This is a genomic window from Undibacterium sp. Tian12W, assembly GCF_049339405.1.
Lineage (GTDB): Bacteria > Pseudomonadota > Gammaproteobacteria > Burkholderiales > Burkholderiaceae_D > Undibacterium.
Genome location: NZ_JBMPPK010000012.1, coordinates 57,672 through 173,014, shown reverse-complemented (window position 1 = coordinate 173,014; position 115,343 = coordinate 57,672). Strand labels below are relative to the sequence as shown.

The window sequence follows — 115,343 nt, the reverse complement described above, 5'->3', positions numbered from 1 at the left end:
CCCATCATAGCGATACCGATACAAGCACCCAAAGCGCCCAAACCGATGATCAAACCACAAGCCAATGCAACGAAAGCGACGTTAGTCATGAGAAAACTCCTAGAAAGTTAAAATTAAAATACCAAAATCAAAAAACTAAAACCAAAACTAAAACCAAAAACCTAAAACTTCAAAACTTAATTAATGCGCTTCGTGAGCCTGACCCATATATACCAGAGTCAACATCATGAAAATAAACGCTTGCAGAGGTACGATCAGGATGTGGAAGATGCACCAGGCAGAACCCAGTACCAAATGACCAATACCGCCGAAGATGGAATCGGAAGCACCCAGCAAAGCTGCAATCAACAGGAACAACAATTCGCCGGCAAACATGTTGCCGAACAACCGCATACCGAGCGAGAAAGTTTTCGCTGCGTATTCAACCAGATTCAATGCCAGATTGAAAGGGAAGAGCATAGGACCAAACGGTGCGCTGAACAATTCCTTGATGAAACCGCCCACGCCTTTGATCTTGAAGCTGTAATACATCATCAGGCAGAAAATACCGATGGAGATACCGAGAGTACCGTTCAAGTCAGCAGTGGGAACCACGCGGTGAGGCATTTCATGATCCAGGCCAAACGCCGGGAACAGCCATTGAGAGAACAGATCAACTGGCAGGAAATCCAGGGAGTTCATCAATACCACCCAGACAAATACCGACAAGGCCATAGGAGCGATGAAGCTGGTGTTGCCGTGAACGATGCTTTTTGCATTGTTGTCGACCATCTCGATCAGCATTTCTACTGCGCACTGGAAACGGCCAGGTACGCCGGAAGTTGCCTTGCGTGCTGCCATGTACATAATGATAGTACCGAGCAAGCCGCAAACGACTGACCAGATAACCGTATCAATATTGACATACGACATGTCCCACAGGGACGTTTGTGCCTGATGGCCGTGGTTTGTCAAATGCCCAAGGTGATGGGCTATATATTCTGACGGAGTGACTTGTTCAGCTGAGCTCATGATCAGTGCCTAAAGAGTAAAATGAAATAACTTTTCAGTACGACGATGAAGGCGATCAAAAAGGCCGGCCAGTTGACATCGGGGTACCAGAAGACAACCGCTGCCATCAGCGCGACTGTCGATATAACTTTGAAAAATTCACCGATGAAAAAACTCATCGGATTTGCTCCTCCAGGCCTCCGGGCGCTCATAGTCAGGCGCAACGCGAACAAGGCATTTGGGATCGCACAGGATAATCCACCGAACAGGGCAGACAATCCGTAAGAAATATTGCCGAAAATTCCAGCAAGCAAGCCCGCAACCAGCGCTGCTACCAGTTGCAGCAGTATGATGCGTGCCATGCTTCCCTCATTTATCCAGGACTTGCGCAAAATAGCAGCAATGGATCAAACCCATCACCAGCCCCAATACCCAGTTTTGCACTGTGTTCATCAGGGGCTTTGCTGGACTATCTTGCGTAAGTCCTACAATTTTATAAATATGACAGTTGAATTTGACTGGCTTGCCACTATATAACCGGGCAGCGCAAATCCTCGCCAATCAAAACCACGGAATTATACGTGGTAGTGCGTAATAACGTCAAACGTTTGATGCATAAGGCTAAATGTTTGGTGCATTGTCTGAAAACCCTTCATTAATGCGCCATTTTGGTGCTTTTTTTATTATTGTACTGGCTGTCCCGTTTTTGCTGTTTTTGCAATCAACGCGCTCAACCATTCCTGGCCTTGCTTCCAGCTACCCAGACCAGATTCGCCATTGATATGGCCTTTTGCACCAATCAGGTGCGGCTCGGCTCCCCAATTTTTTGCCCAGGCTTGTGCAATTGACACATCGCACCATGGGTCATCACTGGATGCTACCACGGTAACCGGGAAGGGAAACCTGGCCAGCGGCATGGGATTGAAAGTGGGTGCGGGGAAATTTTCCCGCCCGACATTCGGCGGTGCCACCAGGAATGCTGCCTTGACTTTGCTTTTATCTGCCACGTCCGGCATGCCGGACACCAGCCACCAGGCAGTTAAAGCACAACCCATGCTGTGCGCCACCAGCACCACTTCGTCATCAACCGCATTAATGGCTGCTGACAAAGTGGCAACCCACACATCCTTGACCGGATGATCCCAGTCTTGTTGCTCTACTCTTTTTACATTTGGCAATTCGGCTTCCCAGCGTGTTTGCCAGTGGCCGGGGCCGGAGCTATACAGGCCGGGTAAAGTCAGTATCTGCATGGGCTGAATCTTTTTACTGTCCACGTATCTTTAAAATGATGCCATCCAGACTATCAAGGTCGGCAAAATCGATCAGCATCTGCCCCCTGCCCTTGCTGCCTAATTTAAGGGCAACCTGGGTCGCCAGCAAATCGGATAACTCTTCTTCAAGACGGGTAATGTCGCGGGATTTTTCTGCCTTGTCGCGCGGCTTGCCATTCGCACTCATCTCAGCCGTGGTCTTGGCAACCAGTTTTTCTGCTTCACGGACAGACATGCGTTTGGCGACGATCTGGTTGGCCAGCTGTATCTGGGTGGCGGCATCGGTGACCAGCAGCGAACGGGCATGGCCCATGTCGATGTCACCGGCCATCAGCATGGTTTGTACCGGCTTGGCCAGATTCAACAAGCGCAGCAGGTTGGATACCGCACTGCGTGAGCGCCCTACTGCATTGGCTGCCTGCTCATGGGTAAACGAGAAATCCGTGATCAGCCTGTGTATGCCCTGGGCTTCTTCGAGGGGATTCAGGTCTTCACGCTGCATGTTCTCGATGAGAGCCATGGCGGCGGCGGCCTGGTCATCGACATCCTTGACCAGTACCGGCACTTCTTCCATGCCCGCCATTTGCGAGGCGCGGAAACGGCGTTCACCGGCAATGATTTCGTAACGGGTTACGCCATTGTTTTGTCCTATCGGGCGAACCAGGATAGGTTGCATCAAACCCTGGGCCTTGATGGAGGCAGCCAACTCGGCCAGTGCGCCCTCGTCCATGCGGGTACGGGGTTGGTACTTACCAGCTTGCATTTGTGCAACGTTGAGGCTGGTAGGGGCACCAGTGACGGTAGGTACGGCTTCGGCAAAGTCAGCGGCACCGCCAAGCAAGGCGTCCAGGCCACGGCCCAGACCTTTTTGTTTTTTGATCGACATACTTATTTTTCCAGTTGTTTAATTCTTTCCACCATCTCTGCACCAAAGGCGATATAGGCTTGCGCCCCTTTGGATGCAGGATCAAACACCACGCCGGGGATACCGTAAGATGGTGCTTCTGCCAGACGCACATTACGCGGGATCAGGGTCTTGAAGACCTTGTCGCCAAAATGCTGCTCGAGCTGGTCAGAGACTTGTTGCGACAGCGTCATGCGCGGGTCAAACATCACGCGCAACAGGCCGACTATCTTCAAGTCAGGATTCAGGTTGGCGGAGACTTTCTTGATGGTATTGGCCAGATCAGATAAACCTTCCAGCGCATAGTATTCACACTGCATGGGGATGATCACGCCATGCGCAGCGCACAGGCCATTCAAAGTCAGCAGCGACAAGGCTGGCGGACAATCGATGAGGATGAAGTCATAGTCAGCATCGACCTTGGCCAGAGCTTCACGCAGGCGCTTGTCGCGGTTGTCCAGCGAGACCATTTCCACTTCGGCACCAGCCAGCTCACGATTGGCGGGCAAGACATCAAAGCGGCCAGATTCAGAACGCAGCTTGGCGGTGGTCACATCTGACATACCGAGCAAGACTTCATAAATGGAAGCGGTCAGCTTTGCCTTGTTGATACCTGCTCCCATGGTGGCATTACCCTGGGGGTCGAGATCAACCAGTAAGACGCGTTGATCGAGTTTCGCCAGGCCTGCGGCGAGATTGACGGTAGTTGTGGTTTTACCCACGCCACCTTTTTGGTTTGCTACACAAAAGATTTTTGCCATAGAGGTTTCCGTGAAATCAGGCCTGGGTTTTCTTGATAAAGACGAGGTGACGTTCTGCCTGCAAGCCAGGCACCGTCAAGGCTTGCAACTTATCCACATGCCAGCCAGCGGGCAGGCTGTGTATTTCCTGTGTCGGTTCTACGCCCTTCATGGCGATAAACTGGCCGCCGTCTGCCAGCAGATGTCCCGACCAGTTGACGAAATTGGCTAACTCAGAAAATGCGCGTGAAGTGATGACGTCAAAGGCGTCTTTGACCTGCAAGGCTTCTACCCTGCCGGTATGGACAGTAACATTCTTCAAACCCAGCTCAGTCTTGGCCTGGGTCAAAAAGGCAGTCTTTTTACTGACCGTATCTATCATGGACACCTTGGCCTGTGGATAAGTAATCGCCAGCATCATACCGGGCAAACCGCCACCAGCACCCACATCCAGTATATTTTTTGCATCCTTGAATGCCGGAGCCGCAGAAAGCGAATCCAGCAAATGTTGCCTGACCATTTCTTTGGGGTCGCGGATCGCCGTCAGGTTATACACAGAGTTCCATTTTGATAACAATATCAAATAAGCAATCATGTTATCAATTTGATCATTATTTAAATCCAGTGCCAATTCCTCAACACCGCTTGCCAGCATCGCTCTTAACTGTGTTTGTTCCACGTGAATCATACGGCCCTGCCCTCGATTAACTTCTTATTTTTCATTTCAGTTTTATTCTTCGTTTTAATTTCTTGTGCTTACATGCATACTCATACCAAAGCGCTTGCAAAAACACGCCTGCAATCTGATGTTCCACGTGAATCAATCTACTGGGCTTTCAGCACCCGCCTCAGCCACTGCATCAGCACTCGCCATAAACTCTTTAAAACCGCGCTTCTTCAGATGCACCAAAAGCAGGGAAATCGCTGCAGGCGTCACGCCAGAAATACGGCCACACTGGCCCAGGCTTTCAGGCTGATGCTTGTTCAGCTTTTGCCTGACTTCAATCGAAAGCCCGTTGACTTCCATATAGTCAAAAGCCACCGGCATTTTGAGGTTTTCAAAATGTGCATGGCGTTCAACCTCTTTGGCCTGCCTGTCGATGTAACCGGCATATTTAACCTGTATCTCCACCTGCTCGCGCACATGTGGATCAGCGACGCCTGGCCCGGCCAATTCCTGCCCTTCCACACCCTGCAAACTCATGAGGCTTTCATAAGTCACTTGCGGGCGACGCAGTAAATCAGCCAGGGAATATTCACGCTCCAGAGCCTTGCCTACGACACGTTCAGCTTCTACATCTGCGAGGATGCGGGGGTTGACCCAGGTCGAACGCAGCCTTTCCATTTCACGTGAAACACTTTCACGCTTTTCTTCAAACTGCTGCCATTGCGCATCGCTAACGCAACCGAGTTGACGACCTATCTCGGTCAGGCGCATATCGGCATTATCTTCACGCAAGCTCAGACGGAATTCCGCACGGCTGGTGAACATGCGGTAAGGTTCCTGTACGCCCTTGGTGATAAGGTCATCCACCAGTACACCCAGATAAGCTTCATCGCGACGCGGCACCCAGGCGTCTTTACCCTGAGTTTGCAAGGCAGCATTCAAGCCTGCCAACATACCCTGGGCAGCGGCTTCTTCGTAACCTGTCGTGCCATTGATCTGACCGGCAAAGAACAGGCCCTCAATCTGGCGGGTTTCCAGCGATGACTTCAAACCACGCGGGTCAAAATAATCATACTCAATCGCATAGCCAGGGCGCAGGATGTAAGCGTTTTCCATACCGCGCATGGAACGCACCAGGTCCAGCTGCACATCAAAAGGCAGGCTGGTAGAGATACCGTTAGGGTAAAACTCATTGGTCGTCAGTCCTTCAGGCTCCAGGAAAATCTGGTGTGATTCCTTGCTGGCGAAGCGGTGTATCTTGTCTTCTATCGACGGGCAATAGCGTGGCCCTACCCCTTCAATGACACCCGTGTACATGGGGCTGCGGTCCAGGCCAGCACGGATAATGTCGTGGGTTTTTTCATTGGTATGGGTAATCCAGCATGGCAACTGTCTTGGATGCATACTGGTGTTACCCATATAGGAGAACACTGGCACAGGATCAAGATCACCTGGCTGCTCTTGCATCAGTGAAAAATCGATGCTGCGACCGTCTATACGTGGTGGCGTACCTGTCTTCAAACGACCTTGTGGCAGCGCGAGTTCTTTCAAACGCGCAGACAAAGATATCGCTGGCGGGTCACCGGCACGGCCTGCCGAGTAGTTATTCAAACCCACATGTATCTTTCCATCAAGAAAAGTACCTGCTGTCAACACGACTGCGCGGGCGCGGAACCTGATGCCAACCTGGGTCACAGCACCAACAACACGGTTACCTTCGACCAGCAAATCATCGACTGCCTGCTGGAATAACCACAGATTAGGCTGATTTTCCAGACGACTGCGGATAGCCTGTTTGTACAAAATGCGGTCAGCCTGAGCACGGGTAGCACGTACAGCAGGGCCCTTGGATGAATTCAGGATACGAAATTGTATGCCCGCCTCATCAGTAGCAATCGCCATGGCACCGCCCATGGCATCGACCTCTTTAACCAGATGGCCCTTGCCTATCCCACCTATGGATGGATTGCAAGACATCTGACCCAGGGTCTCGATATTGTGGGTCAACAACAGTGTGGACTGCCCCATACGGGCAGCGGCAAGCGCAGCTTCGGTACCGGCGTGACCGCCGCCGACGACGATAACATCGAATTCTTTTGGATAAAACATGGTGGATTTCTGAGAAACTTGGGACGGGAGGCACGATTATAGTTTGTTTTGCGCGTAAACTTTTGTAGAACTAAAGATTCTCTTTTTATTTAGAACTATGTTTCACGTGAAACATGCGCATCTGGGCATAAAAAATGGGACCGAAGTCCCATTATTACAGCCTGATTGTTTCACGTGAAACACTGTTATTTGATGAAGGCATCATAGGTAGTCTTGAAGATAAGCGCGATAACTACCACCAGGAATATCTTGCGAACAAATGTAGCGCCATGTTTTATTGCTAAATGACTACCTAAAATAGAACCACCGACACCGCATACAGCCATGGCTAAACCGAGCATCCAAAGAACATGCCCGCTGTATCCAAACCAAATCAGAGCTGCCGCATTACATGCAACGTTGAGAACTTTAGCCACAGCAGTTGCTCTGTCGAATTTATAACCAAAGAAGCGGACGAATATAAACATCAAAAAGCTACCTGTGCCCGGCCCAAAAAAACCATCATAAAAGCCAATTCCGGCACCAACCAGCATAGCCATATAAACTTCCTTTGACCCTGAAAACACCGGATTACTATCCGCTCCAAATTCCTTTTTCTTAAACGTATAGACAGCTACGCCTAGTAAGATAAAGGGTAAGGCCTTGCGCAAATAGGTTGGCGGTATGTGGGTGACCAGGAAAGCCCCGGCAAATGAAAACAGGAAAGCCATCAAGGCAGCGGGCGCAACCATGGCCCAACGCAATCTGACATTCCTCATATAGCGCGTCGCAGCCACCGTCGTCCCCCAGATACCTGCCATCTTATTGGTGCCCAGCAAGGTGGCAGGAGCCGTCCCTGGCATAAAAGAAAACAAGGCGGGAACCTGTATCAAGCCACCGCCACCGACGATGGAATCAACAAAACCAGCAAAGAAGGCCGCCAGGGCTAAAAGAAAAATATCCATATTGAGCGCGTTTGATTGGTAATGGGAGGCCATCATGTTGCCTCAAGAAAATACCTCAAGCAGCAAACATGGCACAGATAACTTATACAGAAGCAAGCTGTGGGCAACAAGGTACAGGCCGTGCCATAACAGTTGCAGCACGGCTTTTCCGGTTTGACTGGCAGAGATAAATCAGACAAGATGCAAATCCGGTGTAATCAATCTGTCGCTATTTGTCTTTCACAAGGATCAACGCAATGAAGATTTCCCTTTCTCTGGTGTTTGCAGCAAGTATCTTGTTCAGTAACAGCAGCAAGGCGCAAGCTGAAATCGAGATCCCCTTATGGCAAAACGGCGCGCCCGGTCTGCAACATCAGCAGGCAGAGGCGGCAGAAGACCGGCATGAAACTGGCCGCCTCGACCGCTACCTCAGCTATGTCAGCAAACCTACGCTGACCATTTATCCGGCCCCAGCGGACAAGGCAACTGGCACAGCAGTGCTGGTCGTACCAGGCGGTGGCTTCCGTTATGTCTGCATAGACAAGGAAGGCATAGAAGCCGCGCACTGGCTGAATGCCCAGGGCATCACCGCCGCCGTACTCAAATACCGCACCCTCGCACTGGATACCGAGCGTAACTGGAAAGCCATACAGCCCCTGACAGCAGACACCAGCCGCGCCATGCGCGTACTACGACAACATGCAGCAGACTGGAAAATCGACAGCAAGAAGATAGGCGTACTCGGTTTCTCTGCTGGCGGTGTCATGGCCCTGCAACTGTTGATGGATCAGGATGAAGGCAACTCAGGCGCTGCCGATGCCGCAGAAAAATTGGGCAACCGCGCAGACTTTATCGCCCTGGTATATACCGGTGTGCCCGGTGGAAAAATCCCAAAGGCAAGCAAGAACACCCCGCCCGTATTCATAGTCCATGCCTCGGACGATCCCAAAGCCCCACCAGTAGTCGCCGCAAAAATCTATCAGCAATTACTGGAAGGCGGTGCCCAGGCAGAACTGCATGCCTTCCGTCGTGGCGACCATGGCTTTGGCATGACACCTGCCAGCGGCAGCGTGCGCAACTGGACCAGCCTGTATGCCGACTGGATGCGCGACCTGAAGCTGTTGGACAAATAACATTGCTCGCAAAGTCCTTAAGGCCAGCATGTGCTAAGGTAGATATCCCTACAACGAGCTAAGAACCTGTTTACGATCTGTAGCGAGCGAGCGTCAGCGGGGTCATGGTAACAAAACGCAGCGCAAAAAGCGGAATGTACTCTAGTACATGAGCATTTTGAGCAGCACATGAGCCCCCGCATTAATTCCTGTTGCGCTCGCGCAGTAAGATCGAAAACAGGTTCTAAATGAAAATGAGATAAAGATGAATGACTTTGAATTCAGAACCGTCCCCAGCCTGATCAGCCAAACCGGTGCAGCCACGCGCCTGGGCAAAATCATACGCCAGGAATTTCCAGCGATTAGCCATGTACTGCTGGTGACCGATGCTGGTTTCCTGCGTACCGGCCTGGTCCAGCCTGTCATTGACAGCCTGGAAACGGAACAACTCAAAGTCAGTATTTTCTCCGATGTGATTGCCGACCCACCAGAAGCCATCGTCTTGCAGGCAGTAGCCAATGCCCGTGACCTGCAAGTCGAACTGGTGGTTGGTCTCGGTGGCGGCAGCTCCATGGACGTTGCCAAACTCATCGCCATCCTGGCGGGCAGTGATCAAAGCCTGGCGACCATGTATGGCATAGGTAATGTCAAAGGCAAACGCCTGCCACTGATACAAATCCCGACCACGGCAGGTACAGGTTCTGAAGTCACCCCTATCTCCATCGTCACCACCGGAGCGACCACCAAGATGGGCGTGGTCGCGCCACAACTGTACGCCGACATCGCCATCCTCGATGCGCAACTGACTACCGGCTTGCCAGCCAAGGTCACTGCTGCCACTGGCATAGATGCCATGGTGCATGCGATAGAAGCGTATACGACCAAGCATAAAAAGAACCCGCTGTCCGACATGCTGGCGGTACAAGCCTTGAAGTTGCTATGGAACAATATCGACGAAGCCTGCACCAATGGCAATAACCTGGCGGCAAGGCAGGCCATGTTGCTGGGTGCCATGCTGGCCGGGCAGTCTTTTGCCAATGCCCCCTGCGCGGCAGTGCATGCACTGGCCTATCCGGTAGGCGGCATCTTCCATGTACCGCATGGTTTGTCGAATTCCTTGGTCTTGCCACACGTGCTGCGCTTCAATGCCAGCCACGCGGCTGAACTGTATGCAGAGTTGGCCGCCATCATCGCGCCAGAAGCCACAGGCACGGCAGAGCAGCGTTGCCACGCCATGATCAAGGCCATGGAAGACCTGGCAATGCGGGTAGGCATAGAAACCCGCCTGAGCCAGGTAGGCATCACCGAGAAAGACCTGGACCAGCTCGCCAGCGACGCCATGTTGCAAACACGTCTGCTGGGGAATAATCCACGTGAAGTGACGAAGGAAGATGCCAGGGCAATTTACGCAGCAGCTTTGTAAGTAACAAGGATAAGTTAAGGATGGCGCATGGAGCAGTTGCCATGCGCCGTCTTGCAAGCCTTGGCACCACATCTCCCCAGCATCACGCACCTCCTGAGTAGTCTGAAGGACGATTCCAGACATGGTGAACTTTGCGCATGAAGTCTCTGGCAATTCGATACTGCCCATCATCATGGCTTGTGCGGCAACCCGCAATGCCGATGACTTCAGCCGCATTGCCCAGGGGATTTTGCGCGAAGTCTTGCCGCATGAAATGATGGTCTGCGGTATCGGTGGCGTCAGCCCCCAGGGTAACTATGTACATAAGCTGCTGCAGTTCAATTGTCCAATAGAGACTTACCAATACTATCAATCCCTGCTAGACAGCAAAGGCCGGGCCAATAGCCCTCTGATGCAAAAATGGCGTGAAACCCAGGAACCGGTTTTCTTCCAGGCCGGGCGTGATGACCATGCCGTTCCTGCTGACTGGCTGGCTTCATTCAGGAAGCAGAAAATGCATAATACCGTCGCCCACGGCATGCTGGACCTGAGCGGGCATTTCTCCAGTTATTTCATCTTCACAAATTTACCTTTTGAAGTCAGCCATCAACACGCATATCTGCTGAGCCTGTTGACACCTCATCTGCACCTGGCACTTGCCCATGCCCTGACAAACGTAGAAGAATTTCCCGTCAAGCCCGGCATCAGTAACAAGACCCTTAGTGAGCGGCAAAGAGAAATTCTGCACTGGCTGCATGAAGGCAAAACCAATTGGGAAATCGCCACCATACTCGAACTTACCGAAGTCAACGTCAAATACCACATCGACCAGATCTTCGCCAAACTCGATGTACGCAGCCGCGTGCATGCTGTCGCCAAAGCCTATGAACTGGGCTTGCTGTTACCAAGCCATAAAAACTGAACACCCCTGCCACTATCTGAACAGATAGTGGTGCTCCTGCGGTCTTGCTCCTACCCTGTTTTTTCCCGCGTACCAAAGCGCTGGACTACATAAAAACATTACTGGAGACAACACCATGCAACATCGCACACTCGCCCGGGTGCTCATTGCCATGAGCCTCAGCTTTATCGCCTGCGCCAGCCAGGCTGCCTGCCTCGACAATGTGGTACTGGTACACGGCAATGCCGGTTCACCGTCGGACTGGAATGCCACGGTCAGCACCCTCAAAAGCCAGGGTTATACCGATGCCCAGTTGTACCGCCCCAACTGGGGTTCCAAAACCAATCCTGCCATCAATGATCATGGCGCGGCCAACACTAATCCGGTCAAAGCTTCCATGCAGGCCGCCAGGGCAGCATCCTGCACCGGCAGGATCGACGTCATCGGCCATTCCATGGGTGTGACGCTGGCGATGAAAGCCATCAATGAGCTGGCCTACTCTACGTCTGTGAATTCCTTCATCGGTATCGCCGGTGCGCAGCATGGGCTGGAGTCATGCGGCGTTTATCCCTTCAATGTATTTACCCCAACCTGCGGCAGCAATGGCCTGTCCATAGACAGCCCGCTGATACTCTCAGTCAAGAACAAGCGTTATGGCAGCAAGATGTATTCGATCAAAAGTTATATCGATGAAGTGGTCTGTTACGGCAGTTGCTATGTGTATGGTTCGCACACCAGCAATATCGATGACCAGAACGCGACATATGACTTTGCCCTCGGCCATTTTGGTTTGAAGGACTATACGACGAATACCCAGGCCAGCCTGGTATTCCAGTGATTAGCATCCTTGAATGAAACGCATGACTCTTGCTCATTGACTCACGGCCATACAACGCCGCCCGTCAATGAGCGGGCCTTACCCGGATTAAGATCGTGAAAAAATTTCTGCCCCTGCTTGCCCTGCCCCTGCTGGTTTTACTGGCCATCGTATTCATGTCACCCGGCCAGGACACTGCGGATGGATCAAACGTAGCACGTGTAGCCCATGCAAAACCTGTCAGCAATAGCCTGGCCCAGTTCATCAGCCTGTGGAGCAATGCAGGTAACCCTGGCACTGAGACAACAGATACTTTCGACCAGCTATGGGCACGCCTGATCTCGCCTGCGGACCAAAACAGCGCAGGTGACGACACCCAGGATCAGTTAAGAAAACTCATGCAAGAGCAGCCCTACTATCTGAAACGTATCATCAGCTTGTACCAGAAAGAAGCCTCACCCCAGATCAGAGAAATCATCAGGAACCTGCTGTCCGGCATACGCAGCCCCGAAGTATTTGCCCTGTCCAGGCAACTCGCCAGCAGCACTGAGAGTGAGCAAAGAATCGCAGGCCTGATCATGCTGCGCGACCTGGATATCTACCCACAAGAAGAGCGTCATTTGATACGCCTGTCACTCAATAATGAACAGCAGCCCGCCGTCATCCTGCAGGCATTGGCCGCCCTGAAGCCACCACCCCCACCTACGCTCACGCCACCAATGCCGGATACACCTGTAAATCGTATTGATGCCCAAACCACGAAAGACATCATCAGCCAGTTGCAAAGCCTGACGCACAACGCTGACGCAGCCGTCAGAAGCCAAAGCGTATTGCAACTGGCGCAATGGGATAAAAACGACAGCAGCCTCAATTACTTTTCTGCCGCATTGAACGATCCGGTAGCCAGTGTGCGCCAGACCGCCATCTTCGCTCTTGCTCAGTCAGGTACAAGTGCAGATGCTGTGAAACAGTTATTGGACAAACTTATCAGCAATGCTGGTGAAACTGCACAGCTTAAAGCCAGCGCACAACAAGTCATGGACGCGCTGAAAGCAGACAGAGAGAAAATCCCAGGTGCTTAAAACCACGCAGATTAAGCTTCATTGCGATTAAAAACTGTGCCTGATGCTCTACAGTTTCCGCATTGAAGCCAGCAGTATCAGGGATAGACATCATGTACAAAACTCAGGCCCAATCCGGCACAGCGCAGCATCCATTGTGGGCTCAGTTCCAGCGCATAATTACGCTTGCCAAAAGAACTGGCTTTCAAATGCAAACGTGCCCCCTGTTCTCTCAGCATCAGTAAAAATTGCGTATGCGGCGTCAGCTCATCGAATACCTCTGCCACAGCATCTTCCAGCATGTCATCTGTGGAAAAATATTCACCACGCTCAAATGGATCAGCAATCCAATAGCTTTCCCGATAAACGCCCTCCAATAATCGGCCTTTAGGTGTCTGACGCTGCGTACCAAACATGTTGGCATGCTCAGGTTTCATACCCAGGCGCTTAGTGATAAATGAGGGGTCAATGTTGGGATGCCAGATTTGTAGAGAAAGAAAATAGGAATAATTTTGCAATACAAGCTCTCTTTGAAAATGTCTAAAACTCTCATCATTATTACAAAAAAAACGACGAAAAATTCAGAAGTAACAGAACAGCGCAAAACTCAGGCCTGAACCTATACTCAACAGAAAAAAATAGCGTAGATGCGCGGTTCTTTATCGACAGATCAGCGATAAAAATTATGCCTCTTCATCACCGGTGTGAACACGAAAGTGCATATTCACCCAAAGACCCGTCAACAGCATCAAGAATGCAAGAGCGATAACCACGGCCCCTTTGCCAATTTCCTTGTGAGGTAATAAAGGGCCTACGGCTTGATAAAGGGCATAGCACGCAGCGCCAGAGACCAGGCCTATTGCCAGCAGGCTGCGTGTTCTATAGCTGATCAACAACAGACAGATTGCCAGCACACCAAACTTCCAGGAATACCAGGCTGGCAAATCCGGCATAGGCGCGCCATCACCGTTCCAGCCCGACAGACAAGTTGCGGCAAACATCAGCAGACTCGCTGCTACACCAAGATTGCCATCGCTACGATGCCATGCCTGCAATCCCATCGCCACAGATAGCAGTATCAGCGCATACGTCAATACTACAGGAGTGAAAAAACTGTTCATCAACATCAGGATGGCAAATTTCCAGATGTCGCTGGCTGATGTACGGGTCAACACGCACAGCAAAAAGTAAGCAGAGAATTGACCGAACACCGCTTGCACGCGTATCGAAGGTTCAGCCACAAAAAACAAGAAAGCCCAGACATGATAAAAGTAAAAACCGATGAATATCCTGAAGGCTGCCTTGATACAACTATCTGCCAGCCTGGCCTGATCCTCATTCATTGCCCACCCAGATCTGAGGGATGGACGACGCAGTTCTAACGCCAGCACGATCAAGGTTCCCAGCCAGGCCGCAACTTGCAAACCGACAGCATGATTGCTATCCACGCGGGAAAGAAAGGCAATCAATAAAGGAATGCAGGCCGCCGTCAGCAGTACGGATACATAATGATAAGCCCTGATATCCAGGCGCATGGCAACGGCTATCAGGCGCAATTTCAGGGCCAGCATCAGCAACCACAACACATCAATCGCCATACCAAACCACGACTGCATCGCCAGTCCTTCCAACCTGAAAGTGCAGTCGAACAGCAATACACATTCAAGCAGACATAGCATAGCCGCAGGACGAATGGCTCCCAGCCTGTGCGCCAGGAATATGGCAGCTGCCAGCAAGCTCAACTCATACAATTGCAGAACCAGCAGCAAAGCAACGGCAGTGAAAGACCCTGACAATATTGTCATGGTCGCCAGGTTACGGTCGATCAGAAATATTCCATACAACATGCAAAAAGCACTGATGAAATACAAGGGGTTGTACTCGACAAAAAAATACTTGAGCCAGGATCTGGCATCGTTTTTTTGTAACCCGCTCAAATCGGGTATCAGGCCAAAATGTCCGGCTGGCCTGACAGACCTGGTTTCGGTGTCCGTCGCGATTGTGGTATCCATATCAGCCTTCAAAGAAAGTCACGGCATTCCCGGTTTTAATGCGTTTCAGCGTACCTGCTTGAGCAATGATTCAATGGTGTTCAGGTAAGTCTGCAAATCCTGTCGCCCGGTGCTCGTGCAGGCATACGTCGTTCTTGGCTTGCGATCGATAAATTCCTTGTTGACACTGATCAGCGTGGCTTCTTCCAGCTTGCGCAAATGGGTAGATAAATTTCCTTTGGTGAGCTCCAGTGCAGCCAGCAGGCTAGTGAAGTCAACTGGCCCGCCAGCGATGGACAAGTGCACCATGATCATCAGACGCACGCGGTCAGATAGTAAGGGATGCACTCTTTGCAAATCCTTAGTGCTCATGATGCCGCCTGGTGCCCCGCCAGCATTTGACTGCGATAACGCAAAACCAGTCTGCCTGCAGACAAACCTGCCACGATGCTGAATGTCAGCAGTGGTACCAATAAGGCAGGCGAGCCAACAAAGAATTGATAAGTCCCCAGGCCAAGGCACAATACGCCCAAGCTGACTGCTGCTTTTGAAGGCAGCGTAAACAAGCGTGCCTGGAACAAATAATCTGCAGTAAAAGCCAGCAAGACTGGTGCTATCCACAGCGCCTTGCCAGCCAGTATCAACAAAGCCAGGCAGATGAATTTCATCAACAGGTCAGAGACCAGCGACAATTGGTACATATAGCGAAAATTGCGCCTGATGTAGCTCCCGAGTTCTTCGCCGTTATGTCTGGCAGCCCGCCAGATAACAAAGTACAAAACCAGCACCAGGCCAGCCACAATAAATCCCATTAATCCTATGCCCACGAGCATTAATTCAGGATTTTTACTGCCGCTGCTAATTGTCTCCGTCATTGAACCCGCAGTGAACAACTCCAGCAAACTAAGAGCAAGCACAATAAAAAATACCCCAAGCTGCACGAGCAGATTGGCATCCAGTGTAATGCCGGACAATTTCGCATCAGTTGTATCAGCATCTGCTTGCCGTATCACCTGCCGTATCAAGGCAATACTATTGATTGCCTGTTGAATATCATCATCTTTGCCCATATCAATCCTTTATTGAAAACTAGTTTGCAATACAAACCAAAGAATAGCCGAATAAAAAAATATGTCAAGAACATAAGTTCAAATGACAATTACCGGCAATCTATAAGGGAAAATTGCACCAGCCACCGACAAGCCTGATACACAAGCTTGAGCTGATCTTCAGAAGTAAGAACTTATTACCACTGCCCTCATGAGATAAAAATGAGAGTGGCCAAAATTATTTTTCTGCTGCACTGCTGGCATTGATTTTATGAGCAATCAGCTTTTCAATTTGTCAGACTCGAAAAATGCATTACCAGCCAGTCAATGAATACCCGTAATCGATTACTGAGATGCCGGTTAGGTGGATACACCACGAAGAAAGGATAAGGAGCTGGTTGCCATTCGTCGAGTATGCTGACCAGACTGCCATTGTTAATATGCTCCTGGGCAGCGTAAGCAAATGTCTGGATAATCCCAAGACCAGCCAAACCGGCAGCAAGATGAGCGTTGCTTTCATTCACACCCAACTGACGCTTGCCATTAACTTCTATTTTCTCGCCTGGTTGCGAAAAACTCATACTGAGCGCGCGATTGCTATGTGCAGATAAATAGCTGGCCACCAGATGATTTTTATTGATATCCAGAGGGTGCAAGGGTATTCCGTACTTGTCCAGATAAGCCGGTGAAGCACAGGTAACCCAGGATGCCTGACCTATTTTGCGTGCAATGAATGACTGGTCAGTAATAAGGCCGCCGCGAATAACACAATCAACATTGTCTCCCACCATATCGACATGCCTGTCACTGACACCCAGGTCTATGTGTATGTCCGGGTAGCGCACAAAAAATCCGAGCAGGGCTGGAATTATGACCATACTCGCCAGCGAGCCACCGATATCAATACGCAAATTACCGCGTGGCCGGGTTTGCGCGGCACTGAAACTCATATCGATATCTTCCAGCTCATTCAACAAGCGCAAGGTCTTTTCATAATAGGCCTGGCCATCAGCGGTGACTGACACCCTGCGCGTGGTCCTTTGCAGCAACTTCACCTGTACATGCGCCTCCAGTGCCTGTATCAATTTAGTCAGCGTCGCCTTGGGCATGTTTAAAGAATCTGCCGCCCTGGTAAATGTTCCGGCTTCTACCACACGGGCAAAAGCCCTGATCGCCAGTAATTGATGTTCCATATGTCCCCCTATACCTGACCAGTCATTATTCACATACAGAAATAATGTATTCTATTTTAGCTACTTTATTCAATAATATTCTGGCAGTAAAGTGAACACATCGTCGATTCCGGCGTGGGCAGCCAAAACGGGGCACCCGACATTCATTTACTTACAGGAGAAATATCATGAGCAAAAAACTTGAAGGAAAATTCGCCTTGATCACTGGCGGCACCAGCGGTATTGGACTGGCCACAGCGCAGGAATTTGCCGCCCAAGGCGCAACCGTCTTTATCACGGGCCGCCGCCAGCCAGAATTGCACCAGGCCGTCGATCTGATCGCTGCAAATGCCGGCACAGTAATAGGCATACAAGCTGACGTTGCCAGCCAGACTGACCTTGACCACATGTATGCCACAATCAAGGCCAGGACAGACCACCTGGACATCGTATTTGCAAACGCTGGTGGCGGTGACATGATGCCTTTGGCTGAGGTAACTGAAGAACATTTTGACCGTATTTTTAACAGCAACGTAAAAGGCTTGTTGTTCACGATACAAAAAGCCTTGCCTTTGTTAAAAGATGGCAGCTCCATCATCCTGACATCGTCCACAACCTCAGTGAAAGGCACTGAAAACTTCAGCGTGTATAGCGCCAGTAAAGCTGCTGTTCGCAATTTTGCTCGCAGTTGGTTACTGGACCTGAAGCCACGTAAAATCCGCGTCAATGCCATCAGCCCTGGCCCGGTGCATACACCTGGCCTGGCAGGACTGGTACCTGAGGAACATCAGCAAGGTTTGCTGAATCACCTCGCCAGTCTGGTACCGATAGAGCGACTGGGACAGCCATCCGAAATCGCCAAGGCTGTCACTTTTCTGGCTTCGGATGACAGCAGTTTCATCAATGGCATAGAGTTATTTGTCGATGGTGGCGTGGCGCAAATCTGAGCAAATACCAGCATCAACCAACATAAAAAAACCCCGCATCAAGCGGGGTTCAGTCATTCCAGGCAGTAGCAGAAATCAGCCCGCTCTGGCCTTGCCGTTACGCTCAACATACGCCATCAATTCACCGACAATACCGCGCCTGAAAGCCAGTACGCAGACGATGAAGATCAGCCCAGTCACGATAGTGACTGAGTCACCTATGGTACGGAACCATTCTATCGTGGTGATGTTCGCCAGCAGGTTGCCAAGGTCGCCAAGTTTGTTTTCCAGTGCGATGATGATGATGGCACCAACTATCGGGCCCACCAGCGTGCCCAGACCGCCCACCAGGGTCATCAGGACCACCAGACCAGACATGGACCAGTGTACGTCTGTCAGCGTCTCAAAACCCAGTACCAGGGTTTTGGTGGCACCTGCCAGGCCGGCCAGTGCAGCCGACAGGACGAAGGCCATGAGTTTGTAGCGATCTACGTCATAACCGAGTGAGATCGCGCGTGGTTCGTTTTCTTTCACGGCTTTCAAGACCTGGCCGAACGGTGAATGCACGGTGCGCATGACGATGGCAAATCCGGCAATTGCCACTACCAGCACAAAGTAATACAGCGTCAGGTCAGAACTCAGATCGACCATGCCAAGCAATTTGCCGCGTGGCACGCCTTGCAGGCCGTCTTCTCCACCGGTGAACTTGGCCTGCAGGAAAACGAAGTAGAGCATTTGCGCCAGCGCCAGCGTAATCATCGTGAAGTAAATACCCTGGCGGCGTATCGCCAGTGCGCCCATCACCAGGCCTATCAGAGCTGCTGCCCCTACTCCCAGCAAGATGCCCAGCTCAGTCGGCAAACCGGCATCGCGCAAGGCCCAGCCTGCGATATAACCGGCGGCGCCAAAGAAGGCTGCATGGCCAAAGGACAGCAAACCGGTGAAACCGATGAGCAAATTAAAGGCACAGGCAAACAGGGCGAAGCACAAGAGCTTCATCAGGAACACCGGATAGATAATAAACGGTGCCGCCAGTAACAGGGCAAAAGCAATGCCGTAACTGATTTTCTTATTCATGGTGGCTCCGTTTATTTTTCTTTACCGAACAAACCGGCAGGGCGGATCATCAGGACAATCGCCATGACGATGAACACGACAGTCGCCGACAGCTCAGGATAAAACACCCGTGTCAGGCCTTCGATAATACCCAGGCCCAGACCTGTCAAAATCGAACCCAGAATGGAACCCATACCCCCAATCACCACTACCGCAAACACCGTGATAATCAGGTTGGAACCCATCAGCGGCGACACCTGTATCACCGGTGCTGCCAGCACGCCGGCAAAAGCAGCGAGAGCCACACCAAAGCCATAAGTCAGCGTGACCATCAGCGGCACATTGACACCAAAGGCTTCGACCAGTTTGGGGTTTTCAGTACCGGCACGCAGGTAAGCACCGAGCTTGGTTTTTTCGATGACAAACCAGGTCGCAAAGCAAACTACCAGCGAAGCAACCACCACCCAGGCACGGTAATTCGGCAGTATCATGAAGCCCAGATTGGTCGCCCCCGTCAACGCTTCCGGCACCTGATAAGGCTGGCCGGATACACCGTAGATAGAACGGAACACACCTTCCAGCATCAGCGTAATACCAAAGGTCAGCAACAGGCCATACAGATGATCGAGCTTGTATAGCCAGCGCAGCATGGTCTTTTCTATGACGATGCCAAACAGCCCCACCAGCAAAGGCGCAAGCAGCAACATGGCCCAGTAATTAATGCCAAAATAATTCATGCCCATCCACGCAAGGAAGGCACCCATCATATACAGGGCGCCATGGGCAAAATTAATCACATTCAGCAAGCCAAAAATCACAGCCAGTCCGAGAGACAGCATCGCGTAAAACGAGCCGTTGACCAAGCCCAGCAAAAGCTGGCTCAGCATCGCTTGCAGCGGAATACCAAATATTTCCATGGCACGCTAAATAAAAATGGATGGAAAGGCGAAGACCTCTCAACACAGAGGCACGGAGACACAGAGAAAATCAGGAGAAAAGCCGCATTTTTCTGGCTGATCAGTAAACAATTTTTCTGTGAAAGACTCTGAGAGAAACGGTTTCGTTTTTAACATTGGAAGCATCGCGACGAAGTCCGCGACGCTTCCATTTCAAATTACAGGCACGGCATAAAATTCAATTCCCGGGATGCAGAGCAAGGCGCAAAACACAGCAATACTTTAGTATTGCGAGGCTTTGCAACGCAGCTATGCGCCCGGAAATTGGATTTTATTTCCAGAGGGAGCACTTGGATTCTGATTTAGTCGTAAATGCTTGCTCACCCGGAATAGTCTGCGCCACTTTGTAATAGTCCCAAGGCTCTTTGGACTCAGCACTGGTCTTCACCTGCATGAGGTACATGTCATGGATCATGCTGCCATCGCCGCGGATGTAACCGTTTTTAGCGTAGATGTCATTGATCTTGGTTGTCCTCAATTTTTCCATTACCTTGGTCATGTCATCCGTACCGGCGGCCTTGACGGCATTCAGGTAAGTCAGGGTCGCAGAGTAGTCAGCCGCTTGCAGGCTGGAAGGCATTTTTTTCATTTTTTCGAAGTAGCGGCGTGACCATTTGCGCGCTTCTTCATTCTGGTTCCAGTACCAGCTATCGGTCAGATACATACCTTGCGTGGCGTTCAGACCCAGAGAATGGATGTCATTGATAAACATCAGCAAGCCAGCCAGCTTCATGGTCTTCGTGACGCCAAATTCATTAGCGGCTTTTACGGCATTGATGGTGTCACCACCAGCATTTGCGAGGCCCAGGATTTGTGCCTTGGAAGCTTGCGCCTGCAACAGGAAAGAAGAGAAGTCAGATGCTGACAAAGGATGCTTGACCGCGCCCGCAACCGTACCGCCATTGGCTTTGACGACATTGGCTGTATCACTTTCCAGCGACGCACCAAAGGCATAATCAGCAGTCAGAAAATACCAGCTCTTGCCACCCTGTTTGACGACTGCAGAACCTGTACCCTTGGCCAGCGCAACGGTGTCGTACGCATAATGCACGGTGGTCAGTGCGCATTCTTCATTGGTCAGGCGGGCAGAGCCGGCACCGATGGAAATAAAAACGCGTTTCTTTTCTGCGGCCACTTTTGCCATCGACAAAGAAGTACCGGAGTTGGTACCGCCGATCAGCATATCGACGCCATCACGGTCAAACCATTCACGGGCGCGGCTGGCGGCGATATCGGCCTTGTTTTGATGGTCGGCTGTGACCAGTTCAATTTTCTTGCCCAATACCGTGCCGCCAAAATCGGCAATCGCCATCTTGATGGCTTCTGCACCACCCTGGCCATCTATATCAGAATACAGGCCAGAAATATCGGTGATGAAACCGATCTTGACCACATCACCAGATACTTGCGCATTTGCATTCAGCGCCAGGCCAGCCAGTGCAGCGGAAACAGCGAGACTTGCTACTTTTAATTTCGTGAATGTTGCTTTCATGCGTCTTCTCCAATCATATTTTTATTCAAACCTGCTTCACCAAGACAGCGAGGCAGTTACTTAACCATGCCAACCAAACACACTTACATTACACGCCCAATAATTCATTCAGAACAGGCATTTTTTCCTGCAATTGCGCAGACGCAAAACTCTCAACGATCTGCCCATGCTCCATGACATAAAACCTGTCCGCCAGCGGAGCAGCAAAGCGGAAATTCTGTTCGACCATGACGATGGTGTAACCCTTGGATTTGAGCATCGTGATCATGCGTGCCAAAGCCTGGACGATGACCGGTGCCAGGCCTTCGGAAATTTCATCGAGCAGCAAGAGACGGGCACCCGTGCGCAAGATGCGCGCCACTGCCAGCATCTGTTGTTCACCACCTGACAAACGTGTGCCCTGACTGTTTTTACGTTCTGCCAGATTGGGGAACATCTCGTAAATCTCGGCTACCGACATGCCCTTGTTATCTTTCGATACCGAAGGTGGCAACATCAGGTTTTCTTCTGTGGACAAGGACGAAAATATCCCACGCTCTTCAGGGCAATAACCCACGCCCAGATGCGCCACTTTATGGGTAGGCAGATGGATAGCCTCTTGGCCATTGATCTTGATCGAACCCTTGCGGGCACCAGTCAGGCCAACAATGGCACGCATGGTGGTCGTGCGGCCGGCACCATTGCGGCCGAGGATGGTCACGACTTCGCCCTGGTTCACTTTCAGATTCACGTCATGCAGGATATGTGATTCGCCATACCAGGCTTGCAGGCCGGTAATTTCCAGTGCCGGGCTGGTGTTGGTACTTGTATTTTTACTCGTGGCACTCATGCATGCGCCCCTTCCAGCTCGCCGCTGGTACTGCCCATATAGGCTTCCATGACTTTGGGATTGGTGGATACTTCCTTGTACGTGCCTTCAGCCAGCATGGCACCGCGCTGCAAGACCGATATCTTGTCGCAAATACCCGACACCACGTTCATATTATGTTCCACCATGAGGATGGTGCGGCCCGCCGACACCTTCTTGATCAGCTCGGTCACGCGATGCACATCTTCATGGCCCATGCCTTGCGTGGGTTCATCGAGCAACATCATTTCAGGTTCCATCGCCAGGGTGGTCGCAATTTCCAGCGCACGCTTGCGGCCATAGGGCAAATCGACGGTGACGGTGTCAGCAAAAGAAGTCAGATCAACCTCAGCCAGCAACTCCATGGCACGCGCATTGAGCTGGTTCAGCGATTGTTCGCTTTTCCAGAAATGAAAGGATGTGCCGAGTTTTCTTTGCAAGCCTATGCGCACATTTTCCATGACAGTCAGGTGCGGGAACACTGCTGAAATCTGGAATGAACGTATGATGCCCTGGCGCGCAATCTGGGCCGGTTTGGCCGAGGTGATGTCGCGTCCATTGAACAGGATTTGCCCCGAAGTCGGGACAAGAAATTTGGTCAGCAAATTAAAACAGGTGGTCTTGCCGGCACCGTTAGGGCCGATCAGGGCGTGGATATGCCCACGCTGCACCTGCAAATTCACATCGCTTACAGCTGTGAAGCCCTTGAACTCTTTGGTCAAGCGCTTTGTCTCCAGGATGACGTCGGTCATCTCTTCTCCTTATTGTCTGGCTTATGGTTATTACTCCAACGCGACAACACTTCCTTTATTTTTTGGAAGTTTTTATATTAGCTTTTTATAATACCCAGCAAACCGTTTTCTAAACAATACGGTATAACTACCATAAGTAGTACCACGCAAGATTTGGAAGTTTTTATTTTCCCAATATACTCCTTGCCGCCTTCTCTGCAATCATCACAGTAGGTGAGTTGGTATTACCTGAGGTTATAGTCGGCATAATAGAAGCATCAGCCACGCGCAGGCCGTTTATGCCTATGACGCGCAAGTTGCTATCGACTACCGTCAGAGCATCGTCTGCACGACCCATTTTGCAGGTACCTACCGGGTGGAAGATCGTTGTACCTATATCCCCTGCTGCTCTGGCCAGTTCTTCTTCCGTCTGGAACTGTACACCAGGCTTCATTTCCTCTGGCTGGTATTTTTGCAATGAGGGCGCGGCGATGATCTTGCGTGTCAGTTTCAGCGAGTCGGCAGCAATCTTGCGGTCTTCAGGCGTCGTCAGGTAGTTGGGCACGATTTTCGGTGCTGCTGAAGCATCATTGCTGGCAATGCGCACATGACCACGCGAAGTAGGGCGCAAATTACAGACACTGGCCGTGAACGCCGGGAAATCATGCAGCGGGTCACCAAATTTCTCCAGCGACAAGGGCTGCACATGGTATTGCAGATTAGGTGTCGCCTGGCTGGCATCCGAGCGGGTAAATGCACCCAGTTGCGACGGTGCCATCGACATCGGGCCACTCTGGAACATCGCATATTCCAGCCCTATGCGTGCCTTGCCTATGAGGCTATTGGCCATCTTGTTGAGTGTTTTGGCACCGGTAATCCTGAATGCAGAACGTATCTGCAAATGGTCTTGCAAGTTGCTGCCAACGCCAGGCAATTCATGCACAACATCAACGCCAGCCTGTTGCAAATGTGCCGCATCACCTATGCCCGACAATTGCAAAATCTGCGGTGAACCTATCGCTCCTGCGGCCAGCACGGTTTCTTTCATGGATTCGGCAAACCAGTTGCGGCCACCACCTGTGAATTCCACGCCTGTGCAACGCTTGCCTTGCTCATCACTCCTGATAACCAGCTTTTGCACTTGGCAACCAGTCATGATAGTCAGATTGCTACGCTCAGCCGCCGGTTTCAGAAAAGCCTTGGCAGCATTCCAACGTATACCGCGTTTCTGGTTCACATCAAAATAGCCGCAGCCTTCATTATTGCCACGGTTAAAGTCATCACTTTTGGGAATGCCAACTTCGGCTGCTGCATTGCGGAAAGCATCCAGGATTTCCCATGACAGCCTTTGTTTTTCCACCCGCCATTCACCGCCCTTGCCATGGAATTCTGCGTCACCGCCGTGGTGGTCTTCGCTCTTCTTGAACAGTGGCAAGACATGCTCCCAGCGCCAGCTATCGTCACCTGTCAGTTCTGCCCATTGCTGGTAATCCCTTTCCTGTCCTCGCATATAAATCATGCCATTGATGGATGAGCTGCCACCCAGCACCTTGCCACGCGGATAAATCAGGCTGCGGCCATTCAGGCCCGCTTCTGCCTCGGTACGGAACATCCAGTCTGTGCGCGGATTATTGATGCAGTACAAATAACCAACCGGGATATGTATCCACACGTAATCATCCTTGCCACCTGCTTCTATCAGCAAAACCCGGTTGTCAGGGTTCTTGCTGAGGCGGTTCGCCAATACACAACCTGCAGTACCGGCACCAACTACGATGTAATCAAACTGTCCTGCTGCTTCCATACCAATTCCTTGTTGTTTATTAAGCCTGCATTTCTGCAATTAATGCAGCCATCAGCTCTGCCACACTCAAATCTCTCACTGCAGCCATGCCCTGTCCGGCCCACATCGACATCAGTTCAGTATTCGCAGCCTTGCCTGCCGCTGCGCGTATGGACCCTGTCAGTGCGTTTTGTATAGGATAGGCGGGAACTTTGTCAGCCACGGCATCCATGGTTTGCATGAAATGATTGTCTAGGCCACGTGCAATACGGCCAGAAAAAGCACGGGTCTGGCGTGTCGTATCGCTACTACTGTCCAGCAAACGTTGCTTGTAAGCTGGGTGTATCGCTGATTCCTTTGTCGTCAGGAAGGCAGTACCCATCTGCACCATCTGCGCACCAGCCTGCAGCATTTGTTTGATCTGCCTGCCATCCATGATGCCGCCAGCGGCAATGATGGGCACCTGCATATGCGGCTTGCAGGCTTCCAGCAAGGCGAACAGGCCCAGAGTCGATTCTTTTTGTGCACCAATGAAAGTCCCACGGTGACCACCCGCCTCCACCCCTTGCAGGCAGACAGCATCCGCTCCCATGGCTTGCCAGACTATGGCTTCCTGCAAGTTGGTGGCAGTACCCACCACTTTTATTCCCGCGTCGTGCAGGCGTTGTAACTGGCTGCCATGCAGCACATCAAAGGTAAAACTGGCGACCGCAGGGCGGGCCGTGATCAGGGCATCAAGCTGGGCTTCAAAGTCTTCACACCAGCGGGTTGGGGTCGGCAAGTTGTCCCAGCCCAGTTCTGCACAAACTGGCTGCAGCAAAAGCTTGGCGGCTTCAAGGGCAGCAAAATCAACTTGTGGGCGGGTTTGTACGAACAGGTTGATGGCGAAAGGCTTGTCCGTCAGTCTTCTGATGTGTTCAGCCTGCTCTATAATGGCGAGCGGGGTCAGCAAGGGGGCTGCCAGCGAGCCCAGGCCGCCTGCGTTGGACACTGCGGCCACCAGTTCCGGGGTGGTGGCGCCACCGGCCATGGGGGCCTGGATGATGGGGTGGGGGCAGAGGGTTGGCAGGCTGGGCATTTACGACTCCGGGTCAAGTTAATGATATGAATTGCTGGTAATAAGGAAATCGAGCTTTCTTGATCATGTATAAATTAAGTTTTTGTACGCTAACCGATTTACATACTTCTGTCACTGTATTGCGATTGCAGGTCGGGGGTAGCCCGACAACTACTCACTTTTCTTGTCTCGCCAAGAAAAGTAAGCCAAAAGGCGACCGAGGCGTCGCTGCCCCCTGAAGGGGGTTCCCGTTTGTGCGGTACAAAAAATGGGAAGGTCCGAAACTCGCTGCGCTCAGACAGCGGCCCTTCTTTTTCCATTTTCTGTACCGCACAAACGGCATCGACACATCGGAACGGCAAAATTCAAAAACAACGGCAACCCCCAAAACCCCAGTTGATCAACGTCCTTAACACAATTTAAATTTAGGTCGCATTGACGTTGTTTTTGACTCTGCTTTTGATCTTAATCCGCTTGGGACGATGTAATTTGTGCTTCACGGAAAATGGATCAGAAAGCTTCGTTGTTTGAGCGCAGCGAGTTTCGAAGCTTTCCCATTTTTTGTGACGCACAAATTATGCTGGAGCGTAGCGCAAGCACCCGAAGGGCGAGTCTGCGGTCGCCTTTCTTTGAATACTTTCTTTGGCGAAGCAAAGAAAGTATTTCGGCTGCCGGGCCGAGACCCGGCTTGTGTCCACTAAGGGCAATCTCTTTAATAAAGATTCAAGCATGCAACGAACGTCATTGGACTTCAGCAAACAAAAACATACATACTTGAAAAGCCTAATGTTGGGCTGATAAAGCGTAGCCCAACCTACGAAACTATAAACGTATGCAACGAACGCTGCTGTACTCCTGCCTGAGCAGGAGCGACGACAATCTGATTGCCGTTTATCGACAGAACCCCATCCTCATCCCGACCTTCTCCTTGAAGGAGAAGGAGCAGCACGCAGTCGCTACTTCGCCACCGGCATCGTAAACTCCGCCCCTTTATCTATGCTGTCCGGCCACCTCTGCATGATGGATTTATAGCGCGTATAAAAGCGTATGCCCTCTTCGCCATAGGCATGCACATCGCCAAATAAAGAACGCTTCCAGCCGCCAAAAGAATGCCAGGCCATGGGCACAGGAATAGGCACATTGATGCCCACCATGCCGACTTGTATGCGACGTGAGAATTCGCGCGCGGTATTACCGTCCGAGGTAAACAAAGACACGCCATTACCAAATTCATGACGGTTGATCAGTTCAACAGCAGAGGCAAAATCAGGGACGCGGACTACGCACAGGACAGGTCCAAAAATTTCTTCGCGGTGTATTTTCATGCCCTCTTTGACATGATCAAACAAACAGCCGCCGAGGAAGAAACCAGACTCATGACCAGGCACTTTAAGGCCACGGCCATCGACCAGCAATTGCGCGCCTTCGGCTATGCCTTCAGCGATATAAGATTCGATTTTTGCCTTGTGCTGGGCTGTCACTACCGGGCCCATTTCGGCATCAGACTCCATGCCGTTCTTGATCTTCAAGGCCTGCACGCGTGGTACTAAAGCTTCGACTAATTTATCAGCTACATTGCCAACGGCAACAGCGACCGAGATCGCCATGCAACGTTCACCGGCAGAACCGTAAGCTGCACCCATCAGGGCATCGACGGCTTGTTCCAGATTGGCGTCGGGCATGACGACCAGGTGATTTTTTGCGCCGCCCAGAGCCTGCACGCGTTTGCCCATGCGCGTGCCTTCGCTGTAGATGTATTCAGCGATAGGGGTGGAACCTACGAAGGAAATAGCCGACACATCCGGGTGCTGCAGCAGTGCATCAACAGCCACTTTATCGCCCTGCACGACATTAAAAACACCATCCGGCAAACCGGCTTTTTTGAGCAAGTCAGCTATCAGCAAAGAGCAGGAAGGGTCGCGCTCGGACGGTTTCAAAATGAAGGTATTGCCCGTCGCTATCGCCAGCGGTGCCATCCACATCGGCACCATGAAAGGGAAGTTGAAAGGCGTAATACCAGCCGTCACACCCAGCGGTTGACGCAAGTTGTAATTGTCTATGCCACCACCGATATTGTCCGAGAATTGCGACTTCAACAGTTGCGGCATGCCGCAGGCGAACTCAACGATGTCTATGCCGCGTGTGACTTCACCCATGGCGTCCGACAAAACCTTGCCATGTTCGCGGGTGATCAGGGTTGCCATTTCCTTATGATGCTGGTCCAGCAATTCCTTGAACTTGAACATCACACGGGCGCGTTTCAGCGGCGCAGTTTCTGCCCAGGCAGGTGCAGCAGCCTTGGCAGCGGCGATGACAGCCTCAACTTCTTCCGGGCTGGCGAGGGCTACACTGCCTGTCACTTCGCCAGTAGCAGGGTTGAATACATCTTGCTGGCGGCCACTGGCAGAAGCATAAGCCTGGCCATTCATATAATGCGCGATTGTGGATGTCATAAGTAAACCTTAGAGGTAATGTGAAATTTTTTCTGCGGTGGCATAGAGATTAATTCACTCGCCCTGCTAAATCCAATGAGTTATTATCAATAGCAATATAAGGATTGCTGATAATGGACTTGATACAACTACGTGCCTTTGTCGCCGTGGCGAAAGAAGGTAACCTGACGCGGGCAGCAGAACAATTGCATGTGACCCAGCCCGCCGTCAGTCTGCAGATCAAGTCCCTGCAAGATAGCTTGCAACTAAGTTTATTCACACGCAGCGCCAGCGGCATGCGCCTGTCCAACGATGGTGCAAAACTCTTGCCCTATGCAGAAAAAGTCATTGCCAGCATGGGCGAATTTCGCCAGGCCGCCCATAGCATGCACAGCACCATCTCTGGCGAGCTGGCGATAGGCACGATACTGGACCCGGAGTTCACCCGACTCGGTATTTTTTTGAAACGCCTGGTCGAGACTTATCCACAGTTATCCACAAAGTTGCAGCAAGGCATGTCGGGTACGGTCTTGCAACAAATCCGTGCGGGTACGCTGGATGTGGGCTTTTACCTGGGCCAGCCACCGGACGACGGCAAAACACCCTGCCACAGCCAGGTGCTGACGCCATTTACTTACCGGGTAGTGGCACCCAAAGGCTGGAAAAACCGGGTCGCTGGCCAGGACTGGGCCAGCCTGGCCAGCTTGCCATGGCTGTGGACACCGGCAGAGTCTGCCCATCACCGGCTACTCAGCCAGATTTTTGCCGGGCTTGGGGTAGCCCCCAACAAAGTCGCCCTGGTAGATCAGGAACCGAGCATGCTGGATCTGGTCAAGTCTGGCGTTGGCCTGAGCCTGATACGGGATGCCATTGCAATACGCGAAGCCCACGCCCATGGCCTGGTGATTGCTGATGCTGTCAGTATCACGACAGAACTGAGTTTCATCTGTCAGGAAAAACGCCAGCATGAAGCCATGATCGCAGCAAGTTTTGCCTTGTTGAAAACGATCTGGGTATAGAAGTTTGCAAGAGTGTATCCCCAGCCGCACACAAGGGCTTAAAACCAGAAAATTTCTGCCTTTATTGGAAATTCAGCGGTATATTCCCACCACTCATCTATTTCGGAAACATCGTTCGTGAAATTCCTGTTATCCAGTTTGCTTGTATCTCTGGCCATCGTTCCTGCCATCAGCCATGCAGAAACGATCAAACTGCTTATCCAGGAATTTGCACCTTTCACCCATACCGAGCCCAAGAGCGGTGAAATCCAGGGTGTATTGACTGAAAAGATACAGGAAATCCTCAAGCGTGCAGGCGACAATTACAGCATCAGCAGCACATCACTGGCGCGCGGTTTGAATTCCACGCTGAATGATGACAATACCTGTCTGTTTGGCTTTCGCCGTACTCCTGAACGTGAGAATTCATATAAATGGGTAGGCCCGCTGGTCAACGACAATTGGGTGTTATATGGCCGCAAAATGGATCTCCGTATCCTCAAGAATTTTGAAGATGCCAAGCCATATTCAATAGGCTCTTATAAAAATGCCGCCACAGGTTTGCAACTCAACGAACAGGGCTACAAAATAGAATTTGCGAGCCAGGATGAAGACAATCCACGCCTGCTGGTGAATGGCCGGCTGAACTACTGGATAGTCTCAGAGTCACACGGCATGTTCCTTGCCCAGCAGCAAGGCTTTGCCAATGATATTGTGCGTGCCATCAAATGGAAAAGTGTAGAGCTCAATATGTTATGCAATGTCCGCATGGACAAACAGCGCATAGAGCTCTACAACAAAATCAATAAAGAACTGGATAATGACGGCACCATGGAAAAAATCATGCGCAAATACGGAGTCAAATAATGGCCAGATCAACCAAGGCCGCCTATGCTGTCAATCGCCTGCGTGAACGCAGCAACAATGCGCCCTATTCCATGGTCAGCCTCGCCGATGGCCGCTTTTCGCTGACCCTGGCTAATCTCGAACAACCAGACGAATTACCAGTCAGCGTCAGCGATGCCATGGAAATGGATGAATTTGTCGTTTATGTTAACAACCTGCATAAACAGGCTCCCAAAAAAGCCAGCAAACTGGATGTCGCTTTTGAGAAAAAAATTGCGGCAGCCAAACAGAAATAAAAACCTGCAGAAATAAAAGTTTTCAGAAGTAAAGTCTGATCTATAAGGAAAATTCTATGAAATACAATTGTCTTACCGCCCTGCTCGCCACCAGCCTGTTCGCTGGCATCCTATCGACTGCACCGACCCAGGCACAAGCTGCTGACAGCGTGGTCATCAACAGGCTGACTAAAATCGATGAAAAAGTCGGTAGCGGCAAAGAAGCCCTGCCTGGCAATACCGTGTTTGTCCATTACACGGGCTGGTTGCATGATCCTTTTGCCAGCAGAGAGCGTGGTAACAAGTTTGACAGCTCTGTAGGCCAGCAAGCCTTCTCCTTCACCATAGGCTCAGGCCGCGTCATCAAAGGCTGGGAACAAGGGGTTGCAGGGATGAAGGTAGGTGGCAAGCGCACCCTGATCATACCGCCAGAACTGGGCTATGGTGCTGCCGGTGCAGGCAATGGCATGATACCGCCGAACGCCTATCTGATCTTTGATATTGAATTGCTGGACGTGAAATAAGACCTTGTATTCGCAGGAGCCTAGCCTTCAGGGCAACTGACTGGCTTTGATTTCCTGCAAATCTGTCCAGACAGATTCATAAGAATAAATTGCATAAAAAAATACCGAGATCGCCAGCACCGTTGCCAGGGTTCCTGCATAAAACAGCAGGCTAAGGCCAGCAGGGAAAATATACTGGTACCAGCCCAGCAGGCTGGCAGCGACCATGGCAAAAAAAGACAGATTGATCAGGCGGCGGCTTTTACGCATGGTGCCAAAAGCAAAAAACACCAGCACCAGTAAAGTCAAAGAAAAATTAAGTAAACCCGCCACAGAATTGCCTTTCTTGCTTAATATTAAATCAATAATCTACTATATCAAATTCAATCCTGTTTGCCATTGTACTAATGGCTAAAATTGTAACCAGACGTCAACATCAGGCTGAAAATTTTTCATTCTGCATTTTTCTGGCACTCGCACAGGCGGGCCAGATGCACCAGGAATTTTTATGACATATCTGCTTGCACTAGACCAGGGCACTTCCAGCTCACGCAGCATCATTTTTAACGAAGGCGGTGAATTGATTGCCACCGCCCAGCAAGAATTCCGCCAGATTTTCCCGCAGCCAGGCTGGGTAGAGCATGACGCCCAGGAAATCTGGCAAAGCCAGTTTGCCACTTGCCAGCAAGTCATGAGCAAAGCCGGTTTGCAGGCAAAAGACATCGCCGCCATAGGCATTACCAACCAGCGCGAAACCACGGTGCTATGGGACAGGAAAACTGGCCAGCCGCTATACCATGGCATCGTCTGGCAAGACCGCCGCACAGAAGCTTATTGCGATGAATTGCGTCAGCAAGGCTATGCGCCACGCATACAAACCAAAACTGGCCTGATACTTGACCCCTATTTTTCTGCCACCAAACTCAAGTGGCTGCTCGATCATGTTCCCAACGCCCGCCGCCGTGCAAATGCCGGTGAACTGGCTTTTGGCACTATCGACAGCTGGCTGGCCTGGCAACTCAGTGAAGGAGCGCTGCATGTCACCGATGTCAGCAATGCCTCGCGCACCATGCTGTACAACATCCACGACAACAAGTGGGATGAAGAATTACTGAGCTGGTTTGACATACCCAAAAAGCTGTTGCCAGAAGTCTTGCCGTCCAGCCACCAGTTTGGTCATAGCAAGCTGCTGGGTGCCGCCATCCCGATTGCCGGCATTGCCGGTGACCAGCAGGCCGCCTTGTTTGGCCAGGCCTGCTTTACCCCGGGCATGGCCAAAAATACCTATGGCACGGGCTGCTTCATGCTCATGCACACTGGTGATCAATGTCCAGATTCGCAAAACGGCCTGATCAGCACCGCAGCCTGCCAGACCGATGCTCACGCCCAATATGCGCTGGAGGGTAGTGTCTTCATCGGCGGAGCAGTCGTGCAATGGCTCAGGGATGGTCTGAAAGCCATACAGCATTCGACCGATGTGGAACAACTGGCCGCCACCGTGCCAGATTCTGGTGGCGTGGTCTTTGTCCCTTCCTTCACCGGCCTTGGGGCGCCTTACTGGGTGCCTTCTGCCAAGGGTGCCATCCTCGGCCTGAGCCGTGGTACGACCGTCGCGCATATCGCCCGCGCCGCGCTGGAATCGATTGCCTTTCAAAGTACTGCCCTGCTGCAAGCCATGGTCAGGGACGCGGTTTTCCCTATCAGGGAATTACGTGTCGATGGCGGTGCAGCAGCAAATAATATGCTGTTGCAATTCCAGGCAGATTTGCTGGGCATACCGGTGATACGCCCCAAAGTCACAGAAACCACGGCCCTGGGCGCAGCTTATCTGGCAGGTTTGGGAGCTGGGGTATATAAAAGTATGGAAGAATGCGCAAACCAGTGGCAAATGGAGACGCAATTTACGCCAGCCATGAGCCGCGATGAAGCCGCCAGCCTTATGCAAAACTGGGAAATCGCCATAGGGAAAGTAAGATAAAACAATTAAGACAAGACAAGTAAGATAGGACCAGTAAAATCTCCCAAAGACAAGATATCCACAGCCTGTTTTACAGTCAGCTTTATAGCTTATAGCTGGCATTTTTACTAAAAAGAGAGAAAAAAAATGAAAATCATCAAATGGTCTGCTGGCATACTGATTATTGCCATCGCCCTGATACTGGCAATCGCCTATGCCTTGCCAAATGAATACAAGGTCAGCCGCAGTGTCCAGATACATTCCACCCCGGCCAAGATATTCCCCCTGATCGCCACACCCAGGGAATGGAAAAACTGGTCAGTCTGGAACCAGCGTGACCCGAATATGAAAATGGAATTTTCTGGCCCGGAATCAGGCACGAATGCTGCCTGGGAATGGAAAAGCGCTTCACAAGGCAATGGCGGCATGAAACTCAGCCACGCCAGCCCTTTCCGTGAAATTGATTATGAGCTGCATTTTGAAGGCATGGGCAAACCATCGACAGGCAGTTTCCTGCTCGAAGCCCAGCCAGATGGCACTAAAGTCACCTGGAAAATGGAAGGCAGCAGCGAAGGAAATTTCATGATGAAGCTATTTGCCCCATTTATGGATAAAATGGTGGGTCCCGATTTTGAAGCTGGCTTAAGTAATCTGAAAAAGTTCGGTGAGAAAAATTAAAGCCCACGTAGCTAAAACTACATCGCATTTCGACTGATTGCATCAATGAAACTCAAGTATGTCCTGATACTGGCATTGCAGATGCTGACCGCACTGCCAGTTTCCCCTGTTTTTGCAGCAGCAGCTGGCAATACTTCGGCCCCGGCCAAAGCAGCGCCAAGCACGCAGGCGGTGTTCGTCGTCGCACCAGAAGATTTGCCCAAGCAAAATTCTGGTGTACAGATAGACACACCCAAGCAAGCCGCCACTGAAAAAAGCAATAAACCTGATGTACCTATCCTGGTATGGTCAGGCCCGGTCCCCCTGGCAGGTGGCCTGTGGATACTGGTCGCCTCCATGCCAGTACTGGCCTCGCTGTATTTCGCTTATCAGTTACTGATGTTCATCAAAGCCAGACGCCGCCGTTTATCCACAGAGCGGGGTAGTTGAGCGCTGAATTTAAATAAGAAAAAAGACTAAAAAAGGGGACTTATACAAACTCGTCCCAGCAAGGCGTAGCGACGAAGACAGTACTTTAGTACGGCTAGGAGCTGCAACGCAGTTGGGGCGAGTTTTTATAAGTCCTTATACGTTTTTCACATAATCTTCATCAATCTGTCACCAGCCTGTCACCTCTGCATCCTAAAGTCTCCCTTAACCTACAACCATAAGCGGAGACCAGCATGTCCAGCAAAGCCTTGATAGACAATGCCGTTTTCAATTCCACCACGTCTGGCCGCAAGGGCCTGGCAGACAAATTGTTTGCCCACTGGTTCAGCCGCCTTGTGTATGCCCAGATCTGGGAAGATCCACAAGCTGACCTGAATGCCCTGCAACTGAAACCAGGCGCGAATATCCTGACCATTTCTTCCGGCGGCTGCAATGCCCTGGCTTATTTGTCCGCTGAACCGGCTGCAGTGCATGCCGTGGATTTGAATGCAGCACACCTGGCGATGTTGAATATCAAGCAAACTGCCATCAGGCACTTGCCGGACTATGATGCGGTGCTGGCATTTCTGGGTAATGCCGACAAGCCAGATAACCTGAAGCGCTACAAGCGTCATATACGCAGTCAATTGTCAGACGATGCCAGCAACTTCTGGGAAAGTCGCTCTTTGTCAGGCAAACCACGCTACCATTATTTTACCAACCAGGCTTATCAGCATGGCTTGCTGGGTAACTTCATCGGCTTTGCGCATTTCTTTGTGCGCATGATGGGTGGCGACATGAGCAAGCTCATGCAGGCTAACAACCTGCAGGAACAGGCACAAATGTTCGAGCAATATGTCGCGCCAGTATTCGAGACGCGCTTATTCCGCCTCATCGCCAGCCAGCCGCTGGCCCTGTATAGCCTGGGCATACCGCCATCGCAATTTGCTGAACTGAAACACGATGCCAAAAACGGCCTGCATCTCTTGTTCAAGGAAAGAATGCGTCATCTGGCCTGTGATTTCCCTCTGGCAGAAAACTGTTTTGCCCAACAGGCATTTGGCCGCCGTTATGACACCAAAAAACAGGCTGCCCTGCCCATGTATCTGCAACAGGAGCATTTCCATACCCTGCGCCGCAATATAGACAGGCTGCATCCGCATCATCAAACCCTGACTGATTTTTTGCGTGGCCAGCCACGGGCGTCCATGGATGCTTATCTCTTCCTTGATGCACAGGACTGGATGGATGAGCAACAATTGACAGAACTCTGGCAAGAAGTGACGCGCACTGCAGCACCTGGAGCCAAAGTGGTATTCCGCACCGGTGGCAGCGAATCACCGCTGGAAGCCAAGTTACCGGCAGACATACTGGCCGTCTGGCATACCGATGTTGCGCATAACCGTGCCCTGTATGCCACTGACCGCTCTGCCATCTATGGCGGCATGCACCTATATACCAAGATGTAATCAGTAAATTGCATACCTCTTTACCGCCACGCGTGGTGGCAGATGCGCTGTGGCTGCTGACTGCGCGTTCGCGCGGTGGCCGGCACTGGCTGCACAATGCCACTTGCGACATCCAGGCCATAGAAATTGCCGGACAAAGCCAGCCCGTGAGTTTGCTGGACAGCAGCAACTGGCAAGAAAGCTATGTTGCCAGTCCACGTTCAACCTGGTTGCGTTATCCACGCCAGGAGCTGCTGCGCGGCGCAAGTCCAGCCAAGGCACAAGCGATCAAACTACTTAGTTGTCCCATCCTTGGGCCACTTTCTGCGCTGTTCAAAGCCAGTAAACTGGACCAGGCAGCGATTATTGCCAATCACCTGGTTTCCACCAATTTGTACGCAGACTGGTCAGCAGATGACATCAATCAAACTACCGACAAGCTGCTAAGCACTTATCCACAGCGCCCACTGATGATGCGCAATATCTGTCCACAGGTAAACCCTGAACTGGCTGCCAGCCTGCTTGCTACCGGCTGGCAATTACTACCCAGCCGCATGATCTACCTGTGCGATCCACAACAAACCAGCGTCTGGAAACACAATCATGTGAAACAGGATGCCCGCCTGCTCGATCATCCTGAAGTAGAAGTACTGACACATGAACACTTGCAAATGCAGGATATCGCTGTCTTGCAACAACTCTACCGCCAGCTCTTCATCGACAAACACTCTTACCTGAACCCAGACTTCACAGCCGCTTTCTTTGAGCTTTGTCTGGAAACCCAGTTTCTGGAAATGCATGCATTGCGCTGGCAAGGCCGCCTGGTCGGTGTGCTCGGTATTTATACCCACCAGGAAAATGGCTGGCTGACTACACCTTTGATAGGTTATGACACCAGCCTGCCTAAAGAACTGGGTTTGTATAGGAGATTGATGGCTTTATTACTCAAAACAGCCAGAGACAAGAAGCTGAAACTGCATTACAGCTCAGGTGCCAGCCAGTTCAAACGGGCACGCGGTGGCATGCCCCAACTGGAATATACCGCCATCTATAACCGCCACTTATCCACAACTGCAGTACAAAGTACTGCGCTTTTTGCCCGTTTACTCAGGACTTTTGCGCCAGCAATCCTAAAAAAAGCGGACGGGATTTAAGTAAAAAATATAAAAACAGACATGTTTTTCCTGTGGATAAGCCTATGCATATCCACAGGACGAACTGTGCAAAACCACGAAAAGTCTGACTGAGGTTTTTCTTATCCCAAAACCGTCCTTTTTTCATACAGGACTTATCAGTGCATCTATACATGAACTAAGTGCTTGTTTCTGTGGACAAATTAAGACTTATCCACAAAAAATCGCGACGTTAACTACTATTACTATGTATATATAAACTAATTATTTAATTAAACCCTTTTCGGAAAACCCTGGAAACTTTTTCTGAAAGACCTGGTTTTGATGCAAATAAAAAACGCCTGATTAAAAAATTTGGAATTTGATATTTACAATTCGATCTTTCAAAAAAAGCAGCTGGTCAACACCAGACACTTTTCATAAAAAACCTGGCCTCCAAAAAATAGGGCATCACATTTTTTTTATTGCAGACAAATTCAAGTTTTGAAAATTGCCTTGCTTTAAAAAACGCAGTCCATGACTTTGCAAGAGATCATCGACCTACTTTTTTCCTGAAATTCTTCCTTGCAGCGCTGTAAATCAGCTTTCTTTTGAAAATTTACGTTGAAAAACAACATTTCTAAAAAAATCTTTGTGGATAAGTCTGCTGATATCCACTGCATCTATTGTGTGTAACTCCGAATTCACTGATCAGCAGGTTTACTGTTCAGATTTTGTCCTGTGGATATACAGACTTTTATCACCGCCTTATCATTTGCCTAAGCGCTTGATCCTGTGGATGTTTACCGACTTATCCACAGCAACATGCCTGCGTTAACAACTATTACTATTTTTATATAAAGTTATTCAAGTTAAAGGTATCCACAGCTCAAAAAACGCAAAAAAACAAAAGCAAAAAACTGTCGTAGAATCCGTTACTCATTCAATCCTCAGGGACAAAACACCATGAAACTATGGTCAGGTTTACTATTTTCAGCCGTGCTGGCTTGCTCTGCTGCCCATGCAGAAAAACCGACTGAAGCCTCCGTCAAGGAATTGCTGGTATTGACGAATAGTCAGCAAATCCTGAAAAGTACCGAAGCGCAGATGGATGCCGTCATGAAAAACATGATGAAAGCTGTCCTGAAAGACCAAGCTATCAATGCTGACCAGCAAAAAATCTTGGATAAGTTTCGGGATAAAGTCATAGATATCCACAAGTCAGAGATGACATGGGAAAAACTCGAACCGATTTTTATTGAAATCTATTCAAATTCCCTGAGTCAGGAAGAAGTCGACGGGATAGCTGTTTTTTACAGATCCCCGGCAGGCAAAGCTTATGTCAGCAAAATTCCAGTCATCGTTCAGCAAAGCATGGGAGCAATGCAAAAAGTGATCACTCCCATGATGGACAAAATGATGGAAGCGTCCAAAAAAATGGCAGAAGAATTCCGTGAGCTGGAAAAAAATAAATAAATTGCAGAAATTTTTTTTATGTTTTAGATACAAATAAGAGAAATTAACGGATTTTAGTAATTTTTATGAAATGTGCCCTGCTTACAAAAATAAAACAGCACGAGCAAGGGCGCAATGACTGACACCAGGCATTTCATTTTCCTGGGCATGGGCACTCTTGGGGATATCTTCCCTTTTCTGAGTCTGGCTACTGAAATGCAGAGACGCGGGCACAAAGTCACCATGCTAGTGTCCCCGGTACATGCCCGGCATGCAGAGATGGCCGGGATTGCCTATGAAGTGCTGGGCAGGCAAGAAGACTATGACGCTGCCTTGCATAATCCAGATATGTGGAATACACGCACAGGCATGGCGGTAGTACTTGCCTCATGCAAATGCGTATTTAAAGAAATACCTGATTACTTTGCTACCCTGCCATCCGATCAGGATTGTGTATTGATCAGCCACCCTCTTGGTCTGGCAGCAGCAGACCTGGTGCGCAGCTTCCGTCCGGATATTCCCATCGTCGCAGCTTATCTGGCGCCATCCAATTTAAGAACTGTGCATGATCCCCTGGTCATGGGGGATTTATTCATACCGCGCTGGTTGCCGGTATGGATGCGTCACTGGCTTTGGGCTTACGCAGATAAAAATTTTGTTGATCCGGTAGCTGTACCTATGGTCAATCAGGCCAGGTTGGCGAGGAATCTGCCACCGATTACCAGCCTCGCACCGTATATGTATGAAGTACCAGACCTGAGTATCAGTTTTTTCCCTGCATGGTTTGCCGCAGTACAGCCAGACTGGCCGACAACTATGGCAATGGGAGAATTCCAGCTCTATGACAGCAGTCCGGCTACAGACTTATCCACAGAGCTCGAAGAATTTCTGGCCTCAGGGCCTGCACCTGCCATTTTTACCCCAGGTTCAGGGAACATACAGGCAAGTCATTATTTTGAATGTGCACAGCAGGCAGTGCAAAAACTGGGTTTGCGGGCGATATTCCTGAGTACTCACCGTGAGCAGATCGCCTCTGTCCTGCCGGCTGATATACTCTGGCAAAGTTATCTGCCATTGCGCAGCATCTTGCCGCGTGCATCAGCCCTGATACACCATGGCGGCATAGGTACGACGGCAGAAGCGCTAAGAGCAGGCATACCGCAATTGCTGACGCCGCTGGCATTTGACCAGTTCGACAATGCTGCGCGTGTACAAAATCTGGGTGCAGGTGATTTTCTGCGCATGTCGCGTCTGACTGCTGGAAAATTGACGCACAGCCTGTCACAACTGCTGGGCTCTGCATCAATCAAAACCAATTGCGCAATCCTTGCTCAGAAATTCAATCAAACTGGCCATGCAGATTCTTTATGTGATGCGATTGAAGCGATAGAATTAAAACAGAAACTATAAATTCCGCGTTAAATTTAAATAGCCAAACTTATCCACAGCTTATTATTGTCTATAGGTTTTCTTATGCACGATTTCAAGTGGTCAGATACAGAAAAGAAAGTCGCACGGGCGGCGTATGACAACGCATTACAAAAAGAATTGGCAGCGATCACGGCGAGATTTAAAGAACTTGCCAATGCTGTCAACTCTCCGGATGAGTTATGGGAAATAGAGGCCTATCTACAGAAAGCCAGGAAGAGAATAGATGCAAAGTATGATTATCGTTATTCACGATTACCATTATTGCTGGCTCAACTCGTTTTTCAAAACCTGGTCAAACGTGAAGACTTACAAAAACTGTCGCAAGACAAGCTGGAAATCATAGACAGCCTGTTAGAGAAAGATAGAAATTATTTTTATGAAAGCGATCAATAATCGATAAAAATTTAATTTCCCGTTACACAAGCGAGCATCTCTGCATCCATTTAAAACGCGAATACTTAGCGCCACCTGTTAAAAAATAAGAATCTGAAAAACTCGCAAAGCCACGTCCTGCCTGGCTCGCAAGGTAGTTTCATGTTGCTAAAATTACGCGACTATTCGACCAGGACGAAGACTTTTATCATATCCAGCATCAATCACACGATTATGTCTGGAGTTTTTTATGTCTTTATCTTCTCAATCTTCGCCACCATTGTCTGCAGCACCCGCAGCCGCTGGTGGCAGTGTTTTTCTGAAATTGCTGCCGCTGACACTGGCCGTTTTTATCGGCTTTCTGACCATGGGTATGCAGCTGCCCGTATTGCCCTTATACCTGCATAACAGTCTGGGCATGAGTACCCTGGTCGTAGGCCTGGTCATCGGTGCACAATTTACCGTCGCCCTGCTGTCACGCGCCTGGGCTGGCAATTTTGCCGATATGCGTGGTACCAAACGTGCAGTACTCACGGGCGCTGTGATTATTGCCAGCTCTGGCCTGGTGTATCTGGCATCCCTGCCCTTTGTTACTACACCGGTGGTATCGGTTTGGATATTGCTGGCTGGCCGTGTCTTGCTGGCCATAGGTGAGAGCCTCATGGTTACCGGAGCCCTGGGCTGGGGCATAGGCCTGGTCGGGCCGCAAAATGCAGGCAAGGTCATGGCCTGGGTAGGCATCGCGATCTACGGTGCATTTGCCTTCGGTGCACCGGCAGGTGTGACCATCCATGCGCAATTGGGATTTGCAGGCATAGGCATTGCGACTATCTGCATGCCGGTAGTGGCGTTGCTGGTAGCTTTATATATACCTTCTATCCCACCGACAGCTACTACCCGCATGCCTTTTTACAAGGTATTGAGTACAGTCATGGTACCCGGCCTGGGCCTGGCACTGGCCAGTATAGGTTTTGGTGTGATCACGGCTTTTTCTGCCTTGTTGTTTGCAGCAAAAAACTGGGGTAATTCTTCGCTTGCATTTACCTTCTTTGGTGTAGCTTTCATCGGTGCCAGGATATTATTTGGTCATTTGCCAGACAAGCTTGGTGGTGCCAGGGTCGCACTCGTCAATGTCGTGATAGAAGCTGCAGGGCTACTGTTGATCTGGTGGGCTGATACGGCCAGCATGGCATACATAGGCGTTGCTTTGACAGGCTTTGGCTATTCACTGGCCTTCCCCGGTTTCGGTGTAGAAGCTGCGCGCCGTGCTCCACCGCAAAGCCGCAGCGTTGCCATGGGTGCCTATGTCGCTTTTCTTGATATGTCGCTGGGCATAGTCAGTCCATTGGCAGGTTTTATCGCCGGGCATTGGGGTGTGGATGCTGTTTTCCTGGCAGCCAGCGTAGCTGTGGCTATGTCTTTACTGGTGGCTGTGCGTTTGCTGGGCAAAGCATCTGCAAGTGCATAAGGTGTTTAAATTTTGTAGGGTGCACCATTCGCACACCGCGACATGGGTACTACATCAATTGATCAGGCGTTCATGAAGCCTGATCAATTTCCTTTTTGCTTTTGACGCTGCTCAGGTAAACACAAAACATATCTGCCATGGCATCCGCATAGTCATCTATTCTGTCAGTTGGATAGCCATTTGTCGACACATGTTCACCGGCACTGCTGAGCGTGGTGGAAATCAGTTCTTCAACGATGGAACGTGTTGCTGCTGTTGCCGTGGGCAGCAATTCTTCAATAAATACCTGCATGGTCTGGTCCCAGTATTGCCATGCTTCCTGTGCTTCAGGATCATCGTTATACTGCGGGGCGATATCGGTCAGGGCGTTGCGCATCTGTGCTTCTTCACATTCTGAACGAATGAAAGCATGGACCAGGCTACGTAAGCGCTCCAGCGGTGCCTGCTGGGTATCCTGCAATATCTCGCGCAACATGCCGCCAGTCTGCCGCCATTCATCACTTTGCAGGCGAAACAGAATGGCCGCCTTGTTGGGGAAATACTGATACACAGAACCCACGCTGACGCCGGCTCTTTCTGCTACCCGCGCCGTGGTAAATTTTTGTGCGCCTTCGCGCTGTAAAACCTGGAGGGCCGCTTCCAGTATGGTTGCGACCAGATCAGCCGAGCGACTTTGCTGGGGCCGCTTTCTTGAAGAAATAGGAGGAGTCCGGGGTTTGCTCATGAAAATATGAATCACGCATTAAGGTCCAGTACAATTTTACCGCGGGTACGTCCGCTCGCGGAAAGTTCAAAAGCTTCCTTGATTTTGACTAGTGGCAAGACGGTCTCCACATATGCCTTTAATTTAACTGCTGCAAGCAATTTGCTGATGGACTCAAGCTGTCCTGAGTCAGGCTTGCACTGTACCCGCGCTACGCTTACATCATGTTGCACGTTTTCGTCTTTAGGGAAGGCTACCGAGGTGACTAAAAAACCTCCTTTTTTAAGCGTAGAAAATGCCCGCTTAAAAGTATCACCACCAACAGTGTCGAAAACCACATCGATGTCCCGCACTACCCGCTCGAATGCTTGTGCAGTGTAGTCGATAAAAGCATCCGCACCCAGGCTGCGAACAAATTCCTCGTTGCGTTGCGAAGCCATGGCTGTCACATGTGCGCCTGCAGCCTTGGCCAGCTGGATCGCCATGGAACCAACACCGCCAGAACCGCCGGTAATCAACAGGCGTTGTCCGCTGGTGAGTTTTGCCAGATCGAACATTGCCTGCCATGCAGTCAGGGACGCAAGAGGAACGGCCGCCGCATGAATGAAATCAAGCTGCGCAGGTTTAATGACCATATCGGCTGCCTTGACCACGGCATAGTCAGCAAAAGCACCGGATTTGACAATGCCGTAAACCGCATCTCCTTGCGTCAGGCTGGTGACGCCGTGGCCCAGCTTTACGATGGTGCCGCTCAATTCGCTGCCCAAATATATGGGCAAAGTCATGCCCATACGCTCACCCGCACCATCCCGGATTTTCCAATCTACCGGATTAATACCGGCTGCATGCACTTTCACCAAAACCTCACCATCTCCAACTTCAGGGCGATCAATCTCTATGCAATTCACCACATCATTGTCACCATATTCATTGATCACGATTGCTCTCATTTTTTCGCTGATGTTTTTGCTCATATTTTCGTTCATGCTTTATTCCTCGGCTCAATTTGTTCTAAATTTGTTCCCGCTTGGTGCAGCCATGATAGGCTAAGGGCTTTACGATGTGATGCCAGCATGCATCGCTGAAAGGCCAATTTGCAGCAAGCATCCTTTAGTCTTCACCGAGGCGTCAAATTGCAGGGCGGCGGCGAACCCATGCATTCCCATGGACAGGCGCAGCTGACCTTCGCCGCCTCGGGGATGGTACAAGTACATACAGTAGAGGGGCGCTGGCTCGTGCCCAGCCAGCTTGCAGTGTGGATACCGGCAGGAGTTGAGCACCATGTCGAGGTGCTGACGGATGCCGAACTCTGGATGGTGCACTGGGAACTATCCATCATAAAAGCCTGGGCGCCGCCAATACCGCTGGAGCGCGCATTTGCATTGCGGATAACCCCGCTCATGCGCACCCTCCTTGACACCGCTTTTGCAGCCAATACCACAGCGGACAAGAGCGAACTTGTCGTCAGGTTGATGCTGCACGAACTGACTGAAATAGAGCATGCGCCTACGTTTCTTCCTCTGCCAAAGAGCGCCGTTGGACGGCGCATTGCCAATGTCGCTTTTGGCGACCGTCGTAACCAATTGAGTGTGAATGAAATAGCCTCACGCGCCGCTACCTCAGTGCGCACCTTGAGCCGTGTGTTCCAGGCCGAAACCGGGCTCACTTTCAAGCTTTGGCGGCAGCGGGCGCGTATCGTGCTCGCGATGGACAGACTAGCCCGGGGAGTAGCGATTGCGCAGGTAGCTTCAGAATTAGGTTTTGCCAGTACAGCTTCATTTTCATGTGCCTTCCGTCAGGTCACGATGCTGACGCCAACGGATTTTATTGGCGCTGCAGATAAAAAAAGCTCCTGAGATCAGGAGCTTTTTCTTTACAGTGACAGTACAGAAAACGATCAGGTCGCCAGTGTCATCAAACTCGCATTGCCGCCGGCAGCGGTGGTATTCACACAGAGTGCCCGTTCAGCCATCAGACGCCACAAGGGTATTTCTGCATGGTCATGGGTTTCGACAACGGAGACGATAGCGTCATCCAGACCTGCAAACAAGAGTTTGTAATGCGACAGCAAGCCGCCTTCCACCAGGGCCAGTTGGGCACCGCATTTTTCTGCTTCGGCAGCAATGATGAGTTTGCTGACTTCGGCTGGCAAACCGGCAGGCAGGATAGCCATGGTTTGTGCAGGCAGTACTGGCAGGTTGCCAGTGGCTAGCGTTGCCGCCAGTTGGTTGATGATGCAATTGACTGTTGTTGCCGCGCAAAAGATGCGGCCACGTGGCGCAAATGACAGGGTATTGCGCTCACCTGTCGGACCAGGCAAAACCTGGGTCACTTTGTAAGGGCTGTTGTGGGCATAGTGCTCACCGAGTTCGGCGATCTTTTGATGACCCTGTTTTTGTGCCCAGACCAGCAAAGCTTCCAGCGCTGGTGGTGACTGGCGTTCGTATACGGTATGTCCACCCAGGCCAGTGACAGGAGTGCGTTGCAGGCGCTTCAGATACAGCGGGCCACCAGCTTTGGGGCCGGTACCGGATTTGCCTTCACCACCAAAAGGCTGCACACCCACTACTGCACCAACGATATTGCGATTCACATAGATATTGCCCACGTGGGCGCGGGAAATGATGAAATCAATGGTTTCATCAATGCGGGTATGGATGCCCAGCGTCAGGCCAAAACCGGTGCCATTGATCTGGTCTATCAATGCAGGCAAGTCATTGCGCTTGTAACGCAGGACATGCAGTACAGGGCCGAAGACTTCTTTTTTCAGATCGTCGAGATTAGCGATTTCTATGACGGTAGGCGCAACAAAGGTACCGGCGCGGCAGTTGGCTGCCAGATCCAGGGTATAGAAGGACCTGGCCTTGCCACGCATGCCATTGATATGGTTCATCAGGTTGTTTTGCGCTTCGGCATCGATGACAGGGCCGATATCGATGGCCAGGCGGTCTGGCTGGCCTATGCGCAATTCCTGCATGGCACCGTGCAGCATTTCTATGGTCTTGTCTGCGATGTCTTCTTGCAGACACAGCACGCGCAGGGCCGAGCAACGCTGGCCGGCGCTGTCGAAAGCTGAGGACAAGACATCATTGACGACTTGTTCAGGCAAGGCGCTACTATCGACGATCATGGCATTCTGGCCACCGGTTTCTGCAATCAGCGGGATATCGATACCTTCCGCCACCGCACGTTTCGCCAGTGTGCGGTTGATGATTTGTGCGACTTCGGTGGAGCCAGTAAAGATCACGCCCTTGACGCGGTGATCAGCCACCAGCTGCGCGCCAACGACTTCACCCGTACCTGGCAAGAATTGCAGGGCACCACGTGGCACACCAGCTTCATGCATCAGTTGTATGGCGCGATAGGCAATCAGCGGGGTTTGCTCTGCCGGTTTAGCCAGCACCACGTTACCAGCAGCCAGCGCGGCACTGACTTCACCGATGAAGATGGCCAGCGGGAAATTCCATGGGCTGATACAGACTACCGGGCCCAGTGCCTGGGTATTTGCCTGGCTCTCTACCTGGGCGGCGTAATAGCGCAAAAAGTCTACTGCTTCGCGCACTTCTGCCAGAGCATTTGGCAAAGATTTACCTGCTTCACGTATTGCCAGCGCCATGAAATCCAGGGTTTGCGCTTCCAGCAAATCAGCGGCTTTTTTGAGGACGGTGGCGCGTTCTACCGGCGCTGTGGTTTGCCAGTCCATCGCATATTGTTCGGCCGCATGCAGGGCTGTTTGCACATCCTGAGCATCGGCTTCGATGACCTCACCAACGACATCCAGCTGATTGGCAGGGTTATTCACAGGGCGTGTTTGCGTGGCAGATACCTGGCCATGCAGGATAGGTGCGGCTGTCAAACTTTGCTGGCTGCTTTCGGCAAAATGGGCGCTGATTTTTTGTAGTTCCAGCTCATTCGAAAAATCCAGACCAGCAGAGTTCTTTCTTTCCTTGCCAAACAAATCCTTGGGCAAGGCTATGGCTGCATGTGGTGCACCGCCGAGTTCACGCGAAACCGCGATAGGGTCAGCCAGCATGGATTCTATCGACACATTTTCATCAACGATCTGGTTGACGAAGGAAGAGTTCGCACCATTTTCCAGCAGGCGGCGTACCAGGTAAGCCAGCAAGGTCTGGTGTGAGCCGACCGGGGCATAAATGCGGCAAGGTTTGTCCAGTTTGTCTTTACCAACGACCTGGTCATACAAGGTCTCACCCATGCCATGCAGGCACTGGAATTCATAATCAGTAATACCGGCTTTTTGTGCCCAGGTATAGATGGTTGATAAAGTCAGGGCGTTATGCGTGGCAAACTGTGGATAAATCACATCAGTCGCAGCCAGCAGCTTTTGTGCACAAGCCAGGTAAGACAAATCGGTATATACCTTGCGGGTGTAGACCGGGAAACCACTCATGCCATCGACTTGTGAACGTTTGATTTCCGCATCCCAGTACGCCCCCTTGACCAGGCGCACCATGAATTTGCTGCCACTGCGGCGTGCCAGGTCGACCAGATAGTCGATAACGAAAGGGCAACGTTTTTGATAGCCTTGCACGACAAAACCTATGCCTTCAAAACCTTTGAGGTCGGCATCAAAGGCCAGTGCTTCCATCAGGTCCAGCGACAATTCCAGCCTGTCGGTTTCTTCTGCATCGATATTCAGGCCGATATTGTATTGCTTGGCCAGCAACAGCAATTTTTTCAGCAGCGGCAGCAATTCATTCATCGTGCGTTCACGCTGGGCGCGTGAATAACGCGGGTGCAAGGCAGACAGTTTGACTGAAATGCCAGGGCCATTCTTGATGCCACGGCCATTCGAGGCTTTGCCTATCGCATGGATCGCGGTTTCATAGGCCTTGTAATAGAAGGCCGCGTCCCTGGCGGTCAGCGCAGCTTCACCCAGCATGTCATAAGAATAGCGGTAGCCACGTTTTTCATTGTCCTGACTGTTTTTCAGGGCTTCTTCTATGGTCTGGCCGGTGACGAACTGATTGCCCAACATGCGCATGGCCATATCGACGCCTTTGCGTATCAGTGGCTCACCACCCTTGGCGATCAGGCGTGTCAGCGCAGAACCCAGGCTTTGTTCGCTATTTGTGCTGACCAGTTTGCCAGTCACCAGCAAGCCCCAGGTGGCGGCATTCACAAACAGCGAGGGTGATTCACCCAGATGTTTGCGCCAGTCGCCCTTGCTGATTTTGTCGGCAATCAGGCGGTCGGCGGTTTGATGATCGGGGATGCGTAACAAGGCCTCGGCCAGGCACATCAGGGCCACGCCTTCTTCCGACGACAGTGAAAATTCATGCATCAGGGCATCAACACCAGAAGCGCGGGTGCGTTGTTGGCGCACATTGCTGACCAGACGGTGTGCCAGTTCTGCAACACTCTTTTGCTGGTCCTCATGGGCATTTACATTGCCGAGCAGCCATTGCACCGCATCTGGCTCGGATCGGCGGTATGCTTCGGTAATGGCAGTTCTGAGAGGGCTGGCAGGGGGAAGGAGCTCTGCTTGCAGGGCAGAAAAAGGCTGGTTATTGGCTGGCACGGTGATCGCAATCATATAAAAATAATCAAAACAAATATGATTTCATTGTATAGATGCTCTTCGATGATTAATTCTGGAAATCAGAACATATATCGAAATTTTCTATTTTGTGAGAAAATTATGCCGAATATTATTAATCACCACACTGACGATTTTTGACTTCTTATGCTCGACAAAATCAGTAAAAGAATTCTGGCCGAATTGCAAAACGATGGCCGTATCAGTAATGTAGAACTGGCAACAAGGGTTAACCTCTCCCCTGCTGCCTGCCTGGAACGCGTGCGCAAGCTGCAAGAGTCCGGCTACATACTAGGATACACAGCCCAGCTCAATCCACATCTGCTCGATGTGGCCCTGCTGGTTTTCATAGAAGTTGTGCTAGACCGCACGACCCCAGACGTGTTCGATGCTTTCCGGCGTGGCGTACAAGCCATCCCTGAGGTGCTGGAATGTCATATGGTGGCGGGTGGTTTTGACTATCTCGTCAAGGCACGTGTCAAAGACATGAATGCCTACCGCGACTTTTTGGGCAAATCCCTGCTGCAATTGAACGGTGTGCGTGAAACGCATACCTATGCAGTGATGGAAGAAGTTAAAAATACCAGCTGCCTGCCGATTAAATAGGCATTTGATTACTGGTGTTTTTCAGGTTCTGCAGGCTCTTTGGGATTTATCCACAGCCTGACATTCATGCCGCATTTCTCGAGGATGCGGCATGTTTTCATTTGCGCGCCTGATTCCTGATCAATGCTTGCCCGACAGCGCCAGCTTGATACCAAAAGAAACAAACATCAAACCAATGAAGCGGTTCAGCCACAGCGTGACAGCTTGATTGACACGCATGCGCTGTCTGGCAAATGCAGTCGAGATAGCGAGGAAGTGGCACCACAACATGCCATTGAAATTAAAGATGCAACCCAGCACAATCAAGGCCAAAGGTTTGTTGCTGGCATCAGCCGCAATAAATTGCGGCACGAAAGCCAGAAAGAAAATCGCGACTTTGGGATTCAGTATATTCGTCAAAAATCCTTGCATGAAAATCTTGCGGTGGCTGAGTACCGGTAGGCTGGCTTTGGCCTCAGTATGCGCGTTGGCAGATTTTGCCTTGCTAAACAGCATGGCTGCACCTATATACAATAGATAAGCCGCACCTGCCAGTTTAACGACAGTGAAGGCCATGGCAGAAGTCGCCAGCAAAGCCGACAAACCCAGTGCCGCCGCCATGATATGTACCAGCGTACCCGCACCTATGCCCAGCGCTGCCGCCGAACCCGCACGCCAGCCCTGCGTTGCGCTACGCGTCATGATGAGGATGGAATCGGGGCCGGGGGCGATATTGAGCAAGATACCGGCAATGATGAACTGGACGAGGTCTTGTGTGCCTAACATGGATACTCCTGAGTGGGATGGGCGGACAAGGGCTTTATTATAATATGCGCAGAAGTGGGCCGTGTTTTACCGGTAAAACCATTGCCAGGACTGTTGCTTGTTTTCGGTGGGTGCGCCGTGCGCACCGGTTTTTTTATCGTGATTCAAAAGCATGGTGCGCATGGCGCACCCAACTGGTGGAACTGGAATTGATCATATTTTTAAAAGACAGCAATGATGAAAAAACAACTTGATTACGACTGGGTTTGCCATGCATGTACCACAGAAAACGGCAAATCTTTAACGCGGTGCCAGGCTTGTGGCTGTGCTGCTTTTGCCAGTGTGAACGAGATGGAAGTGCATGCAAAAGGCCAGCGTAAAATTGATTTGCAGATATCGCGCGAACTGGCGATGACCGTGCTGTTTTGGTCTTTTATAGGCGGCGTAGTGTTTTTCTTCAAATTGGCAGCATAAATTTGAAATGGGTGTTTTGAGCTCAGGCAATAAGCTTTTATTCAAAATGTTGCATAATGACGCTTTTGGTGTGCATTTTCGTTCAAATAGCGAAAAATAAGCGTTTTCACCGGGGCCGGTGAAGGCTGACCGCCAACTGTTCAATTTCTTCAGCATTTCATGTCTAACTCTGCACAAACAGCAACAACTCCCGACTTATCCACAGTGCAAACCCTGGCAGAATTATTTGCCTGGCGGGTAGCACAAACTCCCGATGCCGAAGCCTATCGGCAATTCGATGATGCACAGGGCCTGTGGATATCTTATTCGTGGCAGCAGACACAAGAGCGGGTACAGGGTTTTATCAAGGCCTTGTCACCGCTGGCGCTCGAGCACGGTTCCCGCATTGCCATCCTGTTGCCAAATGGCTTGCATGCAGTCTGCATGGACCAGGCCGTGCAGGCTTGTGGCTTTGTACCCGTGCCCATGCATGCGCTGGATAACCCGGCCAGTATTGCCTATATCCTTAGTGACAGCGATGCTGCATTTTTAATCGCCGCAAGCGACAGGCAATGGAAAGATATTGCCAGTGCAGGTCTGGACTTGCCCGCTCTGCGCCAGGTTGTTGTGCTGGAAAAAGAGCTGGATGCCGCAGCCTTGCCAGCCAGTGTTCCTGTTGTACAAATCGACGAATGGCTGGCCAGCGCAGCGCATCTGCAAGCCGCTGCAAAAGGCCCGGTATCCGATGACCTGGCAGCCCTGGTCTATACCTCCGGCACGACAGGCAAACCCAAGGGCGTCATGCTGACGCACACGAATGTGGTATCCAACGTCAAGGCAGTTGTCCACAGGGTCTCGCCAGTTATTAGCGATGTGTTTTTATCCTTCCTGCCCCTGTCGCATACCTTTGAGCGTACAGCCGGTTATTACCTGCCGATTGCGGCGGGTGCCTGCGTGGCCTTCTCGCGCTCGGTCAAGCAATTGCCGCAGGATTTGCTGGAAGTACGGCCGACGATCCTGATTTCCGTCCCACGTATTTATGAACGCGTGTATGGCGTGATCCAGACCAAACTGTCGGCCTCCAAACTACAGGCAAATTTGTTCAATCTGGCGATTGCCACTGGCTGGCGCCGCTTCAGCCGTGAGCAGGGTTTGCTCAAGGGTGATGGCATGACAGCCTTGTTCGACAGCCTGCGCTGGCTGGTGCTGGAACCGCTGATCGCCAGCAAACTCAAGAACCAGTTTGGTGGCCGCCTGCGGGTGGCGGTCAGTGGTGGTGCTGCACTGTCGCAGGCAATTTCGCAATGCTTCCTGGGCCTCGGTATTCCTATCGTACAGGGTTATGGCATGACTGAGACTGCACCTGTCGTCGCCTTCAATGCGCCCGATGATAATGACCCAGCCACCGTAGGCCGGGCAGTGGAAAAGGTAGAAGTGCGTATAGGAGAAAATGCAGAACTGCAGGTGCGTGGACCGAATGTCATGCGCGGCTACTGGAAGCGTGAAGAAGATACTGCCAAGACCTTTATTGATGGCTGGCTGCGCACCGGCGACCAGGCTTCCATCGTTGATGGCCGTGTGCGTATTCTTGGTCGCGTCAAGGAAATCATCGTCACCTCCACTGGTGAAAAAATCGCCCCGGTTGATCTGGAACTGGCGATCATGAATGATGCCGTGTTTGAGCAAGCCTATGCCTTTGGTGAGAACGCTCCCTTCATCGCCTGTGCCGTTGTGCTGAGCCGTGCTTACTGGCTGGAGCTGTCGAGCTCGCTGGGCCTGAATCCAAGTGATGCCGCCAGTCTGAAATCACCCCAGGCACAAAAAGCAGTGGTTCAACGTATCAAGGCGCTGACCAAAGGTTTTCCTTACTATGCACAACCACGCGCCGCGATTTTGACGCTGGAACCATGGACGGTGGAAAATACCCTGATCACACCTACCCTGAAGCTCAAGCGCAATAATTTGCTCGCGCATTTTGCCGCGGACATTGAGGCTGTGTATAAGCGTTGATTTATGCACAGGACTGATGCTGCACGTCCGCAGCATCAGTTGAAAAGAACTTAGCCAAACGGAATGAAATCTATACCGTTCTGTATCTTGGCAACCACCTGTACCTGGTTCTCGGTGCTCTCGCTAAAACTGGCGAGTATGTCGGCTCTTGTCATGCCCTTGCTGACTTGCCCATTCCAGTAATCAAAGCCCGCCTGGTCTGGCGTCCGGTGCAGCACATTACTGTACAGGGCAGTCAGGAAGGCATTGTCAGAGATATTCGCCCCATACAATTGCTTGAACTCGGCGGAAATGACGAAGCTGGCAGCTACCTGGTTCAGGCTTGATCCCTTGTCCATCTGCCCTATCCAATAACCCAGGCCTGGCAAATCTGGCGTGCGGTTGAAGGCTGCCTGGTAAATGCGGTAAGCCACGCCAGCGGTGCTATTGATATCCAGCGCGACCGACATATCGGCAAACTGCAGGCGCTCTACCTGGTTCACCGTATCCGTACCCTCGGCCCCGGTTTTATCCTGCACAGTAAAATTGGCACCCGCTGCAGTGATGTTAAAGTCAGCCCGCTTGCCTGCATAAATCGCAGTATCCATGCCTGCGCCGCCATTGATGATGTCATTTCCGGCCAGGCCGTTGAAACTGTCATTGCCTGCCGTACCTGTCAGGGTGTCATTGCCAGCCGTACCTACAATGCCGCCTGGCACAGCCTTGGCCACCGTGGTAAAGGAATAACTACTGGTACCAATGAAGTTATTACCAGCCACGTCCTTGATTGCACCAGAAGGTATGTTCAGCTTGTAAGTGCTGCCATTATTCAAATCATTGGTGGGGTTGATGGTCACGGTATTGCCGCTGATCGTCACATTGCTGCTTTGTGCGATGTTGTAGTTGGCCACCACACTGCCATCGGCGTTCATGAGGCTGATGGTGCCACTGCCAGCGGTGACAGTCTCACTGAAGGTCAGCACGATATCGCTATTGGTGGAGACACTGGTCGCCAGCGTGGCCGGGCTGAAGCTGATGACCGAAGGAGGTGTGGTATCGCCAAAAAAACTCAGCAGGTCCAGCACATCCTTGCCATTGTTAAAGACCAAACGCTCCATGTTGAGCAGTGTCGCATGCAATTCGCCACTCGCACCAGAGAGAGTATCGACATGCACAGAACCATCTGCCGCTAGCGTAATTTTGTACTCCGAACGCAAGGAAGTACCCAGAATCAGCGTGTCAACACCACCCTTGCCATCGAGCGTAAACGTCGATGGATTAATGACGGTCCAGGTGTTATTGCCGTCGTCGCCTACTATGGTTGCCATGATGTACTCCTCAAATTCCTGGTTCAGGCCGCAGCCTGCGTATGTACTATGCCTTGCTGGTCTATTGCCAGAAAACGCAATCCGGTTTGCTGCAAATACGCCAGCGCATCAGCTTCTTTCAACATGCCTATCGTCGTGCAACTGCCAGCCAGTGCCGTCAAAGGAGCCAGCACGCTGATGCTGCGCCAGTGCCGCACCGGCATGCCAGTGTGTGGGTTCAGGATATGGCAATAACGTTGGCCGTCAGTTTCAAAATATCTTTCATAATCACCACTGGTGGCCAGCGCGCCTGACGTCAGCGGTATACTGGCCGCGATCTTGTCTTGCTGGCGCGGGTCTTGTATACCCATAACCCAGGCCTGGCCATCCGGCTTGGGACCCAGTACCCGTATATCACCACCAAGGTTCACGTAGCCATGTGTGACGTTTGCGGCTTCCAGCACTGCCGCTGCCCGGTCTGCCGCATACTCTTTGCCAAAGCCACCAAAATCGATTTCCATACCTGCCTGCGGCAGTCTGAGCTTGTTACTGGTTCTTTCCACCTTTGCCCAGCCTATGCGATGACATAAGGCCTCTAATTCATCTGTTGCCGGCACCCGCTGGCTTTTGAAATCCCAGGCCTGGCGCAAGATGCCTGCCGTGATATCGAACAGGCCATCACTGGCCTGGTGCAAGGCCTGGGCATAATCAAACAGGGCGACAGTTTCTTCATCACAGACCACGGCATCACTACCCGCCTGGGCATTGATGCGCGAGACTATGCTGTCTGGTCTGTAACGCGAATACTTGACCTCTATCCTGCGCACTTCGGCAATCGCTTCCTGTGCTTTGGCAAACATCGCCTGTTCATCGGTATCGGCGATAACGACTTCACAGGTGCTGGCCATGGCCTTGAAAGGGATACGGTAAATCTGCATAAAACCAAATTCATTCACTAAAACTGACGCGACAAACCAAGCTGTATGGTCTTGGCATCAAACGGCAATAGTCCCGCGCTGCCACTGCCAAACAAACGGTAAGAAGCACGTTGCTGGTATTGCTCAAATTTCACGTCAACCTGCCAGTCTTCATTGATCTGCTTGGCCAGCTTGATACCGACAGTGCGTGCGCCATAGGCCGAGACCCTCTGGTCTTCAGAATAATTCTGTGCACCATCTGGCGGGTTGGGGGCAAATGGATAAATGTCAGGCTGCGCATCTACATAAAAACTGGCTGCGCTCTGGCTGTAAAAACGCACGAGCGGCGTCACGCTCCAGCCCTTGCCAAAAGGCTGCGTATATTCCAGATTGAAGGTATGCGATCTGATTTTCCAGCTATCACCAAAATAACGGTAGCTGACACGTGCACTACCGCCCGTGCCATCGAAATGATGGTTCCAGCGGGTGAGCAATGTATAGCTGTTGCGTTCATCCGGTCGCTTGTCAAAAGCCTTGTAAGGGTCAGACAGATAGCCTTTGGCATGCGCCAGGCTGAAATTGACCTGCACAATATCATTCATGCTCATGACCTGGGTCAGGCCCAGCAGGGCATCAGTCACCTGCTTGTTTTGTCCTTTGATCCTGCCGGTGGAGGCGCTGACGGTGTCATTGGCAAAACCCAGGCCCGCAGTCCAGGTGGTATTTTTATCTTCACTGAACTGGCTGCCCTGCAGTGACATGCCACGCGAAATATAATCGGATTCGCTCGATGCACTGGCACCCAGGGTTAGGGTATGGTGCGCGAAATAGCGGGTGACTTCAGCATCGAGTGCACGGCGAAAGTCCCTGAGCTTGACCAGGCCATAGCTATGGAAGGCGGGCGAGGCACCGGAGATACTATCCGTCACATAAGTCGCGCCGACCGACCATTCATCCGACAAGGGCGCCATGATCTTCAGCGCGCTGGCCTGCACCTTGACGCGGTCTTCACCGGGCTGGCTGTCTTTGTAATCAAGTAATTTGAGACTGATGAGACCCTTGTCCGGCGCTGATTCTGCATGCGCTGCCTGCATCATCGGCAAGGCAAGTGCAGCGGCCAGCAAGGTGCTGGCGAGATTGTCAGGAGTCTTGGAAGTGGGCGCTTTCATGCTTGTTTATGCCTTATGCTTTATGTCTTATGCTTTAGTTGCAACCACAGCCACCACCACCAACGCCTGCACCGCCAAAGGCAGATTCCTTGCTCGAATAGGTGTGCTCGGCGAACTTGATTTCCAGCAGGTCGTGGTCAAACGTCATTTCTTTTTTTGCCAGCTTGCCTTTTTCCCAGGGTTGCACAGCCTGCACCATTTGCATATTGCCGCAGGCGCTGCAGGACAGGATCAGGCCCAGCAGGGCAAGTTTGCCCAGAAATTTCTTGGTTATGAATTGTTTCATCATTTACTCCCCAGACTGCTGATGATCGCCTGTTCAATTTTTGCCTTGCTGGCTTCGTTAAATCCTGCGTGCTGCGAAATGATCTTGCCATCCCTGTCTATTAATACACTGCTGGGCATGCCCTTGATTTCATATTGACGCGGCATGATGCCCTTGGGGTCATAGGCTATCTGAAAATTGCCAGGCGTGGATTTCAGAAATTCCTGTGCTTCCTCGGGTTTGCTGTCGAGGTTGATCGCCACTACCTGCAAGCCCTGTGCGCCATATTTGCTTTGCATGGCATTCATCCAGGGGAAGGATTGCTTGCACGGCCCGCACCAGGATGCCCAAAAGTCAAGATAGACCACTTTGCCGCGATAATCAGCCAGTTGCACATTACCCTTGCCAGCCTGGGCACTGAATGCCGGCGCGGGTTTGCCTGTTTCCAGTGCCAGCGCTGGCAGACTGGTACCCGTGACGATAGCCAGTGACGTGGCCGCTGCTGCTATCTTCAGTTTCAACAATGTCATGGAGCTGCCTTGCAGGATAAGTGTTTGCCAGTGCCATCTCAGCTTGGGATCAGCATGAGCGCAGGCAACTGGTGTTTTACATCCATCATAAGCCCAGCGCAGGACAAATAAATCCTGGCTTTGGTAAAGATAGCGGGTTTTCTGTAATGAACTGTAACGGGGAAATGTACTTAAAACAAGTCTGCACTCAAACAAGTTGTTAAATTAATATATTGTCTATTGAAAACAATATGACTGCCTAAAAACAACAAACTACATTGCTGTTTTGACCTTGCATACTGATCTGGCTAGCATTCCTTTCATGGAAGATAACAATGGAGTTTAAAAGAACAATGAACAAGCAAACAGATCAGCAATTTGCCGATGGCCTGCAAATACGCAAGCAAGTCATGGGCGAGGCCTTTGTCGAAAAGGCGTTCAGCAATACCGATGCCTTTACCGCACCGCTACAGGAATTTGTCACCCGCAATGCCTGGGGCACGGTCTGGTGCCGTGATGGCCTGGATTTAAAAACCCGCAGCCTGATCACGCTGTCGATGCTGACCGCCCTGGGGCGCGCGCACGAGATCAAGGGTCATGTACGCGGTGCTGTCAATAACGGTGCCAGCATGAAAGAAATACAAGAAGTACTATTACATGCCAGTGTGTATTGCGGCATGCCGCTGGCCATCGACGCCTACCGCTCCGCCCATGAAGTCTTGCTGGAGATGGGCAAGATAGACATAGCCTAAAAAATAGCCACCTCAATAGCAACCTCAATAGCCACCTGATATTTCAAAGGAAGCCGGTATGACAGAAAAAAGAAAAGCCATCGCACTCACTGAAGACGGGATAACCCGTCCGTTTGCGGTGGACGATGTGCCATGGGATGAATATTCCCACGGCCAGAGTTTTGGTTCACGTTATCGCCAGCTAGGCCAATATGGCGGCTGCCAGCATGTAGGCGTTAGCCTGGAAGAATTATCGCCCGGCAAACTTGCCTGCCCCAACCATTATCATTATCTGGAAGAAGAGCAATTGATGATGCTGGACGGCAGCCTGACCCTGCGCATGGGTGATCAGACCTACATCATGAAAGCTGGTGATTACATGGTATTCCCGGCGGGGCAAAAGGTTGGTCACAGCCTGTTCAATCATACCGATGCGGTATGCCGCTACCTGGTTATAGGCGAACGCAATCCGCATGATGTGATTGTTTATCCCGACAGTAACCGCATCAGTGTGGTGCTGGCGGGCGAAGGTTATGACAAGGCAGCCACGCTGGAATACTGGGAACGTGAGAAGGATTAATCACAGGCAGGCATGCACTTAAACGCCTTAAGCGCCCTTAAGTACACTTAAGTACACTTAAGCTCCTTAATTCCTCATTTGGTGTCATGACAGTGGCAGTCTGGCAAGAATTGCCGGATACTCCTGTCATTGCATCAGCTTGATGGAAAGGATGACGATGCGCCGCATGTGGCTTTTTTATACCCTGGCATGGATAGCGTATTCCATACTGATTGCCTTCGCAATACAGATTGACGGCTTGTCCAAAGGCCAGTTTGATTTGCAACTGGCGATGTATTCAGAAATCAATACCTTGCCTGCAGCCCTGACCCTGGCGTTGATCTGGCCCATGACCGGCCTGATGGAGCGCAAGGGTTTGCGGCCTCTGAGTATTGTGTTTACCCATATCCTGTTGTCGGTAGTATTCGGGTTTTTCTGGCACTACGCGGTCAGTGGTTTCATGCAAATGATCGTGCACGTCAAAGAAATCGAAGCAGTCCGGCCCCTGAGTGCCTATATCTGGCCCTTCCTGTACAGCCTCATGATGTATGGCGTGGTCGCGGCTATTTTTCATACCGTGCGTTCCAGTGAAGCGCGTCGCGTGCAGGTGCTGGCTGCGACCCAGGCCCAGGGATTGCTGGTGGTGGCCGAGCTGGCCAGCCTGCGCAATAAGCTCAATCCACATTTCCTGTTCAATACCCTGCATTCCATCATCGCCCTCATGCGCAAGGATGGCAAGGCGGCTGAGGCCGCATTGTTTCGCTTCTCCGACATGCTGCGCTATGTGCTCGATACCGAAAAAAATGGCTCTACCCATGTCGCTCTTGAAGATGAACTCAATTTCGTGCGTGATTACCTGAATCTGGAAGCCCTGCGCCTTGGCCACAGGCTCAATGTCGATTGGCAGCTTGATGAAATGGCGGGTGGCTTTGGTATCCCGCCGCTGACTGTACAGCCACTGGTAGAAAACAGTATCAAGCATGCCTTCAATCCGCGCAGCCAGCCGGGTAACCTGCTCATCAAGACCAGGCTCAAGGCCTTGCATGGCGAGCTGGAAATCACCATCCGGGATGACGGCCCCGGCGCGGAGCTGGCCGATGTTCATGCCTCCAGCGGCATAGGTGTCAAAACCGTAGAGCGCCGCCTGCAGCTTGAATATGGCAAGCGCGCCAGTTTCAGCATAAATACCGCACCTGGACAAGGTTTTGAAATATGCTTGACCATTCCTATCTCCTCGATGTGACGCTTGAGCGTATCAAATCATGAGTAAAATTAAAACCGCCTTCATTGCAGAAGATGAACCCCTGGCCCGCGAAGTCTTACGCGATGCCGTCAGCGACAGGCCAGAACTCAGCCTCATCGGTGAAGCTGCCGATGGCGTTACGGCCCTTGCGCAAATTAATTTGCTGAAACCCGACGTTGTCTTCATGGATATACAAATGCCCGAAATGACGGGTCTTGAAGTCTTGCGCCGTCTCAGCCATTTGCCAGAAATCGTCTTCACGACCGCCTATGACCAGTATGCCGTGACCGCCTTTGAACTGCATGCCGTGGATTACCTGCTCAAGCCCTTTACCCGTGAGCGCTTCGATGCGGCAGTAGATCGCCTGCTGGATGCCCCGCCATCAATGCAAGCCATGGAACATGCCTTGAGTCTCGCCGCAGGCCGTGAAACCAGCAGGCTTGAGCGTATCCTGGTGCGCGACCGTGGCCATATTTTCCCGGTCAATGTGAACGACATCGCCTACCTGAAGGCCGATGCCAAATACACCGCCATCATCGTCGGTGACCGTACCCATCTGGTCAGGCTGGGCATTACCGAACTCGAAACCCGCCTCGACCCGGCACGCTTCATACGCATACACCGTTCGCTGCTGGTGAACCTGGATTTTGTCGAATCCATGAAAGCCGACGAGCAATCACAATTACGCCTGCATATGCGCGATGGCAGTGTCTTGCTGGCGAATCGCGAGGCTTCGCGCATGTTGCGGGATATGTCCATCTGAGTTTTGGCGCTTTTGCCCCTCCTGCTTCAAGGGAAAGTAAGCGGTGCGCCAGCGGCGTTATTATCAACGCCGCCTAACCCCGTTACAATTCCAGCACGATCAACAACACATATGCTATAAATCGGCATTATCTTTGCATTTCAGAGCCTATGGCCCGTGTCCTCTCTCCACCGCAAGACGATGATAAGATCGGTAAGAAGATCGATTACGTCGCCAAGCTATTAGGGCTATCTTTGGCGCCTCATGGCTATACCAGGAAGGGGCGAGACTTGGTTGCCACCATTGGTGAAGGTCCCGACATGAGTTGGCACATCATAAACTTGCAAGGAAACAAGTGGAACGAAGGGGCCTATGGCGCATTCTTTGTTAACCTGTCAGTGCAGTTCCCTTGCGTCTGTCGCGAAGTATCAAAAATTCAAAGCTACGAATGGATCGCCGACTGGGCCGAAAAACCGCACGAGTCTAGTGGTCAGTATCGAGAGCGCCTCGAAGGGGTTTTACCGAGAAAACTGTTCCACGGGTTCTTTTCTGGAAACAAAATAGTAGAGACCGACTTGGCAAAGCATCGCCAAATCAATATTAAGAGCGGTACTTCGCTGGACTTGGTCGCACTACAGTTGTCTGAAGCTATCGTCTCGCACGCGTTTCCATGGTTTGAACTCAGGAGCGACCTGAAGGTATTACGCGATGGTACCCAGTCAGCATTCATCGGCCCGTCCTTTGCCGATCGAATTGCGGCAGCGATATTGCTTAACGACCGGGAGGCCAGTAACCGCGTTATCGCCGAAGTTGGAGGGAAGTTGCCTGTTGCTAAGGCGACTGCGATTCGAAAATGGATAACAGACAATGGTTTCGACCCGTCTGGTATTCCAGTTTCTCCTACTGTGCCTTGGCCATCCGGTACATAACCGAGTAATACACCCGACATGGCAGAAGGTGAACCGTCTGCTTTTGCCGATCGCGACCGATAGCAATGGGTATAACTGCGTAACCGATCCATCTGCGACGTAATCTTCCTGAAAATTACGTCCCTAGCTCACCGCTTACAAAGAGACGGTTAGGATAAATTCAGTCACGAACAATGCTCCGTACCACGACGTATCCCCGTCTGTATCAACCATTCGCGGCTAAAGCCGCTCCTACGGGCATGGTTTCTCCTAGTCCTGCAGCAGTTCGCGAACCAGGTAAGCAATTCGCGCCTTCCGGGTCTGCCTTCGTCGCATACCCCGGCAAGCCCGCAGCAAGCGCGGCAAGATACGTGTATCGCAAGTGGCGATGCAAACTACAGGAGACAAACTGTGAAACACTATTTTCCATCCATTATTTTCGCGGCACTGGCAATGGCCTCAGTGACAGGCATGGCGCAGGCAGCAGAGCTGACGGTAGAAGTGACAGGCCTGAAGAGCGCCAAAGGCAAGGTTATGGTCGCTGTGTATGACAAATCAGAAAATTTCCTGAAACAGCCTTACAAGGTAGCGGCTGTCGATGCCCAGGCTGACAAGGTCAAACTGTTGATTGCCGGTTTACCGGCTGGCGATTATGCGCTCAGCGTATTCCAGGACGAGAACAGCAATGGCAAGCTCGATACCAATCTCATAGGCATGCCGGTCGAGCCTTATGGCTTCAGCAATGATGCCGCGGGCAGCTACGGGCCACCTAGCTTTGCACAGTCGCAGGTGCAAGTACCGGATGCTGGCAAGCTCATTTCCATCAAACTGCGTTAAGGGATAAACATCATGGACAGGCGCCATTTTTTGCGCAGCGCATTGGCAACACTGCCAGCCTTAGCACTGCCAGCCGGAGCATATGCAGATGAAACCAGGGATGCCTTTATGGCGAGCCTGCCAGCCCACCAGCGCCTGGCTGCGCTCAAGAGTCGGGAATCCGACTTGCCGGGCGGCGCGGCAGTGGTTGAAGGCCGCTGGCCTGCCGGGCTCAACGGCACTTTCTACCGCAATGGTCCGGCGCGCTTTGAGCTCGGTGATGAGCGCTATCACCACTGGTTTGACGGCGATGGCATGGTGCACGCGTGGCAAATGGAGCAAGGCCGGGTACGGCATCAGGCGCATTTCGTGCGTACCAAAAAGTTTGTCGAAGAGTCAGCCGCTGGGCAGTTTCTTTATCCCGCCTTTGGTACCGGCTTCAGCCGCAGGCCAGTAGGCAATAATGATACAGTCAATACCGCCAACACCAATGCCGTGCCACATGCAGGCAAGCTGTATGCCTTGTGGGAAGGCGGCTCGGCCACTGAGCTCAATCCGGCCAGCCTGGCGACCGAGGGTATCAAGACCTGGCGCGATGATCTGGCTGCCATGCCATTTTCTGCCCATCCGAGGATTTCGCCAGATGGTGTGCTGTGGAATTTTGGTGTCGCAGCGGGTGCCAACAAACTGCTGTTGTGGCGCATAGATGCCGACGGCAGCCTGGGCAAGTTCGGCATGGTCAATGTACCGCAATTGCCCATGGTGCATGATTTCGTGTTGACGGCAAAGTACATGGTCTTCCTGGTGCCACCGTTTGATTTGCGCAATTCACCCGACCAGAGCTATCTGGGCTCGCATGTCTGGAATGGCCAGCGCCCCATGCGCGCCGTGGTGGTAGATCGTGCAGATTTCAGCCTGCGCCGCATCATAGAAATGCCCGCAGGCATGGTCTTTCACTCCGGTAATGGCTGGGACGAAGGCAATACCATACGCCTGGATGCCAGCATGGCGGCAGACGACAGCAGCCTCAGGGGTCTCGGTAGCATCATGCGTGGCGACACCGGGAAGCTGCAGAATGCTGATACGCTACTTATCACCCTGGACCTGAACAAGGGCACGTCACGCAGCGAAAAACTGATGAGCGTGACAGAATTTCCCCGCGTATCACCAGTCGATATGGGTTTGCGCAACCGTCAACTGTTCGTGACTACCGGCGACAAATCGCCAGAATTTGGCATGACAGGCATCGCCAGCATAGATATGGAAACTGGCCGTCATGACAGATACAGCTATGGCCAGGGCTGGGTAGTTGAAGAACACATACCTGTACCCAAGCAGGGTGGCAAGGGGGTATGGTTGCTCGGTGTGGCTTACGATGTGAAAAAGTCGCAGACGGCGCTGAGCGTGTTTGATGGTGCACATTTGGCACAAGGCCCGGTGGCCAGGGCACGCCTGCCCTATGCGGCACCGCTATGTTTTCATGGTAATTTTTTGGCGGCCTGAGTCTGCCCTTAAGCGGGGGCCAGACTTGCCAGCCCCCGTCCACCTGTTTAGACTGTCATGATGAAACCTATGCCTGCCGAACCGGCCATCCCGGCCAAGCCAGTCAGCACTTCGCCTGGCAAGCAAGGGGCCGATGACCATCCCCTCGCCTTGATAGCCTTTTTTCGCCGCTGGCAGCCGGATATTTTGCGCGACCTCGTCTATACCTTTATACTGGGCCTGGGCTTTGCCCTGTTCTTTTTCGCCCTGTATGCGTATAACCTGTCGCGTGAAACTTTTTTTGCGCAGCTCTGGAATAATCTGGTCATCGCGATGTCGATTTCGTATTCCATCCATATCCTGTTTGCGCTCAGTTCTTTTTTGCTGCGGCCATGGATAGAGAATATACGTGGCTGGAAGTGGACGGCGTATTACCTCATCGTGCCCAGTTGTGGTGTCTTTGTGGGTTATTTCCTGGCGGTGTTGCTTATCAATCCTGCAGCATTGCGCCTGGATTATTTCAAGACCAGCGTTATCCTGAACTTTGGCATCGTGTCCGTACTGGTTTCCTGCGTGCTCGTGTTTGCTTATCTGGTCAGGGAACGTGAACTGCGCGACAAGGAAAAAATCGCGACAGAACAGCGACGCGCCCTGGAGTCAGAGCGCCGTGCGCTTGAGGCGCAGTTACGCATGTTGCAGGCACAGATGGAGCCGCATTTTTTGTATAATACCCTGGCTAATGCGGTAGGTTTGATACAGCCTAATCCGGCGCGTGCCCGTCTTTTGCTGGAACGCCTCATCGATTACCTGCGCGCCACCTTGTCGGCCAGCCGTGATAGCGACACCCTGCTGCAAGGCGAGATTGATACGATAAGCGCTTATCTGGAGCTGATGAAGCTGCGTATGGGCGAACGCCTGCGCTACCGCATAGAAATGTCAGACCAAGCTGCCAGCCTGTCCATCCCGCCCATGCTCTTGCAGCCTGTCGTTGAAAACGCCATCAGTCATGGCCTGGAACCCAAGATAGAGGGTGGCGAAATCCTGTTGAAAGCGTACGTAGAGAAAGATCATCTGCATGTTGTGATCAGCGATACCGGCGTTGGTTTTCAGACAGTTGCCAGCAGCAAGCCAGGTGGCGGGGTAGGCCTGGCCAACTTGCGTGAACGCATAGCAGCACTGTATGGCAAACAAGGCAGCCTGAGCATTACGGAAAATGCCGCAGGCGGCGTCAGCGTGAGCCTGTATCTGCCCTTGCCATCAACAGCCAGAACGCACACCTGAATTTACGTCACGATAAAAACATGCCTACCGCACTCATAGCAGACGACGAAATCACCCTCGTCAATTTTTTGAAAGCCGAGCTGGCAGTGCTCTGGCCTGAGCTGAAGATTATCGCCGAGGCCTACAACGGTGCAGATGCCTTGCGCCTGATCAACGAACTCTCACCTTCTATCGCCTTTCTGGATATCCGCATGCCGGGCATGAGCGGGCTGGAACTGGCCAGCCAGTTGCAAGCTGCAAAGGCTGCACCGCTGATGGTTTTTGTGACTGCTTACCACCAGTATGCAGTCGACGCCTTCGAGCGCGAGGCTGTCGATTATCTGCTCAAGCCACCGACCAGAGAGAGGCTGGGCCGTTGTGTAGAAAAACTCAAGCGTCAGCTTGCTACGGAACATGCAGCCGCACCTGCCGCAGATGTACTTACCAGGTTGATGTCCGCCATGACATCCATGGCTGCAGGCAATCAGGCAAGCACACCGGGACGCCTGGACTGGATACGCGCCGCACATGGCAATGACATCCGGTTGATTTCTATCGATGAAGTGATTTATTTCGAGGCGAATGACAAATACGTATCTGTCTTCACAGCCTCGCATGAGTCACTGATACGCATGCCGCTCAGAGAATTGCTGGATGGCCTTGATGCCAGCCGCTTTTGGCAAATACATCGCGGCACGATAGTCGCCGTCAAACACATAGCAGGCACCACGCGTGACTTTCGTGGCCGCACCCTGCTCAAGCTCAAAGAGCGGCCCGAAGAATTACTGGTCAGCCGTGCTTATCTGCACTTGTTCAAGCAAATGTAGGCAGTTGCCTGATCTCAAACAGCGCTCCCGAACCTGTCCCTGAAAAACCCCGGTGTTGTACCCAGATGCTTCATGAAACTGCGGTGCAGGGTGTCCAGGCTGCTATAGCCTGAATGGTCGGCTATCCTGGCCAGTGGCCAACTGGTCGTGATCAGCAAGTTCTTGGCAAACTCCAGCCGGGCTGCATCCACAAAACGCGCCGGTGTGCTACCAGTTTCCTGCTGGAAGATGCGCGAAAATGTGCGCTCGCTCATGTGCACCCGCGCCGCCAATGCTGGTGTGCGCAAATCACCAGCAGGCTGGGCCATGATCTCATTGAGTAATTGCTGCAGGCGCGGGTTGCTCTGGCTTTGTGATGAGACCTGGCTTTGCAGGGTATGGCTGTATTGCGATTGTCCACCGGCGCGGCGCATGTACAGCACCAGCTCACGCGCAACCGCCAGACTCAGTGCCGGGCCACCATCAGCTTCCAGCAGCGACAGGCACAGGTCTATGCCAGCGGTGACACCTGCCGAGGTATAGATAGGACCATCGGCAGTGAAGATCGCATCAGCATCAAGCTTGACCTCTGGGAAGAGCTTTTGCAGCAGTGCGCAGCTATTCCAGTGGGTAGTAGCGCGGCGACCATTCAGCAGACCGGTAGCAGCCAGTACCAGTGCACCTATGCAGACACTGGCAATGCGGCGTGTATTTTTACTGCGCCCTTGCAGCCAGGGCAGCAGGATATTCTCCGCCGCAGCTTCGCGCATGGCGGCCTCACTGCCACCGGTGGTGATGATGGTATCAATCTCTGCTGGCAAATCCCTGAGTGCGCATACCCCATGTATTTCCAACCCGGCGTGGGTGGTAATGACACCACCATGCGGGCTGGCGACTATCAGGCGATAGTCGGGCAAGACTGATGGTTTTTGCTGGTTGGCCACTGCAAACACTTCCATGGGGCCGGAGAGGTCCAGGCTTTGTACGCCATCCAGGGTAATGAAGACGATAGTGCGGGTATTGTGATCCATGGCAGAATTTGCGACAAGATTGGCACTGCGGCCAAGATGTTGATGATTATAGTGTGCCTGTGGATAAATCCCCGGTGTACTGATGAAAACAAAAATCCTGCTCTTCCTGTTCCTGACCTTGACCCTTTCCCTGGCCAGCGCTGACACCTTGCCTACGCCTTTACCTGACTACCAGCCACGTTTTGGCCGCACACAGCCTGTCGTCGCCGTGGTCGCCGACAATGAAATGACCGAGCTCACCGATTTTGTCGTGCCCTATGCCGTGCTCAAGGCCTCAGGTGCGGCGCAAGTCTTGTCCGTGGCAACCGGCAGCGGCGTGGTCAATCTCTACCCTGCACTCAAGATGCAGGCAGAAACGACGATGGCAGAATTTGACCAGACTTATCCACAAGGCGCGGACTATGTCATCGTCCCGGCTCTGCACAATGTGCAGGCCGCAGTGTTGCAAAACTGGGTCAGGGCGCAGACCGCCAAAGGTGCCATCATCGTTGGTATCTGTGACGGCGTCTGGGTTTTGGCGCATGCGGGTTTGCTGGAACAACGCCGCGCTGTGGGTTTCTGGTATTCCATGGGTAGCCTGCAAAAACAATTTCCAAATACGACCTGGGTGCGCAACCAGCGTTACCTCGCCGATGGCAAGATCATCACCACAACAGGCGTAACTGCATCCCTGCCTGCATCGCTGGCCCTGGTCGCTTCCATTGCGGGTCACGAGCGCGCTACAGCGTTGGCCAATGAGCTGGGGATAAAAAATTACTTATCCACACATGACAGCCAGCAATTCAAAATGAGTGTTGCCCATGCGACGACCATTGCAGGCAACTGGCTGCGTTTCTGGTCACATGAAGAAATCGCGCTGCCGCTGAGCGCTGGTGTCAACGATATCGCCCTGGCCCTGTATGCCGATGCCTGGTCGCGCACCTACCGTTCGCAAGTCAAAACCTATGCCAGCAGCATGCAGGCAGTGAAGTCGCGTTATGGTCTGCAACTGCTGCCGGATGCCGTGGCCGATGCAGCTGGCATGGACAGGATCAAAAAAGAACACAACTGGCTGACAGAGATAGCTCCGGCAAGAGCCATGGACCAGGCTCTGCAAGAAATAGGCAAGGCCTATGGGCTGGCGACCAGGGCCATGGTCAGTGCCTTTATGGAATATCCGCAATAGTAAGATACATCATGAAGCTGAACCAACTCATTGTAAACTGGTCAAGTATTGCTGTGTTAACGCAAAGGGACGACCATGTTTGCTTACAGATTCAAATTGCTGGCAATACTCTTGATGGGTCTTGCAATGGCGGCCAATGCCGCCAGTGTCTTCCCGGGCAAAGAATGGGAGGTGACTGCCAGCACCACGGCGCAATGCAAACAGGGCCAGGCCGAGCTTGATGGCTATGTACAAAAGCAGGCCACCACGGCCCTGCTCGCCATCAAGGATGGCCGCATCCTGTACAACCATGGTCCTGTGGAAGTACCGGGCATCATAGAGTCACAACGCAAAAGCATCCTGTCCATGCTGTATGGCAAATACGTCACCAACGGAGCTATGAATCTCGACCAGACTCTGGAGGCCGCAAATATCGATGATGTCGGCGGCCTCTTGCCCTCAGAAAAACAGGCCAGACTGCGCGACCTGCTGACCGCACGCTCGGGCGTTTTCCATGTCGCAGCCAATAGCGGCGATGATCTCGCCAATGCACCCGCGCGTGGCACGCAAACACCCGGTAGCTATTTTCTGTACAACAACTGGGACTTCAATGCAGCCGGCACTGCACTGGAAAACGCCACGCACAAAAGTGTTTATCAACTGTTTGACGAAGACATCGCACAAAGCCTGCAACTGCAAGATTACAAACTCAGCGCCCAAAAGAAATTTGGTGACAGCAGCAAATCCATGCACCTGCCCTACCATTTTCTCCTATCGACCAGGGACATGGCACGCATAGGCCTGCTCGCCCTGCATGAAGGCAACTGGAATGGCCGGCAATTGATACCAGCAGACTGGATACGCCTGACCACCAGTGTTTATACACCTTCATCCGACATGCATCCGATCAGCACAGCTGCCCGCCATGTCGCGTATGGCTATATGTGGTGGGTACTCGAAGAACCCGCTGGTTCACCACTGCAGGGCGCCTACATGGCCTGGGGTTTGCATGGGCAATACTTGCTGGTTATCCCCAAGCTGGACATGGTCATCGCCCACCAACGCCGCGTACCTGTCGATGGCAAGTGGGATGTGCCTAAAGTGGGTAAAAATGCGTTTATCCACATGGCGAAATTGCTGACACAAAATTGTTCGTGATATGAATTTAAAACTTGAAGCTTGCACGCTCGATGATGCCGCGCAGTTGGCTGAACTGCGCGGCATCGCCATGCGCCCCAGTCTTGAACGCATAGGCCGCTTTGATGCAGAAAGAGCACGGCAGCGTTTGTTGCAAAATTTTGCAGCCGAATATACCAGGCTCATCAAATTGGATGGATTGCTGGCAGGCTTTTTAGTACTGCGTCCACAGGACAATGATCTCTTGCTTGACCACTTTTACCTGCATCCGGATTTTCAGCAACGCGGTCTCGGCAGTGCGGTCATTAAGCTAGTACTGGCAGAAGCCGATGAACTCGGAAAGATCATCCATGTTGGTGCCTTGCGTGACAGTGACGCCAACCGTTTTTATCTCAGGCATGGCTTTGTTTTACGCGAAGTGGGTGAGTTTGATAATTACTATCTGCGTTATCCACAGGCTGATTCACGTAGGTGCGAATAGCGTGGCGTATTCGCACGTATGATTCTTAAAGAAGAACTTGGGCTATATTTGGACTTCTAGTCCATTATTCATCTGGAGTGATCATGAAGTTTTCCGAACAAATCAAACCCATTTCCTACTTGAAAGAAAACGCCGCTGAGATCGCCAGGAATTTCAGTGAGAACCATGGGGATCCTCTGATCATCACCCAGAACGGGGAAGCAAAAATGGTTGTCATGGACATCGACAGCTATCAGAAACAGCAGGAAACCATGGCTTTGCTCAAAATCCTCTCACTTGGCAATAAACAAATTGAAGAAGGTAAGTTTCAAGACGCTGAAGATTTTTTTGCAGAGATGGAGAAGGAAGATCAGCAATGAGTCACGAAGTCAAAGTCCTTGCTTATGCCAAGGATGATTATCGTAAAATGCGAGGCATGTGAAGAGAAAATTTGGCGATTAAATATGAATGACTGTTGAAGCAGATTTCAAAAAATTGCTACAGCAAATCGCCGATATGCTGCGTGCTGGTTCTGTTCCTGAAGAAATTGAAGCGTTCGGTCTTGTTCATTATCGCCAGCGCCTGGTAGGACAAACAAGAGTCATTTACCAGATCAAGGAAGAGGAAATTTTCGTTCATATGTTTGTGGATACGAACAGGGATTTTGCTACCGTTCTGCACGACAGATTGATGAGCAAATAAATGACAAGCGGTATTTCCAGGCTAGACATGCGTGCGATTACGTTACACTAATCGCACCTACGCGAGCTTGACCTCCTTCATTTCATTTCTCAAACGTTACATGAGCAACTTTACTTTTTCCTGTTCCCATAGTTCCTATATATTTAATTGTACGTTGGTGTCTCTGGGCACTTATATGTAGTTTTTCCACATTAAATTCTCCGTTAATTGGAAGACAAATAAATTCTAATTTTTTCATAGAAATCAAAATATCCAAATCTAGTCCTATATACGATACTTTTTTTAATATGAGCTTCGTTAACTTGACCATACTTTGAATATGAGAAAAATCTACTGAAACTTGTAGACCGGACACATCTAAAGTTTGTATATTCTTGACATACCTTAGGTCGATGAATTCCTTGAGCTTTGGTAATTCACTTAAATGCAGGTTTGAAAGGTGTTTAATATTTTTCAGATCATCTAAATTTTCTAAGGTTTTTATTGCGCCAAGTGATATGTCCGTCAAATGTTCGCACTTTTCTAGACCCCGTAAATTTTCGAGCTTACCACCGCCGAAGCTAATTTTTTTGAGGTTAATGAGTGAACCGAACGATTGACAATTTTTCATAGTGAAATTTTCAATACTGAGTTCACAGAGAGATTGAAAAGAAAATATCCACTCCATTCCCTTTTCGTAATTGCAAAGAAAATTCCTTAAATGTGGGAAGAAATGAAGGTTTAATCCATTCTTTGGAATGAAGTCTTCATGAATAACTTCAACGTTTATAAATTGTTCTAATCCACTAATTTGTCCCGACGCTTGGAGTTCCAGTCTTCGTACCTTTAGCGCAGCCAATCCAAGATGTGGAATATTCACGCCTTTTTCATCGAAATCCTGAATAGTTAAAGTTTCAAAACTTCCTTTTTCAAATACCTCGGCAGCGTCATCAGGCCATCCGTCCTTGACACAGAAACAATCAGGATTTGATCCACTTACTCCAGGTGGAAAGCGAAACCAATACTTAGCATTATTCGTCATCACCAACATATCCTGTTTTTTTTATCAAAGTATTTCATCTATAAAAAAGCTGGAGTTAAGTCTCATAATCATATATTTCCAAACTCTCCGGCGATTACGAGTGTTTAATTCGCTAGATAGATTTTCCAGTCACAAATAATGACTGACACCCAAATACCTGTCCAGCTTCGCTTGCTCTTCAACATCCAGCGTTTCCCTGTGCGCCCTGATGGTATAGCCACCATGCATGGCACCATCGTGATTGATCATCCAGTCTATGATCACTGCATCTTCAAGATTGAAAGTGTCGCCAATTTCATGATCACGCAGCTCTGCGGGTACTTCAAATAACTCGCCTGTGAAGCCAGTATCGCTGGTTTCAATCACTCTCAACCACATAAACATATTGCCAGTGGCAAGTACAAATTTGATTTTGATCAGAGGGAAAAATTCTTCCTCAGTATTGCTGTGGATAAGCTTTCTGAAGTGTGATAATGATTGCTGGGCATCTGCAAAAGCTTGCTGCATGCTTGCATCGTTTGAATTGCTCATGGTGATTTTTATACCGGGGTCGAGATCAGGCTTGCGGCCCATATCTCTCCTGTACATTTGCCAGTCATACCAGCAATTTTCTGGATCGATATCGTCATAGCCGCGTGACCCGGCAAGTTCGCCAGCATCGGGTTTTTCCATCATGATGACACTGGCATTGTCACGGATTTCTATCACTTCGTCATAGCTTAAGGGGCTGCCTTTCTTGTCTTCTACATTGACAAGAATAGCGACCAGCGCCGGGATAAAAACGGGGACTAATTTTTCTTCACTCATGTAGATTCCATCGCACGCAGGATTGTCAGAATAGGAAATTCTACTCTGGCAATCCGCTGTGTATGGAAATTATCGACACAAAGAAAAATTTTATTGTGACAATTTATTTCTTGGGTGGCGGATTATTGTCCTTGCCTTCTGGCGGATGTGGCGGCCTTTCAGGGCGGGCAAACAAGCCCTTGGGTGAATTGGTGCAAGTGGCAGAAATCTTGCCTTCGCGCGGTGTGGTGATTTGCACTGCGGCACCTTCTTTCTTGCCTTTGCAATCTTCATAGGCCTGTGGTGGTGGTTCACGCGGTGGCCTGTCGTCTTTGCCTGCTTCTGGCGGTTTCTTTTGGTCACCGCCGGGTGGCTGGGCATGTGCAAACAGACTGGCAGCCAATGCCGCCATGAAGATACTGGCACGTGCCAGGTTGAGTAAATTTTTCATCCTGTTTCCTTTCAAGGGTGTTGATGACAGGATAGATCTTAAGCAAAAACTATGGAGGAAAAGTGAAGATAGCCGCTTCTTTACATAGCTTTACTTTGTTACGCTCACGCTTATTCTGTCATAGCGCCCATATGCATCAAAGGCAGTAATATCGTAGCGCCCGGCCTCAGGAAATTCTATGATCTGCGACTGGTTCGCCAGCTTGCTCGATACAAGATGGCCATTCACCATCCAGCTGACTTCTGCCTGAGATCCACGGATTTCCAGCCTGGCTTTGGGTACTTCCTTGCCGCTGGCCCTGTGCAGGATTTCGCCATCGCTGAGGCCGACTATCTTGATGCTTTCATCGGCATTGTAGATGGCTGCGCATTCTGTTGCCCAGGCGGGTGGCAGGGCGACCTTGCGCAGGCCTGCGTCCAGCCAGGGTTCGAGGGCGGATGGCCAGCGGGCGGCCTGTAATTTATCCATAGGGCGTTTGCTGCATTCGGGGGCGACTCGCAAGCCAGTTTGGCTATCGACAAAGTAAGTGAATATCGGCGAGGCGGTTTTCAGACGGTCGGCAAAGCTTGGTGGCGCTGCGCCGTTCAAGACCCAGGCCGTGCGTTGCAAAGGACACAGTTTTTCTGGCTGTTCGCTGGCGCGTGTACCCAGCGGCCAGCAGATTTTTTCCTGACTTACCGTGGCTGGCGGTACATCCGGGCTGGTGTTGCGGCCATCGGGTATGGCGGTGAAGATATCCACCAGCAAGGGGGCGGCGACATTCGCGCCAAAGAAACCGGGATTGGGTGTGCCATCTGGCCGCCCTACCCAGACACCTATGGTATAACGCTTGCTGACACCGACTGCCCAGGCATCGCGGAAGCCAAAGCTGGTGCCCGTCTTCCAGGCGATGCCACGGTAGCTGCCATTGCCTTCTACCGCGCGCGCCACTGGCCCGCCAGTTTCCAGTATGTCGCGCACGATGAAGGCGGCACCTTCGCTCATCATCCTTTGTTCCTTGCGCGGTGCTGTTGGCGTCATACGCGGTACGGCGGCCATGCCTTTACGTGCGAAGGAAGAATAGGCACCGACCATGTCTTCGAGCTTGGCGCCTGCGCCACCGAGTATCACGCTGAGGTTGGGCGTTGCACCACGCGGGAATTCCAGTTTCAAACCACCGCGTCTGAGCATGGAAACAAAGTTCGATGAGCCCAGTTGTTCCAGTACTTCAACCGCCGGTACATTCAGAGACTTCACCAGAGCTTCAGACACACTGACCGGGCCACTGAAATTTTGCTGGAAATTGCCAGGCTGGTAGCCAGAAAAAGATTGCGGTGTGTCTGATAATAAAGATTCTGAATGGATCAGACCTTCATCGAGTGCAAATGCATACAGGAAGGGTTTTAGGGCAGAACCTGGTGAGCGCGCAGCCCGCACCATATCAACATCGCTGAAACGCTCACGGTCACTGAAGTCTGCCGAACCGGCATAACCGAGCACTTCAAACGTGGCATTGTCCATCACCATCGCAGCCATCGACACATGTGGTGGCAGTTGCCGTATGCGGTCGGCCAGCAGGGTTTCTACTGTTTGCTGGATTGCCGTATCAACCGTGGTCTGGATGACGGTTTGCTGGCTCTTGGTGCGCTTTGCTTGCTGCTTCATGCGCAGTGCGAGTAAGGGCGCGAGTAGAGGTTCACGCACCACCTGCGCTGTCACAGGCTCGGTCAGCGCATCGGCAATGATGTCCTTGCTCCAGTTGCCGTCCATGCGCCGTATCACCTTGTCACGCGCTACTTGCGCACGTTGTGGATAACGGTCTGGCCGCAAGACGGACGGTAATTGCGGCAATACCGTCAGCAGCGCCGCTTCCGCATGCGTGAGGTGACTGGCAGGTTTGCCGAGGTAGGCGCGGCTGGCTGCTTCCACCCCTTCGAGCACCCCACCCATGGGTGCATAGTTGAGGTAGAGGGTCAGGATTTCTTTTTTCGAATAATGCGCTTCCAGCTGCAGGGCGCGGGCAATCTGCTTGAGCTTGCCACGCACGGTATGTGGAGTGGGGTCTATGATGCGCGCCACCTGCATGGTGATGGTGGAACCACCGGACACGATCTTGCCATTGTGCAGCCACTGCCACGCTGCCCGCGTCAATGCCAGCGGGTTGACACCGGGGTGCCACCAGTATGCCCGGTCTTCATACTGCGTCAGTGCATCGACATAGTAGGGCGAGACTTCCTGCAGGCTGATGGCGTGACGCCAGATGTGGTCTTTGTCAGGGAAGGCGCGTAAAGGTGTGCCGTCACGGGCCAGGACTACCATCGCGTAGGGGGAATCGCGACCGGGTTTGGGCAGGGGGAAACAGAGGTCGGCGACGATGAAGGTCAGGGCGACGATGATGATTGCTGCCCAGGTTTTTTTGTGGGTGAGCAAGGCTTTGCGCAGATAGGTGAAGTTGGCATACTTCTTGAGATTGAGCGTCATTCGATGGAAATTTTTTATTAATCTCGGATATGAAAAAATCAAAATATGAAAAAATCAAATAGACGGCAAACGAGCAATGTGGATGGTGGTCGAATTGATCTTGTTTTTGGTGTTGCTGTTGTTTTTGACTTTGATTTTTCTCTTGATCTTCAACCGCTTGGGACGTAGCAATTTGTGCTTCACAGAAAATGGATCAGAAAGCTTCGTTGTTTGAGCGTAGCGAGTTTCGAAGCTTTCCCATTTTTTGTGATGCGCAAATTGTGCTGGAGCGCAGCGCAAGCACCCGAAGGGCAAGTCTGCGGTCGCCTTTCTTTGATTCCTTTCTTTGGCGAAGCAAAGAAAGGAATTCGGCCGCCGGGCCGAGACCCGGCTGGTATCTGCGAAGGGCAATCGTTTCAGTCGAAGTACGGTAATGCAACGAACGCCGCTGGGCTCCAGCCTTCGCTGGAGCGACGTCTTTATAATTGCCGTTCATTCGACTTGCACTTCTCCGCTTTTCCTCTGTGGTGAGTGGTCGTAGGGCAGGTTTTGATAAACGAATACCTTATTCAGAGGCCCAGTGTTGGGCTGGTGAAGCGTAGCCCAACCTACAGATCAACCTCAACCTACGGCTCTCATCACACCTACTTCCCACTCTCCACCACAGTCAACACATCCGTCCCACCGGTTTGCCCATACAAATCCGGCCTGTACATATCTTCTGCATACAGCGGCGGTATCACGAATTTACCTGGTGTCACTACCCGCACGCGGTAGAACAGGTTCAATACATTCCAGTCCATGCGTACTGCTGCCACAAACCTGTCATCACGGAACTCTACATGCTTGATATGCGGGTCTTGCATGGCTTCTGCGGGGTTCAGTTTGTCTATCGTAACCACACCCATCTGTTCACCCTGGACGATGTTGGTGTTTTCGATTTCCAGGCCAGCCGGGATGCGATCGACGATCATGCCCGTGCCCATGGCGTTACGGCTGCGGGCAGTGATGCGCATGATGATGGTTTCGCCTACTTTCAAAGGACGGTTCCCGATTTCTGTGCCATCCGGTGCATACATCTTGCGGCTCAGTTCTATGACATCAGTCTTCGCAGGTGGCAGCTTGACCAGGTTGCCAGTCATGGACAATTCCACATACAAATTGTCTTTGCTATTGTTGCTGAGCTTGATACCGGATGACAATTCACTGGCCTGCAATTCACGGAACAGCGTGGCCTTGGCTGACAATTCATCCGTCTTGCCTGCAACGGCCAGGGTACCTGTCCATGGTGCGGTTTCACCTGTGCTGTAAGTACGGCCTACCAGGAACAGGGCGAGTTTTTCCTGGGTGCTGTAGTAGCGGTGTTTTTCCATCTCATTGGCGATGACACCGATCAGGTTATCGCGGCCATCAAGCTTGATCTGGTGCCTGTCCAGCAAGGCATAGGACAGGGCAGCGTCACGCAGGTTGCTGCCGTAGTCATACCACCAGTAACCATTGTCGCGGCCTTTTTTGACACCTTCGGCCAGAGCGACATCGCTGCGTGCCTTGTCACCCATTTGCTTCAAGGCGATGCCCAGTTGTATCAGCGCCAGGCCAGATTGTGCATTGCCACGCGCATCATGCATCTGGCGCAAGGTGGCCAATGGTGCCTTGTTCTGGCGTGACAGTACATAGGCACCTGCTGCCAGCACACCGAAGTGGCTATTGTCACGCACACGGTTTTCTTCCCACAGGTTACTGGTGCCAGTCGTGGTGGCCGCTACCGGTTTGGGACTCGCAGGCATACGTGCTACCCCGTCCTGCAAACCGCGCAGGAGGAAGTCCAATGCCTTGTTATACATCGCATCCGGCACACCAAAGCCCTGCTCACGTGCATCCACCAAAAAGCCGGTGACGTAGGCTGACAACCAGTATTCATACTCCGACACATTACCCCACAGGCTGAAGCCGCCGTTCGGTGCTTGCATGGTTGCCAGGCGGGCGATGGCCTTGTCTAGCATCTCTACCCTTTGTTCGCGTGTATAAGGTTTGAGTCCAAAGCGTTTGGCGGCTTCTTCATCAATGAATACATGCGGGTAAGCGGTACTGGTGGTTTGCTCGGCACAGCCGTAGGGATAAGTCAGCAAACCCTGGATGGCGGCGCGGATATCGATCGGTGCCTTGTTCGAAACCACCATGTGCGCCAGCAGCGATGCCTTGTGCAAGCCTGCCAGGTCAGCCTCTTTGATATCCAGTGATTCACCGGCTTTTACCGTAAAGCGTTTGGTGATCTGGGTTTGTGGCGTTGGCGCCTGCACGGTCAGTGCAAAACTGCGCTCCATTTTGATACCAGAGCCGCTGATGTTGACGGTGATGGTATGCAAACCCGGCACTGGCTTGGCTTCAATAGGGAAGCGCAGGGTTTGTTTTTGCTGATCTTTGAGGCTCAGGCTGCGTTCAGCTTCTGTCAGTTTCAGGGCTTCTCCGCCATTGATGCTGACTTTCAGGTTTTGCCCTGCACCTGAGAGATTATGCAAATCCAGCGCGACGATGGCAGTGTCACCAAAAGACAGGAAGCGTGGTGTCGCCAGTTCGGCAATCAGCGGCGCTGCAACGGTCATCTCGGCGTCTTTGGCACCAAAACGCTCGCCACCAGCTACCACGGCCATCAGACGCAAAGTGCCGTTAAAGTCGGGAATGGCCAATGGTATCTCGGCCTCACCTTGTTCATTCAGTTGCACAGGGCCACTGAAGATATCGATGAGTTTGACCTTTTTCGGCAAGCTCTTGGTGGCTTTGGGCGTGTTGTCACCACCAAATTTCAGCTTGCCTTTCTGGCCCTGCATTTTTTCTATGAGACGGCCATAGATATCATGCTGGTCCGGGCCATAACGCAATTTGGCAAAGAAGAAGGCGTGCGGATCAGGCGAGACAAATTTGGTGATATTCAAAATACCTACATCCACTGCGGACAGGGTCACCATGGCTTTTTGGCCCTTGGCTTCTGGCACCTTGATTTTTACCTTGACGGTGCTGTCAGGCAGCACTTTGACAGGTGCTTCCATGGTCACAGCAAATTTGCGGTCTGCCCTGTCCAGCGGGATATGTGCGACACCCAGTGCACGCGCCGGTGTCACCTTGTCGCCTTCATTGCCAGGGCGCAGAACCACGGCAGAGACATACAGATCGTGACGTTTCCAGTCCTTGTTGAGCGGGATATCGATCGTCGTTGCATCTGCACCTACAGCCATGCGTTTTATCCACAGGGTCTTGTCACCTTCTACCGTGATCAGGGCTTCTCCCTTGTGTGGCGGGGTGAACGTCAGGCGTGCAGTGTCCCCATCTTTATAAACGGGTTTATCGAGCTTCATGGCGACCTTGTCGGGACGCACACCCTGGCTTTCATCACTGCGGGCGCTCCAGCCTACATAGAAGCGATACACAGCCTGCATCTTGGTGTCAGGGTCCAGTACTTCCAGCCTGTAGCGGCCATAACGCACCGGCAGGCGCAATTTACCACGGCCATTGGCGGGCACGGCAACAGCACTGGTTTCTACCAGTTCATCCGTCTCCGTAAAGCCAGATTGCCAGCCGCGCTGGTCTTCAAAGCGCCAGTAGTAATTGCGGTCTTCACGGAACAGGCGTACCGGCAAAGTCGGTGATGCCTGCAATTTGCCATCCCTGTCTGAACGTATGACTTCAAATTCTACCGGGCTGCCTTCAGGTGCATATTCACCGGTGAACATGGGGCGCAGGCCGACCAGTACGGGAGCTGGCCAGACTACGCGTTCCATGCTGCGCACGACTGGGCGGCCACCACTTTCCAGCAGGCTCAGGGTAGTGCGTACTGTGAAGGGTGAGCGGCGTTTTTCGATAGGTGAGAGATCAACATCAACAGATGCCTTGCCTTCATCATCGAGCTTGCTTTCTTCTAGCTCAGTGCGGGTCTTGGCTTCGTTTTCAGTAACGTCGCCAAATTCAAAACCGGGGTATTGCTTTGCCAGCGGATTCTTATTGCGTTCAAACTGGGCCACACCCAACAGGCGGTTACCTGCTGCCGGTGCGCCATACAGATAATTACCAACGACATCAACACTATAGTCACTGTCAGCCGCCAGCGTTGCCAGTTTGCTGGACAGATCGAGCTTCATGCGTTCTGGCAGGAATTCTTCAACGCCAAAACGGAATACTGTGCCCGGCACCTTGTCAGCAGGGTCGGCACGCAATTCCAGGGTCCAGAAACCGGTAGGAGCATCAGCGGGTAATTCCAGGCGCTTGACGAGGTAACCACCAAAGCGCTGGTCTGGCCGCCAGGTAGCGGTGAACTGGTCCTTGCCATCCGGGCGTTTCAGTCTGGCCTGTATGGCCTTGGCAGGCACGGCGCGGCCATCGGCATCACGTGCCAGCACAGACACATCGAATTGCTCGCCGGGGCGATACAAATTACGACCGGAATAAGCAAACAGGCGCGTTGCCTTGTAAGGCGAGCCAGTGATATCGTACTCTGACAAATCGAGCGCAGGTTCCTTCAGCGCCAGTACCGAAATCTGCTCCCCCTTGCGTGCCATCAAGACCTTGGCAGCTTTTGGCTGTTCGGCAAAAACCACATGGCCATCACCATCGGTATCGGCCTTGGCCAGTACCTTGCCCGCTTCATCCATCCAGGATACTTCGACACCGGCAACGGCTTTGCCATCAGTCAGAGAACTGACAAAGGCATCGGCTGATTTGTCATACAAACGCGTATGCAGGCCCAGGTCGGACACATAGAAATACGTGGTTTGGTATTCATAGCGGAAGCGGCCAGGCTGGCTCATGACAGCGACATACACGCCGGGGTCCTTGAGCTCCTTGATGTCTTCTACCGAGATATAGGTGACGCTCCGTTTATTGGCTTTTTGCTCGGTCATGAAGCGGCCCAGATACACGCTCTCTGACATCTTGCGCAATTCATCAAGCTGGTAAACCTGGACAGCGCCTTTCAGGCTGCTGCGCCTGTAGTCGTAGTTGTAGTCCTCGCCAGCTTCGCCTTCTTCATTATCGGTTTTTGCGGCATCGGCTTTTTTCGGTTTGCCATTAATGACGCTGTCGAGGAAGCGTGGCAGCTGGTCATTTTTGACACGCAGGAATTGCACATCGACTTCCGGTACATTCACTGTGACGACCGGCAAACCGCCATTTTGTTTGGCAGGCAAGACCATGCCATTACTGGCGAAATAATACGAAGGAGACACAGGGGCCGAGACGATCGAATAACGTGCCTCACTACCCAGGGTCTTGCCATTGCGCGCAGGCAGGCCGGTCTGCACCTGGACTACATAGCGGGTCTGTGGCTTGATATGCGGGAAGTACAAAAGGCGCGGGTTTTCACCAACTACCCAGGCACCGGCTACTGGCTTGCCACTCTTGTTATCGGTGTCTTCAGCGGTGGTACTGACGGTGCTGACTTTGCCTTTTTTGGGTTGGCCATCATCGTCATAGCCGTTTTCGTCATCGCTGTTATTGGTCTCGGCTTTTTTCAGATCAGCTGCCGAGGGCGGCATCTCGAATACCTGCAAATACTTTTCATAGGTCTTGCTGCTGTCGAGAGGAATGCTGAAGGTCAGCGCCAGTGCTGGCGCACCATCAAGGCCACGGTCTGCCGCATCGACTAGGGTCAGCGGGGCATTCGGATCATCATTGATCACCAGGCCGCTCACAGCATCAGGTGCGCCGGGGCTCTTGTTCTTGTACCAGTATGCGCCGCCTATGATGGCAATGAATAAGGCGAACAACATCGCCATTTTGAACGATTTGCTTTGCATGGTGCTTCCCTGATTATCTGGATGGATTGCTTAAATTTTGCACAATGATTATGACATGCACATTGTCAATAATTTCACTTGTTACGATATCTTCCGGTGTTACGATTTCTTCCGTGGCGGTAAATGCAACAGACGTTCGTCAAAGAATGCCATCACTCAGGGAGTGGGACGCAGATAAGTGAAATAGATCACCATCAACAACAAGGCTGCGGCAAGTAAGCCAGTGACGATGAAGAAAGCGATATTGGTCTTGCCGTAAGTTGCCTGGCACGCGGCACCTATGCACAGGCAGATAGCACGTATGACGGCAAGCGAACTCAGGAACGTGATGAGCCCAAATACTTTGGCAAAGCCAAATGCAGAATGAAAGAATTCTGTATTGCCGGGATTGCTGCCATGTCCACCCTGCCCGGCAAAACCGGCAAGGACGACGATGCCGACCACGATGACGGTCGAGATGATCAGGAGGAGCACGAAAACGGGTATTGAGATAAGCAGGGCACGTACAGCCTGCGCCCAGGTAACGATGTGCTCGTTCTTGATGGCATTGCTGAAGTATTCAATCACAATATTTCACCCTGGTTCTTCAGCTGATTCATCAAAGATGCTATCTGATCATGATACAGGGGTGGAATACAAAACACAGCCTACCAAAGTAGGTAGTCAAGGCAACGATTAAAAATCAATACGGTTCAAAATTGATCTTGTGCTTTTGCAAGACATCCAGCATCAGTTGCTTCCATGGCCCACTGGGTGTCCAGACCTTGCTGACTGATTCATAGGCTATGGACGGGTCTTCCTTGCCAACCACCACGCGGTAAAGAAAGACCATGGTCGATGCACGCATATTCACCTGGCAGTGCACCAGCACCTTTTTATTTCCCAGTCCTTGCAGGATGGCGGCAAAGGTTTCGTAGTCGCTGACGGCGGGCTTGTTGAAAACGATCGGGATATTCACAAACAACATGTTCTGGCGGCCGACGATGATGTTCTCTTCGCGCACAGCATCAGAGACATGCGGCGGGGCCAGGTAAATGACTGCTTCATAGCCCTGCGCAGACAAGTTTTCCAGCGCTTTGGCAGTGGGCTGGCCTGAGCTGGTCAGTTGTGCGGTGATGGGGACAACATTCGGTGCATCGATGTTTTGAGCGTTTTGTGCATTTTGTGCACAGGCATCTGTGGATAAGCTTGTACATAAGGCTGTGGACAAGCCTAGAAAAGCGGTGCATAAGTATGTAGATAAGCTTGTGGACATGCCTATGAATATCCTGTGGAGCAATGTGTCAACAGGCTTGCCCATGCTCACGCTTCAGGCTCATTCTGGGTTTCCAGCGTCAGCAAATTCGCGTCACGACTGATACGCCATTTGCCATCTGCCTGCAAGCGCCAGATACTCAGCACATTCCCGGCACGCTTCATGTACTGGCCTGCCTGCTTGGGGATGATCTCGACTTGCAGATAAGACCAGGTATAGGCAAGATCCGTCTGCACGACAATTTCCTGTATCTGGGAGCTGGAAGCGATGTGATGTGTCTGCAAGATATTGCGCAGGTTCTGGGCAAATAGTTCGCGGCCCTTCATCGGTGGATGGCCTGCCACCAGAAACACCACTTCTTCATCCATCAAATCGAGCAACTTATCCACATCCCCGGCAGCGGTGGCATCCTGCCATAGCCGGATATTGTTCAGTATGCTCGTGGCTGCTGCGCTGGCTTGCTCGGTTCCTTCATTGTGCATGGCTGTCCTTTATTGTGTTGATGGCTGAAGCAAGCGCAGATCAGGCTTATTTGGGCGGTGGCACCTGGGCTTGCAGGATTTGCCCGAGGTCCTTGCCTTGCTGTGCCAGCAGGCTTTCCAGTGCTGGCATCAGCGGCCCCAGGGTTTCTGCCAGCATGCTGCGTACTGTATCGACCACGACTTGCGTGGTTCGTTCAATTTCTATGTTCAGGCTGGCACCGGTTTTTTTCTCGGCAAAGACGGTCATGCGCAAGGTCTCGGGGATCAGCCAGACTTCAAACCAGCCTTCCTGGCGGTTGACTTCGGCTATCGTCAGGCTGGCACCATTGATGGCGATATAGCCCTTGGCAAAGATATAGCGCAGCCATTCTGGCGGCACGGCGATGCGTATCACGTAATTGTTTTCCAGCTCGCGTATCTGGGCGATATCGGCCTTGAAGTCGATGTGGCCAGACAAGGGGTGGCCACCGATCTCGGCGCCATCCTTGGCGGCACGCTCTACATTGACGCGGCCATCCTGAGCATATTCACCGAGAGTGGTAATCGCCAGGCTTTGCTGCATGACATCAAATTCTGCGGCATTGTCACCATGCAGGGCGGTCACGGTCAGGCAAACGCCATCAACGGCGACGCTGGCACCGATTTCCAGGTCTTTGCAAAAACCATCGGGGAATTCCAGCTGATAAGTGCGCAAGCCGGTCTTGTCATTCAGTGTTGCGATGCGGGCTATGCCCTGTACTATGCCTGTAAACATGTTTTATCTTGTTGGGGTACTTGGAATGTCTGTGATTGTAAGCCATTCATGCATTGGCGATATGTTTATGCCGCCAGCGGTAATTCCACCATGAAGTTGCAACCCTGCCCGGCCACGCTTTCGCAATCGACCTTGCCGCCGCAGGCTTCACTGAGTTTCTTGACGATGGACAGGCCCAGGCCGCTGGAATGTTCACCGGCCGTTGGCAGACTCGACAATTTGGTGAATTTTTCAAACAGGTGTTGCTGGTCTGCCGCAGACAGGCCCGGCCCTTCATCCCTGACCTGGAACATGCCAACCCCGCCGGTATTGCTGACGCTGAGCCAGATACGCTTGCCCAGCGGTGAATATTTGACGGCATTTGACAACAGGTTATCAATGATTTGTACACAGGCATCAAAGTCTGCCCTGACCATGACGCCTTCTTGTATATCCAGTATGACCTGCAAGTCCTTGGCCTTGAGCATCTCGGTATATTGCTGGGCCACGTCCTGCAATATCCTCGACAAGTCCAGGCTTTGCAATTTCAGGTGCAGGTGGCCAGAATCGAGGGCATTCACATCCAGCAAATTGCTGATGATGCGCATCATGCGCTGGCCGCTGTTGCTGATGCGCTCCAGATAATGTTGGCGCTGGTCTTCCGGCATGTTTTGCTGCAGTTTGCGCAGCAAGTCGCTCATACCTATGATGCTGGTCAGCGGATTTTTCAAATCATGAGCGGCAATGCCGAGGAAATCATTCTTGTCCTTGTCGAGTTTTTGCAGGCTGGCAACCGCCTCGTCGAGCTCGGCAGTGCGCTGCCTGACCTTGGCATCAAGTTCCTGCTCGGTACGCTGTGATATCTCCAGCAGCTTTGCCTGGGTCTGGGCGTGTTCTTTCTTCATCAGGCTGATGTGATAAGCCTGAGCCAGGGCCAGCAAAATGGCTTCTATGGCTGAGCCTAGCTGGAAACCATATTCAGTCGCCCAGTTAGGTCCCAGCAAACCCATATTGCGTATTGCCACCAGCGACAGGCCAGTGATCCAGGTCGCAGATGCCAGCAAGACGATGTAACCAGGGCGATAACCGCGCAAACCCACCAGCAGGCACACTGGCAAGATCACCATCATCAGGGCAAAGCCGGTTATTTGCATCAAGGGGGCAACCAGCTGGTAATAACCTGCCAGCACCGCCAGTGAGACAAATATGCAGACAACCTGGGCAAAGACGAACAGGCTATTAATGCGCGGCATTTTTTCATGCAGGCGCAAAAAGCTGGCGATGAACATGGTGGAACTCATGACCACCAGCGGCGACAGAAAGCTCGGCAATATATCCGCCAGCTCTGGCCAGTCAGGCAGGATATACATCGCAACATGGCCGTTCAGGCTCATGCCCGCCAGCAAGGACACGCAAGATAAAAACAGGTAGTAGCGCAGCGCTACATCACGGTAAGAAATAGCCAGCAGCAGGTTATATACGATCATGGCCAGCAAAACGCCATAGTAAATGCCCATGAACATAGCAACCTGGCTGGAGTGTTCGACAAAGGCATGTGATTCCCACAGGCTGGCGCGCAAGAACACCGCACTGCTGCTTTGCAGGCGCAGATACAGATGCTGTACTTGGGTATCCGGCAATTGCAACTGGAACAGCGGGTAATGGTGTTTGAGTTCCAGGCTGGAAAAAGGCAGGCGGTCACCGGCGCGGTGCACCGTCGTGCTGCCATCCGGGTGGACCTGGTAGAGACGGATATCATCAATGATGACTGGTGACAATTCCATCAGCCATTGCTGCGCCAAAGCGGCCTGGCTGCCTTGCACATCCAGCTTCAGCCAGAATGCGGATTTGGAAAACGATACATTCAGATTGCCGCGCAGTGGCCTGAACTCTGCATTACTGGATGGTTTAAGCAGGTCAGCGATTTCCATCCTGGCGCTTTTATCTTCAAATATCTGGAAGGCAGAGTCCAAGGGAATTTCATTTTTACCATCATCAAGCCTGAGGACTGCGGCATGCGCAGCCGTCGCACAACAGCCCAGGCAAACTGCGAGCAGTAACAGGAAGCGTAAGCAAGTGTTGCGGACGGTGCTCATATCGATAGCTTAAATCTCATGCATGTCATGTTGCACTGTACCGTAACAGCCGGTTTCAGGCATAGAATTGGTCGCCGGCTAAGCTCGCTGCCACGCTGGCTGCCACAATAGTAAGCAAATTCCCGCTGTTCTTCCATCTTTGCTTGTGGATAATATTGTTTTGCCTGAATTTATCTTGATCTGATTTTGTTCTCAGCTTTCAGGTATCGAGTGTTATTTCATGTTCGAGTTCGGTAATCAGGTTCGAGTGCGTCATATCAACCAGATTGCCACGTATCCACTGGTGGGCCGGGTTACGGCTGTCACGTTCATGCCACAGCATATCGACGTGTACGTCCGGCATGGCGAAAGGTAGTTCTTTCCAGACCAGGCCGCCTGTCATGCCGGTTGCGGCAACCAGATGGCGTGGCAATACCGTCAGCAAATCCGAATTGGATACGACACGGCCACTGGTAAAAAATTGATTGACTGTTAATACTATGCGTCTTTCGCGCCCCATCTGGGCCAGGGCTTCATCGACCAGACCATGGGCACGGCCAGAAAAACTCACCAGCAAATGCCTGGCATTGCAATAATCATCGAGCGTCAGTTTTTTATTCGCCAGTGGATGGCCACGCCGCATGACCACCACATAATGGCCGGAATATAACCTCTCATGCCGGATCGCGCTATTCGCCGCCCCCTGCCCGCCTGTGAGCTGGGCCACCACGCCGGGGAAGAAGCCGATAGCAATATCAATATCACCACGCATGAGCATGGGGCGCGGCTCCCGCGTGGTCAGCGGCACCATGCGCACATTGACGCGTGGCGCTTCTTTTTCCAGCACATTGACAAGGGTAGGCATCCACAGCGCAGCAGTTGCATCTGACATCGCCATCCTGAAGGTGGTTTGTGCTTGTGATACATCAAAGCTGGTCGGGGCAATCGCACTTTCGAGGGCGGACAGGGCCTGGCGTATCGCTGGCCACAATATCTCTGCACGCGGCGTAGGCTTGACGCCATAGGCGGTACGTATCAATAACTCATCACCGAGCGAATGACGCAGGCGTTTCAGGGCATTGGAGACGGCGGGCTGGGTCATGGCCAGCTTGTCTGCTGCCCGTGTCAGGTTCTGCTCGATCATGACTGCATCAAACACACGCAGGAGATTCAAATCCAATGTCAGAAAATTCACGTTATTTGCTCCGGTTAATAAATGACCAATACTTACTGACAATTATTCATGAACAGCATAATTGATATGGTAAATCAAAATTAGAATTATATGATGCACTGCAATATTATGACGTCATTACAAAGTGTTTAAGTGTTTAAAAAAAGAGTGGAGTAAATCATGACTTTCCTGAATATCGCCTTCCCTGCAGCCAGTGCACTGCCAGTTTCCCAAATCGCTATCAGCGCCGTTGTTGCTTCCGCCCGTCCATTGCTGGGACTGGGCATTCTGGCCACCATGCTGATCGTGTTCAAACCTATGCTGATGGGCATGTTGCGCGCAGCCTTGCTGGTGATCAGCCCAAAACAATCCCGTGAAGAAAAAACAGCTTCACGTAACTTGCGCAATATGCTGACTATCCGCCGTATCGCCAATGACCTGGACCGCAGCTCGCCTAACATGGCTGCTGAATTGCGTGCCCTGGCTGCACGTGGCTGAGCGCCCCTGACTAAGCGCCCCTGACTAAACATAGCACGATTAAATAAGTAATTGGTATTATGCAACATTCATCTGCTTATTCCATGGCTGGTGCTGCTGTACAGAGCACGGTAGTAGCGCAACAACAGGTACGCCAGCCACGCGCGGTGGCTGGTTCCCGTAGTCTGGCATCAATGTTGCCGACCATACTGACAACAGGTCTGGTGAGTCTGGTGGCAACTGCAGTCCTGCGCCTGATGTGGATGGGCTATGGACATGATTTCATGGCTGCCTGGATGGAAGCCTGGCTGACAGTATGGCCTATCGCTTTTCCGGCTGCCTATATCAGCAAGCCCCTGGTCAACAAGCTGGCGCGCATGCTCAGCAAGCCAGTCGGTAGCGAAGCCGCACTGAGTGCCAGAGGCATCATGCAGGCTTCTGAAGAAGCCACGGCAAAAAGTGGCTTGAAACGCAAGCCTGCATTATTGCCAGTGCATCGTTGATCAGTGTTGATGGATGTAGTCAGTTAGTTTTATTGAAGAGCCGCAGATTAATTTAACCTGCGGCTTTTTTGTTTTTGGCATCCGTCAGGCCTGTGCATTGTTCCATAAACTCCTGCATGACTTCTTCCTGTATCTTTTTAATGCTGCCATCTTTTTCCATATTGCGTAGTACCGGTTCCAGGGCGGACGCGATTTGCTGGTGTCTGGCATGCAGGAAATGATAGCCCAGCCTTTTTTCCAGTGATGGCTCCAGTATATGTATCCGGTTCAGGCCCAGTTTGCGCACCAGGCAAAAGCTGAAGCGTGAGTCGATGGCAACATCGGTGCGCCCGGCATCGAGTTTTCTGAACAGGGATTCCAGGCCGGGTGCGGTTTCTTTTTGTGGCACATTTTTGAGCCTGTCTTCAAGATAAGGGATGCCGTTGACATAACCGACTACATACGGTTTCAGGCTAGCAAAACCATCCACGTTGATATTCTTTTTGGTCGCAAACACAACGGCTTCTTCATAGACAATAGGTATATCGACTTTGATGGAGTCCGACAAACCAGTATCTATGACCTTGGCAGAAATGGCATCCAGCCGGCCTGCATTCCACATGCTGATGGCACGTACTGCTGGCGTGGCAATGAAATTGACCTTGATGCCCAGTTGTTCATAAGCCTTGCTCAACACTCTTTGCGCCATGACAGTGCTCGGGCGGTTGATGTCCGACAGTGATATATCCAGCCTGTGTTCTTCGCGATTTTTTGTCTGCGCCTGTGCCGGGACTGATGACAGCAGCTTGCTGCCTGTGAGCATTAGCAACAGCCAGATGGTGGACAGGCGCATGCGGTTTCCGGGAGAATAAGCATCGTGGAGTAATAGCGGCTGACCTTATTTATACACCCCTTGCGCCAGTATTTCCAGCTTGTGCAAAAAACAAAACGCGGCCGTAGCCGCGTTTTTGTCATTGCCAGAAAACGATGGCTTATGCCGCCAGGCGTTTTTCCAGGGCGACGCGGGTCGCTTCCAGATCGGCTGGCAAATGGTAAGCCAGTTTTTCAAACAGCTCGGCATGCAGTTTCAGCTCTGCATCCCAGGCGGCCTTGTCAATGGATGTGATGGTATCGAACTGCGCTTGCGTGAAGTTCAAACCTTCCCAGTTCAAATCAGCAAAAGTAGGGGTGACACCAAAGATGTTTTCCACACCATTGGCCTGGCCTTCTATGCGTTCCAGCATCCATTTCAACACGCGCATATTGTCGCCAAAACCTGGCCAGACAAATTTGCCGTTGTCATCTGTACGGAACCAGTTGACGCAGAAAATCGCTGGTTGTGTCGCGCCAGCGGCTTCTATCTTCTTGCCCATGTCCAGCCAGTGCTGGAAATAGTCGCTCATGTTGTAGCCCATGAACGGCAACATGGCGAATGGATCACGACGCACCACGCCTTGCTGGCCAACGGCAGCAGCCGTGGTTTCAGAACCCATGGTCGCTGCCATATAGACGCCTTCTACCCAGTTGCGGGCTTCAGTCACCAGAGGCACTGTCGTTGAGCGACGGCCACCGAAGATAAAGGCCGAGATAGGCACGCCAGCCGGGTCATCCCAGGCTGCATCGATGACCGGGTTTTGTGTTGCGGCCACCGTGAAACGTGCATTTGGATGTGCTGCTTTACGGCCAGTCTCCTTGGCGATTTCTGGTGTCCAGTCCTTGCCTTGCCAGTCTATCAGATGGGCTGGCGCTTCCTTGCTCATGCCTTCCCACCAGACATCGCCATCATCGGTCAGGCCGACATTAGTGAAGATGGTGTTGGCGGTCAAAGACGCCATGCAGTTGGAATTGGTGGCGGTATTGGTACCAGGTGCCACGCCAAAATAACCGGCTTCAGGGTTGATCGCATACAAACGGCCATCCGCACCAGGTTTGATCCAGGCAATGTCATCACCAATGGTGGTGACTTTCCAGCCCTTGATGGCGGGGATCAGCATGGCGAAATTGGTTTTGCCGCAGGCAGACGGGAAGGCTGCTGCCACATAATGCTTTTTACCTTCTGGCGATTCCACGCCCAGGATCAGCATGTGCTCTGCCAGCCAGCCCTGGTCACGGCCCATGGTGGACGCGATACGCAAGGCAAAGCATTTCTTGCCCAGCAGTGCATTGCCACCGTAACCGGAGCCAAAAGACCAGATTTCGCGCGTTTCTGGATAATGCACGATGTATTTGGTGTTATTGCAAGGCCATGCAACGTCAGCTTGGCCTTCTGCCAAAGGCGCGCCTACGGTATGTACGCAAGGGACAAAATCGCCGTCCGTACCCAGTACCTCATACACAGCCTGGCCCATGCGCGTCATGATGCGCATGTTGACAGCAACGTAAGGCGAGTCAGACAATTCCACGCCGATATGGGCGATAGGTGAACCCAGTGGGCCCATGGAGAAAGGGACGACATACATGGTGCGGCCACGCATGCAGCCATCAAACATGGGGTTCAGGGTGGCACGCATTTCTGCCGGGGCCATCCAGTTATTGGTCGGGCCTGCGTCTTCCTTGTTGGTCGAGCATATATAGGTGCGGTCTTCTACACGGGCGACGTCCGACGGGTCGGAACAGGCCAGGTAACTATTCGGGCGCTTGGCTTCATTGAGCTTTTTCATGGTGCCAGCGGCAACCATTTGTGCGCACAGACGGTCATACTCTTCTTGCGAGCCGTCACACCAATAGATATTGTCAGGTTTGGTCAAAGCCGCCATTTCGGCGATCCAGTTGATCAATTTCTGATGTTTCACGTAAGCGGGTGCGTTTAATGCAGCCACACCTTTCATGATGGGTTGATTCACGATACTACCTCCAATGCCATTTCAATAAAAAAACCGGTGTAGCGGCACGGCAGGATCGTCGTTAGATTGTGGCGATGCGATCGCAGGAGCGCTCAAGCAAGGCGAACACCATAGCGGCGGTTCTGTCGGATAATACGAAGACAAGAGGGTGTCTTGGCTCCTGGCTTGCGCCCGGCAGGATGGCGCGGGGCGGAAGAATCTAAAAGCTACGTAGGCGAACATTGTACACGCGAGTCTGGCCGGAAGCGAATTTTGCCTCAGTTTCATTATCATTGTTTTACGTTTTATGAAAGTGAAGATTTTTCAACGCAAACCTGAATAAAAGCAGGAATACGGATTTTCCCGGATTTTAAAGAATGTATAAGGACGAATGAGGACAAACCATGAAAATAGCCATACTTGATGATTACCAGGACGTGGTCCGGCAGCTGCCTTGCTTTGACTTATTGAAGGGTCATGAAGTCAAAGTCTTCAATAATACGGCTGTTGGTACCGGCCAACTAGCGATACGCCTGCAGCCGTTTGATGCCGTCGTGCTGATACGTGAACGCACCCGCCTGAACCGTGCCCTGATGCAAAAGCTGCCGAATCTGAAACTCATTTCGCAGACTGGCAAAGTCGCAGGCAATATAGAAATTGCCGCTGCTCACGAACTGGGTATTGCCATCGCCGAGGGCATAGGTGACCCGACAGCACCGGCTGAGCTGACCTGGACCCTGATCATGGCGGCGTCACGCAAGCTAACTAATTACGCACAACTCTTGCAGGATGGAGTCTGGCAGAGCTCTTCACTACACTCCGCCCACAACCAGCTGGGCCGCGTCCTGAAGAAGCGTACCCTCGGTATCTGGGGCTACGGCAAGATAGGCAAGATGATCGCTGGCTATGCCAAGGCTTTTGGCATGCAAGTCATGGTCTGGGGACGCGAACCTAGCCGTGCGCAGGCCGCCGCAGACGGTTTGTTGGTAGCAACATCGAAGGAAGCTTTTTTTGCTGAATGCGACATCATCAGCATGCACCTGCGCCTGAACGATGCGACCCGCGGCATCGTCAGCCAGGCTGATCTGGCGCTGATGAAGCCGGATGCCCTGTTCGTCAATACCAGCCGCGCAGAACTGGTGGAACAAGGCGCACTGGAAGCAGCACTCGATGCAGGGCGCCCCGGCTTTGCTGCGATTGATGTTTTCGAGAGTGAACCTGTCTCCCCTGATCACCCACTTTTGCACAGGGAAAATGTCCTGGCTACCCCGCATCTGGGTTATGTAGAGCAAAGCAGCTATGAATTGTATTTCCGTATTGCTTTCCAGAACATCGTCGATTTTGCCAATGGCAATCCTCAGAATATTTTGCAGGCTGGGTAATCCGAATGAAAGGGTACATGCCGGGTCGCACACAAAATCTTGCCCGGCATGATTTGTCTGTTTTCCAACATGTGGGAAAATATTTCAAAAATAACATTGCAAATACTTTAATTTTGTAAAAAATGCACTAAACTCTAGCATCAAAGTCAGGTCAGAGAATAAAAATCAGGTGCATATACGTGGTATTCAATATCAGTCATCTGGAATATTTTGATGATTGCTGCCGAGCTATCATTCCTGAACTGCACATTGCCTCTACAACCCCGCGCTTCGTCCATATCCACTGATGTTGGGAGAGCCTTGCGATGAGACTATTGATGCCACATACAGGAACAGTAAAGGGCGTGCTGGGCATGCTGGCCCGGCATGAGCTCAGTGTCCATCAACGCAAGCCCCATGTCAGGCAGCTTGTGTATGTGGCCTTGCCAGGTGCGCTGTTGCTGGCTTTGGCCAATTATCTGCAGTCTGGCTATCCCCTGCCTGGCATCATCGTTGCCATGACTGCCGTGCTTATGCTGGGTGCTGCTTTTTTTATGTCCAGCCATGAAAAATTTCTCGCCATGGCCGAATCCCTGCTCTTGCTGTTTGCCCTGCTGGCCAGTGTCGCCCTGGGTTTGCTGGGCGGTATTGCTGGCAGTGGCATCTTGTGGATCTATGCTTTTCCTTTCCTGGCTTTATGGCTCAAGGGGCAGCGCCAAGGGGCACAATGGAGCCTGGTGTGGCTGCTTGCCATGGCGTTCAGCATGCTGGCGGGCAGCAGCATTTTTCCTTTTGCTTATGCCTATGATGAAAAATTCGTATTGCAGGCCAGTGCAGCGTTATTGTTTTATTCCGCCATTGCGCTTGCCTATAATTTCAGCCGCAGCCAACTCGAAGAAAAGCTGTATGTCAGTGAACAGGGCATGCAGGCCAAGACCCGTGATTATGTCAGCAGGCTGGAATTGTCAGCCTACCAGGATGGTGTCACCGGCCTGCCGAACCGCCTGCGCCTGCTGGATATCCTGAGCAGGGAAATCGCCAACGCCCAGGAGCGTGGCCACACCCTGCTGGTGGCACATATACGCCTGAAAAAAATGTTTGAGACCGCCAATCTCATCGGCCCGGACGCCAGCGATAAACTGATACGCAATATCGCCGCGACCATGACGGCGACTGTCGGTTCACGGGGTATTTTTGCCCGCGTCAGACACGATGAATTTGTCTGTATATACCGCAAGCATACTGAAGACATCAATGCCAGCGAGATCATCCGGGACGTACTGGCCTTTCGCCTTGAATACAAGATCAATGACTATGCCGTCCATATCGATCACACCATAGGTGTCGCCAGTTTCCCCAGCCACGCAAGTGATGCAGAAACCCTGCTACGAAAGGCGGCCCAGGCCATGTTACAGGCGCAATTCGCCAACCAGGGTCTGGCTTTTTACGATGAAAGAATGGAGCTTCAATTCAACCGGCAGCAACTGCTCTTTGTACAACTGCATGAAGCCCTGCAAAAAAACGCGCTCAGCCTGCATTACCAGGGCCTGATAGATTTGCAAACCGGTGCCGTCATTGGTGCCGAAGCCCTGGCCAGGTGGATAGACCCGGTATCCGGGCCTATCGCCCCCGCAGAATTCATCCCCATCGCAGAAAAATCCGGCCTCATCAAAGCCTTTACTTTGTGGACCATGCGCGAAGCCTTTGGCCAGCTTGCCAGGTGGCGTGCCGAAGGCTTGGACTTGTTTGTCTCGGTCAACCTGTCAGCGCGCTGCATACTCGACCATCAACTGATTGATGATGTGCGTGACCTGCTCAAAGAATACAATATACCTGCCGAGGCCATCGTCCTCGAACTGCGCGAAGCTAGCTTTGCCGATACCCCCGAGACCGCACTGCAAAACATGCTGAGCCTGCACAAGCTGGGCTTTCGCCTGTCCATAGACGACTTCGGCACCGCGCATACTTCCCTGTCCAGTCTCAAGGACCTGAAGATAGATGAACTCAAGATAGACCAGAGTTTCATGCGCAGCATGGCAACCGATGCCAGCAGCCGTGCCATCGTGCTATCGACGATACAACTTGCACATAACCTCAATCTCAGGGTGGTTGCCGAGGGCGTAGAAAGTACCAGGGCGGAGCAACAACTGAAAGACATGGGGTGTGACATTGCCCAGGGCTATCATTATTGCCGGCCCATGCCTGCCGATGTCTTCAACCAATGGGCGCGATCCTGGCAAATTAACCGCAGGGCAGTGTTGTCGGCATGAGTGCATCTTTTTGCAATCCCCTGTGAAAAGGCTTAGGATGCGGGTTCGTCTTTATTAATCCCTAGCTTCCATGCCTTATTCACTGCAAAAGAAAATCAAACAATTCAGCCTGGGTTTGCTGATCTGCCTCCTGTTCATGGCTGCGGCCATTTCTACCCTGGGTTTGCGTGACCAGATCGTGATGGCGGATGTGGTCGTCGTACCAGGCAATACGGTTAATCCTGATGGCAAACCATCCGAGCGCTTGCGTGGCCGTCTTGATGTTGCGATGCATTTATTTGCGGCACAAAAATGCAAAGCCATCCTGGTCAGTGGCGGCATGGGCGAAGAAGGCCATGATGAAGCTGCCGTCATGAAAAAATACCTGGTTGATCATGGTGTGCCAGATGCGGCTGTGTTTACCGACAATCAGGGTATCACCACGTTTGCCACGGCAAAAAATACCGCTGCCCTGATGAGGGAGAAAAACTGGAAAACCACGATGCTGGCCAGCCAGTTTTTTCACATTGCACGCTTCCAGCTGGCGATGAAAAAATACGGTGTTGAGACTGTAGGACATGTCCATTCCACGCACTACGAAGTGCGCGATGCCTATTCGCTGGTACGCGAGGTGGTCGCATATTTTGAGTATACGTTCAGTAATCCACAGACGCAGTGAAGCTGTTTTTTGCGTATGCGCAGAGCAGGCATGGAGTCACATCAAGGATGAAATGAGTTCTACATTGGCAGTATTGAAATAATTTTCTGTAAGCAGATGGATCGAGGCGACGACTAATTTATATCTGTCGTATTATTCACGTATAAGCATATACATTTATAGAAAGTCCCTATCGTGAACAAAACAAAATTACTCAGTATTCTTACTGCAGCCACTCTGGCCATGGCCAGTTTCTCTGTGTCCGCACAGGCGGGCAAAGATAGCCAGCAGATGAGTTTTCAAGGGGCTGATCTGAATGGCAAGAAACTGGCCATCAGCGATTACGCAGGCAAGACACTGCTGGTCAGTTTTTTTACGGCGGGTTGTAATCTGTGCGCACGCGACTTGAAGCTCATGCGTGAGTTTTATGTTGGCAATATGAAACGTAATTTTGTTTTGCTGGCCATTAATATTGATGCAGACAAGAAAGATTTTGATTCTTATGTACAACTGATCAATCTGGCTGTGCCTGCGGAACAACGCTTCCCCATCATCTGGCGCAATGCACCGGGATATAAGGATAACTTTGGCACTATCGTCAGCCAGCCTACGCATTTTGTGATCAATCCCAAAGGCCAGCTGGTCTTGAAGCGAGAAGGCAGTTTCCAGCCGAATGACTGGGATAACCTGTGGGAATCACTGGGTTCATGATTCTTGGCTAAAGGGGGAAACGGCATGGATATGAAATACGAAGTGAGCATAGTTGATACCAGCCATGCAGAAAATATACGTCAGTGCTACACCGTATTTAGCTACTTGCGGCCACACCTGGATGAAGAAGAGTTCGTCAGCCGGGTGCAAACTCAGGTGTCTGAAGGCTATACCATTGCCTGCATCTACATGGATGGTGAGGTATTTGCTGCTGCCGGTTATCGCGTTCAGCATTATCTGGCCTGGGGCAAGATACTCTATCTTGATGACTTGATCACCCATCCGCAAAAGAAAAACGCTGGCTTGGGATCAGCACTGATGGAATGGGTAAAACTGCAGGCAAAGATCTTGAATTGCAGTGAATTGCACCTCGATACCGGCTATCAAAGGCATGACGCACACAGGCTGTATCTGAATAATGGTTTCGACCTGAGTTGTCACCATCTTTCCAAAAAAATAAGCTGAACTAACGGCTACCCACTACTCGTGTCTTGTAGGAGCGGCTTTAGCCGCGAATCTCTGAGCCAACTTAAAATGCCGGCACGGCAAGTTGTTCGCGGCTAAAGCCGCTCCTACGTAGTTACCTGTGTCGACTAAGATAGTTTTTAAAATTCCAGCGGCAAACTCCAGCTTGTAGGGATGACATCGTGCCTGACCACGGCGCGCTGTTGCTGGCGGCGTTGCAGGCTGTCGGGGCTCCAGGTTTTTTCCCAGCCGGGTGGATAAGCCAGGCCCTCACCTTGCCAGTCTGGCAGCCGCTGGCGCACGGCGATTACGGGCAGGTGCAGAGGCAAGGGCTGCTCCGGGGTATCTGCCCCCAGGCTATAGGCGTAATTCGGCAGCAAGGCATCGCAAACAGCCGCAAACCAGGCCGTATGGTCTTCATCCTGGCCCAGTGCATTCGCCAGACCAGCCGGATCAAAGCGCGCCAGTGCTTCTATCAGCTCTGCCGTGCTGGCGCCGGGTGCATCACCCCAGCCCATGACGGGGTTGAAATTGTAATCGGCACCTGATCCATACCAGCCTTCGCGCCAGGGTCTTTGCATCCAGTTGCGCGGGCCTGTGAATAACTGCCAGCGCCAGTGCAGGCCAGACGCCTTGGGCCAGCTATACAGATAGAGTTTTTGGTAACCGGCAGCATGCAAGTCCCTGACCGCGGCCATCAAACGCGCATGCGGCATGCGTTCTGGCGGGGTACGGCGAAACAGTATGGGTTCGCCGTCGGCATGCTGGACTTCATCTGTCGATAAGTTCAAATCCAGCGTGCGTTTTTCATCACCAAAACGCGCCGCTACCCAGCCACTGAGCAGGTTCACGGCAGTCAACACGCCATAGCCACGATGGCGGTGAAAAATAACGGTTCCGGGGGCTATCGGTTTCATATATCTCTGGTGTATCCGGGGTCTATCAACAAGCTGTATGCGATGAAATGCAACAGCTTAGTGTAGCAGTTTTCACTGGCCCCCTATGCGCGTTACAATGTGTCTAATCTAAAATTTTACAAATCCTTTATCTACAGAGACAAGATCATGACTTTGCGCATCATCGCCACCGGCGGCACTTTTGACAAACATTATGACGAACTGGCAGGCAAGCTCAGCTTTGCTGATAGCCACCTGCCTGAAGTGCTGAAACGTGCGCGCCTGACGATACCGGTAGAGCTGGAAGTCTGCATGCTGGTAGATTCCCTGGACATGAACGACAGCCACCGCAATACCGTCTTGCAGGCTTGCCAGCAATCCGCAGAAAAAGCGATCGTCATCATCCACGGTACCGACACCATGCGTGAAACGGCAGAAGTATTGGGCGCAGCCAATCTGGGCAAGACCATCGTATTTACCGGCGCCATGATCCCTTACGAAATCGCCAATTCTGATGCCTTTTTCAATCTGGGTTTTGCCTGCAGCGCAGCGCAACTCTTGCCAGCCGGTGTGCATGTTGCCATGAATGGCAAGGTCTTCCCCTGGAATGACGTACAAAAAAACCGTGAAGCTGGCGTATTCGTGAATAAGTAAAATCCGGTAAGACCGAGTGAGACGAATTGAGACTAAGTGAGACGAATTGAGACGAATTGAGACCACCATGAAACTGCTGCTGGCGACATTATTGCTGTGTATTTCCACTCTGACGCAGGCAGCAGAAACGCGTTTTGATTCTGTCTATTTTTTCCAGTCGCAAGCTGAGCTGGAAAAAAAAGGCATCAATGTTGATACCTTTGGCCGCTATACCCGTGCCTTGCAAACGCAGATTTACAAGGCCCTCAAAAAAGTCAAAATGCCGGCTAGTGCTGGTTATCTTGTCGTGGCAATACGTTCTGATGGCGAAGTCACCTGCTGGCTGGACATGACACCGGCGGTGGATGCATACTACGATAACCAGATTTATGAAACCATCAAAAAAATCCCGCCAGTCGATGTACAAAGTGGCATCCTGGTATTTGGTATCAAGATGGCGATAGATACTGCCGTGCATACCAAAAAAACCATACCCGCCCCTGCCGACTGGGCAGAGGCTAAAAAGAAACTCAATGATCCGAATAATATAGAGGAGCTGGTGTTGTCCCTGTGGCCAGAGTGAAGAAGGGGCAATTCCATATTATGAAACTGGCCTCGTAAATCAGCTTCGGGCACACGGCATCTTCTGCGCAACCGTCGCCCGCATGTCAACAGCTGCGCCATACGGTAGAGCTAGCACATGCTGTGACATTGATGATCAACATTCTTGAGCACTCATTTAGTAAAATAATTGCCATGATGTTCAATATCAGCGCCTGACAGGTTCTCTGAGAGTTATTGCAAGTCTGTTCGAAGAAGTAATCCACTCTTCCCCTTTTTTCTGAAGTTGGGCCAGGTCATAATTTTGTATGTCTTGTTGCAGAGTAAAGTAGCGCTGCCAGTTACCTCCGGCGATAAAAGTGAGGAGTTTAAAAGCCAATTCATCTGCATTTTCCGTGATGTGCTTATGATCCTTGGCAGCAGCTTTCTTTGCTTTTAAAAACTCTTGCTCAGTGATCGGCTGTTTTGGAAGATTCTCAAGTACGTCAATAAATTTGGTTTTGAATATACCCTCACTGATCCCGTACTGAAAGTCTATACCAAACATCAACAAGCCTGCCTGCTGAAGCAACATGTAACTGGCTCTGGTACTCTTTATTTTTCCCAGGTCAGAAAAATCATTTTTTGTTCTTTCTGTGGAATTCAGGACTCTGCTTAACAATTCCATGGCCGCGGCATCAGGATGATTGATATCCACCGCCCGGTAAGAAATGATTGAATACGGTGCCGTGGTTTTTCTCAATAAGACAATTTCACGTTCACCATTCTGCGGTGGTTCAACAGTAACAATAGGCTTTTCTTCATACCTGGCTTTGCTGATGGGGCCAAATAATTGCAGCACCGTATTGAGCATGTCGGCTTCATCATATTTTCCACTGATGATGAGTGTCGCATTTTCAGGTCTGTAGTGTTGATACCAAAATTCCTGCATATCGCTCAATGTAAGATTTTGCACATCGCTAGGTATTCCTAGTGGGTCTCTGCCATAGGCATGCCAGGTGAAAAGATGTGACGTGGCTTCACGTAGTAAAAAATTGAAGCGACCGGCTTCCGTATTTTCTCTTTCGTTAATAACTTGGCTCTTTGCTTCCTCCAGCTGTTCAGGCGTGGCATTGAAACTCGCCATCATCGAAGAACTGTATTGCAAGGCAAATTTGAGCGTTTTTATATCAGAACCGGGCCAGGTTTGATAATCTGTAAAATCAAAATTGGTAACTCCTTTCACCTTGAAACTTTGTATATGTCCTTGAGAATTTTTTTTGGCGGTTGCCACTGACTCAATTAAAAGCAAATGCTCAAGCAAGTGCGCGAGGCCTTTTTGCCCATATTTTTCCTTGCTGGAGCCACTGCGATAAATCAGGTGAGTTGTTACTGTACTTTGACGGGTATCAGGAATGAATAGCAATGCCATTCCATTGTTTAATTTAAATTCACGGACACCGTGTACTTCATGTTGTAATTTTATTGCATCGATATTTTGATCCACATCCGAATGCTCTCTCGCACACGCAAGAGAACATACAAAATAGCTGATCGTCAATAATAGCCGGGAAAATTTGGTGAAACTGCAGTTAATCATCGTGTCCATTACATCAAATATTTATTGTTGGAATTGCTTTATGGTCTGATTACAAGCCAGGTAAGTGAAACGGGGCTACAACAACTGTGCTATTCATAAGGAGCAGAATTGTTCAGACCCTGTAGCCTAGCTAGTAATAAGGAAAACACCAGGCAAACATCAGGCAAACTGGTACGCATACTGAGTCGCCTCGACATCCTTTACACTGAGCAGTAGCATAAATGAAAATATTTGGAAATGTTACGCAAAGTTAAAAATATATTTTAATCATGCTTAAAAATTAATTTATATTTCCTGTCAACTTGCGTATTGCATGTGCGTGACAGTGAAGTCTCTGAGACAGGAGTGATCTGTTTTGTGATGACGAGAATACTCATTTGCAGAACTGCTGATTCGCAGTCTGCAAGCAAGAATGTACTGAGCCTGTATTCAGGTCAGGCGGGATGGAGCAATAGCTTCAACGCAGAAACCAGTGAGGCGGATTCTTCATCAGTGCCTATGGAAATGCGCAAAAATTCATTGATGCGCGGCAGTTTGAAATGGCGCACGATGATGCCGTACTGACGCAAATTCAGGGCAATTTCTTCTGCCGCAAAACGAGGGTGGCGGGCGAAGATAAAATTCGTGGCTGACGGCAAGACTTCAAAACCCAAATCCCGCATATTTGTCGCCAGCCTGTCGCGTGTCGCCATCACTGCCTGGCAAGTCTGCAAAAAATAATCCTGGTCTTCAAATGCAGCGATCGCGCCAGCTACTGCCAGCCTGTCCAGCGGGTAAGCGTTGAAACTGTTTTTGACACGGTTCAAACCTGCAATCAAATCTGCATGTCCTGCCGCAAAACCTACCCGCAAACCAGCCAGTGAGCGTGATTTTGACAGGGTATGTACGACCAGTAAATTGGGGTAACGGTCTATCAACGCAATCGCTGTCTCGCCACCAAAATCGACATAGGCTTCATCAATGACAACGACGCTGTCGCTATTGTGTTGCAGCAGGAATTCAATTTTTTCCAGCGGCACGGCACAGCCAGTTGGTGCATTCGGGTTTGCAAAAATAATCCCGCCATTTTCTTGCAGATAATCTTCCACGTTCAACTGGAATTCTGCATCCAGTGGCACGCTGCGGTGAGCGATTTCATACAAGCCACAATACACAGGATAAAAGCTGTAGCTGATGTCAGGGAAAAGCAAAGGCCGCTGATGTTTGAGCAAAGCCTGGAACACATGGGCCAGCACTTCGTCCGAACTATTACCAACAAAAACCTGGTCTGCCTGCAAGCCATGATAATTGGCGATCACGCTACGCAAATGATCTGAACCGGGATCAGGATAGAGGCGCAAATCAGCATTGGTGGCTTGCTGTATCGCCGCCAGCACACGGGGTGAAGGCGGGTAAGGGTTTTCATTGGTATTGAGCTTGATCAGCTTGGCCATTTTCGGCTGCTCTCCCGGAGTATAAGGATTCAGCTTGTGGACAACATCGCTCCAGTATTTACTCATGATCAATCAATTTTCTTTAGAAATTTAAAATATTTTTTAACTCTCGATATCCAGATTGACCTGAACCCTGCGCAAGAGTTGTAGCAATTGTTGTTGCTCATCGCTGGCCATATCTTTCAGTGCCAGGGTATTCAGTCGTTTTGCTTGCTGGCGTAATGTTGTCAATACGCTTTGTCCATCTGTAGTCAATGTCAACCTGACATTGCGCTTGTCGCTTTCATCGGCGACCGCATCAAGCAAGCCCTGGTCACGCAAGCCCTTGATCAGCCTGGCCAGTTGCGCCTTGTCGCGGCCACTGTGCTTGGCCAGGTCACTCTGGGTAGAGCCGGGGTAATGGCCAAAATAGCTCAATACCTTGCCTTCCATATGCGTGATGTCATGCGGGCCATCGCGCAGGGCCTGGTATTGCATGGAACGGTATTGATGCATGACCGTATGGATAAGGTCCAGCACCCCATCCTCATTATTTTCTTGAGAATGGTTGACATTGTCATTTGTTTTGCGCATTATAGTAGATATTGTCAACTAATTTGATAGGTGAATAAATGAGTATAGCCTCTGAAACCAGCCGCGTACAACGCATACGCCATGAAATCAAACGCCGTAATCTGCAAGTTGTCCGTGTTGAAAGCCCGACCCCGCACTTCCGCCGCATCACTCTCAGCGGTGCTGACCTGCCGGGTTTTATCAGTGCATCCTTTGATGACCACCTTAAATTGATACTGGGCGCAGACAGTGACAATGTCGTCATGCGTGATTACACGCCCAGGCATTACGATGCTACCAAGGGCGAACTGGTGCTGGAATTCTCCATACACGGTGATGGCCCCGCTGCCGCCTGGGCCAGCCAAGTAGATGTTGGCCATGGAGTCACTGTCGCCGGCCCGCGTGGCTCTTTAGTCATTCCCACCGACTATGAATGGCATTTGCTGGCCGGTGATGAAACTGCCTTGCCAGCGATATCCCGGCGCCTGGAAGAATTGCCTGCCGGTGCGCGCGCCATCGTCATCCTGCAAGTGCCACCAGCCGAGCGCCGTGAATTAAGCAGTGCGGCAGATATCAGCATAGTCTGGGTAGATGCCGCACAAGAGTTTCTGGATACCTTGCGCGCCCTGCCTTTGCCAGCGGGTGATGGCTATGCCTGGTGCGCCGGTGAAGCTGCCACCATGGCTGCAACACGCCGCATACTGGCAGAAGAAAAAGGTCATGCTGGTACTGCCATGCGGGTGGCGGCTTACTGGAAGCAAGGTTTGATCGCGCATCATGAAAATTTGGAAGCTTAAGCTAGTGATAGAACTCGGCTACAGTCCACTGCTGTCGGGAATAATGTGCTTGACAGACGATAACGAGTAAATTCCCTCCCTTTCAAGGGGAGGGTTAGGGTGGGGATGGGTTTTGGTCGATTGAGAGCAATTGGATTTGCGCCAGAAACCCATCCCTGCCATTCCACCGCGCAGCTTGCAAGCTGCTTAGAGATTGATGGCGCAAAGCATGCTTTGCGAATTCCCATCAATCTCCCCTTGAAGGGGAAGGAGCTTCAAACACAGCAACCCTTTGTATTCAAGTCTACGGTCAGTGCGTCACCGTTCGAACTCTTCCACCAAAAAGTCAATAAACGCCCTGACCTTGGCAGGTTGCTGGCGGCGGCTCAGGTAATACACATAAAGGTCAGCCGCCGGCAGTGTGTAGGCAGGCAAGACGATTTGCAGCCTGCCGCTTTCCAGGTATTTGTTCAAATCCCATTCCGAGCGCACCAGGATGCCGTGACCATCAAGTGCCCAGTTCAGCACCACGTCACCATCATTGCTCGACACTGCGCCACGCACTTTGACCAGTTCCACCTTACGCCCTTTCTCGAGGCGCCAGGTGCCATACACATCGTCATTTTGCCTGTGCAGGATGCAGCGGTGATGATGCAATTCAGCCGGTGTCTGCGGCTGCCCGGCCTGTTTCAGATAAGCGGGTGAGGCACATAAAAAGCGCCGGTTGCTCATGAGCTTGCGGGCACCCAGGCGCGAATCCGGCAATTCACCAAAGCGTATCGCCAGGTCATAGGCTTCTTCCACCAGACCTATGGGGCGGTCGGTCAGTTGCAATTGCACTTCCACCTCAGCATGCAGATGGGCAAAGCGTGACACCAGCGGTGCAATGTGGGTGCGGCCAAAGCCTGGCGTGGCGTTTACCCGCAATAAACCCTTGGGTATGCCGCGGCTGCTGGATACCGACTCTTCCATATCGCGGATACTGCCCAAAATCTGTGTCGCCTGCGCCAGATAAGACTCGCCCTCGCTGGTCAGGCTCAGGCGGCGCGTGGTGCGGTTAACCAGCCGCACACCCAGGCGCTGCTCCATCAGCATCAGGCGTTTGGTCACAGCAGGCGGCGTGATGCCAAGTTCGCGTGCTGTCGCCGACAAACTGCCCAGCTTGGCCAGCAGCACAAAAAAAGTCAGCTCAGGGGCGATATCAATATTCACTTAAAGTCAATAATGGTTTAAATATGAGTGAATTATATAGCTATAAATGAAGAGTAAGCTTTGCGCATACAAAGTTTGCCCTCCATTACCTATCAGGATAAAGCCAAATGAAAATCGTAGAAATCCGCGAACAAACCGTTCCCATCAGCTCACCCATACGCAATGCCTACATCGACTTCAGCAAGATGACGCTGAGTCTGGTGGCTGTCGTGACGGACGTGGTCAGGGATGGCAAGCGCGTCATCGGCTATGGTTTCAACTCCAATGGCCGCTATGGACAAGGCAAACTCATGCGTGAACGCTTCATCCCGCGCGTGCTGGAGGCGGAGCCAGAAAGCCTCATCAATGACGCAGGCGATAATCTGGACCCGCACAAGATATGGAACTGCATGTTCACCAATGAAAAACCCGGTGGTCATGGGGAACGCTCGGTGGCTATCGGTACTATCGATATGGCAGTCTGGGATGCAGTCGCCAAGATAGAGGGCAAACCGCTATTCCAGTTGCTGGCAGAACGTTATGGCAATGGCACGCCAGACCGCAATATCTTTGTCTATGCAGCGGGTGGTTATTACTACCCCGGCCAGAACCACGACAAACTCAAGGATGAAATGCGTAGTTATATTGACCGTGGCTATACCGTGGTCAAGAAAAAGATAGGCGGAGCCTCGCTTGATGAAGACTTGCGCCGCATCGATTCCATCCTCAGCGTACTTGGCGATGGTCAGAAGCTGGCGGTGGATGCGAATGGCCGCTTTGACCTCGACACTGCCATCAAATACGCCAAGGCACTCTCGCAATACGACTTGTTCTGGTATGAAGAACCGGGCGACCCGCTGGACTTTGAATTGCAGGCGACCTTGCGCAATTACTACCCCAATCCCATGGCGACAGGTGAAGACCTGTTCTCCATGCAGGATGCCCGCAATCTCATACGTTACGGCGGCATGCGCGCAGACCGCGACTGGTTGCAATTTGATTGCGCTCTCAGCTATGGCCTCGTCGAATACCTGCGTACGCTAGACATGTTGCGCGAACATGGCTGGTCAGCCAAACGCTGCATCCCTCATGGTGGCCACCAGATGTCGCTGAATATCGCTGCTGGCCTTGGCTTGGGTGGTAATGAATCTTATCCTGACCTGTTCCAGCCCTATGGCGGCTTCCCGGATGGTGTCAAGGTGGTCAACGGCCACATCCTGCTGCCAGAATTGCCGGGCATAGGTTTTGAAGGCAAGGCGGATTTGTATGCGCAGATGCGAAAAATCGCCGAGTGATCTGATGAAATCAAGCAGACAGGCGGTGCATGGTCATGCATGCCTGTCTGGCATCAGGTATAAGACATCTTTATTTCGTTACTCCATCATCCTTGAACATGGTTTTCAAACCACGCAAGGCCTGACGTATGCGTGACTCATTTTCAATTAAGGCAAAGCGCACATATTCATCGCCATATTCACCAAAGCCTATGCCGGGTGAGACACAGAGTTTGGCTTTTTCCAAAACCTGCTTAGCAAATTCCAGCGAGCCCAGATGGCGATAATGCTCAGGGATGTGTGCCCAGATATACATTGATGCCTTGGGTTTTTCCACCATCCAGCCCAGTTCATGCAAGCCTTTGACGAGTACATCACGACGACGCTGGTACTGGTCGCGTATTTCATTGACACAGCTCTGGTCACCTTCCAGTGCGGCAATCGCCGCCACCTGCACGGGCGTGAAGCTGCCATAGTCGTGGTAACTCTTGATACGGGCCAGTGCTGCCACCAGTTCCTTGTTACCGACCATGAAGCCTATGCGCCAGCCCGCCATGTTATAGCTTTTTGAGAGCGTAAAAAATTCCACGGCAACGTCGCGTGCACCCGGCACTTGCATGATGGATGGGGCTTTCCAGCCGTCATAGGTAATGTCTGCATAAGCCAGGTCATGCACTACAAGGATATTGTGTTCCTTGGCCAGTTTGACCACGCGCTCGAAAAATTCCAGCTCCACGCATTGCGCGGTAGGGTTCGATGGAAAGCCAAAGATCATCATCTTTGGTTTGGGATAAGTTTCGCGTATTGCCCTTTCGAGCTCAGCAAAAAAATCCACGCCCGGGCTCATGCGTATCGAGCGTATATCGGCACCAGCGATCACCGCGCCATAAATGTGGATGGGGTAGCTGGGGTTGGGCACCAGTACGGTGTCGCCCTTGTCCAGCGTCGCCAGCATCAAATGCGCCAGGCCTTCTTTCGAGCCTATGGTGACGATGGTTTCTGAATCCGGGTTCAGGTCTACGTCATAACGGCTCTTGTACCAGTGCGCAATCGCACGGCGTAAACGTGGTATGCCCTTGGAGGAAGAATAACCGTGGGTGTCAGGGCGTTGTGCCACTTCGACGAGTTTTTCAACGATATGTGCAGGTGTTGCGCCATCAGGATTACCCATGGACATATCAATGATGTCTTCGCCACGACGGCGCGCAGCCATCTTCAGCTCGGCAGTGATATTGAATACGTAAGGGGGGAGGCGATTGATACGAGCGAAAGAGAACTTTGTTGCAGGCGCAGGTGAGCCTTCAACAGCAGAACCCCGGCCCAGCGGAGTAGTTGTATTTGTCATGATCTAAATTGTACGTAGTCCAGCTTGTCTATACAAACAAGCAGAACGGGCGCCCGGAACCGTCCGAGCGACGTTGAAGCGCTTTGCTTCGCGTTTGATTGTAGCGAGCAATCAAAAAAATAACAAGCTGTGGTGTTGCAGGATTCCGGGGATATTTCAATATAATACAATTTGAAAAAATCCGGCATAGTGATGACACTTTTTGCCGACTCGTATTATTGCCAGAAACAGATATTTCGCTTCCCATGCTTATACAAACAAGAAATCTGGTTTTGCGTGACTTCTCCATGCAAGATCTGGCACCGTATACTGCATTGCGCAGCCACTCCGAATTCCAGCGCTATTACAGCGAAGACGATGTCACTCCCGAAAAATCGGCTTTCCTGCTTGAGCTCTTTATTCAGCAAAGCCAGGAAATCCCCAGGAGAAAATTCCAGCTGGCTATTTGCGGCAAGGATGAGGTACTCATGGGATCTTGTGGCATCAGACTCGAAGCTCCAGGCCTGGCTTCCATGGGATTTGAATTGGGCATACCATGGCAAGGGGCTGGCCGGGCCAGGGAAGCAGCGCAGGCTATGCTGGATTTTGCTTTTCGTGATTTGCAGGTGCAAAAAGTGTATGCCGAAACCCTGCTTGAAAATCAGGGAGCAACTAATTTATGTAAATCGCTGGGCATGCGTATTTCTGCCGCAGAAAAAAGGGGAAGTCCTTATTTCAAGGATAGTAATTGGCAAGCTGCAGGCTTTGAAATCCACGCGCAAGACTTTATATGGAACGCTACTCATCCCAGTTGATGAAATACGTTTTGGCACGCAAGCTTAATTTTAATAAATCAGGAGCAGTACATGAAGTTATTCCAGGAAGGCATATTGCAGGCAGTTCCTGCCCATGCCGTTTATCTCAGTTTGAATATCAAAGCCGGTACTGATCCAGCAACGGTCAAGAAAGTAATACGCGCTCTTGCCGATAAGACGGATGGTCAGAATCTGGTCATAGGCTTTGGTGCCAGCCTCTTGCAGGTTTTGGGCAGTGAGATCGCCGGCATGAAAGAATTCCATGGCATAGAAGGCAGCCGCATGCGCCTGCCTGCGACACCTGCCGCATTGTGGTGCTGGTTGCGCCAGCATGAACGTGGTGACCTGGTGCGTCAATTACATCAGCTCATGCCTGTACTGGCCCCGGCATTTGAATTGCAGCAGCAGGTTGATGCCTTCAAATACAAGGAGGGCCGTGACCTCAGCGGTTATGAAGACGGTACAGAAAATCCGCATGACGATGCTGCCATCGCTGCAGCTTTTGTTGTGGGCGACACGCCCGGCCTGACAGGTTCAAGCTTTGTCGCCATCCAGCAATGGCTGCACAAATTTGATCGCTTTGATGCCATGGCAACAGCAGACCAGGACAATGCAGTTGGCCGCCGCCGCAGCGATAATGAAGAACTCGAAGATGCGCCAGAATCAGCCCACGTCAAGCGTACTGCACAGGAAGATTTCACGCCTGAGGCTTTCATGCTGAGGCGTTCCATGCCCTGGTCTGCGCTGGACAAGGCGGGCCTGTATTTTGTTGCTTTCGCCAATTCTTTCTACCCGTTTGAAGTGCAGTTGAAACGCATGTCGGGTGCAGAAGATGGTGTCACTGATGCCCTGTTCCAGTTCACCGTGCCGCAGACGGGCAGCTATTTCTGGTGCCCGCCGATGCAGGGTGGCAAGCTTGATGTGCGTTTATTGAATCTCGTCTGATTCCAGCGTTATCTCTGGTGGTTTCAATAACGCCAGAAAGCCTTCCAGCGGCAAGGGTTTGGAAAAATAATAGCCCTGGAAGGCATAGCAGTTATGCGCAATCAAAAACGCCCGCTGGGCACTGGTTTCCACCCCTTCGGCAATCACGTTCAAACCCAGGTTGACGCCCAATGAGATGATGGCGCGCACAATGGTCGCATCGTTTTCATCATGGCTGAGGTCACGTACAAAAGACTGATCTATCTTCAACTGATTCAGCGGCAGACGCTGCAAGTAAGCCAGTGAAGAATAACCAGTGCCAAAATCATCCATGGAAAAAGCGATGCCCAGCTTTTTCAATTCATGCATTTTCTCGGTGGTGGCATCGACATTGTCAAGCACGGTGCTCTCGGTGAGTTCTATCTTCAGGCGTGTTGCATCAATCTTGTGCCTGTGTATGATTTCACTGAGGCTCTCGACAAAATCCGCTTGCTGGAATTGCTTGGCGCTGACATTCACGGCCAGGGTCAGATGACGGGTTTCTTTGCTGCTTTCCCATTGCTTGAGCTGGGCACAGGCAGTTTCCAGCACCCATAAACCTATAGGGATGATGAGGCCGGTTTCTTCTGCCAGCGGGATAAAGTCTGCCGGTGAAATAAAACCGCGGTCAGGATGTATCCAGCGTAGCAGAGCTTCAGCACCGATGAGCTTGCCTTCGGAATTGACCTGCACCTGGTAGTACAGCTGGAATTGATTATTCGCCAGTGCCACCCGCAAATTCGATTCCAGCAACATGCGCACCACCAGTATGGCCTGCATGGCCGGATCAAAAAAGCGCACCGCATTGCGGCCAGCGGTCTTGGCTTCATACATGGCAGTATCGGCGCGCTTGAATAAATCCTTGACTGTGATATCGCCACCCTGGAACAGGCAGACACCTATGCTGCTCGATCCATGATGTTCAAAGTCGGTGATCTGATAGGGCTCGCTCAGCAACTTGCGTATTTTTTCGGCAATGCGGTCAGCCTGGCGCAGGGCATCTTCTTTTTCTATGCTCAGCTCTTCTAGTACCACGACAAATTCATCACCACCGAGACGTGCCACGGTGTCGCTGTCGCGTACGCAGGTTTGCAGGCGGCTGGCGGTTTCTATCAACAGCAGATCACCGGCATCATGACCACGGGTATCGTTGAGGGTCTTGAAATTATCGAGGTCGATAAACAGGATGGCGCTATGGGTTTCATTACGGTTGCTGATGGAGATCAGATGCTGCAACCTGTCCATCAGCAAACGGCGGTTTGGTAACTGCGTCAGCGGATCATAGAAAGCCAGATTGCGTATCTCTGCTTCATAACCTTTGTGACGGCTGATGTCATTGAAAGAACCTATGTAATTGCTGACTTCGCCACGGTTATCGGTGATCGCTGTCAGGGTCACCATTTGCGGATAGATTTCACCATTCTTGCGGCGGCTCCATAGCTCACCATGCCAGTAGCGGTGTTCTGCCAGTGAGAGATTGATCTGCTCAAAAAAATCCCTGTCCTGCTGCTTGGTCTTGTGCAGGGGCGGGCGCTTGCCGATCAGGTCTTCTGTCGTGTAGCCAGAAATGCGGGTGAAAGCCTGGTTTAGCCTCAGCATGATCCAGTTGGCGTCTGTAACGAAGATGCCTTCCTGTGATTCAAAGGTACAGGCTGCAATGCGCAAATCCTGTTCAGCCTGTTTGCGTTCTGTGATGTCGGTGATAAAGCAATGCCATAACATCGAGCCGCCGGGTTCTGGCTCCGGCAAGCCATCGAGATACAGCCAGCGTACTGTGCCATCCTTGCGATGCATGCGGAATTCACTTTGCCAGGGCGCCAGGTTGCGCATGGCATCACGTATCAACGCAGTGCCCTTTTCTATATCCTGCGGGTCTATGCGATCAAACAAATGCAGGGCATCGTCCCTGACTTCTTCATGCGTGACTTCAAACATCTGCACGATGGCTTCGCTGGCGAAAGGAATGCTGGCGCTATGGTCGGGCCGTATGCGGTATTGCAAGACCAGGCCGGGCAGGCGCGAGGCGACTTTATTGATACGTTGATAAGCTTCCTGTATCTGGCGGGTGGCGTCTATGCTTTCTGACTGCAGGGCCGTGATGATCAGGGTGATCAGCACCATGGTCGTCATATAGGCCCAGAGTATCAGCAGGTTGGCCTGGCCACCGTCATAAAACGGCCCCATGCTTTGCGACGTGGCCCAGGCCGAGAACAAAGAAGTGATCAATACTGCGCAAGAGGCACCGGTAATGCCAAAGCGCATGGCTGCCCAGATCATGATGCCCACCATGATGAAGGTCAGGTGCAGATGGCTATAAGGGGACGCAAAAATCAGCCAGTTGGCCAGTGCAAACACCAGCAGAAAACCAAAAATCTCTTTCCTGCGTCTGGACAGACCGCTCAGGGACTTGAATGAAAAAGACAACAGCAAGGGAGCTGCCAGCAAGGCACCTACTGTATCGCCCGCCCACCAGGTCAGCCAGACTGCCGCCGGATCGGCGTTCAGGCCATGTAGCCATAGCGTTAGCGTGCCACCTGTCGCCGATATGCACATGCCCAGCATGACAGCCATGCCAAAGCCAATGACATCGCGCCGCCTGGAAAAATCACGCCTGAAACCCTGCTTGCGCAATAGCCATTTGCTCAGTACTGGCCCCAGGGTATTGCCTATCGCAAGGCTGCCAGCTACCAGTACGCTAAAGCCTGCCGACATTTCCAGCAGCCAGGCGGCAAGAAACACGGCGATTGCAGCCAGCCTGCCATGGCGCAGCAAACCCGTGATGGCGATGCCGGTTGGCAGCCAGATCAGGCTGACGCTGGGATTCACATAGGGAATAGACAAACCGATACGCCCGGCACCAAAGTAGGCCAGCATGATCAATAGAAAATGCCCCAGCCGTATTTCCTGGCGAAAATTTCTGGTATGGGCAAATTGCTCAGGCTTGTACATGGATAAAGACTTTAAAAGACTTGAGCAATTATGCGGCAAAGCAAGATTGGCGTTAGTTAACTTTTGATAAGTCAACATTCTTTGTCATTCGTCAGCACTGACAAAAATACATCAAGACGGGTCTTCCTTAATCTTAGATCAATATCCGCGCTCTTTCAATTTGCCTTTGAATTGCGAATTTTTCCGAATCCTGCCGAATTTTTACATTTTGAATTTTTACACTTTGTTTACGCCCCCTGTTTAAGTCTTTACGAATTTTTTACACGCTTCTGACTATGCTTCACTGTGTAAAAACGAAGGAGTAAAGCATGGAATATCTGATGGAATTTTTATATCTCGCAGGCATGGGAATCTTCCTCCTGCTGGTTTGGGCTCTGGTGCTGGCTTGCGACACTTTGGGAGCAAAAGCATGAATCCCTTCTACGTCCTGGGCACGGTGGTGGCTGCCGCCCTGTTCGTCTATCTGATCGCAGCCTTGTTGAATGCCGAGGAGCTGTGATGACTACGCAAGCAATTGTTTTATTGGTATTGTTCCTGGTCGCGCTATTGCTCTTGTCATATCCCTTGGGCGGCTTCATCGCCAGGATAGCGGATGACAAGGCTGCTGTACCAGGCATGGGCTGGTTGCGCTGGCTGGAAAAAGGCCTGTACCGCCTCGCAGGCGTCAAAACTGAAGCGGGTATGGGCTGGAAGCAATATGCCATCGCCCTGCTGATCTTTAATACCCTTGGCGCGCTGCTGGTGTATGCGGTGCAGCGCCTGCAAGCCTGGTTGCCTTTGAATCCTCAGAGCCTGGCGAATGTCAGTATGGATTCTTCTTTCAATACCGCGGTCAGCTTTGTCGCCAATACTAACTGGCAAGGCTATACCGGTGAATCCACCATGAGTTACCTGACCCAGATGCTGGTGCTGGCCGGGCAAAACTTCTTTTCCGCAGCGACCGGCATTGCCGTCGTGTTTGCACTGATACGCGGTTTCAGCCGTCATTCAGCCACGTCCATAGGCAATTTCTGGACTGATATAACTCGCTCTACTTTGTACCTCCTGTTGCCACTGTCGGTTATTTTTGCGGTCTTCCTCATGGGCCAGGGCGTGATCCAGAATTTCTCTGGCTATAAAGATGTGCAACTGATCGACCCTGTGACTTATAGTCAGCCCAAGCTCGGCCCTGACGCCCAGCCTTTAAAAGACGACAAGGGTGCCCCCGTCATGGAAACCCTGACGACGACTACCCAGACTTTGCCCATGGGCCCGGTGGCTTCGCAAGAAGCCATCAAGATGCTGGGTACCAATGGCGGCGGCTTTTTCAATGCCAACTCGGCACATCCATATGAAAACCCCAGCTACCTGAGCAATTTCATGCAGATGATTGCCATCTTCCTGATCCCCGCCGCGCTGTGCTTTGCCTTTGGCCACATGGTCGGTGATATGCGCCAGGGCTGGGCGGTATTGACGGCAATGACAGTCTTGTTCGTGGCCATGACATTGACAGTGATCTTGTCTGAGCAGCAGACCCACCCAGTGCTGGCCAGCATGAATATCGACCAGGCGACTTCAGCCCTGCAAGCCGGTGGCAATATGGAGGGCAAGGAAACCCGCTTCGGCATCAGCGCCTCCAGCCTGTTTGTTGCTGTGACTACGGCAGCATCCTGCGGTGCTGTGAACGCCATGCATGATTCCCTCATGCCTATCGGTGGCCTGGTACCTATCGTGCTCATGCAGTTTGGTGAAGTGGTGTTTGGCGGCGTAGGCAGTGGCCTGTACGGCATGCTGATCTTCGCGATACTGGCCGTGTTTATCGCTGGCCTGATGATAGGCCGCACACCAGAATACCTGGGCAAGAAAATCCAGGCGTATGAAATGAAGATGACTTCGATCGCCATCCTGGTGACCCCGGTCCTGGTGCTGGCAGGCACGGCCATCGCGGTCATGTCAGAAGCAGGCAAGGCCGGTATCTTGAACCCCGGTGCCCATGGTTTTTCTGAAGTGCTGTATGCCTTTACTTCAGCCGCCAACAACAATGGCAGTGCCTTTGCCGGCCTGAGTGCGAATACACCTTTCTACAACATCATGCTGGCGATCGCCATGTGGTTTGGCCGCTTTGCCATGATCGTGCCCGTGCTGGCGATCGCCGGTTCACTGGCTGGCAAGAAAAGGCTGGAAGCCAATGCTGGCACCATGCCCACCCATGGCCCCATGTTCATCGCCTTGCTGGTGGGTACGGTGGTGCTCATCAGTGTGCTCAATTATGTGCCTGCCCTGGCCTTGGGCCCGGTGGTTGAACATTTGCAGCTGATAGCGAAATAACGCGCGGAATAATTTGTGGATTCTGAATGACGGCTTGCCTGATGGCGCTGTGATTCAGACTCACTCGTAGTTTAAGGGGATTAAAATGTCTAGTACCAGTGTACAAAAGTCGATAGACAGCAAAGTCAATACAGCCGCCAAACCTGGCGCTGGACAAGCTGGCGACTCCATATCCGGCGGCAAGCCACGCCTGTCGCTGTTTGACAGCAGCCTGATCATGCCTGCCGTCATCGATTCATTCAAAAAACTCAGCCCACGCACGCAATTGCGCAGCCCTGTGATGTTTGTCGTGTATGTAGGCAGCATCATCACCAGCATGCTGTTCGTGCAATCCCTGATGGGTGAAGGGGAAGCCAGCCCTGGCTTTATCCTGGCGATTTCCATCTGGTTATGGTTCACTGTTCTGTTCGCCAATTTTGCCGAAGCACTGGCAGAGGGACGCAGCAAGGCCCAGGCCGCTTCCCTGCGCGCATTGAAGCAAACCGTGATGGCCAAGAAACTGGCGATACCAAAACATGGCACCACCTGGCTGCCAGCCCAGGCCAATGACTTGCGCAAGGGCGATGTGGTACTGGTCGAAGCCAATGACGTCATTCCTATCGATGGTGAAGTCATAGAAGGTGTAGCGACAGTCGATGAAAGCGCCATCACCGGTGAATCTGCACCCGTGATACGTGAATCAGGCGGTGACTTTTCTGCCGTCACCGGCGGTACCCGCGTCTTGTCTGACTGGCTGGTGATGCGCGTGACATCCAACCCCGGCGAAGCCTTCATCGACCGCATGATCGCCATGGTAGAAGGCGCGAAACGCCAGAAGACCCCGAATGAAGTTGCCCTGACCATTTTGCTGGTGGCCCTGACCATTATTTTCCTGGTGGTGACTGTGACCCTGTTGCCATTCTCACTGTTCAGTGTCGATGCCGCCAAGGCAGCGGGTTTTGCTTCTGCCCCTATCTCTATCACGGTGCTGATCGCCTTGCTGGTTTGCCTGATCCCCACCACCATAGGTGGCTTGCTGTCTGCCATTGGTGTAGCTGGCATGAGCCGCATGATGCAGGCGAATGTCATCGCCACGTCTGGCCGTGCGGTGGAGGCTGCTGGTGACGTTGATGTCTTGATGCTGGATAAAACCGGCACCATCACCCTGGGTAACCGCCAGGCATCTGACTTTTTCCCTGCCCCTGGTGTGAGCCTGCCACAACTGGCTGACTCTGCCCAATTGGCGTCTCTCGCAGATGAAACGCCAGAAGGCCGCAGCATCGTCATCTTCGCCAAGCAAAAATACAATCTGCGTGAACGTGAAATGGCCAGCCTGAATGCGACTTTCGTGCAATTCACCGCACAAACCCGCATGAGTGGTGTCGATATCGGTAACCGTCAGATACGCAAGGGCGCTGCAGATTCCGTCAAGAAATTTGTTGAATCCCTGGGTCGCCCCTTCCCTGCCGAACTTAGCAAGACCGTGGATGATATTTCACGCCGTGGCAGCACCCCATTGGTGGTGGTCGATGATGGCAAGGTCATGGGCGCGATAGAACTGAAAGATATCGTCAAGGGCGGTATCAAGGAAAGGTTTGCCGAGCTGCGCCGCATGGGTATCAAGACCATCATGATCACTGGCGACAACCGCCTGACAGCTGCTGCCATCGCTGCCGAGGCCGGTGTCGATGACTTTTTGGCAGAAGCCACGCCAGAAGACAAACTCAAGCTGATACGCAGTTACCAGTCTGAAGGCCGCCTGGTGGCCATGACAGGTGACGGCACCAATGATGCACCAGCACTGGCACAGGCTGACGTGGCAGTGGCCATGGCTTCTGGCACGCAGGCGGCAAAAGAGGCAGGCAATATGGTGGATCTGGATTCCAACCCTACCAAGCTGCTGGAAATCGTCGAGATAGGCAAACAGATGCTGATGACACGCGGTTCGCTGACGACGTTCTCGATTGCGAATGATATCGCCAAGTATTTTGCGATTATCCCCGCAGCCTTTGTTGCCACTTATCCACAGCTCAAGGCGCTGGATATCATGCACCTGACCAGCCCTTCATCGGCCATCATGTCTGCGGTGATCTTCAATGCCCTGATCATCGTCTTCCTGATCCCGCTGGCTTTGAAAGGTGTGAAATACCGCGCCATCGGTGCATCGCTGCTGTTGCGCCGTAATCTGTTGATCTATGGCCTGGGTGGCATAGTCCTGCCTTTTGTTGGTATCAAGCTCATTGATGTCATCCTGGCTGTGTTGCACCTCGCTTGAATTTACATTGCTCAATAAGGAAACATCATGAGTACTATTACAAACAATGACACTGGTAGTTCAATTTTCCGCCCCGCCATCGTCCTGCTCGCCGGGCTGACACTGGTGGTTGGCGTCATCTATCCCTATGCGATGACAGGTCTGGGTAAGGTAATTTTTAACGATCAGGCAGAAGGCAGCCTGATCGTACAGGGTGGCAAGACTGTGGGTTCTTCTCTGATAGGCCAGTCTTTCTCGTCGCCAAAATACTTTTGGGGCAGGCCGTCTGCGACTGGCCCTATGCCGAACAATGCCCTGGCATCCAGCGGTTCCAACTTTGGCCCCACCAATGTGGCGCAATTTGATGCCATCAAAGGCCGGGTTGAGGCATTGAAGGCGGCTGATCCTGGCAATACGGCAAAAATACCTGTCGATCTGGTGACGGCATCGGCCAGTGGGCTTGACCCTGAAATCAGCCTGGCGGCTGCCAATTACCAGCTGGCCAGGGTGGCCCGCGAACGCAAGCTGCAAGAGTCGCAAGTCAAGGCTATCATAGACCAGTTGGCGCAACATCCTGCCCTGGGTTTGCTGGGTGAGGCCAGGGTCAATGTGTTGGCTTTGAATCTGGCACTGGACAAGCTCAGCAAGTAGTTTAAAAATAAGATCAATATGGCCACTAATAGCGAACAACGCCCTGACCCTGATGTCTTGCTTGCCCATGTGCAGGAGCAAGAGCGCAGGGCCACGCGTGGCAAGCTGCGTATCTATTTCGGTGCATCCGCCGGCGTAGGCAAGACCTACGCCATGCTGACTGCCGCCCGCAAGCTGGTGGCCGAGGGCCAGCAGGTACTGGTTGGTGTCATAGAAACCCATGGTCGTGATGAAACCGCAGCCCTGGTCGATGGTCTCGAAGTCTTGCCACCCAGAGTCATCGCCTACCGCGACAAGACTCTCAGTGAATTTGACATAGACACAGCGCTGGAGCGTCACCCACCCTTGATACTGATGGATGAACTGGCGCATTCCAATGCTGCCGGTTCACGCCATCCCAAACGCTGGCAAGATGTTGATGAATTGCTGAGTGCCGGTATTGATGTGTATACCACTGTCAATGTCCAGCATCTGGAAAGCCTGAATGATGTCGTCGGTGGCATCACCGGCATACGCGTCAATGAAACCCTGCCCGACAAGGTGTTTGATGAGGCCGATGAAGTCGTGCTGGTGGATATTCCGGCTGACGAGTTATTGGCCAGGCTCAAGTCTGGCCGTGTTTATAAGCTGCAACAGGCGGAACGCGCTGCCAAGAATTTTTTTCGCAAAGGTAATCTGATCGCCTTGCGCGAACTGGCCCTGCGCCGTACTGCCGACAGGGTAGAAGATGATGTACAAGCTTATCGCATAGAAAAATCCATAGGCACGATCTGGAAGACCGATGCCGCTCTGCTGGCCTGCATAGGCCCACACGGGGATGCCGACCACCTGGTACGCAGCGCCGCCCGCCTGGCCAGCCAGATGAATGCAGAATGGCATGCCGTGTATGTAGAGACGCCGCAGTTGCAAAGGCTGCCATCTGGGCAGCGTGAACGGATTTTGAAAACCCTGAAGCTGGCGCAAGACCTGGGGGCTTTGACAGCAGTATTGACTGGCAAGGACATTGCCCTGGCGGTTGTTGATTATGCCCATAGCCATAATTTTTCACGCATAGTCCTCGGACGGAGTAAAGCAAGCAAATGGCGATTTGCCTGGCGTCAAACGACGCATCTGCATGATATTGCGGCCTATGCACCCGACCTGGACTTGATTGAGGTTGGACAAAGCCGCACTAGTGCTACCGACAATGATCATGA

109 protein-coding genes (2 of these 109 cut by a window edge) are annotated in these 115,343 nt (G+C 51.7%); 56 read left to right on the top strand and 53 right to left on the bottom strand.

All coding sequences use genetic code 11. The features are described from left to right. The 9 genes from atpE to ACO0LI_RS16790 form a co-directional block, all read right to left on the bottom strand. Positions 1 to 89, bottom strand: the 5' portion of a protein-coding gene (atpE, locus tag ACO0LI_RS16830) for a F0F1 ATP synthase subunit C (protein ID WP_186917574.1). It extends 154 nt beyond the left edge of the window; only the first 89 of its 243 coding nucleotides appear in the window; the start codon lies at positions 87 to 89; its stop codon lies off the left edge, out of view. Positions 90 to 180: 91 nt separating this feature from the next. Then, positions 181 to 1,011 carry a F0F1 ATP synthase subunit A gene (gene atpB / locus ACO0LI_RS16825; RefSeq protein ID WP_423033891.1) on the bottom strand — a complete coding sequence of 277 codons (831 nt, stop codon included), beginning with the start codon at positions 1,009 to 1,011 and terminating at the stop codon, positions 181 to 183. Between the two features lie 2 nt (positions 1,012 to 1,013). Next, positions 1,014 to 1,352 carry an ATP synthase subunit I gene (locus ACO0LI_RS16820; protein ID WP_162044020.1) on the bottom strand — a complete coding sequence of 113 codons (339 nt, stop codon included), beginning with the start codon at positions 1,350 to 1,352 and terminating at the stop codon, positions 1,014 to 1,016. Between the two features lie 321 nt (positions 1,353 to 1,673). Beyond that, complete coding sequence (locus ACO0LI_RS16815) at positions 1,674 to 2,240, bottom strand: RBBP9/YdeN family alpha/beta hydrolase (protein ID WP_423033889.1); 567 nt, start codon at positions 2,238 to 2,240, stop codon at positions 1,674 to 1,676. A gap of 13 nt (positions 2,241 to 2,253) precedes the next feature. Then, positions 2,254 to 3,147, bottom strand: coding sequence for a ParB/RepB/Spo0J family partition protein (locus tag ACO0LI_RS16810; protein WP_422951675.1), 894 nt, complete (start codon positions 3,145 to 3,147; stop codon positions 2,254 to 2,256). Positions 3,148 to 3,149: 2 nt separating this feature from the next. After that, entirely contained in the window at positions 3,150 to 3,926 is a 777-nt protein-coding gene (locus ACO0LI_RS16805) for a ParA family protein (protein ID WP_186954433.1), read from the bottom strand. Positions 3,927 to 3,942: 16 nt separating this feature from the next. Further along, a complete protein-coding gene (gene rsmG, locus ACO0LI_RS16800) occupies positions 3,943 to 4,593 on the bottom strand; it encodes a 16S rRNA (guanine(527)-N(7))-methyltransferase RsmG (protein WP_422951676.1) in 651 nt (216 codons plus the stop codon). Between the two features lie 132 nt (positions 4,594 to 4,725). After that, positions 4,726 to 6,681 (bottom strand): tRNA uridine-5-carboxymethylaminomethyl(34) synthesis enzyme MnmG, encoded by a 1,956-nt coding sequence (mnmG, locus tag ACO0LI_RS16795; protein WP_423033887.1) that lies wholly within the window; start codon positions 6,679 to 6,681, stop codon positions 4,726 to 4,728. Positions 6,682 to 6,866: 185 nt separating this feature from the next. Beyond that, on the bottom strand, positions 6,867 to 7,658 hold the full coding sequence (locus ACO0LI_RS16790) for a sulfite exporter TauE/SafE family protein (RefSeq protein WP_422951678.1): 792 nt from the start codon (positions 7,656 to 7,658) through the stop codon (positions 6,867 to 6,869). Between the two features lie 203 nt (positions 7,659 to 7,861). Between ACO0LI_RS16790 and ACO0LI_RS16785 the strand changes: the two genes are divergently transcribed. The 5 genes from ACO0LI_RS16785 (at position 7,862) to ACO0LI_RS16765 (ending at position 12,918) form a co-directional block, all read left to right on the top strand. Beyond that, positions 7,862 to 8,737: an alpha/beta hydrolase gene (locus ACO0LI_RS16785; RefSeq protein WP_422951679.1), complete on the top strand. Its 876-nt coding sequence runs from the start codon at positions 7,862 to 7,864 to the stop codon at positions 8,735 to 8,737. A gap of 244 nt (positions 8,738 to 8,981) precedes the next feature. Beyond that, the gene (locus ACO0LI_RS16780; RefSeq protein ID WP_423033885.1) at positions 8,982 to 10,139 is read left to right on the top strand and encodes an iron-containing alcohol dehydrogenase; all 1,158 of its coding nucleotides are present in this window, start codon (positions 8,982 to 8,984) and stop codon (positions 10,137 to 10,139) included. A 121-nt stretch (positions 10,140 to 10,260) separates the two neighbouring features. Beyond that, complete coding sequence (locus ACO0LI_RS16775; RefSeq protein ID WP_423033883.1) at positions 10,261 to 11,040, top strand: helix-turn-helix domain-containing protein; 780 nt, start codon at positions 10,261 to 10,263, stop codon at positions 11,038 to 11,040. 115 nt (positions 11,041 to 11,155) lie between these two features. Further along, positions 11,156 to 11,857, top strand: a complete 702-nt coding sequence (locus tag ACO0LI_RS16770; RefSeq protein ID WP_423033881.1) for an alpha/beta fold hydrolase — start codon at positions 11,156 to 11,158, stop codon at positions 11,855 to 11,857. A 95-nt stretch (positions 11,858 to 11,952) separates the two neighbouring features. Beyond that, complete coding sequence (locus ACO0LI_RS16765) at positions 11,953 to 12,918, top strand: HEAT repeat domain-containing protein (protein ID WP_422951683.1); 966 nt, start codon at positions 11,953 to 11,955, stop codon at positions 12,916 to 12,918. Positions 12,919 to 12,995: 77 nt separating this feature from the next. Here the strand turns inward: ACO0LI_RS16765 and ACO0LI_RS16760 are convergent, their stop codons facing one another. From ACO0LI_RS16760 to ACO0LI_RS16740, 5 genes are all read right to left on the bottom strand, one after another. Beyond that, positions 12,996 to 13,415 carry a DUF4279 domain-containing protein gene (locus ACO0LI_RS16760; RefSeq protein ID WP_422951684.1) on the bottom strand — a complete coding sequence of 140 codons (420 nt, stop codon included), beginning with the start codon at positions 13,413 to 13,415 and terminating at the stop codon, positions 12,996 to 12,998. Positions 13,416 to 13,580: 165 nt separating this feature from the next. Further along, a complete protein-coding gene (locus ACO0LI_RS16755; RefSeq protein WP_423033879.1) occupies positions 13,581 to 14,909 on the bottom strand; it encodes a hypothetical protein in 1,329 nt (442 codons plus the stop codon). A gap of 45 nt (positions 14,910 to 14,954) precedes the next feature. After that, positions 14,955 to 15,260 carry a transcriptional regulator gene (locus ACO0LI_RS16750; RefSeq protein ID WP_423033877.1) on the bottom strand — a complete coding sequence of 102 codons (306 nt, stop codon included), beginning with the start codon at positions 15,258 to 15,260 and terminating at the stop codon, positions 14,955 to 14,957. After that, complete coding sequence (locus ACO0LI_RS16745) at positions 15,257 to 15,958, bottom strand: hypothetical protein (RefSeq protein WP_423033875.1); 702 nt, start codon at positions 15,956 to 15,958, stop codon at positions 15,257 to 15,259. Before ACO0LI_RS16745 ends, ACO0LI_RS16750 begins: the two co-directional genes overlap by 4 nt. A 266-nt stretch (positions 15,959 to 16,224) precedes the next feature. Beyond that, positions 16,225 to 17,130: a LysR family transcriptional regulator gene (locus ACO0LI_RS16740; RefSeq protein WP_423033873.1), complete on the bottom strand. Its 906-nt coding sequence runs from the start codon at positions 17,128 to 17,130 to the stop codon at positions 16,225 to 16,227. Between the two features lie 167 nt (positions 17,131 to 17,297). Between ACO0LI_RS16740 and ACO0LI_RS16735 the strand changes: the two genes are divergently transcribed. Beyond that, the gene (locus tag ACO0LI_RS16735) at positions 17,298 to 18,056 is read left to right on the top strand and encodes an SDR family NAD(P)-dependent oxidoreductase (RefSeq protein ID WP_422951689.1); all 759 of its coding nucleotides are present in this window, start codon (positions 17,298 to 17,300) and stop codon (positions 18,054 to 18,056) included. 75 nt (positions 18,057 to 18,131) lie between these two features. On the opposite strand, the gene ACO0LI_RS16730 is transcribed toward ACO0LI_RS16735, so the two are convergent. The 8 genes from ACO0LI_RS16730 to ACO0LI_RS16695 form a co-directional block, all read right to left on the bottom strand. Beyond that, entirely contained in the window at positions 18,132 to 19,112 is a 981-nt protein-coding gene (locus ACO0LI_RS16730; RefSeq protein WP_422951690.1) for a branched-chain amino acid ABC transporter permease, read from the bottom strand. 11 nt (positions 19,113 to 19,123) lie between these two features. Beyond that, positions 19,124 to 20,008, bottom strand: a complete 885-nt coding sequence (locus ACO0LI_RS16725; protein WP_422951691.1) for a branched-chain amino acid ABC transporter permease — start codon at positions 20,006 to 20,008, stop codon at positions 19,124 to 19,126. Between the two features lie 310 nt (positions 20,009 to 20,318). Then, a complete protein-coding gene (locus ACO0LI_RS16720) occupies positions 20,319 to 21,539 on the bottom strand; it encodes an ABC transporter substrate-binding protein (protein WP_423033871.1) in 1,221 nt (406 codons plus the stop codon). 88 nt (positions 21,540 to 21,627) lie between these two features. Continuing rightward, positions 21,628 to 22,368, bottom strand: a complete 741-nt coding sequence (locus ACO0LI_RS16715; RefSeq protein WP_423033869.1) for an ABC transporter ATP-binding protein — start codon at positions 22,366 to 22,368, stop codon at positions 21,628 to 21,630. Continuing rightward, positions 22,365 to 23,138, bottom strand: coding sequence for an ABC transporter ATP-binding protein (locus ACO0LI_RS16710; protein ID WP_110254387.1), 774 nt, complete (start codon positions 23,136 to 23,138; stop codon positions 22,365 to 22,367). The genes ACO0LI_RS16715 and ACO0LI_RS16710 overlap by 4 nt, the downstream gene beginning before the upstream one ends. Before the next feature lie 163 nt (positions 23,139 to 23,301). Continuing rightward, positions 23,302 to 24,921 carry a GMC family oxidoreductase gene (locus ACO0LI_RS16705; protein ID WP_422951694.1) on the bottom strand — a complete coding sequence of 540 codons (1,620 nt, stop codon included), beginning with the start codon at positions 24,919 to 24,921 and terminating at the stop codon, positions 23,302 to 23,304. 19 nt (positions 24,922 to 24,940) lie between these two features. Then, complete coding sequence (locus tag ACO0LI_RS16700; protein WP_423033867.1) at positions 24,941 to 25,978, bottom strand: NAD(P)H-dependent flavin oxidoreductase; 1,038 nt, start codon at positions 25,976 to 25,978, stop codon at positions 24,941 to 24,943. 935 nt (positions 25,979 to 26,913) lie between these two features. Continuing rightward, complete coding sequence (locus tag ACO0LI_RS16695; protein WP_423033865.1) at positions 26,914 to 28,410, bottom strand: CoA-acylating methylmalonate-semialdehyde dehydrogenase; 1,497 nt, start codon at positions 28,408 to 28,410, stop codon at positions 26,914 to 26,916. 113 nt (positions 28,411 to 28,523) lie between these two features. On the opposite strand from ACO0LI_RS16695, the gene ACO0LI_RS16690 reads away from it, so the two are divergent. From ACO0LI_RS16690 to ACO0LI_RS16675, 4 genes are all read left to right on the top strand, one after another. Continuing rightward, a complete protein-coding gene (locus tag ACO0LI_RS16690; protein WP_423033863.1) occupies positions 28,524 to 29,408 on the top strand; it encodes a LysR family transcriptional regulator in 885 nt (294 codons plus the stop codon). 117 nt (positions 29,409 to 29,525) lie between these two features. After that, entirely contained in the window at positions 29,526 to 30,254 is a 729-nt protein-coding gene (locus ACO0LI_RS16685) for a substrate-binding periplasmic protein (protein ID WP_422951698.1), read from the top strand. Next, the gene (locus ACO0LI_RS16680) at positions 30,254 to 30,529 is read left to right on the top strand and encodes a hypothetical protein (RefSeq protein ID WP_423033861.1); all 276 of its coding nucleotides are present in this window, start codon (positions 30,254 to 30,256) and stop codon (positions 30,527 to 30,529) included. Before ACO0LI_RS16685 ends, ACO0LI_RS16680 begins: the two co-directional genes overlap by 1 nt. A 56-nt stretch (positions 30,530 to 30,585) precedes the next feature. After that, entirely contained in the window at positions 30,586 to 31,032 is a 447-nt protein-coding gene (locus ACO0LI_RS16675; RefSeq protein WP_423033859.1) for an FKBP-type peptidyl-prolyl cis-trans isomerase, read from the top strand. Between the two features lie 27 nt (positions 31,033 to 31,059). On the opposite strand, the gene ACO0LI_RS16670 is transcribed toward ACO0LI_RS16675, so the two are convergent. Further along, positions 31,060 to 31,344 (bottom strand): hypothetical protein, encoded by a 285-nt coding sequence (locus ACO0LI_RS16670; protein WP_423033857.1) that lies wholly within the window; start codon positions 31,342 to 31,344, stop codon positions 31,060 to 31,062. 175 nt (positions 31,345 to 31,519) lie between these two features. On the opposite strand from ACO0LI_RS16670, the gene glpK reads away from it, so the two are divergent. The 9 genes from glpK (at position 31,520) to ACO0LI_RS16625 (ending at position 41,340) form a co-directional block, all read left to right on the top strand. After that, positions 31,520 to 32,989 (top strand): glycerol kinase GlpK, encoded by a 1,470-nt coding sequence (glpK, locus tag ACO0LI_RS16665; RefSeq protein WP_423033855.1) that lies wholly within the window; start codon positions 31,520 to 31,522, stop codon positions 32,987 to 32,989. A gap of 126 nt (positions 32,990 to 33,115) precedes the next feature. Next, the gene (locus ACO0LI_RS16660; protein ID WP_423033853.1) at positions 33,116 to 33,646 is read left to right on the top strand and encodes an SRPBCC family protein; all 531 of its coding nucleotides are present in this window, start codon (positions 33,116 to 33,118) and stop codon (positions 33,644 to 33,646) included. 45 nt (positions 33,647 to 33,691) lie between these two features. Then, positions 33,692 to 34,075 carry a hypothetical protein gene (locus tag ACO0LI_RS16655; protein WP_423033851.1) on the top strand — a complete coding sequence of 128 codons (384 nt, stop codon included), beginning with the start codon at positions 33,692 to 33,694 and terminating at the stop codon, positions 34,073 to 34,075. A 233-nt stretch (positions 34,076 to 34,308) separates the two neighbouring features. Then, complete coding sequence (locus tag ACO0LI_RS16650) at positions 34,309 to 35,523, top strand: DUF3419 family protein (RefSeq protein WP_423033849.1); 1,215 nt, start codon at positions 34,309 to 34,311, stop codon at positions 35,521 to 35,523. Positions 35,524 to 35,531: 8 nt separating this feature from the next. Then, on the top strand, positions 35,532 to 36,656 hold the full coding sequence (locus tag ACO0LI_RS16645) for a hypothetical protein (RefSeq protein ID WP_423033847.1): 1,125 nt from the start codon (positions 35,532 to 35,534) through the stop codon (positions 36,654 to 36,656). 924 nt (positions 36,657 to 37,580) lie between these two features. After that, the gene (locus ACO0LI_RS16640) at positions 37,581 to 38,090 is read left to right on the top strand and encodes a DUF2059 domain-containing protein (protein WP_422951707.1); all 510 of its coding nucleotides are present in this window, start codon (positions 37,581 to 37,583) and stop codon (positions 38,088 to 38,090) included. Positions 38,091 to 38,204: 114 nt separating this feature from the next. After that, positions 38,205 to 39,479, top strand: a complete 1,275-nt coding sequence (locus ACO0LI_RS16635) for a glycosyltransferase (protein ID WP_422951708.1) — start codon at positions 38,205 to 38,207, stop codon at positions 39,477 to 39,479. Between the two features lie 63 nt (positions 39,480 to 39,542). Continuing rightward, positions 39,543 to 39,893 carry a hypothetical protein gene (locus ACO0LI_RS16630; RefSeq protein WP_423033845.1) on the top strand — a complete coding sequence of 117 codons (351 nt, stop codon included), beginning with the start codon at positions 39,543 to 39,545 and terminating at the stop codon, positions 39,891 to 39,893. Between the two features lie 229 nt (positions 39,894 to 40,122). Beyond that, the gene (locus tag ACO0LI_RS16625) at positions 40,123 to 41,340 is read left to right on the top strand and encodes an arabinose transporter (RefSeq protein WP_423033843.1); all 1,218 of its coding nucleotides are present in this window, start codon (positions 40,123 to 40,125) and stop codon (positions 41,338 to 41,340) included. 70 nt (positions 41,341 to 41,410) lie between these two features. On the opposite strand, the gene ACO0LI_RS16620 is transcribed toward ACO0LI_RS16625, so the two are convergent. Next, entirely contained in the window at positions 41,411 to 42,064 is a 654-nt protein-coding gene (locus ACO0LI_RS16620; RefSeq protein ID WP_422951711.1) for a TetR family transcriptional regulator, read from the bottom strand. A gap of 11 nt (positions 42,065 to 42,075) precedes the next feature. After that, complete coding sequence (locus ACO0LI_RS16615) at positions 42,076 to 43,029, bottom strand: NADP-dependent oxidoreductase (protein ID WP_423033841.1); 954 nt, start codon at positions 43,027 to 43,029, stop codon at positions 42,076 to 42,078. A 213-nt stretch (positions 43,030 to 43,242) separates the two neighbouring features. Between ACO0LI_RS16615 and ACO0LI_RS16610 the strand changes: the two genes are divergently transcribed. After that, positions 43,243 to 43,899 (top strand): AraC family transcriptional regulator, encoded by a 657-nt coding sequence (locus tag ACO0LI_RS16610; RefSeq protein WP_423033839.1) that lies wholly within the window; start codon positions 43,243 to 43,245, stop codon positions 43,897 to 43,899. Between the two features lie 41 nt (positions 43,900 to 43,940). On the opposite strand, the gene putA is transcribed toward ACO0LI_RS16610, so the two are convergent. After that, on the bottom strand, positions 43,941 to 47,600 hold the full coding sequence (gene putA / locus ACO0LI_RS16605) for a trifunctional transcriptional regulator/proline dehydrogenase/L-glutamate gamma-semialdehyde dehydrogenase (RefSeq protein ID WP_423033837.1): 3,660 nt from the start codon (positions 47,598 to 47,600) through the stop codon (positions 43,941 to 43,943). Between the two features lie 150 nt (positions 47,601 to 47,750). Between putA and ACO0LI_RS16600 the strand changes: the two genes are divergently transcribed. Further along, a complete protein-coding gene (locus ACO0LI_RS16600; RefSeq protein ID WP_110254407.1) occupies positions 47,751 to 48,209 on the top strand; it encodes an Lrp/AsnC ligand binding domain-containing protein in 459 nt (152 codons plus the stop codon). Positions 48,210 to 48,329: 120 nt separating this feature from the next. Here ACO0LI_RS16600 and ACO0LI_RS16595 read toward each other — a convergent pair whose 3' ends face one another. After that, a complete protein-coding gene (locus ACO0LI_RS16595; RefSeq protein ID WP_423033835.1) occupies positions 48,330 to 48,974 on the bottom strand; it encodes a LysE family translocator in 645 nt (214 codons plus the stop codon). 213 nt (positions 48,975 to 49,187) lie between these two features. Here ACO0LI_RS16595 and ACO0LI_RS16590 point away from each other — a divergent pair, with 213 nt between their 5' ends. Both ACO0LI_RS16590 and ACO0LI_RS16585 read left to right on the top strand, forming a co-directional pair. Next, positions 49,188 to 49,427: a zinc finger Ran-binding domain-containing protein gene (locus ACO0LI_RS16590; RefSeq protein ID WP_423033833.1), complete on the top strand. Its 240-nt coding sequence runs from the start codon at positions 49,188 to 49,190 to the stop codon at positions 49,425 to 49,427. A gap of 159 nt (positions 49,428 to 49,586) precedes the next feature. Beyond that, complete coding sequence (locus ACO0LI_RS16585) at positions 49,587 to 51,416, top strand: AMP-dependent synthetase/ligase (protein ID WP_423033831.1); 1,830 nt, start codon at positions 49,587 to 49,589, stop codon at positions 51,414 to 51,416. Positions 51,417 to 51,466: 50 nt separating this feature from the next. On the opposite strand, the gene ACO0LI_RS16580 is transcribed toward ACO0LI_RS16585, so the two are convergent. The 5 genes from ACO0LI_RS16580 to ACO0LI_RS16560 are packed head-to-tail and all read right to left on the bottom strand — an operon-like array spanning position 51,467 to position 55,583. Further along, positions 51,467 to 52,723, bottom strand: a complete 1,257-nt coding sequence (locus ACO0LI_RS16580) for a DUF4214 domain-containing protein (protein WP_423033829.1) — start codon at positions 52,721 to 52,723, stop codon at positions 51,467 to 51,469. Between the two features lie 23 nt (positions 52,724 to 52,746). Next, positions 52,747 to 53,640, bottom strand: coding sequence for an FAD:protein FMN transferase (locus ACO0LI_RS16575; RefSeq protein WP_423033827.1), 894 nt, complete (start codon positions 53,638 to 53,640; stop codon positions 52,747 to 52,749). Positions 53,641 to 53,657: 17 nt separating this feature from the next. Next, on the bottom strand, positions 53,658 to 54,788 hold the full coding sequence (locus tag ACO0LI_RS16570) for a DUF3570 domain-containing protein (protein WP_422951720.1): 1,131 nt from the start codon (positions 54,786 to 54,788) through the stop codon (positions 53,658 to 53,660). A 34-nt stretch (positions 54,789 to 54,822) separates the two neighbouring features. Further along, entirely contained in the window at positions 54,823 to 55,074 is a 252-nt protein-coding gene (locus ACO0LI_RS16565) for a DUF4266 domain-containing protein (RefSeq protein ID WP_423033825.1), read from the bottom strand. Further along, complete coding sequence (locus ACO0LI_RS16560) at positions 55,074 to 55,583, bottom strand: TlpA family protein disulfide reductase (protein WP_162044064.1); 510 nt, start codon at positions 55,581 to 55,583, stop codon at positions 55,074 to 55,076. Before ACO0LI_RS16560 ends, ACO0LI_RS16565 begins: the two co-directional genes overlap by 1 nt. 332 nt (positions 55,584 to 55,915) lie before the next feature. Between ACO0LI_RS16560 and ACO0LI_RS16555 the strand changes: the two genes are divergently transcribed. From ACO0LI_RS16555 to ACO0LI_RS16515, 9 genes are all read left to right on the top strand, one after another. After that, on the top strand, positions 55,916 to 56,314 hold the full coding sequence (locus ACO0LI_RS16555; RefSeq protein WP_423033822.1) for a carboxymuconolactone decarboxylase family protein: 399 nt from the start codon (positions 55,916 to 55,918) through the stop codon (positions 56,312 to 56,314). Between the two features lie 58 nt (positions 56,315 to 56,372). After that, complete coding sequence (locus tag ACO0LI_RS16550) at positions 56,373 to 56,873, top strand: cupin domain-containing protein (protein WP_423033820.1); 501 nt, start codon at positions 56,373 to 56,375, stop codon at positions 56,871 to 56,873. Positions 56,874 to 57,024: 151 nt separating this feature from the next. After that, positions 57,025 to 58,095, top strand: a complete 1,071-nt coding sequence (locus ACO0LI_RS16545) for a sensor histidine kinase (protein WP_423033818.1) — start codon at positions 57,025 to 57,027, stop codon at positions 58,093 to 58,095. Between the two features lie 19 nt (positions 58,096 to 58,114). Beyond that, positions 58,115 to 58,858 carry a LytR/AlgR family response regulator transcription factor gene (locus tag ACO0LI_RS16540; RefSeq protein ID WP_423033816.1) on the top strand — a complete coding sequence of 248 codons (744 nt, stop codon included), beginning with the start codon at positions 58,115 to 58,117 and terminating at the stop codon, positions 58,856 to 58,858. Between the two features lie 149 nt (positions 58,859 to 59,007). Then, positions 59,008 to 59,766 carry a DUF4304 domain-containing protein gene (locus tag ACO0LI_RS16535; protein WP_422951726.1) on the top strand — a complete coding sequence of 253 codons (759 nt, stop codon included), beginning with the start codon at positions 59,008 to 59,010 and terminating at the stop codon, positions 59,764 to 59,766. A gap of 390 nt (positions 59,767 to 60,156) precedes the next feature. Further along, positions 60,157 to 60,582, top strand: a complete 426-nt coding sequence (locus ACO0LI_RS16530; RefSeq protein WP_423033814.1) for a DUF2141 domain-containing protein — start codon at positions 60,157 to 60,159, stop codon at positions 60,580 to 60,582. A gap of 12 nt (positions 60,583 to 60,594) precedes the next feature. Then, the gene (locus ACO0LI_RS16525) at positions 60,595 to 62,064 is read left to right on the top strand and encodes a carotenoid oxygenase family protein (RefSeq protein ID WP_423033812.1); all 1,470 of its coding nucleotides are present in this window, start codon (positions 60,595 to 60,597) and stop codon (positions 62,062 to 62,064) included. A 57-nt stretch (positions 62,065 to 62,121) separates the two neighbouring features. Next, positions 62,122 to 63,324, top strand: coding sequence for a sensor histidine kinase (locus tag ACO0LI_RS16520; protein ID WP_423033810.1), 1,203 nt, complete (start codon positions 62,122 to 62,124; stop codon positions 63,322 to 63,324). 20 nt (positions 63,325 to 63,344) lie between these two features. Continuing rightward, positions 63,345 to 64,130, top strand: a complete 786-nt coding sequence (locus tag ACO0LI_RS16515) for a LytR/AlgR family response regulator transcription factor (protein WP_423033808.1) — start codon at positions 63,345 to 63,347, stop codon at positions 64,128 to 64,130. A 14-nt stretch (positions 64,131 to 64,144) separates the two neighbouring features. Here the strand turns inward: ACO0LI_RS16515 and ACO0LI_RS16510 are convergent, their stop codons facing one another. Then, entirely contained in the window at positions 64,145 to 65,140 is a 996-nt protein-coding gene (locus ACO0LI_RS16510) for a GlxA family transcriptional regulator (RefSeq protein ID WP_423033806.1), read from the bottom strand. 82 nt (positions 65,141 to 65,222) lie between these two features. Here ACO0LI_RS16510 and ACO0LI_RS16505 point away from each other — a divergent pair, with 82 nt between their 5' ends. The 5 genes from ACO0LI_RS16505 (at position 65,223) to ACO0LI_RS16485 (ending at position 68,583) form a co-directional block, all read left to right on the top strand. Then, positions 65,223 to 66,305, top strand: a complete 1,083-nt coding sequence (locus ACO0LI_RS16505; protein WP_423033804.1) for a DJ-1/PfpI family protein — start codon at positions 65,223 to 65,225, stop codon at positions 66,303 to 66,305. Positions 66,306 to 66,380: 75 nt separating this feature from the next. Beyond that, entirely contained in the window at positions 66,381 to 67,442 is a 1,062-nt protein-coding gene (locus tag ACO0LI_RS16500; RefSeq protein ID WP_423033802.1) for a serine hydrolase domain-containing protein, read from the top strand. 1 nt (position 67,443) lies between these two features. Beyond that, on the top strand, positions 67,444 to 67,902 hold the full coding sequence (locus tag ACO0LI_RS16495; RefSeq protein ID WP_423033800.1) for a GNAT family N-acetyltransferase: 459 nt from the start codon (positions 67,444 to 67,446) through the stop codon (positions 67,900 to 67,902). An 83-nt stretch (positions 67,903 to 67,985) separates the two neighbouring features. Beyond that, complete coding sequence (locus tag ACO0LI_RS16490) at positions 67,986 to 68,261, top strand: type II toxin-antitoxin system Phd/YefM family antitoxin (RefSeq protein ID WP_423033798.1); 276 nt, start codon at positions 67,986 to 67,988, stop codon at positions 68,259 to 68,261. Between the two features lie 88 nt (positions 68,262 to 68,349). Further along, positions 68,350 to 68,583 carry a hypothetical protein gene (locus ACO0LI_RS16485; RefSeq protein WP_423033796.1) on the top strand — a complete coding sequence of 78 codons (234 nt, stop codon included), beginning with the start codon at positions 68,350 to 68,352 and terminating at the stop codon, positions 68,581 to 68,583. 82 nt (positions 68,584 to 68,665) lie between these two features. Here the strand turns inward: ACO0LI_RS16485 and ACO0LI_RS16480 are convergent, their stop codons facing one another. The 4 genes from ACO0LI_RS16480 to pbpC all read right to left on the bottom strand — a co-directional run bounded on the left by ACO0LI_RS16480 (position 68,666) and on the right by pbpC (position 73,301). After that, on the bottom strand, positions 68,666 to 69,604 hold the full coding sequence (locus tag ACO0LI_RS16480; protein ID WP_423033794.1) for a hypothetical protein: 939 nt from the start codon (positions 69,602 to 69,604) through the stop codon (positions 68,666 to 68,668). 129 nt (positions 69,605 to 69,733) lie between these two features. Further along, positions 69,734 to 70,411 carry a DUF2314 domain-containing protein gene (locus ACO0LI_RS16475; protein ID WP_423033792.1) on the bottom strand — a complete coding sequence of 226 codons (678 nt, stop codon included), beginning with the start codon at positions 70,409 to 70,411 and terminating at the stop codon, positions 69,734 to 69,736. 103 nt (positions 70,412 to 70,514) lie between these two features. Beyond that, positions 70,515 to 70,841 (bottom strand): hypothetical protein, encoded by a 327-nt coding sequence (locus ACO0LI_RS16470; protein ID WP_423033791.1) that lies wholly within the window; start codon positions 70,839 to 70,841, stop codon positions 70,515 to 70,517. A gap of 90 nt (positions 70,842 to 70,931) precedes the next feature. Then, the gene (gene pbpC / locus ACO0LI_RS16465; protein WP_423033789.1) at positions 70,932 to 73,301 is read right to left on the bottom strand and encodes a penicillin-binding protein 1C; all 2,370 of its coding nucleotides are present in this window, start codon (positions 73,299 to 73,301) and stop codon (positions 70,932 to 70,934) included. Between the two features lie 45 nt (positions 73,302 to 73,346). Between pbpC and ACO0LI_RS16460 the strand changes: the two genes are divergently transcribed. Then, positions 73,347 to 73,469: a hypothetical protein gene (locus tag ACO0LI_RS16460; RefSeq protein WP_422951740.1), complete on the top strand. Its 123-nt coding sequence runs from the start codon at positions 73,347 to 73,349 to the stop codon at positions 73,467 to 73,469. A gap of 455 nt (positions 73,470 to 73,924) precedes the next feature. Here the strand turns inward: ACO0LI_RS16460 and ACO0LI_RS16455 are convergent, their stop codons facing one another. The 7 genes from ACO0LI_RS16455 to ACO0LI_RS16425 form a co-directional block, all read right to left on the bottom strand. Further along, positions 73,925 to 79,066 (bottom strand): MG2 domain-containing protein, encoded by a 5,142-nt coding sequence (locus ACO0LI_RS16455; RefSeq protein ID WP_423033787.1) that lies wholly within the window; start codon positions 79,064 to 79,066, stop codon positions 73,925 to 73,927. A gap of 156 nt (positions 79,067 to 79,222) precedes the next feature. Continuing rightward, positions 79,223 to 79,633, bottom strand: coding sequence for a hypothetical protein (locus tag ACO0LI_RS16450; RefSeq protein WP_423033785.1), 411 nt, complete (start codon positions 79,631 to 79,633; stop codon positions 79,223 to 79,225). A gap of 115 nt (positions 79,634 to 79,748) precedes the next feature. Continuing rightward, positions 79,749 to 80,321 carry a protein tyrosine phosphatase family protein gene (locus ACO0LI_RS16445; RefSeq protein WP_423033783.1) on the bottom strand — a complete coding sequence of 191 codons (573 nt, stop codon included), beginning with the start codon at positions 80,319 to 80,321 and terminating at the stop codon, positions 79,749 to 79,751. Between the two features lie 47 nt (positions 80,322 to 80,368). Further along, the gene (locus ACO0LI_RS16440) at positions 80,369 to 80,803 is read right to left on the bottom strand and encodes a YybH family protein (RefSeq protein WP_423033781.1); all 435 of its coding nucleotides are present in this window, start codon (positions 80,801 to 80,803) and stop codon (positions 80,369 to 80,371) included. Positions 80,804 to 80,849: 46 nt separating this feature from the next. Next, positions 80,850 to 81,557, bottom strand: a complete 708-nt coding sequence (locus ACO0LI_RS16435) for a riboflavin synthase subunit alpha (protein WP_423033779.1) — start codon at positions 81,555 to 81,557, stop codon at positions 80,850 to 80,852. A 65-nt stretch (positions 81,558 to 81,622) separates the two neighbouring features. Further along, complete coding sequence (locus ACO0LI_RS16430; RefSeq protein WP_423033777.1) at positions 81,623 to 83,632, bottom strand: sensor histidine kinase; 2,010 nt, start codon at positions 83,630 to 83,632, stop codon at positions 81,623 to 81,625. Between the two features lie 199 nt (positions 83,633 to 83,831). Continuing rightward, complete coding sequence (locus ACO0LI_RS16425) at positions 83,832 to 84,806, bottom strand: LysR family transcriptional regulator (RefSeq protein ID WP_422951747.1); 975 nt, start codon at positions 84,804 to 84,806, stop codon at positions 83,832 to 83,834. A gap of 159 nt (positions 84,807 to 84,965) precedes the next feature. Between ACO0LI_RS16425 and ACO0LI_RS16420 the strand changes: the two genes are divergently transcribed. Both ACO0LI_RS16420 and ACO0LI_RS16415 read left to right on the top strand, forming a co-directional pair. After that, complete coding sequence (locus ACO0LI_RS16420) at positions 84,966 to 85,283, top strand: hypothetical protein (protein ID WP_422951748.1); 318 nt, start codon at positions 84,966 to 84,968, stop codon at positions 85,281 to 85,283. 59 nt (positions 85,284 to 85,342) lie between these two features. After that, on the top strand, positions 85,343 to 85,765 hold the full coding sequence (locus tag ACO0LI_RS16415) for a DUF2798 domain-containing protein (RefSeq protein WP_422951749.1): 423 nt from the start codon (positions 85,343 to 85,345) through the stop codon (positions 85,763 to 85,765). Positions 85,766 to 85,817: 52 nt separating this feature from the next. Here the strand turns inward: ACO0LI_RS16415 and ACO0LI_RS16410 are convergent, their stop codons facing one another. Beyond that, positions 85,818 to 86,597, bottom strand: coding sequence for a substrate-binding periplasmic protein (locus ACO0LI_RS16410; RefSeq protein WP_423033775.1), 780 nt, complete (start codon positions 86,595 to 86,597; stop codon positions 85,818 to 85,820). 139 nt (positions 86,598 to 86,736) lie between these two features. Next, complete coding sequence (locus tag ACO0LI_RS16405) at positions 86,737 to 88,587, bottom strand: phosphoenolpyruvate carboxykinase (GTP) (protein WP_423033773.1); 1,851 nt, start codon at positions 88,585 to 88,587, stop codon at positions 86,737 to 86,739. Positions 88,588 to 88,970: 383 nt separating this feature from the next. On the opposite strand from ACO0LI_RS16405, the gene ACO0LI_RS16400 reads away from it, so the two are divergent. The 5 genes from ACO0LI_RS16400 to ACO0LI_RS16380 all read left to right on the top strand — a co-directional run bounded on the left by ACO0LI_RS16400 (position 88,971) and on the right by ACO0LI_RS16380 (position 94,010). Beyond that, complete coding sequence (locus ACO0LI_RS16400; protein WP_423033771.1) at positions 88,971 to 89,948, top strand: D-2-hydroxyacid dehydrogenase family protein; 978 nt, start codon at positions 88,971 to 88,973, stop codon at positions 89,946 to 89,948. Between the two features lie 317 nt (positions 89,949 to 90,265). Further along, the gene (locus ACO0LI_RS16395; protein ID WP_423033769.1) at positions 90,266 to 92,197 is read left to right on the top strand and encodes a putative bifunctional diguanylate cyclase/phosphodiesterase; all 1,932 of its coding nucleotides are present in this window, start codon (positions 90,266 to 90,268) and stop codon (positions 92,195 to 92,197) included. A 70-nt stretch (positions 92,198 to 92,267) separates the two neighbouring features. Then, on the top strand, positions 92,268 to 92,855 hold the full coding sequence (locus ACO0LI_RS16390; RefSeq protein WP_422951754.1) for a YdcF family protein: 588 nt from the start codon (positions 92,268 to 92,270) through the stop codon (positions 92,853 to 92,855). A 174-nt stretch (positions 92,856 to 93,029) separates the two neighbouring features. Then, positions 93,030 to 93,545 carry a TlpA family protein disulfide reductase gene (locus ACO0LI_RS16385; RefSeq protein ID WP_423033767.1) on the top strand — a complete coding sequence of 172 codons (516 nt, stop codon included), beginning with the start codon at positions 93,030 to 93,032 and terminating at the stop codon, positions 93,543 to 93,545. A 24-nt stretch (positions 93,546 to 93,569) separates the two neighbouring features. Then, a complete protein-coding gene (locus tag ACO0LI_RS16380; protein ID WP_423033765.1) occupies positions 93,570 to 94,010 on the top strand; it encodes a GNAT family N-acetyltransferase in 441 nt (146 codons plus the stop codon). Positions 94,011 to 94,150: 140 nt separating this feature from the next. On the opposite strand, the gene ACO0LI_RS16375 is transcribed toward ACO0LI_RS16380, so the two are convergent. Continuing rightward, entirely contained in the window at positions 94,151 to 94,927 is a 777-nt protein-coding gene (locus ACO0LI_RS16375; protein WP_423033763.1) for an L-asparaginase, read from the bottom strand. 147 nt (positions 94,928 to 95,074) lie between these two features. Between ACO0LI_RS16375 and ACO0LI_RS16370 the strand changes: the two genes are divergently transcribed. After that, positions 95,075 to 95,560 (top strand): asparaginase domain-containing protein, encoded by a 486-nt coding sequence (locus ACO0LI_RS16370; protein ID WP_110254445.1) that lies wholly within the window; start codon positions 95,075 to 95,077, stop codon positions 95,558 to 95,560. Positions 95,561 to 95,627: 67 nt separating this feature from the next. Then, positions 95,628 to 96,122: a hypothetical protein gene (locus ACO0LI_RS16365; RefSeq protein ID WP_422951759.1), complete on the top strand. Its 495-nt coding sequence runs from the start codon at positions 95,628 to 95,630 to the stop codon at positions 96,120 to 96,122. 186 nt (positions 96,123 to 96,308) lie between these two features. Here the strand turns inward: ACO0LI_RS16365 and ACO0LI_RS16360 are convergent, their stop codons facing one another. The 3 genes from ACO0LI_RS16360 to ACO0LI_RS16350 all read right to left on the bottom strand — a co-directional run bounded on the left by ACO0LI_RS16360 (position 96,309) and on the right by ACO0LI_RS16350 (position 99,685). Then, positions 96,309 to 97,586 (bottom strand): M16 family metallopeptidase, encoded by a 1,278-nt coding sequence (locus ACO0LI_RS16360; RefSeq protein ID WP_423033761.1) that lies wholly within the window; start codon positions 97,584 to 97,586, stop codon positions 96,309 to 96,311. Between the two features lie 527 nt (positions 97,587 to 98,113). Then, the gene (hisC, locus tag ACO0LI_RS16355; RefSeq protein ID WP_423033759.1) at positions 98,114 to 99,178 is read right to left on the bottom strand and encodes a histidinol-phosphate transaminase; all 1,065 of its coding nucleotides are present in this window, start codon (positions 99,176 to 99,178) and stop codon (positions 98,114 to 98,116) included. A 36-nt stretch (positions 99,179 to 99,214) separates the two neighbouring features. Then, positions 99,215 to 99,685: a MarR family winged helix-turn-helix transcriptional regulator gene (locus tag ACO0LI_RS16350; protein ID WP_423033757.1), complete on the bottom strand. Its 471-nt coding sequence runs from the start codon at positions 99,683 to 99,685 to the stop codon at positions 99,215 to 99,217. Between the two features lie 38 nt (positions 99,686 to 99,723). Between ACO0LI_RS16350 and ACO0LI_RS16345 the strand changes: the two genes are divergently transcribed. Then, entirely contained in the window at positions 99,724 to 100,461 is a 738-nt protein-coding gene (locus ACO0LI_RS16345; protein ID WP_423033755.1) for a siderophore-interacting protein, read from the top strand. Between the two features lie 297 nt (positions 100,462 to 100,758). On the opposite strand, the gene ACO0LI_RS16340 is transcribed toward ACO0LI_RS16345, so the two are convergent. After that, positions 100,759 to 101,652, bottom strand: a complete 894-nt coding sequence (locus tag ACO0LI_RS16340) for a LysR family transcriptional regulator (protein ID WP_423033753.1) — start codon at positions 101,650 to 101,652, stop codon at positions 100,759 to 100,761. A gap of 107 nt (positions 101,653 to 101,759) precedes the next feature. Here ACO0LI_RS16340 and ACO0LI_RS16335 point away from each other — a divergent pair, with 107 nt between their 5' ends. After that, complete coding sequence (locus ACO0LI_RS16335) at positions 101,760 to 102,926, top strand: mandelate racemase/muconate lactonizing enzyme family protein (RefSeq protein ID WP_423033751.1); 1,167 nt, start codon at positions 101,760 to 101,762, stop codon at positions 102,924 to 102,926. A 70-nt stretch (positions 102,927 to 102,996) separates the two neighbouring features. On the opposite strand, the gene alaC is transcribed toward ACO0LI_RS16335, so the two are convergent. Beyond that, complete coding sequence (gene alaC / locus ACO0LI_RS16330) at positions 102,997 to 104,250, bottom strand: alanine transaminase (RefSeq protein ID WP_423033749.1); 1,254 nt, start codon at positions 104,248 to 104,250, stop codon at positions 102,997 to 102,999. A 245-nt stretch (positions 104,251 to 104,495) separates the two neighbouring features. Between alaC and ACO0LI_RS16325 the strand changes: the two genes are divergently transcribed. Beyond that, positions 104,496 to 105,044: a GNAT family N-acetyltransferase gene (locus tag ACO0LI_RS16325; protein ID WP_423033747.1), complete on the top strand. Its 549-nt coding sequence runs from the start codon at positions 104,496 to 104,498 to the stop codon at positions 105,042 to 105,044. Positions 105,045 to 105,095: 51 nt separating this feature from the next. Then, on the top strand, positions 105,096 to 105,989 hold the full coding sequence (locus ACO0LI_RS16320; protein ID WP_423033745.1) for a Dyp-type peroxidase: 894 nt from the start codon (positions 105,096 to 105,098) through the stop codon (positions 105,987 to 105,989). Here ACO0LI_RS16320 and ACO0LI_RS16315 read toward each other — a convergent pair. Beyond that, the gene (locus ACO0LI_RS16315) at positions 105,972 to 108,956 is read right to left on the bottom strand and encodes a bifunctional diguanylate cyclase/phosphodiesterase (protein ID WP_422951769.1); all 2,985 of its coding nucleotides are present in this window, start codon (positions 108,954 to 108,956) and stop codon (positions 105,972 to 105,974) included. The genes ACO0LI_RS16320 and ACO0LI_RS16315 overlap by 18 nt on opposite strands. 409 nt (positions 108,957 to 109,365) lie before the next feature. On the opposite strand from ACO0LI_RS16315, the gene kdpF reads away from it, so the two are divergent. The 5 genes from kdpF to kdpD all read left to right on the top strand — a co-directional run. Further along, entirely contained in the window at positions 109,366 to 109,455 is a 90-nt protein-coding gene (kdpF, locus tag ACO0LI_RS16310; RefSeq protein ID WP_423012815.1) for a K(+)-transporting ATPase subunit F, read from the top strand. Further along, positions 109,455 to 111,263: a potassium-transporting ATPase subunit KdpA gene (gene kdpA / locus ACO0LI_RS16305; RefSeq protein WP_423033743.1), complete on the top strand. Its 1,809-nt coding sequence runs from the start codon at positions 109,455 to 109,457 to the stop codon at positions 111,261 to 111,263. The genes kdpF and kdpA overlap by 1 nt, the downstream gene beginning before the upstream one ends. Before the next feature lie 85 nt (positions 111,264 to 111,348). Continuing rightward, positions 111,349 to 113,517, top strand: a complete 2,169-nt coding sequence (gene kdpB, locus ACO0LI_RS16300) for a potassium-transporting ATPase subunit KdpB (protein ID WP_423033741.1) — start codon at positions 111,349 to 111,351, stop codon at positions 113,515 to 113,517. Positions 113,518 to 113,544: 27 nt separating this feature from the next. Beyond that, a complete protein-coding gene (gene kdpC, locus ACO0LI_RS16295) occupies positions 113,545 to 114,147 on the top strand; it encodes a potassium-transporting ATPase subunit KdpC (protein WP_423033739.1) in 603 nt (200 codons plus the stop codon). 18 nt (positions 114,148 to 114,165) lie between these two features. Beyond that, on the top strand, positions 114,166 to 115,343 hold the beginning of the coding sequence (gene kdpD / locus ACO0LI_RS16290; protein WP_423033737.1) for a two-component system sensor histidine kinase KdpD. 1,540 nt of this gene lie beyond the right edge of the window; only the first 1,178 of its 2,718 coding nucleotides appear in the window; the start codon lies at positions 114,166 to 114,168; its stop codon lies beyond the right edge, outside the window.

Bases quoted from the DNA above. Each gene is read 5' to 3' on its own strand.
- ACO0LI_RS16650 (WP_423033849.1), top strand. From the start codon at position 34,309: ATGTCCAGCAAAGCCTTGATAGACAATGCCGTTTTCAATTCCACCACG.
- kdpA (WP_423033743.1), top strand. From the start codon at position 109,455: ATGACTACGCAAGCAATTGTTTTATTGGTATTGTTCCTGGTCGCGCTA.
- ACO0LI_RS16750 (WP_423033877.1), bottom strand. From the start codon at position 15,260: ATGAGCACTAAGGATTTGCAAAGAGTGCATCCCTTACTATCTGACCGC.
- ACO0LI_RS16625 (WP_423033843.1), top strand. From the start codon at position 40,123: ATGTCTTTATCTTCTCAATCTTCGCCACCATTGTCTGCAGCACCCGCA.
- alaC (WP_423033749.1), bottom strand. From the start codon at position 104,250: ATGACAAATACAACTACTCCGCTGGGCCGGGGTTCTGCTGTTGAAGGC.
- ACO0LI_RS16600 (WP_110254407.1), top strand. From the start codon at position 47,751: ATGCTCGACAAAATCAGTAAAAGAATTCTGGCCGAATTGCAAAACGAT.
- mnmG (WP_423033887.1), bottom strand. From the start codon at position 6,681: ATGTTTTATCCAAAAGAATTCGATGTTATCGTCGTCGGCGGCGGTCAC.
- ACO0LI_RS16780 (WP_423033885.1), top strand. From the start codon at position 8,982: ATGAATGACTTTGAATTCAGAACCGTCCCCAGCCTGATCAGCCAAACC.
- ACO0LI_RS16810 (WP_422951675.1), bottom strand. From the start codon at position 3,147: ATGTCGATCAAAAAACAAAAAGGTCTGGGCCGTGGCCTGGACGCCTTG.
- ACO0LI_RS16675 (WP_423033859.1), top strand. From the start codon at position 30,586: ATGAAATACAATTGTCTTACCGCCCTGCTCGCCACCAGCCTGTTCGCT.
- rsmG (WP_422951676.1), bottom strand. From the start codon at position 4,593: ATGATTCACGTGGAACAAACACAGTTAAGAGCGATGCTGGCAAGCGGT.
- ACO0LI_RS16575 (WP_423033827.1), bottom strand. From the start codon at position 53,640: ATGCAGATTTACCGTATCCCTTTCAAGGCCATGGCCAGCACCTGTGAA.
- ACO0LI_RS16505 (WP_423033804.1), top strand. From the start codon at position 65,223: ATGAAAACAAAAATCCTGCTCTTCCTGTTCCTGACCTTGACCCTTTCC.
- ACO0LI_RS16335 (WP_423033751.1), top strand. From the start codon at position 101,760: ATGAAAATCGTAGAAATCCGCGAACAAACCGTTCCCATCAGCTCACCC.
- ACO0LI_RS16660 (WP_423033853.1), top strand. From the start codon at position 33,116: ATGAAAATCATCAAATGGTCTGCTGGCATACTGATTATTGCCATCGCC.
- ACO0LI_RS16730 (WP_422951690.1), bottom strand. From the start codon at position 19,112: ATGAATAAGAAAATCAGTTACGGCATTGCTTTTGCCCTGTTACTGGCG.
- ACO0LI_RS16735 (WP_422951689.1), top strand. From the start codon at position 17,298: ATGAGCAAAAAACTTGAAGGAAAATTCGCCTTGATCACTGGCGGCACC.
- kdpB (WP_423033741.1), top strand. From the start codon at position 111,349: ATGTCTAGTACCAGTGTACAAAAGTCGATAGACAGCAAAGTCAATACA.
- ACO0LI_RS16510 (WP_423033806.1), bottom strand. From the start codon at position 65,140: ATGGATCACAATACCCGCACTATCGTCTTCATTACCCTGGATGGCGTA.
- ACO0LI_RS16595 (WP_423033835.1), bottom strand. From the start codon at position 48,974: ATGTTAGGCACACAAGACCTCGTCCAGTTCATCATTGCCGGTATCTTG.
- ACO0LI_RS16380 (WP_423033765.1), top strand. From the start codon at position 93,570: ATGGATATGAAATACGAAGTGAGCATAGTTGATACCAGCCATGCAGAA.
- ACO0LI_RS16700 (WP_423033867.1), bottom strand. From the start codon at position 25,978: ATGCCCAGCCTGCCAACCCTCTGCCCCCACCCCATCATCCAGGCCCCC.
- ACO0LI_RS16580 (WP_423033829.1), bottom strand. From the start codon at position 52,723: ATGGCAACCATAGTAGGCGACGACGGCAATAACACCTGGACCGTCATT.
- ACO0LI_RS16805 (WP_186954433.1), bottom strand. From the start codon at position 3,926: ATGGCAAAAATCTTTTGTGTAGCAAACCAAAAAGGTGGCGTGGGTAAA.
- ACO0LI_RS16490 (WP_423033798.1), top strand. From the start codon at position 67,986: ATGAAGTTTTCCGAACAAATCAAACCCATTTCCTACTTGAAAGAAAAC.
- ACO0LI_RS16690 (WP_423033863.1), top strand. From the start codon at position 28,524: ATGGACTTGATACAACTACGTGCCTTTGTCGCCGTGGCGAAAGAAGGT.
- ACO0LI_RS16550 (WP_423033820.1), top strand. From the start codon at position 56,373: ATGACAGAAAAAAGAAAAGCCATCGCACTCACTGAAGACGGGATAACC.
- ACO0LI_RS16705 (WP_422951694.1), bottom strand. From the start codon at position 24,921: ATGGAAGCAGCAGGACAGTTTGATTACATCGTAGTTGGTGCCGGTACT.
- ACO0LI_RS16770 (WP_423033881.1), top strand. From the start codon at position 11,156: ATGCAACATCGCACACTCGCCCGGGTGCTCATTGCCATGAGCCTCAGC.
- ACO0LI_RS16565 (WP_423033825.1), bottom strand. From the start codon at position 55,074: ATGAAACAATTCATAACCAAGAAATTTCTGGGCAAACTTGCCCTGCTG.
- ACO0LI_RS16485 (WP_423033796.1), top strand. From the start codon at position 68,350: ATGACTGTTGAAGCAGATTTCAAAAAATTGCTACAGCAAATCGCCGAT.
- ACO0LI_RS16495 (WP_423033800.1), top strand. From the start codon at position 67,444: ATGAATTTAAAACTTGAAGCTTGCACGCTCGATGATGCCGCGCAGTTG.
- ACO0LI_RS16445 (WP_423033783.1), bottom strand. From the start codon at position 80,321: ATGTCCACAAGCTTATCTACATACTTATGCACCGCTTTTCTAGGCTTG.
- ACO0LI_RS16460 (WP_422951740.1), top strand. From the start codon at position 73,347: ATGAAAAAATCAAATAGACGGCAAACGAGCAATGTGGATGGTGGTCGA.
- ACO0LI_RS16540 (WP_423033816.1), top strand. From the start codon at position 58,115: ATGAGTAAAATTAAAACCGCCTTCATTGCAGAAGATGAACCCCTGGCC.
- ACO0LI_RS16680 (WP_423033861.1), top strand. From the start codon at position 30,254: ATGGCCAGATCAACCAAGGCCGCCTATGCTGTCAATCGCCTGCGTGAA.
- ACO0LI_RS16545 (WP_423033818.1), top strand. From the start codon at position 57,025: ATGACGATGCGCCGCATGTGGCTTTTTTATACCCTGGCATGGATAGCG.
- atpB (WP_423033891.1), bottom strand. From the start codon at position 1,011: ATGAGCTCAGCTGAACAAGTCACTCCGTCAGAATATATAGCCCATCAC.
- ACO0LI_RS16535 (WP_422951726.1), top strand. From the start codon at position 59,008: ATGGCCCGTGTCCTCTCTCCACCGCAAGACGATGATAAGATCGGTAAG.
- ACO0LI_RS16370 (WP_110254445.1), top strand. From the start codon at position 95,075: ATGACTTTGCGCATCATCGCCACCGGCGGCACTTTTGACAAACATTAT.
- ACO0LI_RS16560 (WP_162044064.1), bottom strand. From the start codon at position 55,583: ATGACATTGTTGAAACTGAAGATAGCAGCAGCGGCCACGTCACTGGCT.
- ACO0LI_RS16555 (WP_423033822.1), top strand. From the start codon at position 55,916: ATGAACAAGCAAACAGATCAGCAATTTGCCGATGGCCTGCAAATACGC.
- ACO0LI_RS16470 (WP_423033791.1), bottom strand. From the start codon at position 70,841: ATGAAAAATTTACTCAACCTGGCACGTGCCAGTATCTTCATGGCGGCA.
- ACO0LI_RS16390 (WP_422951754.1), top strand. From the start codon at position 92,268: ATGCCTTATTCACTGCAAAAGAAAATCAAACAATTCAGCCTGGGTTTG.
- ACO0LI_RS16350 (WP_423033757.1), bottom strand. From the start codon at position 99,685: ATGCGCAAAACAAATGACAATGTCAACCATTCTCAAGAAAATAATGAG.
- ACO0LI_RS16585 (WP_423033831.1), top strand. From the start codon at position 49,587: ATGTCTAACTCTGCACAAACAGCAACAACTCCCGACTTATCCACAGTG.
- ACO0LI_RS16740 (WP_423033873.1), bottom strand. From the start codon at position 17,130: ATGGAACATCAATTACTGGCGATCAGGGCTTTTGCCCGTGTGGTAGAA.
- ACO0LI_RS16520 (WP_423033810.1), top strand. From the start codon at position 62,122: ATGATGAAACCTATGCCTGCCGAACCGGCCATCCCGGCCAAGCCAGTC.
- ACO0LI_RS16620 (WP_422951711.1), bottom strand. From the start codon at position 42,064: ATGAGCAAACCCCGGACTCCTCCTATTTCTTCAAGAAAGCGGCCCCAG.
- ACO0LI_RS16745 (WP_423033875.1), bottom strand. From the start codon at position 15,958: ATGGGCAAAGATGATGATATTCAACAGGCAATCAATAGTATTGCCTTG.
- putA (WP_423033837.1), bottom strand. From the start codon at position 47,600: ATGATTGCGATCACCGTGCCAGCCAATAACCAGCCTTTTTCTGCCCTG.
- ACO0LI_RS16430 (WP_423033777.1), bottom strand. From the start codon at position 83,632: ATGAGCACCGTCCGCAACACTTGCTTACGCTTCCTGTTACTGCTCGCA.
- ACO0LI_RS16775 (WP_423033883.1), top strand. From the start codon at position 10,261: ATGGTGAACTTTGCGCATGAAGTCTCTGGCAATTCGATACTGCCCATC.
- ACO0LI_RS16400 (WP_423033771.1), top strand. From the start codon at position 88,971: ATGAAAATAGCCATACTTGATGATTACCAGGACGTGGTCCGGCAGCTG.
- ACO0LI_RS16345 (WP_423033755.1), top strand. From the start codon at position 99,724: ATGAGTATAGCCTCTGAAACCAGCCGCGTACAACGCATACGCCATGAA.
- kdpF (WP_423012815.1), top strand. From the start codon at position 109,366: ATGAATCCCTTCTACGTCCTGGGCACGGTGGTGGCTGCCGCCCTGTTC.
- ACO0LI_RS16785 (WP_422951679.1), top strand. From the start codon at position 7,862: ATGAAGATTTCCCTTTCTCTGGTGTTTGCAGCAAGTATCTTGTTCAGT.
- ACO0LI_RS16320 (WP_423033745.1), top strand. From the start codon at position 105,096: ATGAAGTTATTCCAGGAAGGCATATTGCAGGCAGTTCCTGCCCATGCC.
- ACO0LI_RS16725 (WP_422951691.1), bottom strand. From the start codon at position 20,008: ATGGAAATATTTGGTATTCCGCTGCAAGCGATGCTGAGCCAGCTTTTG.
- ACO0LI_RS16615 (WP_423033841.1), bottom strand. From the start codon at position 43,029: ATGAACGAAAATATGAGCAAAAACATCAGCGAAAAAATGAGAGCAATC.
- ACO0LI_RS16720 (WP_423033871.1), bottom strand. From the start codon at position 21,539: ATGAAAGCAACATTCACGAAATTAAAAGTAGCAAGTCTCGCTGTTTCC.
- ACO0LI_RS16365 (WP_422951759.1), top strand. From the start codon at position 95,628: ATGAAACTGCTGCTGGCGACATTATTGCTGTGTATTTCCACTCTGACG.
- ACO0LI_RS16475 (WP_423033792.1), bottom strand. From the start codon at position 70,411: ATGAGTGAAGAAAAATTAGTCCCCGTTTTTATCCCGGCGCTGGTCGCT.
- ACO0LI_RS16480 (WP_423033794.1), bottom strand. From the start codon at position 69,604: ATGACGAATAATGCTAAGTATTGGTTTCGCTTTCCACCTGGAGTAAGT.
- ACO0LI_RS16635 (WP_422951708.1), top strand. From the start codon at position 38,205: ATGACTGACACCAGGCATTTCATTTTCCTGGGCATGGGCACTCTTGGG.
- ACO0LI_RS16590 (WP_423033833.1), top strand. From the start codon at position 49,188: ATGATGAAAAAACAACTTGATTACGACTGGGTTTGCCATGCATGTACC.
- ACO0LI_RS16610 (WP_423033839.1), top strand. From the start codon at position 43,243: ATGGTACAAGTACATACAGTAGAGGGGCGCTGGCTCGTGCCCAGCCAG.
- kdpC (WP_423033739.1), top strand. From the start codon at position 113,545: ATGAGTACTATTACAAACAATGACACTGGTAGTTCAATTTTCCGCCCC.
- ACO0LI_RS16570 (WP_422951720.1), bottom strand. From the start codon at position 54,788: ATGAAAGCGCCCACTTCCAAGACTCCTGACAATCTCGCCAGCACCTTG.
- ACO0LI_RS16500 (WP_423033802.1), top strand. From the start codon at position 66,381: ATGTTTGCTTACAGATTCAAATTGCTGGCAATACTCTTGATGGGTCTT.
- ACO0LI_RS16815 (WP_423033889.1), bottom strand. From the start codon at position 2,240: ATGCAGATACTGACTTTACCCGGCCTGTATAGCTCCGGCCCCGGCCAC.
- ACO0LI_RS16640 (WP_422951707.1), top strand. From the start codon at position 37,581: ATGAAACTATGGTCAGGTTTACTATTTTCAGCCGTGCTGGCTTGCTCT.
- ACO0LI_RS16435 (WP_423033779.1), bottom strand. From the start codon at position 81,557: ATGTTTACAGGCATAGTACAGGGCATAGCCCGCATCGCAACACTGAAT.
- pbpC (WP_423033789.1), bottom strand. From the start codon at position 73,301: ATGACGCTCAATCTCAAGAAGTATGCCAACTTCACCTATCTGCGCAAA.
- ACO0LI_RS16325 (WP_423033747.1), top strand. From the start codon at position 104,496: ATGCTTATACAAACAAGAAATCTGGTTTTGCGTGACTTCTCCATGCAA.
- ACO0LI_RS16440 (WP_423033781.1), bottom strand. From the start codon at position 80,803: ATGCACAATGAAGGAACCGAGCAAGCCAGCGCAGCAGCCACGAGCATA.
- ACO0LI_RS16515 (WP_423033808.1), top strand. From the start codon at position 63,345: ATGCCTACCGCACTCATAGCAGACGACGAAATCACCCTCGTCAATTTT.
- ACO0LI_RS16710 (WP_110254387.1), bottom strand. From the start codon at position 23,138: ATGACCGACGTCATCCTGGAGACAAAGCGCTTGACCAAAGAGTTCAAG.
- ACO0LI_RS16395 (WP_423033769.1), top strand. From the start codon at position 90,266: ATGCCACATACAGGAACAGTAAAGGGCGTGCTGGGCATGCTGGCCCGG.
- ACO0LI_RS16630 (WP_423033845.1), top strand. From the start codon at position 39,543: ATGCACGATTTCAAGTGGTCAGATACAGAAAAGAAAGTCGCACGGGCG.
- ACO0LI_RS16415 (WP_422951749.1), top strand. From the start codon at position 85,343: ATGCAACATTCATCTGCTTATTCCATGGCTGGTGCTGCTGTACAGAGC.
- ACO0LI_RS16410 (WP_423033775.1), bottom strand. From the start codon at position 86,597: ATGCGCCTGTCCACCATCTGGCTGTTGCTAATGCTCACAGGCAGCAAG.
- glpK (WP_423033855.1), top strand. From the start codon at position 31,520: ATGACATATCTGCTTGCACTAGACCAGGGCACTTCCAGCTCACGCAGC.
- ACO0LI_RS16790 (WP_422951678.1), bottom strand. From the start codon at position 7,658: ATGGCCTCCCATTACCAATCAAACGCGCTCAATATGGATATTTTTCTT.
- ACO0LI_RS16755 (WP_423033879.1), bottom strand. From the start codon at position 14,909: ATGGATACCACAATCGCGACGGACACCGAAACCAGGTCTGTCAGGCCA.
- ACO0LI_RS16315 (WP_422951769.1), bottom strand. From the start codon at position 108,956: ATGTACAAGCCTGAGCAATTTGCCCATACCAGAAATTTTCGCCAGGAA.
- ACO0LI_RS16820 (WP_162044020.1), bottom strand. From the start codon at position 1,352: ATGGCACGCATCATACTGCTGCAACTGGTAGCAGCGCTGGTTGCGGGC.
- hisC (WP_423033759.1), bottom strand. From the start codon at position 99,178: ATGAGTAAATACTGGAGCGATGTTGTCCACAAGCTGAATCCTTATACT.
- ACO0LI_RS16375 (WP_423033763.1), bottom strand. From the start codon at position 94,927: ATGAAACCGATAGCCCCCGGAACCGTTATTTTTCACCGCCATCGTGGC.
- ACO0LI_RS16695 (WP_423033865.1), bottom strand. From the start codon at position 28,410: ATGACATCCACAATCGCGCATTATATGAATGGCCAGGCTTATGCTTCT.
- ACO0LI_RS16655 (WP_423033851.1), top strand. From the start codon at position 33,692: ATGAAACTCAAGTATGTCCTGATACTGGCATTGCAGATGCTGACCGCA.
- ACO0LI_RS16715 (WP_423033869.1), bottom strand. From the start codon at position 22,368: ATGAGTGCCACGAGTAAAAATACAAGTACCAACACCAGCCCGGCACTG.
- ACO0LI_RS16420 (WP_422951748.1), top strand. From the start codon at position 84,966: ATGACTTTCCTGAATATCGCCTTCCCTGCAGCCAGTGCACTGCCAGTT.
- ACO0LI_RS16525 (WP_423033812.1), top strand. From the start codon at position 60,595: ATGGACAGGCGCCATTTTTTGCGCAGCGCATTGGCAACACTGCCAGCC.
- ACO0LI_RS16455 (WP_423033787.1), bottom strand. From the start codon at position 79,066: ATGCAAAGCAAATCGTTCAAAATGGCGATGTTGTTCGCCTTATTCATT.